Origin of the sequence: Streptomyces sp. NBC_01591 (genome assembly GCF_035918155.1) — a bacterium.
Classification (GTDB): Bacteria; Actinomycetota; Actinomycetes; order Streptomycetales; family Streptomycetaceae; genus Streptomyces.
Genome location: NZ_CP109327.1, coordinates 4,243,389 through 4,355,538, shown reverse-complemented (window position 1 = coordinate 4,355,538; position 112,150 = coordinate 4,243,389). Strand labels below are relative to the sequence as shown.

General features: G+C 71.0%; 106 protein-coding genes and 4 pseudogenes (2 of these 110 only partly in view). 50 read left to right on the top strand and 60 right to left on the bottom strand.

The window, feature by feature from the left end; translation table 11 throughout:
• Positions 1-1,466: the 5' portion of a phenylacetic acid degradation protein PaaN gene (gene paaN, locus OG978_RS20260; protein ID WP_326766586.1), read on the bottom strand. 235 nt of this gene lie to the left of the window's left edge; only the first 1,466 of its 1,701 coding nucleotides appear in the window; the start codon lies at positions 1,464-1,466; the stop codon falls past the left edge of the window.
• 123 nt (positions 1,467-1,589) lie between these two features.
• Here paaN and OG978_RS20255 point away from each other — a divergent pair, with 123 nt between their 5' ends.
• On the top strand, positions 1,590-2,183 hold the full coding sequence (locus OG978_RS20255) for a TetR/AcrR family transcriptional regulator (protein ID WP_326766585.1): 594 nt from the start codon (positions 1,590-1,592) through the stop codon (positions 2,181-2,183).
• Positions 2,184-2,231: 48 nt separating this feature from the next.
• Here OG978_RS20255 and OG978_RS20250 read toward each other — a convergent pair whose 3' ends face one another.
• On the bottom strand, positions 2,232-2,738 hold the full coding sequence (locus OG978_RS20250; RefSeq protein WP_326770097.1) for an Lrp/AsnC family transcriptional regulator: 507 nt from the start codon (positions 2,736-2,738) through the stop codon (positions 2,232-2,234).
• A gap of 264 nt (positions 2,739-3,002) precedes the next feature.
• On the opposite strand from OG978_RS20250, the gene pdhA (OG978_RS20245) reads away from it, so the two are divergent.
• From pdhA (OG978_RS20245) to OG978_RS20215, 7 genes are all read left to right on the top strand, one after another.
• Positions 3,003-4,166: a pyruvate dehydrogenase (acetyl-transferring) E1 component subunit alpha gene (gene pdhA, locus OG978_RS20245; protein ID WP_326766584.1), complete on the top strand. Its 1,164-nt coding sequence runs from the start codon at positions 3,003-3,005 to the stop codon at positions 4,164-4,166.
• Positions 4,163-5,194 (top strand): alpha-ketoacid dehydrogenase subunit beta, encoded by a 1,032-nt coding sequence (locus OG978_RS20240; protein ID WP_326766583.1) that lies wholly within the window; start codon positions 4,163-4,165, stop codon positions 5,192-5,194. The genes pdhA (OG978_RS20245) and OG978_RS20240 overlap by 4 nt, the downstream gene beginning before the upstream one ends.
• Positions 5,194-6,702, top strand: a complete 1,509-nt coding sequence (locus OG978_RS20235) for a dihydrolipoamide acetyltransferase family protein (protein WP_326766582.1) — start codon at positions 5,194-5,196, stop codon at positions 6,700-6,702. The genes OG978_RS20240 and OG978_RS20235 overlap by 1 nt, the downstream gene beginning before the upstream one ends.
• Before the next feature lie 109 nt (positions 6,703-6,811).
• Positions 6,812-7,669: an NTP transferase domain-containing protein gene (locus OG978_RS20230; protein WP_326766581.1), complete on the top strand. Its 858-nt coding sequence runs from the start codon at positions 6,812-6,814 to the stop codon at positions 7,667-7,669.
• 245 nt (positions 7,670-7,914) lie between these two features.
• Positions 7,915-9,555, top strand: a complete 1,641-nt coding sequence (locus OG978_RS20225; RefSeq protein WP_442817841.1) for a molybdopterin molybdotransferase MoeA — start codon at positions 7,915-7,917, stop codon at positions 9,553-9,555.
• Positions 9,513-10,655 (top strand): potassium channel family protein, encoded by a 1,143-nt coding sequence (locus OG978_RS20220; protein ID WP_326766580.1) that lies wholly within the window; start codon positions 9,513-9,515, stop codon positions 10,653-10,655. Before OG978_RS20225 ends, OG978_RS20220 begins: the two co-directional genes overlap by 43 nt.
• 80 nt (positions 10,656-10,735) lie before the next feature.
• Entirely contained in the window at positions 10,736-11,722 is a 987-nt protein-coding gene (locus tag OG978_RS20215; protein WP_326766579.1) for an NAD(P)H-quinone oxidoreductase, read from the top strand.
• Between the two features lie 282 nt (positions 11,723-12,004).
• Here OG978_RS20215 and OG978_RS20210 read toward each other — a convergent pair whose 3' ends face one another.
• The 6 genes from OG978_RS20210 to OG978_RS20185 form a co-directional block, all read right to left on the bottom strand.
• Complete coding sequence (locus OG978_RS20210; RefSeq protein ID WP_326766578.1) at positions 12,005-12,553, bottom strand: bacterial proteasome activator family protein; 549 nt, start codon at positions 12,551-12,553, stop codon at positions 12,005-12,007.
• 146 nt (positions 12,554-12,699) lie between these two features.
• Positions 12,700-15,564, bottom strand: a complete 2,865-nt coding sequence (locus OG978_RS20205; RefSeq protein WP_326766577.1) for an ABC transporter permease — start codon at positions 15,562-15,564, stop codon at positions 12,700-12,702.
• Positions 15,561-16,346, bottom strand: a complete 786-nt coding sequence (locus OG978_RS20200) for an ABC transporter ATP-binding protein (RefSeq protein WP_326766576.1) — start codon at positions 16,344-16,346, stop codon at positions 15,561-15,563. Before OG978_RS20200 ends, OG978_RS20205 begins: the two co-directional genes overlap by 4 nt.
• 191 nt (positions 16,347-16,537) lie before the next feature.
• A complete protein-coding gene (locus OG978_RS20195) occupies positions 16,538-17,152 on the bottom strand; it encodes a PadR family transcriptional regulator (protein ID WP_326766575.1) in 615 nt (204 codons plus the stop codon).
• 82 nt (positions 17,153-17,234) lie between these two features.
• The gene (locus OG978_RS20190; RefSeq protein WP_326766574.1) at positions 17,235-17,993 is read right to left on the bottom strand and encodes a hypothetical protein; all 759 of its coding nucleotides are present in this window, start codon (positions 17,991-17,993) and stop codon (positions 17,235-17,237) included.
• A gap of 76 nt (positions 17,994-18,069) precedes the next feature.
• Complete coding sequence (locus tag OG978_RS20185; RefSeq protein WP_326766573.1) at positions 18,070-19,716, bottom strand: protein kinase domain-containing protein; 1,647 nt, start codon at positions 19,714-19,716, stop codon at positions 18,070-18,072.
• A gap of 294 nt (positions 19,717-20,010) precedes the next feature.
• Between OG978_RS20185 and OG978_RS20180 the strand changes: the two genes are divergently transcribed.
• Positions 20,011-21,639 (top strand): protein kinase domain-containing protein, encoded by a 1,629-nt coding sequence (locus OG978_RS20180; protein ID WP_326766572.1) that lies wholly within the window; start codon positions 20,011-20,013, stop codon positions 21,637-21,639.
• A gap of 46 nt (positions 21,640-21,685) precedes the next feature.
• Here OG978_RS20180 and OG978_RS20175 read toward each other — a convergent pair whose 3' ends face one another.
• From OG978_RS20175 to OG978_RS20165, 3 genes are all read right to left on the bottom strand, one after another.
• Positions 21,686-22,678 (bottom strand): phosphotransferase, encoded by a 993-nt coding sequence (locus OG978_RS20175; protein ID WP_326770095.1) that lies wholly within the window; start codon positions 22,676-22,678, stop codon positions 21,686-21,688.
• Positions 22,679-22,865: 187 nt separating this feature from the next.
• On the bottom strand, positions 22,866-23,300 hold the full coding sequence (locus tag OG978_RS20170; protein WP_326766571.1) for a pyridoxamine 5'-phosphate oxidase family protein: 435 nt from the start codon (positions 23,298-23,300) through the stop codon (positions 22,866-22,868).
• A 100-nt stretch (positions 23,301-23,400) separates the two neighbouring features.
• Positions 23,401-24,060 (bottom strand): response regulator transcription factor, encoded by a 660-nt coding sequence (locus OG978_RS20165; protein WP_326770094.1) that lies wholly within the window; start codon positions 24,058-24,060, stop codon positions 23,401-23,403.
• A 341-nt stretch (positions 24,061-24,401) separates the two neighbouring features.
• Between OG978_RS20165 and pdhA (OG978_RS20160) the strand changes: the two genes are divergently transcribed.
• From pdhA (OG978_RS20160) to OG978_RS20150, 3 genes are read left to right on the top strand one after another with little or no spacing between them, the layout of a single operon-like run.
• Entirely contained in the window at positions 24,402-25,583 is a 1,182-nt protein-coding gene (gene pdhA / locus OG978_RS20160; RefSeq protein WP_326766570.1) for a pyruvate dehydrogenase (acetyl-transferring) E1 component subunit alpha, read from the top strand.
• Positions 25,584-25,585: 2 nt separating this feature from the next.
• Positions 25,586-26,566, top strand: a complete 981-nt coding sequence (locus OG978_RS20155) for an alpha-ketoacid dehydrogenase subunit beta (protein WP_326766569.1) — start codon at positions 25,586-25,588, stop codon at positions 26,564-26,566.
• Between the two features lie 10 nt (positions 26,567-26,576).
• Positions 26,577-27,989 (top strand): dihydrolipoamide acetyltransferase family protein, encoded by a 1,413-nt coding sequence (locus OG978_RS20150; RefSeq protein ID WP_326766568.1) that lies wholly within the window; start codon positions 26,577-26,579, stop codon positions 27,987-27,989.
• Here OG978_RS20150 and OG978_RS20145 read toward each other — a convergent pair.
• Positions 27,976-28,467: an ATP-binding protein gene (locus OG978_RS20145; RefSeq protein ID WP_326766567.1), complete on the bottom strand. Its 492-nt coding sequence runs from the start codon at positions 28,465-28,467 to the stop codon at positions 27,976-27,978. The genes OG978_RS20150 and OG978_RS20145 overlap by 14 nt on opposite strands.
• Before the next feature lie 243 nt (positions 28,468-28,710).
• Between OG978_RS20145 and OG978_RS20140 the strand changes: the two genes are divergently transcribed.
• Both OG978_RS20140 and OG978_RS20135 read left to right on the top strand, forming a co-directional pair.
• Positions 28,711-29,598, top strand: a complete 888-nt coding sequence (locus OG978_RS20140; RefSeq protein WP_326766566.1) for a helix-turn-helix domain-containing protein — start codon at positions 28,711-28,713, stop codon at positions 29,596-29,598.
• Positions 29,595-29,780: a DUF397 domain-containing protein gene (locus OG978_RS20135; protein ID WP_326766565.1), complete on the top strand. Its 186-nt coding sequence runs from the start codon at positions 29,595-29,597 to the stop codon at positions 29,778-29,780. Before OG978_RS20140 ends, OG978_RS20135 begins: the two co-directional genes overlap by 4 nt.
• A gap of 14 nt (positions 29,781-29,794) precedes the next feature.
• Here the strand turns inward: OG978_RS20135 and OG978_RS20130 are convergent, their stop codons facing one another.
• Complete coding sequence (locus tag OG978_RS20130) at positions 29,795-29,959, bottom strand: hypothetical protein (protein ID WP_326766564.1); 165 nt, start codon at positions 29,957-29,959, stop codon at positions 29,795-29,797.
• A gap of 200 nt (positions 29,960-30,159) precedes the next feature.
• On the opposite strand from OG978_RS20130, the gene OG978_RS20125 reads away from it, so the two are divergent.
• Positions 30,160-30,756, top strand: a complete 597-nt coding sequence (locus OG978_RS20125) for a hypothetical protein (RefSeq protein WP_326766563.1) — start codon at positions 30,160-30,162, stop codon at positions 30,754-30,756.
• Positions 30,757-30,978: 222 nt separating this feature from the next.
• On the top strand, positions 30,979-31,413 hold the full coding sequence (locus OG978_RS20120; RefSeq protein WP_326766562.1) for a VOC family protein: 435 nt from the start codon (positions 30,979-30,981) through the stop codon (positions 31,411-31,413).
• A 70-nt stretch (positions 31,414-31,483) separates the two neighbouring features.
• Here the strand turns inward: OG978_RS20120 and OG978_RS20115 are convergent, their stop codons facing one another.
• A complete protein-coding gene (locus OG978_RS20115) occupies positions 31,484-32,335 on the bottom strand; it encodes a D-alanyl-D-alanine carboxypeptidase family protein (RefSeq protein ID WP_442817720.1) in 852 nt (283 codons plus the stop codon).
• 286 nt (positions 32,336-32,621) lie between these two features.
• Between OG978_RS20115 and OG978_RS20110 the strand changes: the two genes are divergently transcribed.
• Both OG978_RS20110 and OG978_RS20105 read left to right on the top strand, forming a co-directional pair.
• On the top strand, positions 32,622-33,341 hold the full coding sequence (locus tag OG978_RS20110; RefSeq protein ID WP_442817719.1) for a GntR family transcriptional regulator: 720 nt from the start codon (positions 32,622-32,624) through the stop codon (positions 33,339-33,341).
• On the top strand, positions 33,338-34,648 hold the full coding sequence (locus OG978_RS20105) for an MFS transporter (protein ID WP_326766560.1): 1,311 nt from the start codon (positions 33,338-33,340) through the stop codon (positions 34,646-34,648). Before OG978_RS20110 ends, OG978_RS20105 begins: the two co-directional genes overlap by 4 nt.
• 74 nt (positions 34,649-34,722) lie before the next feature.
• Here the strand turns inward: OG978_RS20105 and OG978_RS20100 are convergent, their stop codons facing one another.
• Entirely contained in the window at positions 34,723-35,547 is an 825-nt protein-coding gene (locus OG978_RS20100; RefSeq protein ID WP_326766559.1) for a maleylpyruvate isomerase family mycothiol-dependent enzyme, read from the bottom strand.
• A gap of 177 nt (positions 35,548-35,724) precedes the next feature.
• Here OG978_RS20100 and OG978_RS20095 point away from each other — a divergent pair, with 177 nt between their 5' ends.
• Positions 35,725-36,516 (top strand): carbon-nitrogen family hydrolase, encoded by a 792-nt coding sequence (locus OG978_RS20095; protein WP_326766558.1) that lies wholly within the window; start codon positions 35,725-35,727, stop codon positions 36,514-36,516.
• A 40-nt stretch (positions 36,517-36,556) separates the two neighbouring features.
• Here OG978_RS20095 and OG978_RS20090 read toward each other — a convergent pair whose 3' ends face one another.
• Complete coding sequence (locus tag OG978_RS20090; protein WP_326766557.1) at positions 36,557-37,048, bottom strand: LURP-one-related/scramblase family protein; 492 nt, start codon at positions 37,046-37,048, stop codon at positions 36,557-36,559.
• A 64-nt stretch (positions 37,049-37,112) separates the two neighbouring features.
• Between OG978_RS20090 and OG978_RS20085 the strand changes: the two genes are divergently transcribed.
• Complete coding sequence (locus OG978_RS20085; protein WP_326766556.1) at positions 37,113-38,939, top strand: NHL domain-containing thioredoxin family protein; 1,827 nt, start codon at positions 37,113-37,115, stop codon at positions 38,937-38,939.
• A gap of 38 nt (positions 38,940-38,977) precedes the next feature.
• Here OG978_RS20085 and OG978_RS20080 read toward each other — a convergent pair whose 3' ends face one another.
• From OG978_RS20080 to OG978_RS20060, 5 genes are all read right to left on the bottom strand, one after another.
• The gene (locus OG978_RS20080; protein WP_326766555.1) at positions 38,978-41,923 is read right to left on the bottom strand and encodes an AfsR/SARP family transcriptional regulator; all 2,946 of its coding nucleotides are present in this window, start codon (positions 41,921-41,923) and stop codon (positions 38,978-38,980) included.
• A 205-nt stretch (positions 41,924-42,128) separates the two neighbouring features.
• The gene (locus OG978_RS20075; RefSeq protein WP_326766554.1) at positions 42,129-43,427 is read right to left on the bottom strand and encodes a M18 family aminopeptidase; all 1,299 of its coding nucleotides are present in this window, start codon (positions 43,425-43,427) and stop codon (positions 42,129-42,131) included.
• A gap of 61 nt (positions 43,428-43,488) precedes the next feature.
• Entirely contained in the window at positions 43,489-44,172 is a 684-nt protein-coding gene (locus OG978_RS20070) for a hypothetical protein (protein ID WP_326766553.1), read from the bottom strand.
• A gap of 78 nt (positions 44,173-44,250) precedes the next feature.
• Positions 44,251-44,874, bottom strand: coding sequence for a Uma2 family endonuclease (locus tag OG978_RS20065; protein WP_326766552.1), 624 nt, complete (start codon positions 44,872-44,874; stop codon positions 44,251-44,253).
• Between the two features lie 109 nt (positions 44,875-44,983).
• Complete coding sequence (locus tag OG978_RS20060) at positions 44,984-46,810, bottom strand: acyl-CoA dehydrogenase (RefSeq protein WP_326766551.1); 1,827 nt, start codon at positions 46,808-46,810, stop codon at positions 44,984-44,986.
• A gap of 172 nt (positions 46,811-46,982) precedes the next feature.
• Between OG978_RS20060 and OG978_RS20055 the strand changes: the two genes are divergently transcribed.
• The 3 genes from OG978_RS20055 (at position 46,983) to OG978_RS20045 (ending at position 49,696) form a co-directional block, all read left to right on the top strand.
• Positions 46,983-47,423: an SseB family protein gene (locus tag OG978_RS20055; protein ID WP_326766550.1), complete on the top strand. Its 441-nt coding sequence runs from the start codon at positions 46,983-46,985 to the stop codon at positions 47,421-47,423.
• 150 nt (positions 47,424-47,573) lie between these two features.
• Positions 47,574-48,530: a pirin family protein gene (locus tag OG978_RS20050; RefSeq protein ID WP_326766549.1), complete on the top strand. Its 957-nt coding sequence runs from the start codon at positions 47,574-47,576 to the stop codon at positions 48,528-48,530.
• A gap of 83 nt (positions 48,531-48,613) precedes the next feature.
• Positions 48,614-49,696: an AI-2E family transporter gene (locus OG978_RS20045; protein WP_326766548.1), complete on the top strand. Its 1,083-nt coding sequence runs from the start codon at positions 48,614-48,616 to the stop codon at positions 49,694-49,696.
• 49 nt (positions 49,697-49,745) lie between these two features.
• Here OG978_RS20045 and OG978_RS20040 read toward each other — a convergent pair whose 3' ends face one another.
• Complete coding sequence (locus OG978_RS20040; protein WP_326766547.1) at positions 49,746-51,845, bottom strand: ATP-binding SpoIIE family protein phosphatase; 2,100 nt, start codon at positions 51,843-51,845, stop codon at positions 49,746-49,748.
• A 358-nt stretch (positions 51,846-52,203) separates the two neighbouring features.
• On the opposite strand from OG978_RS20040, the gene aspS reads away from it, so the two are divergent.
• The gene (gene aspS / locus OG978_RS20035) at positions 52,204-54,021 is read left to right on the top strand and encodes an aspartate--tRNA ligase (protein ID WP_326766546.1); all 1,818 of its coding nucleotides are present in this window, start codon (positions 52,204-52,206) and stop codon (positions 54,019-54,021) included.
• Positions 54,022-54,107: 86 nt separating this feature from the next.
• Here aspS and OG978_RS20030 read toward each other — a convergent pair whose 3' ends face one another.
• Genes OG978_RS20030 through OG978_RS20015 form a run of 4 tightly spaced genes read right to left on the bottom strand, consistent with a single transcriptional unit; the run spans position 54,108 to position 57,758 of the window.
• Entirely contained in the window at positions 54,108-55,301 is a 1,194-nt protein-coding gene (locus OG978_RS20030; protein WP_326766545.1) for an ABC transporter permease, read from the bottom strand.
• Positions 55,298-56,017, bottom strand: coding sequence for an ABC transporter ATP-binding protein (locus OG978_RS20025; RefSeq protein WP_326766544.1), 720 nt, complete (start codon positions 56,015-56,017; stop codon positions 55,298-55,300). Before OG978_RS20025 ends, OG978_RS20030 begins: the two co-directional genes overlap by 4 nt.
• Entirely contained in the window at positions 56,014-57,093 is a 1,080-nt protein-coding gene (locus OG978_RS20020; RefSeq protein ID WP_326766543.1) for a peptidoglycan-binding domain-containing protein, read from the bottom strand. The genes OG978_RS20025 and OG978_RS20020 overlap by 4 nt, the downstream gene beginning before the upstream one ends.
• A complete protein-coding gene (locus OG978_RS20015) occupies positions 57,090-57,758 on the bottom strand; it encodes a hypothetical protein (protein WP_326766542.1) in 669 nt (222 codons plus the stop codon). The genes OG978_RS20020 and OG978_RS20015 overlap by 4 nt, the downstream gene beginning before the upstream one ends.
• 135 nt (positions 57,759-57,893) lie before the next feature.
• Between OG978_RS20015 and OG978_RS20010 the strand changes: the two genes are divergently transcribed.
• The 5 genes and pseudogenes from OG978_RS20010 (at position 57,894) to OG978_RS19990 (ending at position 61,911) form a co-directional block, all read left to right on the top strand.
• Positions 57,894-58,589 carry a response regulator transcription factor gene (locus tag OG978_RS20010; RefSeq protein WP_326766541.1) on the top strand — a complete coding sequence of 232 codons (696 nt, stop codon included), beginning with the start codon at positions 57,894-57,896 and terminating at the stop codon, positions 58,587-58,589.
• Positions 58,586-60,124 (top strand): HAMP domain-containing sensor histidine kinase, encoded by a 1,539-nt coding sequence (locus OG978_RS20005; RefSeq protein ID WP_326766540.1) that lies wholly within the window; start codon positions 58,586-58,588, stop codon positions 60,122-60,124. The genes OG978_RS20010 and OG978_RS20005 overlap by 4 nt, the downstream gene beginning before the upstream one ends.
• Entirely contained in the window at positions 60,121-60,612 is a 492-nt protein-coding gene (locus OG978_RS20000; protein WP_326766539.1) for a hypothetical protein, read from the top strand. The genes OG978_RS20005 and OG978_RS20000 overlap by 4 nt, the downstream gene beginning before the upstream one ends.
• 12 nt (positions 60,613-60,624) lie before the next feature.
• Positions 60,625-60,858: pseudogene (locus OG978_RS19995) on the top strand (dioxygenase); the annotation flags it as partial.
• A 228-nt stretch (positions 60,859-61,086) separates the two neighbouring features.
• Positions 61,087-61,911, top strand: a complete 825-nt coding sequence (locus tag OG978_RS19990) for a L,D-transpeptidase family protein (RefSeq protein WP_326766538.1) — start codon at positions 61,087-61,089, stop codon at positions 61,909-61,911.
• Positions 61,912-61,980: 69 nt separating this feature from the next.
• Here the strand turns inward: OG978_RS19990 and metG are convergent, their stop codons facing one another.
• Entirely contained in the window at positions 61,981-63,594 is a 1,614-nt protein-coding gene (gene metG / locus OG978_RS19985) for a methionine--tRNA ligase (protein WP_326766537.1), read from the bottom strand.
• 148 nt (positions 63,595-63,742) lie between these two features.
• Here metG and OG978_RS19980 point away from each other — a divergent pair, with 148 nt between their 5' ends.
• Both OG978_RS19980 and OG978_RS19975 read left to right on the top strand, forming a co-directional pair.
• Entirely contained in the window at positions 63,743-64,396 is a 654-nt protein-coding gene (locus OG978_RS19980) for a response regulator transcription factor (protein ID WP_326770092.1), read from the top strand.
• A gap of 5 nt (positions 64,397-64,401) precedes the next feature.
• Positions 64,402-65,604, top strand: a complete 1,203-nt coding sequence (locus OG978_RS19975) for a sensor histidine kinase (protein ID WP_442817718.1) — start codon at positions 64,402-64,404, stop codon at positions 65,602-65,604.
• Here OG978_RS19975 and OG978_RS19970 read toward each other — a convergent pair.
• Positions 65,538-66,998, bottom strand: coding sequence for a VWA domain-containing protein (locus OG978_RS19970; protein ID WP_326766535.1), 1,461 nt, complete (start codon positions 66,996-66,998; stop codon positions 65,538-65,540). The two genes, OG978_RS19975 and OG978_RS19970, sit on opposite strands and share 67 nt — an antisense overlap.
• A 569-nt stretch (positions 66,999-67,567) precedes the next feature.
• Here OG978_RS19970 and OG978_RS19965 point away from each other — a divergent pair.
• Positions 67,568-68,989 carry a hypothetical protein gene (locus OG978_RS19965; RefSeq protein WP_326766534.1) on the top strand — a complete coding sequence of 474 codons (1,422 nt, stop codon included), beginning with the start codon at positions 67,568-67,570 and terminating at the stop codon, positions 68,987-68,989.
• A 29-nt stretch (positions 68,990-69,018) separates the two neighbouring features.
• The gene (locus OG978_RS19960; protein ID WP_326766533.1) at positions 69,019-69,435 is read left to right on the top strand and encodes an RNA-binding S4 domain-containing protein; all 417 of its coding nucleotides are present in this window, start codon (positions 69,019-69,021) and stop codon (positions 69,433-69,435) included.
• Between the two features lie 19 nt (positions 69,436-69,454).
• On the opposite strand, the gene OG978_RS19955 is transcribed toward OG978_RS19960, so the two are convergent.
• From OG978_RS19955 to OG978_RS19940, 4 genes are all read right to left on the bottom strand, one after another.
• Positions 69,455-71,413, bottom strand: coding sequence for an FUSC family protein (locus tag OG978_RS19955; protein ID WP_326766532.1), 1,959 nt, complete (start codon positions 71,411-71,413; stop codon positions 69,455-69,457).
• 22 nt (positions 71,414-71,435) lie between these two features.
• Complete coding sequence (locus OG978_RS19950; RefSeq protein ID WP_326766531.1) at positions 71,436-71,687, bottom strand: DUF2630 family protein; 252 nt, start codon at positions 71,685-71,687, stop codon at positions 71,436-71,438.
• A gap of 68 nt (positions 71,688-71,755) precedes the next feature.
• Positions 71,756-72,697 carry an NADP-dependent oxidoreductase gene (locus tag OG978_RS19945; protein WP_326766530.1) on the bottom strand — a complete coding sequence of 314 codons (942 nt, stop codon included), beginning with the start codon at positions 72,695-72,697 and terminating at the stop codon, positions 71,756-71,758.
• A 169-nt stretch (positions 72,698-72,866) separates the two neighbouring features.
• Entirely contained in the window at positions 72,867-73,763 is an 897-nt protein-coding gene (locus OG978_RS19940) for a hypothetical protein (RefSeq protein WP_326766529.1), read from the bottom strand.
• 119 nt (positions 73,764-73,882) lie between these two features.
• On the opposite strand from OG978_RS19940, the gene OG978_RS19935 reads away from it, so the two are divergent.
• A complete protein-coding gene (locus OG978_RS19935; RefSeq protein WP_326766528.1) occupies positions 73,883-74,293 on the top strand; it encodes a hypothetical protein in 411 nt (136 codons plus the stop codon).
• Positions 74,294-74,362: 69 nt separating this feature from the next.
• Here the strand turns inward: OG978_RS19935 and OG978_RS19930 are convergent, their stop codons facing one another.
• From OG978_RS19930 to OG978_RS19920, 3 genes are all read right to left on the bottom strand, one after another.
• A complete protein-coding gene (locus tag OG978_RS19930; protein WP_326766527.1) occupies positions 74,363-74,788 on the bottom strand; it encodes a universal stress protein in 426 nt (141 codons plus the stop codon).
• A 140-nt stretch (positions 74,789-74,928) separates the two neighbouring features.
• Positions 74,929-75,582, bottom strand: a complete 654-nt coding sequence (locus OG978_RS19925) for an FMN reductase (protein ID WP_326770091.1) — start codon at positions 75,580-75,582, stop codon at positions 74,929-74,931.
• Between the two features lie 23 nt (positions 75,583-75,605).
• Positions 75,606-76,694, bottom strand: coding sequence for an LLM class flavin-dependent oxidoreductase (locus tag OG978_RS19920; RefSeq protein ID WP_326766526.1), 1,089 nt, complete (start codon positions 76,692-76,694; stop codon positions 75,606-75,608).
• Between the two features lie 165 nt (positions 76,695-76,859).
• On the opposite strand from OG978_RS19920, the gene OG978_RS19915 reads away from it, so the two are divergent.
• From OG978_RS19915 to OG978_RS19905, 3 genes and pseudogenes are all read left to right on the top strand, one after another.
• Complete coding sequence (locus tag OG978_RS19915; RefSeq protein ID WP_256260242.1) at positions 76,860-77,000, top strand: DUF6126 family protein; 141 nt, start codon at positions 76,860-76,862, stop codon at positions 76,998-77,000.
• Between the two features lie 122 nt (positions 77,001-77,122).
• Positions 77,123-77,347 (top strand): annotated as a pseudogene (locus OG978_RS19910) (VOC family protein); the annotation flags it as partial.
• 17 nt (positions 77,348-77,364) lie between these two features.
• Entirely contained in the window at positions 77,365-77,652 is a 288-nt protein-coding gene (locus tag OG978_RS19905; RefSeq protein WP_326766525.1) for a hypothetical protein, read from the top strand.
• Positions 77,653-77,673: 21 nt separating this feature from the next.
• On the opposite strand, the gene OG978_RS19900 is transcribed toward OG978_RS19905, so the two are convergent.
• Together OG978_RS19900 and OG978_RS19895 are read right to left on the bottom strand one after the other, a co-directional pair.
• On the bottom strand, positions 77,674-78,273 hold the full coding sequence (locus OG978_RS19900; RefSeq protein ID WP_326766524.1) for an SMI1/KNR4 family protein: 600 nt from the start codon (positions 78,271-78,273) through the stop codon (positions 77,674-77,676).
• Positions 78,274-78,299: 26 nt separating this feature from the next.
• On the bottom strand, positions 78,300-79,004 hold the full coding sequence (locus tag OG978_RS19895) for a DNA alkylation repair protein (RefSeq protein ID WP_326766523.1): 705 nt from the start codon (positions 79,002-79,004) through the stop codon (positions 78,300-78,302).
• A 108-nt stretch (positions 79,005-79,112) separates the two neighbouring features.
• On the opposite strand from OG978_RS19895, the gene OG978_RS19890 reads away from it, so the two are divergent.
• Both OG978_RS19890 and trpS read left to right on the top strand, forming a co-directional pair.
• Positions 79,113-79,331 (top strand): maleylpyruvate isomerase N-terminal domain-containing protein, encoded by a 219-nt coding sequence (locus OG978_RS19890; protein ID WP_442817717.1) that lies wholly within the window; start codon positions 79,113-79,115, stop codon positions 79,329-79,331.
• Between the two features lie 177 nt (positions 79,332-79,508).
• Entirely contained in the window at positions 79,509-80,561 is a 1,053-nt protein-coding gene (gene trpS, locus OG978_RS19885; RefSeq protein WP_326766522.1) for a tryptophan--tRNA ligase, read from the top strand.
• On the opposite strand, the gene OG978_RS19880 is transcribed toward trpS, so the two are convergent.
• The 4 genes and pseudogenes from OG978_RS19880 to OG978_RS19865 all read right to left on the bottom strand — a co-directional run bounded on the left by OG978_RS19880 (position 80,555) and on the right by OG978_RS19865 (position 87,861).
• Positions 80,555-81,184, bottom strand: a complete 630-nt coding sequence (locus tag OG978_RS19880; protein WP_326766521.1) for a 3'-5' exonuclease — start codon at positions 81,182-81,184, stop codon at positions 80,555-80,557. The two genes, trpS and OG978_RS19880, sit on opposite strands and share 7 nt — an antisense overlap.
• A 63-nt stretch (positions 81,185-81,247) precedes the next feature.
• On the bottom strand, positions 81,248-83,242 hold the full coding sequence (locus OG978_RS19875; RefSeq protein ID WP_326766520.1) for an NAD-binding protein: 1,995 nt from the start codon (positions 83,240-83,242) through the stop codon (positions 81,248-81,250).
• A gap of 30 nt (positions 83,243-83,272) precedes the next feature.
• Positions 83,273-86,992: pseudogene (locus tag OG978_RS19870) on the bottom strand (DNA repair ATPase); the annotation flags it as partial.
• A gap of 191 nt (positions 86,993-87,183) precedes the next feature.
• Entirely contained in the window at positions 87,184-87,861 is a 678-nt protein-coding gene (locus tag OG978_RS19865; protein WP_326766519.1) for a hypothetical protein, read from the bottom strand.
• A gap of 262 nt (positions 87,862-88,123) precedes the next feature.
• Here OG978_RS19865 and OG978_RS19860 point away from each other — a divergent pair, with 262 nt between their 5' ends.
• Complete coding sequence (locus OG978_RS19860; protein ID WP_326766518.1) at positions 88,124-89,194, top strand: PucR family transcriptional regulator; 1,071 nt, start codon at positions 88,124-88,126, stop codon at positions 89,192-89,194.
• A 224-nt stretch (positions 89,195-89,418) separates the two neighbouring features.
• Here the strand turns inward: OG978_RS19860 and OG978_RS19855 are convergent, their stop codons facing one another.
• Positions 89,419-89,874, bottom strand: coding sequence for a tellurite resistance TerB family protein (locus OG978_RS19855; protein ID WP_326766517.1), 456 nt, complete (start codon positions 89,872-89,874; stop codon positions 89,419-89,421).
• 163 nt (positions 89,875-90,037) lie between these two features.
• Here OG978_RS19855 and OG978_RS19850 point away from each other — a divergent pair, with 163 nt between their 5' ends.
• Both OG978_RS19850 and OG978_RS19845 read left to right on the top strand, forming a co-directional pair.
• A complete protein-coding gene (locus tag OG978_RS19850; RefSeq protein ID WP_326766516.1) occupies positions 90,038-90,556 on the top strand; it encodes a BlaI/MecI/CopY family transcriptional regulator in 519 nt (172 codons plus the stop codon).
• 7 nt (positions 90,557-90,563) lie between these two features.
• Complete coding sequence (locus OG978_RS19845) at positions 90,564-91,511, top strand: M56 family metallopeptidase (protein WP_326766515.1); 948 nt, start codon at positions 90,564-90,566, stop codon at positions 91,509-91,511.
• Here OG978_RS19845 and OG978_RS19840 read toward each other — a convergent pair.
• Entirely contained in the window at positions 91,459-92,001 is a 543-nt protein-coding gene (locus tag OG978_RS19840) for a nitroreductase family deazaflavin-dependent oxidoreductase (protein WP_326766514.1), read from the bottom strand. The two genes, OG978_RS19845 and OG978_RS19840, sit on opposite strands and share 53 nt — an antisense overlap.
• Positions 92,002-92,096: 95 nt before the next feature.
• On the opposite strand from OG978_RS19840, the gene OG978_RS19835 reads away from it, so the two are divergent.
• Positions 92,097-92,648, top strand: coding sequence for a MarR family winged helix-turn-helix transcriptional regulator (locus OG978_RS19835; RefSeq protein WP_326766513.1), 552 nt, complete (start codon positions 92,097-92,099; stop codon positions 92,646-92,648).
• A gap of 10 nt (positions 92,649-92,658) precedes the next feature.
• Here OG978_RS19835 and OG978_RS19830 read toward each other — a convergent pair whose 3' ends face one another.
• The gene (locus OG978_RS19830) at positions 92,659-93,906 is read right to left on the bottom strand and encodes a cation:proton antiporter (protein WP_326766512.1); all 1,248 of its coding nucleotides are present in this window, start codon (positions 93,904-93,906) and stop codon (positions 92,659-92,661) included.
• Positions 93,907-93,908: 2 nt separating this feature from the next.
• Positions 93,909-94,379 carry a cation:proton antiporter regulatory subunit gene (locus OG978_RS19825; RefSeq protein ID WP_072487793.1) on the bottom strand — a complete coding sequence of 157 codons (471 nt, stop codon included), beginning with the start codon at positions 94,377-94,379 and terminating at the stop codon, positions 93,909-93,911.
• 269 nt (positions 94,380-94,648) lie between these two features.
• Here OG978_RS19825 and OG978_RS19820 point away from each other — a divergent pair, with 269 nt between their 5' ends.
• Positions 94,649-95,110 carry a hypothetical protein gene (locus OG978_RS19820; protein ID WP_326766511.1) on the top strand — a complete coding sequence of 154 codons (462 nt, stop codon included), beginning with the start codon at positions 94,649-94,651 and terminating at the stop codon, positions 95,108-95,110.
• A gap of 70 nt (positions 95,111-95,180) precedes the next feature.
• Here the strand turns inward: OG978_RS19820 and OG978_RS19815 are convergent, their stop codons facing one another.
• Together OG978_RS19815 and OG978_RS19810 are read right to left on the bottom strand one after the other, a co-directional pair.
• A complete protein-coding gene (locus OG978_RS19815; RefSeq protein WP_326766510.1) occupies positions 95,181-95,651 on the bottom strand; it encodes a hypothetical protein in 471 nt (156 codons plus the stop codon).
• A 121-nt stretch (positions 95,652-95,772) separates the two neighbouring features.
• Positions 95,773-96,558 (bottom strand): polysaccharide deacetylase family protein, encoded by a 786-nt coding sequence (locus OG978_RS19810; protein ID WP_326766509.1) that lies wholly within the window; start codon positions 96,556-96,558, stop codon positions 95,773-95,775.
• Positions 96,559-96,714: 156 nt separating this feature from the next.
• Here OG978_RS19810 and OG978_RS19805 point away from each other — a divergent pair, with 156 nt between their 5' ends.
• A complete protein-coding gene (locus OG978_RS19805) occupies positions 96,715-97,110 on the top strand; it encodes a nitroreductase/quinone reductase family protein (protein ID WP_326766508.1) in 396 nt (131 codons plus the stop codon).
• Positions 97,111-97,177: 67 nt separating this feature from the next.
• On the opposite strand, the gene OG978_RS19800 is transcribed toward OG978_RS19805, so the two are convergent.
• The 3 genes from OG978_RS19800 to OG978_RS19790 form a co-directional block, all read right to left on the bottom strand.
• Positions 97,178-98,626: a flotillin family protein gene (locus OG978_RS19800; RefSeq protein ID WP_326766507.1), complete on the bottom strand. Its 1,449-nt coding sequence runs from the start codon at positions 98,624-98,626 to the stop codon at positions 97,178-97,180.
• Positions 98,627-98,768: 142 nt separating this feature from the next.
• Positions 98,769-99,278, bottom strand: coding sequence for a hypothetical protein (locus OG978_RS19795; RefSeq protein WP_326766506.1), 510 nt, complete (start codon positions 99,276-99,278; stop codon positions 98,769-98,771).
• 106 nt (positions 99,279-99,384) lie between these two features.
• Complete coding sequence (locus tag OG978_RS19790; protein WP_326766505.1) at positions 99,385-99,870, bottom strand: peroxiredoxin; 486 nt, start codon at positions 99,868-99,870, stop codon at positions 99,385-99,387.
• A gap of 98 nt (positions 99,871-99,968) precedes the next feature.
• Here OG978_RS19790 and OG978_RS19785 point away from each other — a divergent pair, with 98 nt between their 5' ends.
• The 3 genes from OG978_RS19785 to OG978_RS19775 all read left to right on the top strand — a co-directional run bounded on the left by OG978_RS19785 (position 99,969) and on the right by OG978_RS19775 (position 102,886).
• Positions 99,969-100,679 (top strand): alpha/beta hydrolase, encoded by a 711-nt coding sequence (locus OG978_RS19785; protein ID WP_326766504.1) that lies wholly within the window; start codon positions 99,969-99,971, stop codon positions 100,677-100,679.
• A gap of 67 nt (positions 100,680-100,746) precedes the next feature.
• Positions 100,747-101,019 carry a DUF1876 domain-containing protein gene (locus OG978_RS19780; RefSeq protein WP_326766503.1) on the top strand — a complete coding sequence of 91 codons (273 nt, stop codon included), beginning with the start codon at positions 100,747-100,749 and terminating at the stop codon, positions 101,017-101,019.
• Positions 101,020-101,170: 151 nt separating this feature from the next.
• Complete coding sequence (locus OG978_RS19775; protein ID WP_326766502.1) at positions 101,171-102,886, top strand: SpoIIE family protein phosphatase; 1,716 nt, start codon at positions 101,171-101,173, stop codon at positions 102,884-102,886.
• Between the two features lie 15 nt (positions 102,887-102,901).
• Here OG978_RS19775 and OG978_RS19770 read toward each other — a convergent pair whose 3' ends face one another.
• The 7 genes and pseudogenes from OG978_RS19770 to OG978_RS19740 all read right to left on the bottom strand — a co-directional run bounded on the left by OG978_RS19770 (position 102,902) and on the right by OG978_RS19740 (position 108,283).
• The gene (locus tag OG978_RS19770; RefSeq protein WP_326766501.1) at positions 102,902-103,750 is read right to left on the bottom strand and encodes a GNAT family N-acetyltransferase; all 849 of its coding nucleotides are present in this window, start codon (positions 103,748-103,750) and stop codon (positions 102,902-102,904) included.
• 18 nt (positions 103,751-103,768) lie between these two features.
• Positions 103,769-104,566: pseudogene (locus tag OG978_RS19765) on the bottom strand (IS200/IS605 family accessory protein TnpB-related protein); the annotation flags it as partial.
• Between the two features lie 16 nt (positions 104,567-104,582).
• Positions 104,583-105,158, bottom strand: a complete 576-nt coding sequence (locus tag OG978_RS19760; RefSeq protein ID WP_326766500.1) for an IS607 family transposase — start codon at positions 105,156-105,158, stop codon at positions 104,583-104,585.
• Between the two features lie 99 nt (positions 105,159-105,257).
• Complete coding sequence (locus OG978_RS19755; protein ID WP_326766499.1) at positions 105,258-105,854, bottom strand: hypothetical protein; 597 nt, start codon at positions 105,852-105,854, stop codon at positions 105,258-105,260.
• Positions 105,851-107,158 carry an MAB_1171c family putative transporter gene (locus OG978_RS19750; RefSeq protein WP_326766498.1) on the bottom strand — a complete coding sequence of 436 codons (1,308 nt, stop codon included), beginning with the start codon at positions 107,156-107,158 and terminating at the stop codon, positions 105,851-105,853. Before OG978_RS19750 ends, OG978_RS19755 begins: the two co-directional genes overlap by 4 nt.
• Before the next feature lie 45 nt (positions 107,159-107,203).
• Entirely contained in the window at positions 107,204-107,818 is a 615-nt protein-coding gene (locus tag OG978_RS19745) for a toxin (RefSeq protein ID WP_326766497.1), read from the bottom strand.
• Between the two features lie 6 nt (positions 107,819-107,824).
• Positions 107,825-108,283: a hypothetical protein gene (locus tag OG978_RS19740; RefSeq protein ID WP_326766496.1), complete on the bottom strand. Its 459-nt coding sequence runs from the start codon at positions 108,281-108,283 to the stop codon at positions 107,825-107,827.
• A 743-nt stretch (positions 108,284-109,026) separates the two neighbouring features.
• On the opposite strand from OG978_RS19740, the gene OG978_RS19735 reads away from it, so the two are divergent.
• Together OG978_RS19735 and OG978_RS19730 are read left to right on the top strand one after the other, a co-directional pair.
• A complete protein-coding gene (locus tag OG978_RS19735) occupies positions 109,027-109,230 on the top strand; it encodes a cold-shock protein (RefSeq protein WP_072487806.1) in 204 nt (67 codons plus the stop codon).
• 227 nt (positions 109,231-109,457) lie between these two features.
• Positions 109,458-110,969, top strand: a complete 1,512-nt coding sequence (locus tag OG978_RS19730; RefSeq protein ID WP_326766495.1) for a DEAD/DEAH box helicase — start codon at positions 109,458-109,460, stop codon at positions 110,967-110,969.
• Positions 110,970-111,258: 289 nt separating this feature from the next.
• Here OG978_RS19730 and crcB read toward each other — a convergent pair whose 3' ends face one another.
• The 3 genes in view from crcB to OG978_RS19715 are tightly spaced (each overlapping or abutting the next) and all read right to left on the bottom strand, a layout consistent with a single transcriptional unit that may run on beyond the window.
• The gene (gene crcB, locus OG978_RS19725) at positions 111,259-111,633 is read right to left on the bottom strand and encodes a fluoride efflux transporter CrcB (RefSeq protein WP_326766494.1); all 375 of its coding nucleotides are present in this window, start codon (positions 111,631-111,633) and stop codon (positions 111,259-111,261) included.
• The gene (locus OG978_RS19720) at positions 111,630-111,992 is read right to left on the bottom strand and encodes a DUF190 domain-containing protein (RefSeq protein ID WP_326766493.1); all 363 of its coding nucleotides are present in this window, start codon (positions 111,990-111,992) and stop codon (positions 111,630-111,632) included. The genes crcB and OG978_RS19720 overlap by 4 nt, the downstream gene beginning before the upstream one ends.
• Positions 111,989-112,150, bottom strand: partial view of a fluoride efflux transporter FluC gene (locus OG978_RS19715; RefSeq protein ID WP_326766492.1) — the 3' portion only. It continues 249 nt past the right edge of the window; 162 of the gene's 411 nt are visible here — the last part of the coding sequence; its start codon lies off the right edge, out of view — the gene reads right to left on this strand; it ends in the stop codon at positions 111,989-111,991. Before OG978_RS19715 ends, OG978_RS19720 begins: the two co-directional genes overlap by 4 nt.

Genomic DNA, 112,150 nt, shown 5'->3' with positions numbered 1-112,150 from the left:
ATCGCGCCCTTGTCGCGGACGGTGCGGCGGAGCAGCTCAACGGCGTCGGCCGTCGAGTCGACCGCTACCGCGAAGGCGACCGGGCCGAAGCACTCCGACAGGTAGTGCTCCTCGTCGTCCGGCTTGGTGGCGTCCAGCTTGATGACGACGGGGGTACGGACCACGGCGTCGGGGAATTCCGGGTTGGCCACCTCACGGGAGGGCAGGGCGACTTCGCCCAGATCCGCGGCTGCCTCCAGGCGGGCCTTCACATCGGGGTTGACCAGGGCGCCGAGCAGCGCGTTCGCCCGGGCGTCGTCGCCCAGCAGGCCGGTGACCGCAGCGGCGATGTCGGCGACCACTTCGTCGTACGTCTTGTCGCCGGCGTCGGTGGTGATGCCGTCCCGGGGGATCAGCAGGTTCTGCGGGGTCGTGCACATCTGGCCGCTGTACAGGGAGAGGGAGAACGCCAGGTTGGACAGCATTCCGCGGTAGTCGTCCGTGGAGTCGAGGACGATCGTGTTGACCCCGGCCTTCTCCGTGTAGACCTGGGCCTGGCGGGCGTTGGTCTCCAGCCAGTCGCCGAAGGCGGTGGAGCCGGTGTAGTCGATGATCTTGATCTCGGGGCGGAGGGCAAGGGGCTTCGCGATGCCTTCGCCCGGCCGTTCGGCGGCCAGGGCGATCAGGTTGGGATCGAAGCCCGCATCGGCGAGCACCTCACGGGCCAGCTGCACCGTGAGCGCGAGCGGAAGCACGGCGCGTGGGTGCGGCTTGACCAGCACCGGATTGCCGGTGGCCAGGGAGGCGAAGAGGCCGGGATAGCCGTTCCACGTGGGGAAGGTGTTGCAGCCGATCAGGAGCGAGATGCCGCGCGGGGCCGCGGTGAACGACTTCTGCAGCTGGAGCGGGTCGCGCTTGCCCTGCGGCTTGGACCAGTCGGCGTTCCGCGGCGTGCGGATCTGCTCCTCGTACGCGTACGCCACAGCTTCCAGGCCGCGGTCCTGGGCGTGCGGGCCGCCCGCCTGGAACGCCATCATGAAGGCCTGGCCACTGGTGTGCATCACGGCGTGACCGAACTCGTGGGTCCTGGCGCTGATCCGCGCGAGGATCTCCAGACAGATCAGGGCCCTGGTCTCGGGGCCCGCCGCACGCCAGGCGGGCATGCCCGCCCGCATCGCCGGAAGCAGGACGTCCAGGTCGGCGTGCGGATACTCGACGCCGAGCTCCGGCCCGTACGGAGAGATCTCTCCGCCCGTCCAGCCGTCGGTGCCGGGCTGGCCGAGGTCGAGCCGGGTGTTCAGCACGGCGTCGAAGGCGGCCTTGCCCTCGGCGGCGCTCAGGCTGCCGGGGGCGCCGCCCTCGCCGTATGCCTTCGGATGCTCGGGGTGCGGGGACCAGTAGGCACGCGTACGGATCGCGTCGAGGGCCTGGTCGAGCGTGGGGCGGTGCTTCTCGGACAGCAGGTGCGGGGAGAGCTCGGCGGCCATGACGGACCAACTCCTCATCGAGCTGGGCAGGGACGGGCGGACAGAGTTAGAGTAACCGAACGATCGGTCGGGACAAGGGGGCCCGCCAAACCTGTGGACAACTGGTAGGGGAGGATCACGGACATGACCACGGCCAAGCGGGACACGTACACCCCGGAGACTCTGCTCACCGTTGCCGTCCGTGTCTTCAACGAGCGCGGTTACGACGGCACGTCCATGGAGCACCTCTCCAAGGCGGCGGGCATCTCCAAGTCGTCCATCTACCACCATGTCGCGGGCAAGGAGGAACTCCTGCGCCGCGCGGTCAGCCGGGCGCTGGACGGGCTCTTCGGAATTCTCGACGAGCCCGGAGCGACGCAGGGGCGTGCGATCGAGCGGGTCGAGTACGTCACCCGTCGCACCGTCGACGTGCTGATAGCCGAGCTGCCCTACGTCACGCTGTTGCTGCGCGTACGGGGCAATACGAGGACGGAGCGCTGGGCCATGGAGCGGCGGCGCGAGTTCGACCAGCGGGTGACCGATCTGCTCAAGGCGGCGGTCGCGGACGGCGACCTCCGCTCCGACGTGGACATACGGCTGGTGACACGGCTGCTCTTCGGAATGGTCAACTCCCTGGTGGAGTGGTACCGGCCGCTGCCCGACGGAGGAGTCGACGGGGAGCGGCTGGCGGACACGCTCGTTCGCGTGGCCTTCGAGGGGATGCGGTCCAGCCGTTGAGCCGATTGAGCCGTTGAGCTGTTTGAGCTGTTGACGGCCGCACGGCCCTCAGGCGAGCTCGGTGGGTCCGTCCGCGCCCGGAGTCAGGTCCGTCTCCTCGAACACGAGGAGCGTGCGGGTGGAGAGCACCTCCGGGATGGCCTGGATCCTCGTCAGGACCAGTTCGCGCAACGACCTGTTGTCCGGGGTGTGCACCAGCAGCAGGACATCGAAGTCGCCGCTGACCAGTGCGATATGGGTCGCCCCCGGCAGCGCCTGGAGCTGCTCTCGCACCGTGCGCCAGGAATTCTGGACGATCTTGAGTGTGATGTACGCGGAGGCTCCCTGCCCCGCCCGCTCATGGTTCACGCGCGCGGTGAAGCCACGGATCACGCCGTCGTCGATGAGCCGGCTGATCCGGGCGTAGGCGTTGGCCCGGGACACATGGACGCGATCGGCCACCGACCGTATCGAGGCGCGGCCGTCCGTCTGGAGCAGTCGCAGGATGCCGCGGTCGATGGCATCCAGCGGCCGGGCGGGCGGAACCTGGCCGGGGTCCTCGCCCCCGTCGGCCATTTGTTCAGCTGACATGTGCCCCCGCCTCCCTGTCTTGGACGACCTGCCTCTATCCCAGGCTGTGGAGAACCGTTTGTCCACAGGCTGAAGTCGCCTGTAGCCAAAATGCGCTCGCGACCGAACAATCGGTAGGTGAGGCGCACCACATCCGTGCCTCGGACAGCGCTCGACATTTCGAAGCATTTCGACACCCCTCGGCATCGGACGATCCCCCGATGCCGACAGACGCCGCTCGAAACCCCTCGATGCCAGGAGGTGCTTGTCATGACGGTCCAAGAGCTGCCCGGCGCGGCTGCTTACCGGCCCACGCCGCCCCCGGCCTGGAAGCCGCTCACTGATCCCGCGCCGCTGCTCCCGGACCCCGAGCCGTACCGCGTGCTCGGTACGGATGCCGTGGCCGACGCCGACCCCGAGCTGCTGCTGCGGCTCTACGCGGAACTGGTCCGTGGCCGGAGGTACAACGCGCAGGCCACCGCCCTCACCAAGCAGGGTCGGCTCGCCGTCTACCCGTCGAGCACGGGGCAGGAGGCCTGCGAGATAGCGGCCGCGCTGGTGCTGGAGGAGCGGGACTGGCTCTTTCCCAGCTACCGGGACACCCTTGCGGCAGTGGCGCGCGGCCTGGACCCGGTCGAGGCGCTGACGCTGCTGCGCGGCGACCGGCACACCGGTTACGACCCGCGTGAGCACCGCATCGCACCGCTCTGCACCCCTCTCGCCACCCAGCTGCCGCACGCCGTCGGGCTGGCACACGCGGCGCGCCTCAAAGGTGACGACGTGGTGGCGCTCGCCATGGTCGGTGACGGCGGGACCAGCGAGGGCGATTTCCACGAGGCACTGAATTTCGCGGCCGTCTGGCGTGCCCCGGTCGTCTTTCTCGTGCAGAACAACGGCTTCGCGATCTCCGTACCGCTGGCGAAGCAGACCGCCGCGCCGTCCCTGGCACACAAGGCCGTCGGGTACGGGATGCCGGGTCGGCTGGTGGACGGGAACGACGCGGCCGCGGTGCACCAGGTCCTCGGTGAGGCGGTGGCGCGGGCCCGGAGCGGTGGCGGGCCGACGCTCGTCGAGGCGGTGACGTACCGCATGGACGCCCATACGAACGCCGACGACGCCACTCGTTACCGCGTCGAAAGCGAAGTGGAGGCCTGGCGTGCGCACGACCCGATCCAGCTTCTCGAGCGGGAGCTGACCGGGCGGGGGCTGCTCGGCGACGACGGGATCGAGGAGGCGCGCGCGGCCGCGGAGCGGATGGCAGCCGCTCTGCGCGAGCGGATGAACGCCGATCCGGTGCTGGACCCGATGGATCTGTTCGCCCATGTCTACGCGGAACAGACCGCACAACTGCGGGAGCAGGAAGCCCGGTTGCGTGTCGAACTGGACGCCGAGCAGGACCAGCACGGCTGTGACGACGTGGAGGAAGGGCGATGACCACGGCAGCGGCGACGGCCGGAGAGCGGACGGCGAAGGCCAAGCCCGCCACGATGGCGCAGGCACTCGGGCGGGCGCTCCGCGACTCGATGGCGCAGGACCCGACGGTGCATGTCCTCGGTGAGGACGTCGGCACACTCGGTGGGGTCTTCCGGATCACGGACGGCCTGGCGAAGGAGTTCGGCGACAACCGTTGCACGGACACCCCGCTGGCCGAGGCGGGCATCCTCGGGGCGGCCGTGGGCATGGCGATGTACGGGCTGCGACCTGTGGTGGAGATGCAGTTCGACGCCTTCGCCTATCCGGCGTTCGAGCAACTCATCAGCCATGTCGCGAAGATGCGGAACCGGACGGCCGGCGCCATGCCGCTGCCGATCACGGTCCGGGTGCCGTACGGCGGCGGGATCGGCGGGGTCGAGCACCACAGCGACTCCTCGGAGGCGTACTACATGGCGACGCCCGGCCTCCATGTCGTCACGCCCGCCACGGTCGAGGACGCGTACGGGCTGCTGAGGGCCTCGATTGCCTCCGACGATCCGGTGGTGTTCCTGGAGCCGAAGCGGCTCTACTGGTCGAAGGCGGACTGGTCGCCCGAGGCGCCGGTGTCTGTGGAGCCGATCGGCCGGGCCGTCGTCCGGCGGCCGGGCCGCAACGCGACGCTGATCACGTACGGGCCGTCGCTGCCCGTCTGCATGGAGGCGGCGGAAGCGGCCGTCGAGGAGGGCTGGGACCTCGAGGTCGTGGACCTGCGCTCGCTGGTGCCATTCGACGACGAGACCGTTGCTGCTTCCGTCCGGCGTACGGGGCGCGCGGTCGTCGTCCATGAGTCCTCGGGTTTCGGCGGTCCGGGCGGAGAGATCGCGGCCCGGGTCACCGAGCGCTGCTTCCACTACCTGGAGGCGCCGGTACTGCGGGTCGCCGGGTTCGACATTCCGTATCCGCCGCCGATGCAGGAGAGGCACCATCTCCCGGGCGTGGACCGGGTACTGGACGCGGTCGCCCGCTTGCAGTGGGAGGCGGAGAGCTGATGCCCCAGGTACTCGAATTCAAGTTGCCGGACCTCGGCGAGGGGCTCACCGAGGCGGAGATCGTGCGCTGGTTGGTGGAGGTCGGCGATGTCGTCGCCATTGACCAGCCGGTCGTCGAGGTCGAGACGGCCAAGGCGATGGTGGAGGTACCGTGCCCGTACGGGGGCGTGGTGACCGCGCGGTTCGGCGAAGAAGGCTCGGAACTGCCGGTCGGGGCACCGCTGTTGACGGTGGCGGTCGCGGTGGGGTCGGCGGAGCCGGTGGGGTCGGATGCAGGGGCGGATGAGGGGGCAAGGACAGGGAGCGGGCCTGGCTCCGGTTCCGGCTCTGGCTCTGGTTCCGGCTCCGGTTCCGGTTCGCGTGGGTCCGGGGCCGGTTCCGGTGAGGTGGAGTCGTCCGGCAATGTGCTGGTCGGATACGGGACGGGCGCACCGGTGGCGCGTCGGCGACGGGTCCGTCCCACAGCCGTGACGGCAACGGTTCCCGCACGGGTGCCTGTGGCTCCTGCGCCCGCGCGGGCCCCCGACCCCGATCCCGTGCCGGTTGCGGCGCCGGGACCGGTGGCTGTGGTTTCCCCGCTGGTACGGAAGCTGGCGCGGCAGCATGATCTTGATCTGCGGCAGCTGTCGGGCTCCGGACCGGACGGGCTGATCCTGCGGGCCGACGTCGAATCCGCGATCAGGGAGCTGGCAGAGGGAACGGCGGCTTCCCTGCCGACCGCGGTCCCGACGCCGGAGGCCGTTACGGAGCCGGTGGCGGCGTCGGTATCGGTATCGGAGCCGGCTTTCGGGACGGCGGCGAGCCCGGCCGCGCACCGGATTCCGTTGCGCGGTGTACGGGGCGCGGTCGCCGACAAGCTGTCGCGCAGCCGGCGGGAGATCCCCGACGCCACGTGCTGGGTCGATGCCGATGCCACCGAGCTGATGGCGGCCAGATCCGCGATGAACAGCGCCGGTGGTCCGGCTGCCGGGCCCAAGGTGTCGGTGCTGGCCCTGCTGGCGCGTATCTGCACCGCAGCGCTGGCCCGGTTCCCCGAGCTCAACGCCACGGTGGATCTGGAAGCGCGGGAGATCGTGCGGCTGCCGGAGGTGCACCTCGGGTTCGCCGCTCAGACCGAGCGGGGTCTGGTCGTGCCCGTCGTGCGGGATGCGCAGGCCAGGAACGCCGAGTCGATCGCGGCCGAGATCGCCCGGCTGACCGAGGCTGCGAGGGCCGGGCGGTTGACCCCGGCGGAGCTGACCGGTGGCACGTTCACACTGAACAACTACGGGGTGTTCGGAGTCGACGGATCGACCCCGATCATCAATCACCCCGAGGCGGCGATGCTGGGCGTCGGCCGGATCGTGCCCAAGCCCTGGGTGCACCAGGGGGAGCTTGCCGTACGCCAGGTGGTCCAGCTCTCGCTGACGTTCGACCACCGGGTCTGTGACGGCGGCACGGCGGGCGGCTTCCTGCGCTACATAGCCGACTGCGTGGAACAACCGGCGGTGCTGTTGCGCACGTTGTAGGCGAAAGCAGCCGTGGGCTCCCGTTTCCTCTTGCCGCTCGATCCAGCTCATCGGCTCGATTGCCGACCTGGAGGATCAGTGGGAGCCCGCGGCCCGCATACTCGGATGCATGACCGCGTATGACGCCATCGTCCTTGCCGGAGGGGCCGCCAAGCGGCTCGGCGGCGCCGACAAGCCCGGGATCCGGGTCGGTGGCCGCGCGCTGCTCGACCGGGTGCTCGCGGCCTGTGCCGACGCCTCGACGACGGTGGTGGTGGGCGGGCGCCGGTCCACCGTGCGGCCGGTGGTCTGGACGTGTGAAGAGCCCCAGGGCGGCGGGCCGTTGGCCGCGCTCGACGCGGGGGTTCGGCGGACCACGGCGGAACGGGTTCTCGTGCTCTCCGCCGACCTGCCGTTCCTCGGAGCGGGCACTGTCGGAGCGCTCCTGGCCGCCGGGGAAGGCGGGCGGGACGGTGCCCTGTGCGTCGACCAGCAGGGTCGTGACCAGCCTCTTGTCGCCGTCTACGGTGCCGAACCGCTGCGCCGTGAGCTCGCGCTGCTCGCCGCCGAGCACGGCGGTCTGTCCGGGCTTCCCTTGCGTCTGCTGACGCACGAACTCGAACTTGCCCGGGTGGAGGCCGATCCACTCGCCTCTTTCGACTGCGACACCTGGGAGGACATTGCGTCGGCCCGGGCCCGTATCAGAGAGCATGGGACCGTGCTGGATGAATGGATCACCGCAGTCAAGAACGAACTCGGTATCGAACTCGATGTCGACACCGGCGTCCTGCTCGATCTCGCCCGTGACGCCGCCCACGGCGTCGCCCGGCCCGCCGCGCCGCTGACGACCTTCCTGGTCGGGTACGCGGCGGCCAAGGCGAGCAGCGAAGGTGACGGCGATGGCGATGGCGCCACGGCGGTGGCCGAGGCCGCCCGGAAGGCTGCCGCGCTCGCCCTTCGCTGGGCGGACGAGAACGAGACGCAATGACCGCCCGCAACGACGGGGACGATCGGCCTCCGGCTGCGGGTGTCGCCCCGTTGGGCGCCGGGTTCTTGACGGGCGTGGGGCCTTCGACGGGTGTCGGGCCTGCGGCAGGCCTCGGACGTGCGGCGGGTGTCGGGCGTGCGGCGCGTGACCGTCCGGTGTCGGCCGATGCCGTGTCTTCGGTCGGCGGCTTGTCCTCGGAGAGTGACCGTCCTCGGAGCGGGGAGTGGTGCCTGACTCCGGAAGAGGTGCGGGCGGCCGAGGAGGACCGGGCCGTTGAGCAGGCCCTCGCTCTGGTCGGGAGCCAGTCGTCCGGTGAGCCTCACCCCGCGGGTCGGCCCCACCCCACGGATCGGCCTCACTCCGCGGGCCGGCCCCGCTACGAGGATGAACCCGCGGACGAACGCGCGGATGAACCTGCGGCAGCACCCCGTTCGCTGCCCGCGGACCGGGGCGCCGGAGCGGCCCCCGGGCAGGACCGGCACAGGCACGGACACACGGTCTCCTGGCCGGAGGCGCGCGGGCTCGCTGCTCGGTCCGGGCGTGCCGTTGCGATCCGATCCGGCCGACTTCCCCTCGGCCAGGCGCTCGGACACGTACTCGCCGAGCCGCTCGTCGCGCTCACCGATCTGCCGCCCTTCGACACCTCTGCCATGGACGGCTGGGTCGTCTCCGGACCGGGGCCGTGGAACATCCGTGAGGTCTCCGGGGCCGGGGCCGGAGCCGGGGCCGACGAGAGGGCCGATGGAGGCTCAAGCCGGGATCTGGGCATCCTCGCCGGGCAGAGCGCCCCCGCCACGCTTCCCGACGGAGATGCTGTACGGATCGCCACCGGCGCCCGCATTCCGGCGGATGCCAACGCCGTGATCCGCAGCGAACACGCTCGCGTGGACGAGGCCAAGGGGCTGCTCCATGCGAAGCATCAGGTGCTGCCCGGACAGGACGTCAGGCCCCGTGGCCAGGAATGCCGGGTCGGCGATCAGCTCATGCCCGCCGGAGCGCTGGTGACGCCCGCCGTTCTCGGCCTGGCCGCCGCGGCCGGGTACGACGCGCTTGTCGTGGTGCCTCGCCCTCGCGTCGACGTCCTCGTTCTCGGTGACGAACTGCTGACCAGCGGTCTGCCGCACGACGGGCTGATCCGTGACGCGCTCGGCCCGATGATCGGCCCCTGGTTGCGCGCGCTGGGCGCCGAGGTTTCAGCCCCGCAGCGGCTCGGCGACGACGCGGCGGCCCTGCGGCGAGCCCTCACCACATCCGACGCCGATCTGGTCATCACCACCGGTGGCACGGCTGCGGGCCCCGTCGACCACGTCCACCCGGTCCTTGCCGAGATCGGGGCCGAGCTGCTCGTCGACGGAGTCGCTGTCCGACCCGGCCACCCGATGCTGCTGGCCCGGCTCAAGAAGGAGGACTCAGCGGCGGGTGCATCGGCGAGCCGGGACGAGGCGCGGACTGGGGCGCGGGACGAGGGCCCGTATCTCGTCGGGCTGCCGGGCAATCCCCTGGCCGCCGTCTCCGGGCTCCTCACACTCGCCGAGCCCCTGCTCCGCGGGCTGGCGGGCCGGGAGCCGGAGGCGCCGTACCGGGCCGTCGTACGCGACGAGGTGCACGGACACCCGCATGACACCCGTCTGGTGCCCATCGTCCACCGGGCGGGCAGCACCGCCGACAGGCCGGGCAGCGGGTACGACGGCGGCGCGGGAACCGGGAGCGGTACCGAGCACGTCGTACCGCTGCATTACAACGGTCCGGCGATGCTTCGTGGGATCGCTGCCGCCGACGGGCTGGCCGTCGTACCGCCGGGCGGGGTACGGTCCGGCACCGAGGTGGAGATCCTCGATCTACCGTGGGCCTCGGCGATGCCGTGGACGGAAGGGTGTTTCACGTGAAACTTCCCGGCCACGATGCGATGGCCAGGCGCGCCGACGAGCATGTCCTGCCCACGCGGGTGCTGCTCCCGCGCAGGGTTGTCGACAGACCGGCGCGGCAGGTCGCCAAGCGGCTGATGATGGCGCTTCTGGTGCTTGCCGCAACGGTGTTGATCGTCTGGATGGACCGTGGCGGATATCACGACGCCGCCGATGACCAGGTCGATCTCCTGGACGCGGTGTACTACGCGACGGTCACGCTCTCCACCACCGGCTACGGCGACATCACCCCGTACGGGGACTCCGCCCGGCTCATCAATGTGGTGCTTGTGACACCACTGCGGGTGCTCTTCCTGATCATCCTGGTCGGCACCACTCTCGAGGTCCTTACGGAACGGACCCGGGAGGACTTTCGGCTGAAGCGTTGGAGAACCAACTTGCGTGATCACACCGTTGTCGTCGGCTTCGGGACGAAGGGCCGTTCGGCCATCCAGACCCTGTGTGCCACCGGTCTGAAGAAGGAACAGATCGTCATCGTCGACCCGGCGACCAAGGTGATCGAGATCGCCAACGCCGAGGGGTTCGTCGGTGTGGTCGGCGATGCGACGCGCAGCGAGGTGCTGTTGCGGGCCGAGCTCCAGAAGGCGCGTCAGATCATCATCGCCACCCAGCGTGACGACACGGCGGTGCTGGTGGCCCTGACGGCGCGGCAGCTCAACCGCGGCGCGAAGATCGTCGCAGCGGTGCGCGAGGAGGAGAACGCCCCGTTGCTCCGGCAGTCCGGTGCCGACGCGGTGATCACCAGCGCCAGTGCGGCGGGCCGGCTGCTGGGCCTCTCGGTCCTCAGCCCGAGCGCGGGCACGGTGATGGAGGACCTGATCCAGCAGGGCAGTGGACTCGATCTCGTCGAACGGCCGGTGATAAAGGCCGAGGTGGGCAAGAGCGTCCGGGAGACCGATGACCTCGTGGTCAGCGTGTTGCGGGGACATCGGCTGCTGGGTTACGACGATCCGGCGGCCAGCCCGCTGCAGTTGATGGACCGTTTGATCACCATTGTGCGTGCCTCGAACGAATCGCCGCTGGACAGTCCGTCCACGGGCACACCGCGCCTGCGCGACTGATCCCGTCGGAGCGCCTGCCCCACCCCACCCGCGCGGCGCCCTTCGTGGTCCTTCACCTGCTACGGAGTAGCCTCGCCGCCATGTATGCGATCACGATCCCTGAACCCGGCGGCCCCGAGGCACTCGTCTGGGCCGAGGTGCCCGATCCGGTAGCCGGCGAGGGCGAGGTCCTCGTCGATGTCGTGTCCAGCGCGGTCAATCGCGCCGATGTGCTGCAGCGGCAGGGGTTCTACAACCCGCCGCCCGGCGCGTCCCCCTACCCCGGCCTCGAATGCTCGGGCCGTATCTCGGCGATCGGGCCCGGTGTCACCGGCTGGTCGGTCGGCGACGAGGTGTGTGCGCTGCTCGCGGGCGGCGGATACGCGGAGAAGGTCGCCGTGCCCGCCGGGCAGCTGCTGCCCGTGCCGGACGGCGTCGATCCGGCTCTGGCCGCGGCGCTGCCCGAGGTGACGGCCACGGTCTGGTCCAACGTCTTCATGGTGGCCCATCTGCGCCCCGGTGAGACGCTGTTGGTGCACGGCGGGTCCAGCGGCATCGGCACGATGGCGATCCAGCTCGCCAAGGCCGTGGGCGCGCGGGTCGCGGTCACCGCCGGGGGACCGGAGAAGCTGGCGCGCTGCGCGGAACTCGGGGCCGACATCCTGATCGACTACCGGGAGCAGGACTTCGTCGAGGAACTGCGCAAGGCGACCGACGGGGCCGGTGCGGATGTCATTCTCGACATCGTCGGCGCGAAGTACCTGGACCGGAATGTGAAGGCGCTCGCCGTCAATGGCCGACTGGCCATCATCGGCCTTCAGGGTGGCGTCAAGGGCGAGCTGAATCTGAGCGCCCTGCTGAACAAGCGGGCCGCCATCACCGCGACCTCGCTGCGCGGCCGCCCGCTTGCCGAGAAGGCCGCTATCGTCGCCGCCGTGCGCGAGCACGTCTGGCCGCTGATCGCGGACGGGGTCGTGCGGCCGATCGTGGACCGTACGGTGCCGATGCCGGACGCCGCCGAGGCTCACCGGGTGCTGGAGTCCAGCGCGCACATCGGGAAGGTGCTGCTGCAGGCCCCTGCGGGCTGACGCCCGGCCCCGGCCCCCGGCCCCCGGCCCCGGCCCCGGCCCCGGCCCCCGGCCCCGGCCCCGGCCCAGGCCCCGGCCCAGGCCCAGGCCCCGGCCCAGGCCCAGGCCCCGGCCCCGGCCAGGCTCCTGCCCCTTCCCCGGCCCGCCCCGTCCCGCTCCTCGCCCCCCACAGCACGCGAAAAGGCCCGGCGCGCAGGTCGTCGACCATGTGTGCCGGGCCTCGGTGTCGCTCTCTGTCAGGGCGTACGGGCCAGGGATCTCGGAGGTACGGGGACGGAGCGACTAGAGGTACGGTCCCGACCGGATGGCCCCGTGCGGGTCCCCGCTGCCGTCCTCTTCCTCGTGGGCGCTGCCCGGCGGAAGGGCGCGGCGCATCTGTTCCAACTGGGCCCGAGCCGCCATCTGCTGGGCGAACAGTGCCGTCTGGATGCCGTGGAACAGGCCCTCCAGCCAGCCCACCAGCTGTGCCTGGGCAATCCGGAGTTCCGCCTCGGAGGGCACCGACTCCTCGGTGAACGGCAGAGAGAGCCGCTCCAGCTCCTCCACCAGCTCCGGCGCGAGGCCGTCCTCCAGCTCCTTCACCGAGCTGGCGTGGATCTCCTTGAGCCTGACCCGGCTCGCCTCGTCGAGAGGAGCCGCCCTGACCTCCTCCAGGAGCTGCTTGATCATGCTGCCGATGCGCATGACCTTCGCGGGCTGTTCGACCATCTCCGTCACCGGGACCTCACGCGATTCTTCGTCAGTGCCACCGCCGCCGATCGCCATGCCGTCCTGCCCCACTACGAGGACTTGGGGGTGCTCCTGCGACCGTTCATTCCTCGGCATCTCCATGGCGCCATTGTCTCGCACAGCTGCCGTACGACACTGTGGTGCCCCCGCAAACGGTTGATCCACCGTTTACGGGGGCACCAAGGCAGCCGGTCAGCCCACCGACCGCGCCGGCTGCACCAACCACACCGACCGCACCGTCCCCGCCGTCACCCGGCCCTCCGTGCCAGCGCGAGGCGTGAGCGGGTGAGTGCCGCCGCGAGCAGACCGGCCAGCACCGGTACGCCCACCACGAGCAGGCCGAGGGTGGCCCAGGGCAGCGCGATCGGCGTGTACGCGGACTCCGTGGGCTCCAGCCGCATCGCCTGCAGCGCCAGGCGCAGATCGACCAGCCGCAGCGCCACCGCGGGCACCAGTCCCGCCAGCGTGCCGAGGACCACACCCGTGAGTGCCACCACCACGCACTGGAAGCCGGACAGCTTCCGCCGCACGCTCGGGGGTGCACCCACCGCGCTCAGGGTGTTGAGATCGGCCTCCGCGTCCGCCTTGGCGAGGCCCGTGGTGATCGCGGCGGCGCCCAGCGTCACCATTCCGGCGAACAGTGTCAGGATCAGCAGCATGGCGTCCACGCCTCCGTCGGGGCCGGACTCGGACTGCACCACGACGCCATCGCCGGCCTGCGCGAGCGCGCCGTAGGTCTGCTGCTGTTCGGCCTCCGTCGGTGTGTGCGCGACGGCGTACACGCTGCCGCTCTCCGCGGTGTGCAGGCCGAGCCGTTCCGCGGTCCGCCGCGGGAGGATCATGGTGATCCCGGGGGTGGCGGCGTACTTCGCGGGTGCCATGTACACCTTCAGCCGGTCCGTGGTGGTCCGTGCCTTGCCGGGGTGCAGCTTCCGGTTCTGCTTGTCCTTCTCGCTGTAGCGGTGGACCGCCTTGATGGTGGTCTCGCCGTTCTTCGCGTACACCTCGTTGAGCAGTACCGGTGTGCCCGCCGCCAGTGCCTCGGCGGCCGCGGGGTCGTCGAGCTTCACATAGGTGCCGAGCATGGCCTCGTCCGCCACGACGATGCCGCTCTCACCGGAACTGAAGAGGCCCGACGCCATGGTGCCCGCGAGGCAGGCGGGGGAACGCATCAGCTTCTTGTGCTCGTCGGCGGAGAGCCGCGCGGCGAGTTCCTTGGCGCCCTTGCCGGTGAGCGGGCAGACGCGGTCCTTGCCGGCGGGCTTGACCAGTTCGAGCGAGCCGCAGTGGTTCTCCTCGGTGCCGTAGACGTCGCAGTCGCTGCCCGCCCAGACCCGTCGGAAGTCGGCGTGCCCGCCGGTGACGGCCATGTTCCGTTCGACGGCGGCCCGTGCCTGCGGGAGCTGGGTGAAGGCATTGGGGCCGGAGGAGGAGAAGGCGAAGGCGGAGAGGACCAGGGTTCCCTGGGTCTGGGAGGGCGTGTAGTCGAATTCGGACTCGGCCTTGGCGCTGGACATGTACGTGGCGATGGCGACCGATCCGGCGACGGCCGCCATCACGGCCGCGACCGCGGGGGCGGTACGGCCACGGTTGCGGGCCGCGTCGCGCAGCGCCAGCCGGGGGGAGAGCGGCAGCCTGCGGCCGAGCCGGCCGAGGAAGCCGACGATCACCGGGATGCAGGCGAGCAGCCCGAGCTCGGCGGCCACCGAGCCGCCGGCGACCAGCGACGAGTCCCCGCTGGTGCCGCCGTAGATGGCGACGGCGCATCCGACGGTCAGTACGCAGCCGCCCAGGACGGGCATCACCCGGGAGGAACGGCGGACGCCGCGTCGTCCGGTGAGCGACTCCAGCACGGACTGCCGGCTCGCCACGATCGCCGGGGCGAACGCCGCGAGGAGACCGGTGACCAGGCCGATCACCGCGATGAGCAGCATCTCCACCGGGTTCAGGGTGAGAGAGCCGAAGCGCTGCCCGGCCCACGCCTCGATCACCGGGCGGAAGACCGCGGTGGCCGCCAGCCCGACCACCACACCGGTCACGGCTCCGATGCCGCCGAGCACCAGACCACCGCCGAGCACCACGGCCCGGACATGGCGTCGGTCCCCGCCACAGGTGCCGAGCAGACCGAGCTGGCGGCGCGAGCGGCGCGCACCGACCGCGAAGGCCGGTCCGGCGAGCAGCACGATCTCCAGGACCGCCATGGCGATCACGGTGATGAGCGGTGCGCTCGGCTCCCCCTCGGAGTAGTCCTGGTACTGCTCGCCGCCCTTCCTGGCCAGCGGGACCTCGGAGTCCGGCGGCGGGTCGAGGACGACCTGCCGGGACTTGACGACGACGCCGGACTTATTGGCCGCCATGACGTCCGGCCAGGTGACCCCCACCCCTTCGGGGCCCTTGACCAGCCAGTCCTTGGAGCGGGTGTTCGGCGGCACCACCTTCTTGTCGTGGTCGGACCTGGCCTGCCACGGGGCGATGACCGCCCCCGGGTCGGCGTACAGCGCCTTGGTGTTGAGCGAGTCGGGCTCCTCGACGACACCGGTGATCGTGTACTTCTTGCCGAAGTTGCGCACGGTGGTGACCGAGCCGACGTGCAGGCCGGTCGACTTCAGGAACGGTTCGGTGGCGGCCAGCTCGTCCTTGCCGTGCGGGAATTCACCGCGTACGAGCTCGATCTTGCCGCGGGCCAGCTCGTCCGATGTCCGGAACTCGTGGATGTCGGTGTCGGAGATGCCGTACCCGGTGGTGATGCTCGCCGGGACGGACTGGATGCTGATCGCCCGCGAACCCTTGGGGAACGTGGTGCTGATGTCGATCGGCGGGGCGTTCTCGTCCACCGGTGCGTTCTCGTCGACCAGTTCGTAGTTGTCCCCGTCGGGCAGCTGCTCGATCGGGCCGATCCGCTGGTCGCTGAAGAGGGCGTCGGCGGAGCCCATTTCGGCCGTCAGCTGCTCGGCCGTGGTCGGTGACACGCTGCGGTACGTCACGTCGAGGGCGGTGACGCCGACCACCGGTACGGCGATCATCGCGACCACCAGTGCGCTGCGGCCCTTGTACCGCATCGCGTCGCGCCGGGCTATCCGGAGGGCGGCGCGCCAGCCGGTGAAGACGCTCACTTGGCGGCCTCGGAGGCGAGGAGCGAGTCGGCGTCGGCGGAGCCGTTGAGCGTCTGGTCGACGATCGAACCGTCCCGGAGGAACACGACCCGGTCCGCCCAGGCCGCGTACCGCGGCTCATGCGTCACCATCACGCCGGCCGCGCCCTGGTCGCAGCGGCTGCGCAGCAGCGCGAGCACCTTCTCGCCGGTCTCGGAGTCGAGTGCTCCGGTCGGCTCGTCGGCGAGCACCAGGCGCCGGTCCCCCACCAGCGCACGGGCGATCGCGACACGCTGCTGCTGGCCGCCGGACATCTCGTCCGGGAACCGGTCGGCGATCTCCAGCAGCTTCATCTCCTCCAGCGCCGCCCGAGCCTCCTTGCGGGCCTTGCGGACGGAGACACCGTCGAGTTCGCGCGGCAGGGCGATGTTCTCGGCGGCGGTGAGGGCGGGGATCAGGTTGTAGTCCTGGAAGACATAGCCGACGCTGCGGCGGCGCAGGGCGGCGACGCCCTTGCGGCCGAGTCCGGCGATGTCCTGGCCCTCGATGACGACCTGGCCGCTGGTCGCGGTGTCGAGACCGCCCGCGATGGTCAGCAGGGTCGACTTGCCGGAGCCGGACGGGCCCATCACGGCGACGAGTTCACCGGCGTACACGGAGAGGTTGACGCCGCGCAGGGCGTGCACCTCGGCGATGCCGGAGCCGTGGGTGCGGGTGAGCGCCCGGAGTTCGAGCACCGGAGCGTCGGCCGGTATGGGTGCGCCGGCCGGCGCCGCGGATCGGGGCGGGACGTGCGAGGACATGATGGGTGGTTCCCCCTCGGAACGGGTGTGGGGCGACGGCGCCGGACGGCGGAGCGGTCCGTGGCGGACCGTGCCGGTGTCCGGCGCGTACGCGGGTGGCCTGCGGCCCGGGCTCCGCGCCGGCTGGTCGGCGCCGGCTGCGGTGCGCGCGCTGCAGTGCGCGCGGTGGTCTGGGGTCCGTGCTCTGCGCGTCAGCGTCGGCTGCGCGGGAGGGTGACACGGGACGCGGCGCGGCCGGTCGTACGGATCTCTGGGTCCGGCTCCGTGGCGGCGGCCTCGGCGAGGCGGACCAGTCGGGTCTCGCAGTGGTCCAGCCAGCGCGCCTCGGCCTCCGCCTGGAAGATCAGCTGCTCCAGCACGAGCAGCCAGGCGACCTCGTCGCGGTTGGCCGGGACGTCGCTGAGCGACTGCGCCTTGAGGCGGGTGTAGTCCTGCATCGCCTTCAGGGTGTGGTGGCGCTGGGACTGGATGACGGCACGGATGTCGACCCCGGGCGCGCCGACCGCCATGGCGAGCTTGATGGCCAGTTCGTCGCGGGGCGGGTTGCTGCGGTCGACGGGCGTCTCGAACCAGTTCCGCAGCTCGGTGCGTCCGTCGTCGGTGATCGCGTAGAGGGCGTGCCCCTGGTCGTCCTCGTCGTCCTGGACGACCAGGCCGTCGCGCTCCAGCCGGCTGAGCGTCGTGTACACCTGGCCGACGTTGAGCGGCCAGGTGGAGCCGGTGCGCGATTCGAATTCGGTACGGAGCTGGGAGCCGTACCGGGGCCCCCGCTCCAGAAGGGCCAGCAGCCCGTGACGGATCGACATACTCAGTATGTATACCGAGTATGTCGCTCGATGCAAGTCCTTGCCGGGCTGCGTGGGTGCTGGTGAGGCGCCCGGTTGTGGCTCAGTCCACGCGGCGCATACGGAACGCCAGGAAGCCCAGCCCCAGCCCGATCAGCGCGATACCCACCCCCAGCGACACTCGCTTCACCTGCTGCACGGTCGGCGCGTTCAGGGCCTGCTGCGAGAGCCGGTCGGTCCCGGGGGACGTGCTCGCCGCCGGTGTCGCGGCAGGCGCCGGCCCCGGATCGGTCGCCGCAGGGGGTGCGTCGGGCTGCTGGAACGTACCGTCCGCGTGCGCGAGCTCCCACGGTGAGAGCCGCCGCCCGGGCCGCAACCGCCCCTCCCCGGCCTCACGCCCGGCCAGCGGGGACTGCGCTTCGGGACGCGGCGGCTCCTCGTCGGAGTCGGAGCCGGACGCGGACGAGGGTGAGGACGAGGAGTCGGAGGGCGAGGCCCTGGAAGAGGCCGACGGCGAGCCGGAGGCCGGGGTGGAGGGCGACGGGGACCCCGGATGCGCGGGGGCGGCCGGTCCGCCGTCCGAGGGAATGGCCGTCGGTACGGTCGAGGGGGCGGCGGCCGAAGGGGTGGCCGACTCCTCGGTCGACGGACCGGTACCAAGGACACCGGAAGGCCGGGCGGAGGCTCCGGCCGAGGTGTGCGCGGACGGCGCCACCGGCGCGCTGAACGGCCCCGTCGGCCGACCGGACACGCGCTGGACGGCCTGCGCCTCGCCCGCCGCAGCCCCCAGCGCCGCACCCGCCGTCAGCACCAGGCAGGCCACGCACTTCGTGGGCCGTGAGGGGAGAAATCCTGAAGCCATGCGGCCAGCGTCACATGTGACGGTATGTCCGGCATCTCGGATGTGCGTCAGTCCGGGTCGCCGCCCCCACCCGGACTCAGGCCGGGTCGCCGGTCGCGATGCGCAGTTCGAAGTGGGCGCCTGTCTTCGGCACGGCGGTGCCCGACGTGGGGAACTGGTCGATGACCTGGTCCTCCGCGTAGGCGTTCCCCGGCACCTTGATCTGCTTGATGGTCCAGCCGGCCGCGTCCGCGCACGCCCGAGCGGAGAGGATGTCCTTGTACAGGAAGCTCGGGGCATCGACCTTGTTCGGGTCGTCGCTGTCCTCCAGCGCGTCCGTGCAGTCCTCGGTGTCCATCGTCCGGTTCCGCTCCGGATCCTTGTGCTCGCCCGCGGCCGGTGATTCGTTCGCGGTCGTGCCGCCCTTGTTGTCGTTGCCGTTCAGCGAGAGCACCGTGATCAGCCCGCCGATCGCGATCAGCGCGACCACGATCGAGCCCACGATCACCGGCATGTTCCGCTTGGAGCCGCCCCCGCCCGAGCCGGCGTGCGACTGTGTCTGCGGCGAGATCGTGTAGGGCGGCGAGGTCTGCTGCTGTATCGGGGCCTGGCTCTGGTACGCCTGGGCCGACTGCGGGTAGCCGTACGACGGTGCCGGCGTGGGGGCAGGGGTCGCCGGACCGTACGGGCCCGGCTGGGCGCCCGACTGGTACGGGCCCGGCTGGTACGGGGTCTGGACGCTCTGGGGCGTCGCGCCGGACTGGTCGACCGGCGGGAAGACCGCCGAGCCGACGCCCGAGCCGCTGTTCGCCGGGGCGCCGCCGCCCGCGACGATCACCGGTGCGCCCGTGGGGCCGGTCGCGGCCAGCACACGGGCGATCTCGTCCTGCATCGCCGCCGCGCTCGGGAAGCGCTCGTTCGGGTTCTTCTTCAGCGCGCGGGCGACCAGCGCGTCCATCGCCGGGGTGACCGACCGGTTGATGGTGGAGGGCGCGACCGGCTCCTCCTGGACATGCGCGTACGCGATGGCCAGCGGGGAGTCCGCGTCGAAGGGGATCCGCCCGGTCAGCAGCTGGAACAGCATGATGCCGACCGAGTACAGGTCGGAGCGGGCGTCCACGCCGCGGCCCAGGGCCTGCTCGGGGGAGAGGTACTGCGGGGTGCCGACGACCATGCCGGTCTGCGTCATCGACGTGACGCCCGACTGCATGGCGCGGGCGATGCCGAAGTCCATGACCTTCACGACGCCGCGCTTGGTCATCATCACGTTGCCGGGCTTGATGTCGCGGTGGACCAGGCCCATCTCGTGGCTGGTGTCCAGCGCGGCCAGCACGTCGGACGTCACCTTCAGCGCCCGGTCGGCCGGCATCGCGCCGTGGTTCTGGATGTCCGCCTGGAGCACGGAGCCGAGCGGCTGCCCCTCCACGTACTCCATGACGATGTACGGCATCAGCGCGCCGCCGAGCTCGTCCTCGCCGGTGTCGAAGACCGAGACGATGTTGGTGTGCTGCAGTTTGGCAACGGCCTGCGCCTCGCGACGGAAGCGCTCACGGAAGGACTGCTCGCGGCCCAACTCTGTATGCAATGTCTTGATTGCGACCTGGCGGTCCAGGGCAGTGTCGTACGCCAGGTATACGGACGCCATCCCGCCCTCGCCGAGCAGGTCGCGAAGCTGGTAGCGCCCACCGGCGACGGAACCGCCCGCGTAGCGACCCTGAGCGCCGTGTGCGCCGTCCTGGCTCATGACTAGCTTCCCCCTCGGCGCGCGACTGACGCGATCATCCCTATTACGCGCCAAGTCTGCCCGAGGGGTACGACACGTCAAGCCAGGTGCCCGTTCCGTGACCCTACGCACAAGAAGAGTCTCGGAAGCGTTACAGGAACCGCATGAAATTTGCGTGGACGGCACGCCGGGCGGTTGGATAACCGGTCCCTCTCGGAAACGGAGTGTCCGGAAGAGGCTGTAGCGTGACGTGGCAATGCAGCTAGACACCGTGAGCACCCGCGGACGCGCGGACAGATACGACGGCGAGGACTGATGGCACCCGATTCCGAAGCAAACGGCGGCGGAGTTTCGGATGGCACCGACTCCTGGGGCATCGGCGGTGTGGTCGGTGACGGACGTTACCGGATGACCCACCGCCTCGGCCGGGGCGGTATGGCGGAGGTCTTCGCGGCCGAGGACGTCAGGCTCGGGCGCACGGTCGCGGTGAAGCTGCTGCGCTCCGATCTCGCCGAGGACCCGGTCTCCAAGGCCCGGTTCACGCGCGAGGCGCAGTCGGTCGCCGGGCTCAACCACCACGCGATCGTCGCCGTGTACGACTCCGGTGAGGACGTCGTGGGCGGGGCGACCGTCCCCTACATCGTGATGGAGCTGGTCGAGGGGCGGACCATCCGCGACCTGCTGATCAGCACCGAGGCTCCGCCGCCCGAGCAGGCCCTGATCATCGTCTCGGGTGTACTGGAAGCGCTCGCGTACTCGCATCAGCACGGCATCGTGCACCGTGACATCAAGCCGGCCAACGTGATCATCACCAACTCCGGTGCGGTCAAGGTGATGGACTTCGGCATCGCCCGTGCGCTGCACGGTGCGCAGTCGACGATGACGCAGACCGGCATGGTCATGGGTACGCCGCAGTACCTCTCCCCGGAGCAGGCGCTCGGCAAGGCCGTCGACCACCGCTCCGACCTCTACGCCACCGGCTGCCTGCTGTACGAACTCCTGGCCATGCGGCCCCCGTTCACGGGTGAGACGCCGCTGTCCGTCGTGTACCAGCACGTCCAGGACATTCCGGTCCCGCCGTCCGAGGTCCTGGACGCGGTGCCGCCGGAGCTGGACGGGCTGGTCATGCGCTCCCTCGCGAAGGACCCGGACGACCGGTTCCAGAGCGCCGAGGAGATGCGCGGCCTGGTCCAGTACAGCCTCCAGATGCTTCAGGTGCAGGGCGGCCACACGGGTACGTGGAACACCGGCCCGGTCGCGATGCACGAAGGCGGGCACACCCCGGCCATGGGTGTCGCCGGCGGCACGATGGCGATGGGTCACCCGCCGCACGGGGACACCTCGCAGGGTCCGATCCTGCCGCCGATGAACCCCGACGACGGCGGTTACGAGGGCGGGCACCACGGCGGTGGCGGCCGCGGCAAGCTGTGGCTGTTCGTCGTGCTCGCGCTGATCGCGATCGGGGCGGGGGTCGCCATCGCGGTCAACGCCGCGAACGACACCGGCTCGAATCAGAAGAAGAAGCCCGACAAGGTCTCCAGTTCGCCGTCCCCGGAGAAGACTTCCTCCGAGCCGACCGACGAGGAGAGCCAGGAGACCGATCTGCCGGAGAACTCCACCGGCAACCAGCAGGACACCCCGCCGCCGCGGACCTACTCCCCGTCGACCACCCCGACCCAGCCCTCCGAACCGCCGCCGACCCAACCGTCCACCCCGGCCACCGGAGGTACGGAGGACGGCGGTACGGGTACGGACGACGGCGGCACCGGGACGGACAACGGCGGCACGGGTACGGACGACGGCGGCACCGGGACGGACAACGGCGGCACGGGTACGGACGACGGCGGAACCGGTACCGACAACGGCGGCACGGGTACGGACGACGGCGGTGCCACCACCGGTACGTCCGCGGCGGCCGGCACCGTGGCGGGCACCACCCCGTGAACGCCGCCCCGTGAACACCCCGTGACCCGGCCGTTCACGGGCGGATTCACCCCGTGAACGCCTCGCGCACCGTCTCGTACTCGCGCGTCCACCAGACCGCCAGGGCCGACACCGCAGGGAACTGCGGGTCGGCCCTCCGGTCGTGCAGGCAGTACCGCCAGCGCAGTATCCAGAAGTCGTTGAGCCGCTCCCACCACACCCGGTGCACCGCGGCGGCCAGTTCCGCAGCCCCCGCCCCGGCCGCCCGCCGGTAGGCCCGCGCGTACGCCCGTACCTTCTCCAGCTCCAGCTTCCCGGCCGGCAGTACGAAGAAGATCGCCGCGGCCCGTACCGCCTCCTCCGCCCGTGGCTGGACCCCCAGCCGGTCCCAGTCGAGGATCGCGACCGGGTCCGTACCCCGGTACAGGACGTTCAGCGGGTGGAAGTCGCCGTGCACCCAGCCGGTGGCGGGGACGCCGGGCGTGGGGGGCCTGCGGTCGGCGTGCTGTTCCAGCAGGGTGCGCCGCTCCAGAAGGCGGTGCTCGGCCAGTTCGTCGAAGGCGTCCCGGGGGCGGCGCCCGCGCGCGGCCGTCAGCAGGTCGTCGATGAGCGCGAAGGTGTCGACGGGGTCGGGGCTCCGGTACCCGCCGGACCGGTGCGCGAGCCCCGTGCCCGCCCCCATGACCTGCTCGAGCCCGGTGTGCACGGCCCCGAGCAGCGCCCCGAGCCGCTCCGACTGGGCGGTGCTGAGCTGGGCGCCCGCCCGGTGCAGCCCGTCCACCCAGGGGTGCAGGGCATAGCACCGGCCGCCGATCTCCGTGACCGTGTCGCCCTCGGTGTCCTGCACGGGCGGGGCGACGGGCACGCCCAGCGACTGCAGCCGCTGGGTGGCGCGGTGCTGGCGGACGATCGTGGCGCGGTCACCCGTGGAGTCGTCCAGGTGGTGCTTGAGGAAGTAGGAGCCCCGGGTGGTGGAGACGCGGTAGCCGTGGTTGAGCAGGCCCTTGGTGATGGGCTTGCAGCTCAGGGGTTCACCGGCGTCCGGATAGCGGCGCAGCACCTCGTTCACCGGAGGCACGGGCGGCCGCGGCACGGACGGGAACGGCACCCTGTCCACCGGAGGCACGGACGGGAACGGCACCTTGTCCACCGGGGATACGGGCGGAGCGGAAACGGACGGGAACAGCACCTCGCCGGCCGGCGGAGCGGACGGAAGGGCGACAAATGAGCGCGGCACTCACCAGATGTTAGATCACGCTGTGTTGCCGATCGGTTGCACTTGCGTCGAAGTCCAGAGTGTGCACGGAGACGAAGTGCGGCTCGATCCTGAGGTACGCCGGGTCGAAGCGCTCCCCGTTCACCCGGGCGGGACCCTCGCCGAAGAGTTCGCGCTGGCCGGACCCCGGGCGCACGATCTCGGCGGTGCCGGTGAACTGCACGGCCCACAGGTCGCCGCCGTCCCCCGGAGCGGCGGTGCCGAAGTTGTCCGCGCCGTACGCGACTACCGTGCCGTCGCATGCGTTGTGGTAGCCGAAACCGCTGTGCATCCGCAGGACCACGCGACCGTCGATCACGACGTGGCGGGCCACCGACAGAAACGGGAGGGCCCGCATGCTCGTCGCCAGCCGGCCGTAGCGGACGCGGCGGAGCAGTTCGATCGCCTGGAGTTCCTCGGAGGACATGCCCTCCACTCTCCGCCACCCGGAAGGCCGCAGAAAGAGGCTGCGGCCCCGGTTGGTCCGGGACCAAAGTCCCGAGGATCACCAGGGGGCGGTGCGGCGCTCAGCCCTTCTCCGCCTGCAGCCTGGCCACGTACGCGGCGGCCTGCGAGCGCCGCTCCATGCCGAGCTTGGCGAGCAGACTGGAGACGTAGTTCTTGATCGTCTTCTCGGCCAGGTGCAGCCGCTCGCCGATCACCCGGTTCGTCAGGCCCTCGCCGATCAGATCGAGGATCTTGCGTTCCTGGTCGGTGAGACCGGCGAGCTTGTCCTCGCCCCGCCCCTTCTTGCCGTCGCGCAGCCGCTTCAGCACCTGGGCGGTCGCCACCGGGTCCAGCAGTGACTTCCCGGCCGCCACGTCACGTACCGCGTTCAGCAGTTCGTTGCCCCGGATCGCCTTCAGCACATATCCCGACGCGCCCGCCATGATCGCGTCGAAGAGCGCCTCGTCGTCGGCGTACGAGGTGAGCATCAGGCATTTGATGTTCTCGTCCTGGGAGCGGACCTCCCGGCAGACCTCCACCCCGCTGCCGTCCGGCAGCCGTACGTCGAGCACCGCCACATCGGGTCGGGTCGCGGGGATACGGACCAGCGCGTCCGCCGCGGTGCCGGCCTCGCCGACGACCTCGATGTCGTCCTCGGACGAGAGCAATTCATGGACTCCGCGTCGGACGACTTCGTGGTCGTCCAACAGAAAAACGGTGATTTTTCCTTGTTCGCGCACAAAACGCAGTCTCACACACTCACCTCTTCCCTGCCGCCGAACGGCGGGATAACGTGCCGTTGTTCCGGCGGCCTGCGAGGCTGTTACCAGTGCTGTGACCAGCGAGAGTTCCCGACTTTTTCGATTTACTTGGAAATCCAAGCAAAATCGCAGGTCAGATAGGGTTTCGCAGTTATGCGGCGTACTGGGTAACGTGCTTTCGGCAGGGTGCTCGCCGGGGCACCTGTCACGCCTGTTCCCGGACCGAGCGGCACCCACCCCGTGCACGGGTACGGACACAGGCGAGCCGCACTGGCTTCCCGGCAGACCCCGGGGGCCGGACCGACGGAGGAGCAACGCACGTGACCGTGGAGAGCACTGCCGCGCGCAAACCGCGACGCAGCAGCAAGCGGACCAGCGCCGTGAAGACGACCGCGAAGACGTCCGCGAAGACGCCAGAGAGTTCCGAGCCCGAGCTCGTACAGCTGCTGACGCCCGAGGGCGAGCGCCTGGAGCATCCGGACTATTCGATCGACCTGACCGCGGACGAGCTGCGTGGTCTGTACCGGGACATGGTCCTGACCCGCCGCTTCGACGCCGAGGCCACCGCGCTGCAGCGCCAGGGCGAGCTGGGCCTGTGGGCGTCGCTGCTCGGCCAGGAGGCCGCCCAGATCGGCTCCGGCCGGGCCCTGCGCGACGACGACTACGTCTTCCCGACCTACCGCGAGCACGGTGTCGCCTGGTGCCGGGGGGTCGATCCGACCAATCTGCTCGGGATGTTCCGCGGCGTGAACCACGGCGGCTGGGACCCGAACAGCAACAACTTCCACCTGTACACGATCGTCATCGGCTCGCAGACCCTGCACGCCACCGGCTACGCCATGGGCGTCGCCAAGGACGGCGCGGACTCGGCCGTGATCGCGTACTTCGGCGACGGCGCCTCCAGCCAGGGAGACGTCGCCGAGTCCTTCACCTTCTCCGCGGTCTACAACGCCCCGGTCGTCTTCTTCTGCCAGAACAACCAGTGGGCGATCTCCGAGCCGACCGAGAAGCAGACCCGCGTGCCGCTCTACCAGCGCGCGCAGGGCTTCGGCTTCCCCGGCGTCCGGGTCGACGGCAACGACGTACTCGCCTGCCTGGCCGTCACCAGGTCGGCGCTGGAGCGGGCCCGCCGAGGTGAAGGGCCCACCCTCGTCGAGGCGTTCACCTACCGGATGGGCGCGCACACCACCTCCGACGACCCGACGAAGTACCGGGCGGACGAGGAGCGGGCCTCCTGGGAGGCCAAGGACCCGATCCTGCGGCTGCGTACGTACCTGGAGAAGGAGGGCGCCGCCGACGAGGCGTTCTTCACCGCGCTGGACGAGGAGAGCGAGGCCCTCGGCAAGCGGGTGCGCGAGGCGGTACGGGCGATGCCCGACCCCGACCCGATCGCGATCTTCGACAACGTCTACGCCGACGGGAACCCGCTCGTCGACGAGGAGCGCGCCCAGTTCGCCGCCTACCAGGCATCGTTCGCAGACACCGCCGAGGAGGGCAAGTAGCCATGGCCATGGAAAAGATGTCCATTGCGAAGGCTCTCAACGAGTCGCTGCGCAAGGCCCTCGACACCGACCCCAAGGTCCTCATCATGGGTGAGGACGTCGGCAAGCTGGGCGGGGTCTTCCGGATCACCGACGGGCTCCAGAAGGACTTCGGCGAGGACCGGGTGATCGACACCCCGCTCGCCGAGTCCGGCATCGTCGGTACGGCGATCGGCCTGGCCCTGCGTGGCTACCGGCCCGTCGTGGAGATCCAGTTCGACGGCTTCGTCTTCCCCGCGTACGACCAGATCGTCACCCAGCTCGCCAAGATGCACGCCCGTGCGCTCGGCAAGATCAAGCTGCCGGTCGTCGTCCGTATCCCGTACGGCGGCGGCATCGGTGCCGTCGAGCACCACAGCGAGTCGCCCGAGGCCCTGTTCGCGCACGTCGCGGGGTTGAAGGTGGTCTCGCCGTCGAACGCGAGCGACGCCTACTGGATGATGCAGCAGGCCGTCCAGAGCGACGACCCGATCATCTTCTTCGAGCCGAAGCGCCGTTACTGGGACAAGGGCGAGGTCGAGACCGACTCCATCCCGGGCCCGCTGCACAAGGCCTCGGTGGCCCGCACCGGCACCGACCTCACACTCGTCGCGTACGGCCCGATGGTGAAGGTCTGCCTGGAGGCGGCCGCGGCCGCCCAGGAGGAGGGCAAGTCGATCGAGGTCCTGGACCTGCGCTCGATGTCCCCGATCGACTTCGACGCCATCCAGACCTCGGTCGAGAAGACCGGCCGGCTCGTCGTGGTCCACGAGGCGCCGGTGTTCTACGGCTCCGGGGCCGAGATCGCCGCCCGGATCACCGAGCGCTGCTTCTACCACCTGGAAGCACCGGTGCTGAGGGTGGGCGGCTACCACGCCCCGTACCCGCCGGCGCGGCTGGAGGACGAGTACCTGCCGGGTCTCGACCGTGTGCTCGACGCCGTCGACCGCTCGCTGGCGTACTGAGGACTGGGACGTGACAACGATGACCGACACTTCCAACGCTGCTCGCTTCCGTGAGTTCAAGATGCCCGACGTGGGCGAGGGGCTGACCGAGGCCGAGATCCTCAAGTGGTACGTCCAGCCCGGTGACACCGTCACCGACGGCCAGGTCGTGTGCGAGGTCGAGACGGCGAAGGCGGCCGTGGAGCTGCCGATCCCGTTCGACGGGGTGGTGCACGAGCTGCGCTTCCCCGAGGGCACGACGGTCGACGTCGGCCAGGTGATCATCGCGGTGGACGTGGCACCGGGCAGCGGTGATGCCGCCCCGGCGCCGGTCGCCGCGCCGGTCGCGGAACCGGAACCGTCGGAGCCGGAGGCCCCCAAGGGCCGTCAGCCGGTCCTGGTCGGGTACGGCGTCTCCGAGAGCTCGACCAAGCGGCGCGCCCGCAAGGGCGCGGCGGCGGCGGTGCCCGCTGCCGCGGCGGCGATCCAGGGCGAGATGAACGGCCATGGCGCGGTGGTCCCGGAGAGCCGGCCGCTGGCCAAGCCGCCGGTCCGCAAGCTGGCCAAGGACCTGGGCATCGACCTGGCGACGGTCGTCCCGACCGGCGAGGGCGGGATCATCACCCGCGAGGACGTACACGCGGCGGCCACGCCCGTACCCGCGCAGGCCCCGGCACCCGTCGCCGCCGCGGTTGCGGCCGAGACCGAGGCCCCGGCTCCGGCCGTCGTCGCTCCGGCGGGCGCGCGGGAGACCCGTATCCCGGTCAAGGGCGTACGGAAGGCCATCGCCCAGGCGATGGTCGGCAGCGCCTTCACGGCCCCGCATGTCACCGAGTTCGTGACCGTCGACGTGACGCGCACGATGAAGCTGGTGGCGGAGCTCAAGGAGGACAAGGACATGGCGGGGGTGCGGGTCAACCCGCTCCTGATCATCGCCAAGGCCCTCCTGGTCGCGATCAAGCGGAACCCGGAGGTCAACGCCGCCTGGGACGAGGCCAACCAGGAGATCGTCCAGAAGCACTACGTCAACCTGGGCATCGCCGCCGCCACCCCGCGCGGCCTGATCGTCCCGAACATCAAGGACGCGCACGAGCAGACGCTCCCGCAGCTGGCCGCGTCCCTGGGCGAACTGGTCTCCACCGCCCGCGAGGGCAAGACGTCCCCCGCGGCCATGGCGGGCGGCACGGTGACCATCACCAACGTCGGTGTCTTCGGCGTCGACACGGGCACGCCGATCCTGAACCCGGGCGAGTCCGCGATCCTCGCGGTCGGTGCGATCAAGCTCCAGCCGTGGGTCCACAAGGGCAAGGTGAAGCCCCGTCAGGTCACCACGCTGGCCCTGTCGTTCGACCACCGTCTGGTCGACGGCGAGCTCGGCTCCAAGGTCCTGGCGGACGTCGCCGCGATCCTGGAGCAGCCGAAGCGGCTGATCACCTGGGCGTAGCTGTACGAGATGGGCCCGCGCGAAGTTCGCGCGGGCCCATCGGCATGTCCGGCCTTTGCCGCACGGTGAGTTCGGCGAACACCGTCTTGCCGACGGTGCGCGGCTCGACGCCCCAGCGGTCCGCGAGCCGCGCGACGATCAGGAGGCCCCGCCCGTAGCACTCCTCGGCGGTCGCCTCGCGAGGGTCGGGCAGCCGTTCGCCGCGCGGATCGCTCACCGCGATCCGGAGCACGGTCGCGGTGAGCGTGAGATGCACCCGGAAGAGCCGCCCTCGGACGGCGCCGTGCAGTAACGCGTTGGTCGCCAACTCGCTGACCAGCAACGCCGCGTCGGCTGCCAGCCCCGGATACCCCCACTCCCGGACGAGCCGCGCGGTGCGGCGCCGGGAGAGGGAGACGCTGCCTGCGGTCGGGGTGAAGTCGAGCCGGTCCTCGCGGAGGACGGGGTCGGGGACGGAGATCTGTTCGGCTGCGGTCATGGGCGCGTGCCTCTCGGTGAGGGGGGGCGGTGGCGATGCCGCGCCTGCGGGGCGCCGGTTCCGGCGCAGGGCAGGGCGGTGCACTTCCGCCGGGGGCGATGCCGTGTTGTGAGCGGCTCGGTACCGAAAGTAGCGACTTGAGTTGCCCCACACAATCTCTCGGAGATAAATATCCCCATCGGGGTGATTGTGAGTGGCGGCCGCCGGTTGGAGACTGTCTCCGACAACAGGAGGTGTTGAGCTGTGCCGAAGTCGCGCGCGGACAGGGGGAACCGTGTATCCACGGTCCTTGCACGGCAGTTGGGCGGTCAGCTACTGAGCTTCAGGGAAGCTGCCGGACTGAACCAGACGCAGGCTGCGGCGGTCCTCAGCTCTCAGGCGGCCAAGGTCGCCAAGATGGAGCATGGCTGGGTTCCGTTCCGGGACCCCGATGTCGTGGCGCTCTGCCAGGCGTACGGGGTCACCAGCCCGGATGCTGTGGACGCTCTGCTCCGACTGGCCAAGCTGGACCGCGAGCGGCGGAGGGCGAAGGGCTGGTGGGTCACTTCGCTGACGCCGGGAAGCCTGCGTGAGTACATTGCCATGGAGGATGTCGCTCTCAGGCTGCGCACGTGGCAGCTCGCTCTGGTTCCAGGCTTGTTCCAGACGCCCGAATACATGAGGGCTCTCTCGGTCGCTGCGGTCTCGCCCGACCGGATCGACGAGGTCGAGCGTCTGGTGGACGTGCGTTTGCGCCGCCAACGGCGCCTGCGTGGCGACAACCCGCTGCGGGTGCACGCGGTGATCTGGGAGGCGGCACTGCGGCAGATGATTGGTGGCCCACAGGTCATGCGGCAGCAGCTTGAACATCTATGTTCGCTGGCTGAGGAGCCCAGTATCGACGTGCAGGTGCTTCCGTTCCGGGCGGGAGTGCACTTGTGCGGCGGCGGGCCCTTCAACATCCTGTCGTTCGCGGAGTCCGGCGCGCTGGATGTGGTGCACATGGACGGCCTGCGCTCTACCAACTGGGTTGAGGGGGCCGAGGAAAGCGCCGCCTACACTGAATTGTTCGCACGTACCTGCGCCACGAGTCTGTCGCCGTACGACTCGCTGCGGGTCATGGAGAGCATTGCCAAGGGGATGAACGAGTGACCGATTTTCGCTTCAGGAAGTCCAGCTACAGCGAGCCGAACGGCGAGTGCGTAGAAGTGGCCCGCAACATCCCCCACACCGTCGCCGTCCGCGACTCCAAGCGGACCGACGGCCCCGTCATCGTCCTCGGTCCCGCCGCCTGGGAGGCCTTCCGGGCCGGGCTGGTCCGCTCGTCGGACTGACCCGGCCCGGCCGGCTAGCGCTCTGACTCCACCACCCTTCCCGGTACGAGTAGGGCGAGGGTGCTGCGTGCTTCACGCCGCAGCGCGCGACGCCGGGCGAAGGTCGCGGTGAGAGCGAGAATCGAGACCGTGCCCCCGTAGAACACGGCGGCAATCGTGGAGAGGAGCCCGATCGGCATCGGGCACGCACCTTTCTTCCCCCGCTCGGCCCGCCCGGCTCACAGCCCGGGGCGGGCGTTGATGCGTTTCCTCTCCATCGTACGAACGCCGTCAACTCCCTTTACCGCGCGTACGAGCAGCGTTCAGCATGCCCGGCCTCTTGTCAGACACCGTTGTTACGTTGACGCGAGGATCTCGCTTCGACCTCTGGAGAGGGCGTATGTACGACGAACGGCTCGCCGAGTTTTCCCGCGAGCGGCTGGACGGCCGTCCGATACCCGACGATCTGCGCGTGCTGCTGGTGGCGCAGTGGGAAGGCCGCACCGACTTGACCCGCCTTCTCGACCTCGACTTCTTCGAGGCGGGAGAGGTCCACCCGCTCCTGGACACCAGCTATCTGAGCGAAAAGGAACTCGCGGACCCGGAGATGCAGGCCGTCAACGCCGGAGCCGCGGAGATGGCCAAGTACGTCAAGCTCGTGGCGAAGGGCGGAAAGGGGTGGATCGGCTACTGGCTGCACCCCGGCGAAACCGCGGATCGTGCCTGGCACCTCATAGAGCTGGACACCGAGTTCACCTTCTGGGGCATGGTCGGCCTCACCCTGACCGAGGGGGCCGCCGCCGAGCGGGCAAGCTACCAGGACGAGCCCGACGAGCGAATCGCGTTCACACAACTGGCCGCCGAACTCGCCGAGCTTGGCCTACCGCTGAGCACTCAGGACTACGACGCCCTCGATGACACCGAGTACACGGTGGTCCCGGAGGGACTCATGGAGGAGCTGATCGAAGCCGAACGCGAGAGGCGCGGTCTTCGCTGAGCGGGGAGACGCCAGCGCCCCGGGTGCCGCAACGGGAGGTGGTTGCCATATTGGCCGCCGCCGGTCATGAGGTATCTCGTTCGTCGGTCGAGCCCATGAAGACACGGACAGCCCCCTCCGGGCTCGTGGACGAGCACCCGGGGTTTTGCCGTCTATCCGCTGGTCAACGTGCGTATGGCCACCAGGAATTGGGCGGCAGGGGCCCGCTGTTAGGGTGGCCGGATGGCATCGGTCAAGAAGGTCCAGATCACTTTCGACTGCGCTGATCCCGAGCGCGTCGCCCGTTTCTGGTGCGAGGTGCTGGGGTACGTCGCACCTCTGCCGCCGGAGGGGTTTGACTCCTGGGACGCCTATAACGACTCACTGCCGCCCGAGGAGCGGGGTGCGTGGTTCGCGTGCTCCGATCCCACGGGTGAGGGCCCGCGCATGTACTTCCAGCGCGTTCCCGAAGGGAAGGTCGCCAAGAACCGGGTGCACGTCGATGTGCGGGCCGGCACCGGGCTCGTGGGTGCGGAGCGGCTGGCCGTGCTCGAGGCCGAACGCGATCGGCTGGTGGCGCTCGGCGCGGTGTGCGTGAAGGTGCTGTATGCCGACGAGGACAACGAGTCGTGCATCAATATGCAGGACGTCGAGGGCAACGAGTTCTGTCTCGACTGAGCATCTCCGGTACGGCGAGAGGGGGCCCGCGTGGTGCGGGCCCCCTCTGTGCGTGCGTTACCGGACCGGACTACTTCTTGAAGGAGTAGTCCATGATCTTCTTCATGTCCGCGGTGCGGTTGGCCGCGCTCGTGGAGGCGAGCACCGTGCCGATGACCGTCTTGCCGTTACGGGTCGCGGCGAAGACCAGGCAGTACTTGGCCGTCGGGCCGGAGCCGGTCTTCACGCCGATGGCGCCGCTGTAGCTGCTGAGCATGGTGTTGGTGTTGGACCACGACATGTAGCGGTAGCCGCCGGACTTCGTGGTGACCTTCTGCTTGGTCGACTTGGTCTTGACGACCGAGCGGAAGGTGGAGTGCTTCATCGCGCTGCTGGCGATCTTCGTCAGGTCGCGCGGCGTCGAGTAGTTCGAGCCGTTCCCTATGCCGTCGAACGAGTCGAAGTGGGTGTTCTTCAGCCCGAGGGACTTGGCCTGGGCGTTCATCTTGCCGATGAACGACTTCACGCGGGCCGCGCGGGTGGAGCCGGAGCCGAACTTGTCGGCCAGCGCGTAGGCGGCGTCGCAGCCGGACGGCAGCATCAGGCCGTACAGCAGCTGGCGGACCGTGACCTTGTCGCCCACGATGAGGCGGGCCGACGAGGCGCCCTTGGAGACGATGTAGTCGCTGTACGCCTTCTGGATCGTGACCTTGGAATCCAGGTTCAGGTTCTTCTGCGACAGCACCACCTTGGCCGTCATGATCTTGGTGGTGGAGCCGGTGGAACGACGGGTGTCCGCGGTCTTGGCGAACAGGGACTTCGCGGTGCCGTTGTTCATCACGTACCCGCCCGGGGCGGTGATCTTGGGGTTGGGCGGCGTGGCGGCCTGCGCGGTGGAGGCGAACGCGCTGCCCGCGATGACGGCACCTGCCGTCAGGGCCACGGTGGCAGTGGCGGAAACACGGTTTATACCCTTGATGCCCTTAATGCCGAATTTCAACTTGAACGCTCCAAATGCCCCTGGAATGCGGCCACATGGGTGTGCCGCTCGGTGGTGAGACTCACGAGACCGGGGGATGGATGTGCTGATTCCTGGGGCAATTTCGGGGCTACGGATGATTCCGGCCAAGATCGTACGAAGTGGAGCGGGTGCACCCGGGGTGGGTGTGCCTCCGTCCGGATCCCGGACCGGTTCCGCGATGCACGCATGTTGTATCTATGCTGTGTACATGCCTGCCGCACCCCCAGCCGTGAAGCCTGTCGTGAAGCCTGTCGTGAAGCCTGTCGCGAAGTCAGCCGTGAAGTCCCCCACCAAGCAGCCGGCCGCCGCCGAGCGCGTCTACGCCCACATCAAGGAGGCGGTCCTGGACCGCCGTTACGAGGGCGGCACGCTGCTCACCGAAGGCGATCTCGCGGAGGCCGTCGGTGTCTCCCGCACCCCCGTGCGCGAGGCGCTGCTGCGGCTGGAGGTCGAGGGGCTGATCAAGCTGTATCCGAAGAAGGGTGCCCTCGTCCTCGCCGTCTCCGCGCAGGAGATCGCGGATGTGGTGGAAACCCGGCTGCTGGTCGAGGAGTTCGCGGCCCGCAAGGCCGTGCCCGCCTCCGCGCAGCTGATCGCCCGGCTCGAAGAACTCCTGGAGGAGCAGCGGCAGCTGGCCGAGGCCGGGGACCTGGCGGAGGTGTCCGTGAAGGACCGCTGCTTCCACGCCGAGATCGTGCGCAATGCGGGCAACGACATCCTCTCGCGCCTCTACGACCAGCTGCGCGACCGGCAGTTGCGGATGGGCGTCGCCGTAATGGAGGCGCACCCGGGGAGGATCGCCGCCAACATCACCGAGCACGGTGAGCTGCTGGAGGCGATCAGGGCCGGTGACGCGGACGGTGCCGCACAGGTCGTGCGGCGCCATGTCAGCCGGGTCAAGGTGCTGGTCAGGGGTGAGGACCGGTGAGTTCCGCCGCCGCTCCCACCCTGTCCCTGCCCGGCGATCCACCCGGCGGCCGGCGTGCCGCGTGGGTCTGGGGCATCGGCGTCGCCGTCTACTTCGTCGCCATCATCTTCCGGACCAGCCTGGGCGTCGCCGGACTCGACGCCGCCGACCGGTTCCACGTCAACGCCTCCGCGCTCTCCACGTTCTCCATCCTTCAGCTGCTCGTCTACGCGGGCATGCAGATACCCGTCGGCCTGATGGTCGACCGGCTCGGCACCAAGAAGGTCCTCACCTTCGGGGCCGTCCTGTTCACCCTGGGGCAGCTCGGTTTCGCGCTCTCCCCCTCGTACGGCATGGCGCTGGCCTCCAGGGCGCTGCTCGGCTGCGGTGACGCGATGACGTTCATCAGCGTGCTGCGGCTCGGCGCCCGCTGGTTCCCGGCCCGGCGCGGCCCGCTGATCGGTCAGGTCGCGGCGCTCTTCGGGATGGCGGGCAACCTCGTCTCGACGCTCTTCATCGCACGGGCCCTGCACGGATTCGGCTGGACCACCACGTTCGCCGGCAGCTCCGTCGCCGGGGTCGTCGTTCTCGTCCTGCTGCTGCTGTTCCTGAAGGATCACCCCGAGGGCCATGAGCCGCCGCCCGCGGAGCACGCGGGCGCCGCCTATGTGCGCAAGCAGATCGCCGCGTCCTGGCGGGAGCCCGGCACCCGGCTCGGAATGTGGGTGCACTTCACCACGCAGTTCCCGGCCATGGTGTTCCTGCTGCTGTGGGGGCTGCCGTTCCTGGTGGAGGCACAGGGGCTCAGCCGGTCCACCGCCGGTGAGCTGCTCACCCTGGTGGTGCTCTCCAACATGGCCTTCGGGCTGGTCTACGGGCAGATCATCGCCCGCCACCACGCGGCCCGCGCCCCGCTGGCCCTCGGCACGGTCACGGTGACGGCGCTGCTCTGGGCGTCGGCCATCTTCTACCCGGGCGACCATGCGCCGATGTGGCTGCTGATCGTGCTGTGCGTGGTGCTCGGCGCGTGCGGCCCGGCCTCGATGATCGGTTTCGACTTCGCCCGGCCGGCCAACCCGCCGGAGCGTCAGGGCACCGCGTCGGGCATCGTCAACATGGGCGGCTTCATCGCCTCGATGACCACGCTGTTCGCCGTCGGTGTGCTGCTGGACGCCACCGGTGACAACTACCGGATCGCGTTCGCCTCGGTCTTCGTGCTGGAGGCGCTCGGCGTCGTGCAGATTCTGCGGCTGCACTCCAGGGCCACGCACCGCGAGCGGAACCACCACGTGGTCAGCCGGGTGGAGGCCGTGCACGTCCCCGTGTGACCGCTGCTCGCGCCGGACCGGCGGCGCGCCCGTCCTCACCTGCGACGGGCGCCGCCGGTCATGGCGTCACGTGGTCACGGCGTCACGGCGAAGTTCCGCAGGATCGCCGTCGCCAGGTCCTGGTCGCCCTCGACCTTGACCCGCTCGGCGACCGCACCCGCGCGCACCCGCCCGCAGGCGAGGAGGAAGTACGTCTCCCAGTCCATCGCCAGCGTCACCACGGGCCCGAGCGACGGCGAACCGTCCACCGAACCACGGCCCTCCGCGTCGACCCTGACAGTGCGCAGGAACTCCAGCGGCCCGTGCACATCGAGCACGACCGCCGAATTGGCCGGTGCGCCCGCGTCCTTGGCGACCACCTTCGGCAGTGCCTCCAGCAGGGTGTCCCGGACGACGGTCGCGCCGGGGGAGTCCAGATTGCCGGGCCGGCCCAGCGTCGCGCGCAGGTCCTGCTCGTGCACCCAGACGTCGAAGACGCGCATCCGCAGCGCCAGTTCGAGGGTCTGCTCGGCGCCGAGCGGCGCGCGGACCATGGTCTCGGGGGCACGTGTCTCGTTGCGGAGCTGACGTGCCCGGCGGATGATCGTGTACTCCAGCTCGGAGGTCATCTCCGGCGCGGTGTGGTGCCGCCGCACATCGACCTGCATCTCCATGTAGCGGGCGAAGTCGCTCTGTACGTGGTAGAGGTCGCGGGGCAGGGAGTGGATCGGGCGCGGGTCGCCGAGCTGCTCGCACTCCATGCCGATGACGTGCGAGACGATGTCACGCACCGACCAGGCGGGGCACGGCGTACGGCGGTTCCACTCTCTCTCGGCGAGCGGCTTCACCAGCTCGGCTATCGACTCGATGGAGTGGGTCCAGGCATCGGCGTAGTTCTGGAGGCTGGGATGGACGGTCACGGGACCCCTCGTGCGGTTCTGCGGTGCATGGGCTGGAGAGCTGGGCGCGGGCGGCGGGCGGCGGGCTGCGTGGGAGGTTCGTTCGCTAAGTTACGCTGCGAGCAGGCACCCCGGCAGTGCTTTCGTGTGACGATCGTAGGCCCGTGTTGACGGCTCGAATGCCAGGACGGTGGTAGTGTGCGCGCCTCCCTCATCCAGATCGCAGTAGACCCGGACGAATCCGTCGACTCCCGCAGGCAACGCGCGGCTTCGCTGGTCGCGGGCCGGCGCGGCGCGGACCTGGTGGTTCTTCCCGAACTCTGGCCGGTCGGCGCCTTCGCGTACACCACCTTCGAGGACGAGGCCGAACCGCTCCAGGGGCCCACCCACGACATCATGGCCAAGGCCGCGGCCGACGCCGGGGTCTGGCTGCACGCGGGCTCCTTCGTCGAGCGCGCCGCCGACGGCACCCTCTACAACACCTCGCTCGTCTTCACGCCCGAGGGCGAGCGGGCCGCCGCGTACCGCAAGATCCACCGCTTCGGCTTCGACAAGGGCGAGGCGGTCATGATGGGCGCCGGCGAGGAACTGGTCACGGTCGCCCTGCCGCAGACCACCCTCGGCCTCGCCACCTGTTACGACCTGCGCTTCCCGGAGATGTTCCGCGGCCTGGTCGACGCGGGCGCCGAGACGCTGATCGTCGCGGCGGGCTGGCCCGAGCGGCGCCGCGCCCACTGGACGCTGCTGGCCCAGGCCCGTGCCGTCGAGAACCAGTCGTACGTCCTGGCCGTCGCCACCGCGGGCACCCATGCCGGGGTCGAGCAGGCCGGGCACAGCATCGTCGTCGACCCGTGGGGCGAGGTGCTCGCGGAGGCGGGCGCGGGCGAGGAGGTGCTCAGCGTGGAGTTCGACCCGGCGAGGGTGGCGACGACCCGGGAGCAGTTCCCGGCCCTCAAGGACCGCCGCCTGGGGCTGAACCCGCCCTCCTAGGCCGGTTTCCCGCTGTTTCACGTGAAACCGCGCTCAGGACTCAGTCCTCGCGCTCCTTGTCCGCGAGCACGATGACGCAGACCGATACGGCGATCAGCAGCGCCGCGTCGGCGTCCTCCCGTACGACGTCGATGCCGTAGGTGTCCCGGACGGTCAGCCGGCGCCGGGAGATCTGGGCCAGCAGTTCCCCGTCGTAGTCGATGGCGAACTCGCGGTCCAGGATCTTGCCGCTGACGTCGAGTTCGGTGCCGTCGACCAGCGTGACCCGGTAGTGGTTGCGCAGCAGCGACAGCCGCTTGCGCTTGATCCTGGCGAGCTGTTCGCCGTCGCGCTCGATGAGCATCGTGTCGCGCAGGCTGAGCAGCTTCTGCCGGATCTCGACCAGGATCCGGCCCCGTGCGTCCTTCAGCTCGAAGGTGTCCCGCACCCGCATGGCCTTGCCGTCGACGAGGAACACCTTGCGGCCGTCCGCGTCCTCGATCCAGTAGTCGTCACCGACGGCGAAGAGTCGTTCACGCACCAGGAATCTCATGGCTCACAGGTTCCCCGAGGTCCCTGCGGAATGTGTGGACGCCACGGTGATGTTGACTGTTCACATGGCAACACGTGCGCGCGTCAGGGCCCCCGAACTGGTCGGCAAGGGCGGCTGGCTCAACACAGGCGACCAGCAGTACACCCTCGCTGACCTGCGAGGACGCATTGTGGTCCTGGATTTCTGGACCTTCTGCTGTGTGAACTGTCTGCATGTTCTCGATGAGCTCCGCGAGCTGGAGGAGAAGCACCGCGACACCCTGGTGATCATCGGGGTGCACTCGCCGAAGTTCGTCCACGAGGCCGAGCACCAGGCCGTCGCCGACGCCGTCGAGCGATACGAGGTGCACCACCCGGTCCTCGACGATCCGGAACTGGCGACCTGGAAGCAGTACGCCGTACGGGCCTGGCCCACGCTGGTCGTCATCGACCCCGAGGGCTATGTCGTCGCCCAGCACGCCGGTGAGGGCCATGCGCACGCCATTGCGAAGCTGGTCGAGGAGCTGGAGGCCGAGCACGCGGCGAAGGGCACGCTGCGCCGCGGCGACGGCCCCTATGTCGCACCCGAACCGGTCGCCACGCATCTGCGCTTCCCCGGCAAGGCCCTGCTCCTGCCGGACGGTGGCTTCCTCGTATCCGACACCACCCGCCACCGCCTGGTCGAACTCGGACCCGACGGCGAGACGGTGCGCCGCCACATCGGTGCGGGCGAGCGGGGGTTCGCCGACGGCGGGCCCGACGAGGCCCGGTTCTCCGAGCCGCAGGGGCTCGCCGTGCTGCCCGACGGCCGGATCGCGGTCGCCGACACGGTCAACCACGCCATCCGGGCCCTCGATCTCGGCACCGGGGCGACGACGACGCTCGCCGGCACCGGCCGCCAGTGGTGGCAGGGGTCGCCGACGTCCGGACCGGCCCGCGAGGTCAACCTCTCCTCCCCCTGGGACGTCGCCTGGTTCGCGGACCGGCTGTGGATCGCCATGGCGGGCGTGCACCAGCTGTGGACGTACGACCCCGCGACGCAGACCGTCCAGGTGGCGGCGGGTACGACCAATGAGGGCCTGGTCGACGGGCCGGCCGCCGAGGCCTGGTTCGCCCAGCCGTCCGGGCTGGCCACGTCCGCCGACGGGGAGCGGCTCTGGGTCGCCGACTCGGAGACGTCCGCCCTTCGGTACGTCGAGCGCGACGGGGACGGCTTCGCCGTCCGTACGGCCGTCGGCACCGGGCTCTTCGACTTCGGGCACCGCGACGGCGCAGCCGGACAGGCCCTGTTCCAGCACCCGCTGGGGGTGACCGCGCTGCCCGACGGGTCCGTCGCCGTCTGCGACACGTACAACCACGCGCTGCGGCGCTACGACCCCGCGAGCGGTGAGGTCACCACCCTGGCCACGGATCTGCGCGAGCCCAGCGACGCCGTGCTGGTCGACGGCGATCTCGTCGTCGTCGAGTCCGCCCGGCACCGGCTGACCCGGCTGCGACTGCCCGAGGAGGCCGTGCGCGTGGCCGACCAGGCGCACCGCACGCAGCGCGCGGCCACCGAGATCGCCCCGGGCACGCTCCGGCTCGACGTGGTCTTCCAGGCGCCCGCCGGGCAGAAGCTGGACACCCGGTACGGCCCCTCGACCCGGCTGCTGGTCTCCGCGACCCCGCCCGAGCTGCTGGCGGAGGGCGCGGGGCCAAAAACGGACCTGTTCCGTGACCTGGTCCTGGCCGACGACGTCACCGAGGGCGTCCTGCACGTGTCGGCGATGGCGGCGTCCTGCGACGACGACCCCGCGAACGAGTACCCGGCCTGCCATGTCCACCAGCAGGACTGGGGCGTCCCCGTCCGGGTGGGCGCCGGGGGAGCGTCCCGGCTGCCGCTGGTGCTGGCGGGAATGGACGAGCAGGGCTGAGGGTCCCGGGCCCGGTCGCGCGACCGGGCCCGAAGGGCTCACCCGTCGTCGGTGAGCCGGCGGACCGCCTCCTCGTACCGCTTGCGGTACTCCGGCTCGGCCGTCACCCGCAGCAGCGCCTGGAGGGCCCGCACCGTGCCCTCGTCGTAACCGGCCCGCTCCGCCTCCTCGGCCGCCCTGTCCAGCAGCCGGATCCCGTCGTTCTCCTCGCCGAGCGCCAGACGGGCTTCGCCGCTGGTGGTCAGCAGCAGCACCCGGCGGGCGATCTCCTCGTGCTCGGGCCCCAGGTCGAGTGCCGTCCGGGCGGATTCGAGGGCCTCGTGCGGCCGGTTCGCGGTGAGCTGCATCCGGGCGAGGTGCTGGAGCGCCAGCATCTCGGTGTGCGCGTCCTGTTCCGCACGGGCCAGTTCGACGGCCCGCCCGCAGCCCTCCAGCGCCGTGTCGAGCTCCCCCTGCTCGGCCTGGACGACGGCGAGGTTGATCAGCGCGGTCGCCTCGCCGAGCCGGTCGCCGGCCTGCCGGGCCAGCACGGGCGAACGCTCCAGCAGGGCGACGGCCTCGGCGGTCCTGCCCTCCTCGGTCAGCACCCAGCCCAGCAGGTTGAGCACCCTCGACTCTGCGTACGAGTCGTCCTGGGCGCGGGCGGAGTCCAGCGCCAGTTCCAGCAGCGGGGACCAGTTGTCCCGCACCCGCCACACCACCTGCGGCCACTGGAGCAGGATGATCCGCCACGCCCGGTCGTGGAACCCGGCGGTCCGGGCCGCGTCGGCGGCCAGCGCCAGATCGTCGCGTTCGGTCGCCAGCCAGCGCATCGCCGCCTCCCGGTCGACGAAGTCCCGCACGGCGACGGGGCGGCGGTAGTCCTCCGGCAGGACGAAGCAGGGCTCGCCGCCGGGCTCGGCCGTGTCGGCGGCGGCGAGCGCGGTGTCGATGTAGTGGTCGAGGACCCCGATGAGCGCGTCGGGGCCGCCCTCGGGGTCCATGCCGCGGGCGTAGAGGCGCACCAGATCGTGCAGTATCCAGTGCCCGGCGCCCGTCTCGGTGACGAGATGGGCGGCGGCGAGCCGTTCCAGCGCCGCCGCGGCGACGACCGGATCGGTGCCGGCGAGCGCGGCGGCCGTGTACGGGTCGAAGTGGCTGCCGGTGTGGTGGCCGAGCCGGGCGAGCTGGTGGACGGCGTCCTGCGGCAGCTGCTGCACGGTCAGCCGCAGCGCGGCCGAGACGCCGGTGTCGTCCACGTCGAGGTACGTCAGCCGGCTGCGCTCGTCGGCCAGTTCGTCGGCAAGACCGGCCAGCGTCCACGTCGGGCGCCCGGCCAGCCGGGCCGCGGTGACCCGGAGGGCGAGCGGCAGCCCTCCGCAGAGTTCGGCGAGCCGGCGGGCCGCGACCGGTTCGGCGAGCACCCGGTCCTCACCGAGCACACCGGCCAGCAGGGCCGTGCCGTCCGGCGGTTCGAGCACGTCGAGCGGTACGGGACGGGCCGCGTCCGAGGCGATGAGGCCCTCCAGCCGGTGGCGGCTGGTGACCAGCGTGACGCAGTCGGTGCCGCCCGGCAGCAGCGGCCGGACGGTGGCGGAGTGGCGGGCGTTGTCGAGTATGACGAGCAGGCGGCGCCGGTCGGTCAGCGACCGGAAGAGCGCGGCCGCGGCCACGACGGACTCCGGGACACGGCGGGGCGCGACGCCCAGCGCCAGCAGGAATTCGCGCAGCACTTCGATGGCCGCGGGCTCACCGGTGTCGCTGAACCCGCGCAGGTCGGCGAAGAGCCGTCCGTCCGGGAAAGCGGCCGGGTTGCGGTGCGCCCACTGCAGGGCCAGCGCCGTCTTGCCCACCCCGGCCGGTCCGGTGACCAGGCAGACGGGCGCCTCGCCCGCCGCGGCCCGGGTGAGCGCGGCGAGTTCGGCGGCCCGTCCCTGGAAGCCGCGGGGTGCGCGGGGCAGCAGATCGGTGGGGTGCGGCTCGCCGGCGAGGGACGGTACGGGGAGGGGGCGGGGCGGTGCGGGGCTGGGGGCGGCGCCCGTACGGCCGGGCAGCTCGTCCGGGCGGTCGGCCGGTTCTGCAGCGGCCCCGCCGTCCGGTCCGGTCCGCCGGTCCGCCGCCGGACGGGCCGCGGGCACGGCCCCGTTCGAGGCGCCGCCGCGGTTGCCGCTGTCACTGCCGGCGCCCGCCCGGACCGGACCGCGTGCCGCCGTCCCCTGCCCGTCGGGCGCGTTCGGTCCGCCTTCCCGTCCGGCGTCCGGCCCGGGGTCGCCGCGCAGGATCAGCGCGTAGGCGTCGGCGAGTTCGTGTCCCGGGTCGATCCCCAGCTCATCGGCGAGCAGCCGCCTCGTGCGGTGGAACCAGTCCAGCGCCTCCGACTGACGCCCCGCCCGGTACAGCGCCGTCATCAGGGCCGCCGCCAGCGACTCCCGCATCGGATGCGCGACGGCTTCCGCCCGCAGCACCGCCGCCGCCCGGTTGTGCTCCCCCAGCGCGGCGTAGGCGCGCGCCAGTTGTTCGACCGTCGCCAGCCGCGACTCCTCCAGCGAGTGCGCGGCCGCCTGGAGGGGCCTTCCGGCGAACGCGCCGCTGAGCGCCGGGCCCTGCCACAGGGACAGTGCCTCCTTGAGCATCAGTACCGCGTCGGCGGGGCTGCGCTGCCCCCGCGCCAGCGTCAGCAGCTCCTCGAACCGCTGCGAGTCCAGCAGGGTCTCCGGCAGTCGCAGCACATACGCGTCGCCGAGCGTGACCAGCTCCACCCCGTACGCCTCCGCGTCCGCGCCCACCAGCAGGGCGCGCAGCCGGGACACATGGCCCTGGATGACGCTGCGGGCGTGCAGCGGCGGTGCGTCGTCCCACAGGGAGTCCGTCAGCCTGGCAATGGAGACGGGGGTGTTGGCGGACAGCAGCAGCGCGGCGAGCAGGCTGCGGCGCTTGGCGGGACCGAGCGGCAGCGGCCCGGTGAACGTGTCGACGGAGACGGTGCCGAGCAGCCGGAACTCCACGTGCGGCTTCCCTTCCGGGCGGGATGCGCCCGGGGTCGGGCACGGGAAAGTCCCAGGATATCGGGGGTGCCGGGGAGCCGACGAGGGGTCGTGCCCGTTCGGCGGGGTGCGCGCGGAACGGCGCCGTCCCGACGACTGACGGGCCGATGGCCGACGGGCCGGCGCCTCGCGCACCCGGCCCGTCGACGGCCTCGCGGCAGGCGGCTCAGCCCGCCAGGAACACCGTCAGCGCGTTGGCCAGCAGATACGGGTCGTCCGCTCCGCACAGCTCACGGGCGCTGTGCATCGAGAGGATCGCGACGCCGATGTCCACGGTCTGAATCCCGTGCCGGGCAGCGGTGATCGGGCCGATCGTGGTGCCGCACGGCATCGAGTTGTTGGAGACGAACGTCTGCCACGGCACGTCCGCCTTCTGGCACGCCTCCGCGAACAGGGCCCGGCCGCTGCCGTCGGTCGCGTACCGCATGTTGACGTTGACCTTGAGGATCGGTCCGCCGTTGACCACCGGGTGGTGGGTCGGGTCGTGGCGCTCGGCGTAGTTCGGGTGGATCGCGTGACCGGTGTCGGAGGAGAGACAGACGGTCCCGGCGAAGGCGCGGGCGCGGTCCTCGTACGTCCCGCCGCGCGCGAAGACGGAGCGCTCCAGGACCGTGCCGAGCAGCGGCCCGTCGGCGCCGGTGTCGGACTGCGAGCCGTTCTCCTCGTGGTCGAAGGCGGCCATGACCGGGATGTACGGAAGCTCCTCGTCCGACTGCCCGGCGACGGCGCCGAGTGCGGCGGTCGCCGCGTGCACGGAGAGCAGGTTGTCCATCCTGGGCCCGGCCAGCAGCTCGCGGTCCCGGCCCAGATAGGCGGGCGGCTCGACGGGGTGCGGCATCAGGTCCCAGCCGGTCACGTCCTCGGCGTCGACGCCCGCTTCCTCGGCGACGAACCGGATCAGGTCGCCCTCCTCGACGTCCCCGAGCCCCCAGATCGGCTGCATGTGCTTCTGCCGGTCGAGCTTGAGCCCGTCGGGGTTGGCCGACCGGTCCAGATGCACGGCCAGCTGCGGTACGCGCAGCAGCGGCCGGTCGATGTTCACCAGCCGGTGCGTGCCGTCGCGCAGTGAGATCCGGCCGGCGAGGCCGAGGTCCCGGTCGAGCCAGGTGTTGAGGAGCGTCCCGCCGTAGATCTCCACGGCGACCTGCCGCCAGCCGTACGCCCCGGAGTCGGGCAGCGGCTTGACCCGCAGATTCGGCGAGTCGGTGTGCGCCCCGACGATCCGGAACGGGGTGTGCGCCGCGGCGCCCTCCGGCACGTACCAGGCCACGATCGCGCCGCCGCGCAGGACGTACTTGCCGCCGGTGGTCCCGTCCCAGGCCGCGGTCTCCTCGACCTGCCGGAACCCGGCCTTCTCCAGCCGGGCGGCCGCGGTGGCCACGGCGTGGTACGGGGAGGGGGAGGCCATCAGGAAGGCCATCAGGTCGTCGGTGTGCCCGCGGTCGAAGCGGAGGGAGGAACTCATGTTCCTCACTGTAACGAGACCGGACCGGGCGGCTTCACCGCCGTTGCGCGGGGGCATCCGCTCAATGTCCCGGCAGCGCCGCCGAGGGCTTCTCGCCGTTCTGGGCCTGCTGTGCACGCTCGGCGAACATGGTCGCGAACGCCTTGACCTCCTTGTCGGGAACGGTCGATTTGCCCTCGGTGCCGGTGCTGATGCCCAGGACGGTCGTCCCGACCCGGATCTGTGCGATCGTGGCCGGTCCGCCCATGGTGCCGACCGCGGCGCGGTTGGCCTCGCGCTCGGCGCCCGGACTGCCGAGGTCCACCTTCTCGGCGTTCACCCCGACCCGGTCCCCGCCGTACCACTTGATCAGGATGTCGTACGCGGCGTCCGCGGCCTTCTCGTCCTTGTAGGCGAGGGTCCAGAAGTTCAGCGTGGTCGCGTCCGCCTTGCGCACGAAGGCCGAGGCGCCCCAGGACGTGACCGGGTCGCAGGCCGTCTTCCGCTGCTCCTTCGTCCTGGCCACGCAGACCGACGGCGGGTAGTCGGGGACCGGCTTCTGGGCCTCCGGCTTCATGTACATCCGCCAGCCCGGTACGGCTTTCGCGTTCGGCAGCACCGAGGCGATCTGCCCGTTGTCGAGCGCCGCCGCCTTGGCGTCATCGCCCCCGCTCCCGCCCCCGCAGCCCGCGAGCAGCAGCACCGCCGCCCCGGCCGCCAGGAACCCCTGACTCCCTCGCGTACCCACGAAACCCTTGCCACCCATGAGTGAACCCGCCCCCTCCGGCTACCGGACGTCCGATCCTAGAACGGGCCGGGGCGGCGGGGTGGGGTGGGACCAGGACTACAGCCGGTCGATGGCGGTCAGATCGATGTCGATGTCGTACGGGACGGAGAGCTTCAGCCGGTCGTGGTGGACGCCGGTGGAGACGTAGGTCTTGGTCACCGCGTCGCACTCGTACGTCCACACCACGGGCCGGTCGTGCTCGCCGCTCATCTCGACCCGCCAGAAGTGCGGGATGCCCGCCGCCGCGTACTTGTGAGGTTTGGTGTCGCGGTCGCGGTCCTCGGAGTCGGGGGAGACCACCTCGACGGCGAGCACGACATCGGCGGCCTCGTAGCGTGTTTGTCGTGGGCCTCCTACGCCGTCAGCCTTCACCACGACGAGGTCAGGTTCTGGGACATTGCGCTTACCGAGCACGACGGCCATCTCTCGGCGCACTCGCAGAGCCTCGGGAACCTGCTGGCGCAGCCCCTGCTCCAGCAGATACATCGCCAGCGTGTGAAAGTTCCGCTGCGGACTCACGAAAACCAGGCTCCCGTCGATCAGCTCTGTGTGCGGCGGGAGGTCAAGCGTGAAGAAATCGTCCACGGTGTAGCCGTCCTCGGGCGGGACCGGCCACTTGGAATCGTCGCGGCGCAGCTGCGACGCTTCGGGCAGTGCCTCGGCAGTCATGGTTCCTCCCATGGACGGGATTCTCGGACCTGCACTCAGCGTACCCAGCTGATACGACAGCACCGCCACCCGAAAGCGTGTCCGGGTGACGGTGCGTGTTGACGATCTTGAGCAGGAAGCCCTAGAACGCGGCCTCGTCCAGCTCCATCAGCGAGTTGTCGACGGACTCGGCGAGCGCGCGCTCGGCCGAGACGCCCGGCAGGATGTTCGCGGCGAAGAACTTCGCGGCGGCGATCTTGCCCTGGTAGAAGGCGACGTCCTTCGCCGAGGCGGTCGGCAGCTTCTCGGCCGCGACGGCCGCGCCCTTGAGGAGCAGGTAGCCGACGACGACATCGCCGGAGGCCATCAGCAGGCGGGTGGTGTTGAGGCCCACCTTGTAGATGTTCTTGACGTCCTCGCCGGTCGCGGTGAGGTCGGTGATCATCGTGCCGACGATCGCCTCCAGGTCCACGGCCGCCTTGGCGAGCGAGTCCAGCGCACCGGACAGCTCCTCGTTGCCCTGGGCGCCGGCGAGGAACTTCTTGATCTCCTCGGAGAGGGCGTTCAGCGAGGCGCCCTGGTCGCGGACGATCTTCCGGAAGAAGAAGTCCTGGCCCTGGATCGCTGTCGTGCCCTCGTACAGCGTGTCGATCTTGGCGTCACGGATGTACTGCTCGATCGGGTACTCCTGGAGGTACCCGGAGCCGCCGAAGGTCTGGAGCGACTGCGCCAGCTGCTCGTAGGACTTCTCGGAGCCGTAGCCCTTCACGATCGGGAGCAGCAGGTCGTTGAGGCCGTGCAGCGCCTTCGCGTCCTCGCCCGCGGCCTCCTTCTCCTGGATCGCGTCCTGGACGGTGGCGGTGTACAGCACCAGGGAGCGCATGCCCTCCGCGTACGCCTTCTGCGTCATGAGGGAGCGGCGCACGTCGGGGTGGTGCGTGATGGTGACCTTGGGGGCGGTCTTGTCCATGAACTGCGACAGGTCCGTGCCCTGGACGCGCTCCTTGGCGTACTCCAGCGCGTTCAGGTAGCCGGTCGACAGGGTCGCGATGGCCTTCGTGCCGACCATCATGCGGGCGAACTCGATGATGCGGAACATCTGGCGGATGCCGTCGTGCTTGTCACCGATCAGCCAGCCCTTGGCGGGGTGCTGGTCGCCGAAGGTCATCTCGCAGGTGTTGGACGCCTTGAGGCCCATCTTGTGCTCGACGTTCGTCGCGTACACGCCGTTGCGGTCGCCCAGCTCGCCGGTGTTCCGGTCGAAGTGGAACTTCGGGACCATGAAGAGCGAGAGGCCCTTCGTGCCGGGGCCGGCGCCCTCGGGGCGGGCCAGCACGTAGTGAATGATGTTCTCGGACATGTCGTGCTCGCCCGAGGTGATGAAGCGCTTCACACCCTCGATGTGCCAGGAGCCGTCCTCCTGCTCGACGGCCTTCGTGCGTCCGGCGCCGACGTCGGAGCCGGCGTCCGGCTCGGTCAGCACCATCGTCGAGCCCCACTGCTTCTCGACGGCGATCTCGGCGATCTTCTTCTGCGCCTCGTTGCCCTCCTCGAAGAGGATGCCGGCGAACGCCGGGCCCGAGCAGTACATCCAGATGGCCGGGTTCGCGCCGAGCAGCAGCTCCGCGTAGCCCCAGATCAGCGAGCGCGGCGAGGTGGTGCCGCCGATCTCCTCGGGCAGGCCCAGACGCCAGTACTCGGAGTCCATGAACGCCTGGTACGACTTCTTGAAGGTCGCGGGGACCGGCGCCGTGTTGGTCTCCGGGTCGAAGACCGGCGGGTTGCGGTCGGCGTCCGCGAAGGACTCGGCCAGCTCGTTCTCCGCGAGGCGGTTGACCTCGTCGAGGATGCTCTTCGCCGTCTCGACGTCCATCTCGGCGAACGGGCCGGTGCCGTACGTCTTGTCGCGCCCGAGGACCTCGAAGAGGTTGAACTCGATGTCGCGGAGATTCGACTTGTAGTGCCCCATGGAAGGCTCCGTAATCAATAGCAGTGGCGCACGGCGCCCCGAGGATGGGGCGTGGGCCGGGCGGGCGACGAGCTGGCGGTGCGTATATCAGCTGACCTCTACGATGATGCTACCCGTCAGTAATAAGACGCAACCCCTCAAGGCCCCGATGTGTCCGATTACTCTTTGCGGCATGTACGGCTACGACCAGAACCCGGGTGCACAGCAGCAGATGGGCGGCGGCTACGGCGAGCAGCCGCTGTATCCCGAGCCCTCGCCGCCGTCCCTGAGTGACGCGGTACGGGCCTTCACCACCGGCTCGCTGTCCGCCGAGGACTTCCAGCAGATCTTCGCGACGTCGAAGGTCTACTGCCCGCGCGGCGACAACCCCGGATTCCTGGCGCTGCACAACACCCAGCAGCCCGTGATCCCGATGTTCACCACGCTCAAGGAGCTGCGGCTGTACGCGGGCAAGGAGTCCAAGTACTTCGTGATCACCGGGGCCGAGGTGATCGACCTGCTGCCGACCGGCTACGGCTTCGTCCTCGACATGGAGGGTGAGCACCGCATGGTTTTCGACGCGAAGGCCGTGGAGCAGATGGTCGACTTCGCGATGCGCCGCATGTACGGCTGAGGTTCGATCGGACTGGATGGGAAGGGGCTCGTACCGCTCGGCGGTACGGGCCCCTTCGTGCTGCTTCCGGCCGGCGGGAATGGGTGACCCCTTGCGAGATGTTCACCATTCAACTAAATTGAACGCTGAACGATCCCGGAGGTGGCTCCCATGCCCGCAGTGACTGTCGAAAACCCGCTGACCCTGCCCAAGGTCGCCGCCAAGGGCGACGCAGCGGACCGTCCCGTGCTCGCCGTCACCACGGCGCCGAGCGGATTCGAGGGCGAGGGCTTCCCGGTTCGCCGTGCGTTCGCCGGGATCAACTACAAGTACCTCGACCCGTTCATCATGATGGACCAGATGGGTGAGGTGGAGTACGCGGCCGGTGAGCCGAAGGGCACCCCCTGGCACCCGCACCGCGGCTTCGAGACCGTCACGTACCTGATCGACGGGACCTTCGTCCACCAGGACTCCAACGGTGGCGGCGGCACCATCCGGAACGGCGACACCCAGTGGATGACCGCCGGTTCCGGCCTGCTGCACATCGAGGCCCCGCCGGAGTCCCTGGTGATGTCGGGCGGCCTCTTCCACGGCCTCCAGCTCTGGGTGAACCTGCCCAAGGCCGACAAGATGATGGCCCCCCGCTACCAGGACATCCGCGGCGGCCAGGTCCAGCTCCTCGCCTCCCCGGACGGCGGCGCGCTGCTCCGCGTCATCGCCGGTGAGCTCGACGGACACGAGGGCCCCGGCATCACCCACACCCCGATCACGATGATCCACGCCACCGTGCGCCCCGGCGCCGAGGTGAACCTGCCGTGGCGCGAGGACTTCAACGGACTCGCGTACGTGCTGGCCGGCCGCGGCACCGCCGGTGCGGAGCGCCGCCCCGTCCACATGGGGCAGACCGCGGTCTTCGGCGCCGGTTCCTCGCTGACCGTCCGCGCGGACGAGAAGCAGGACGGCAACACCCCGGACCTGGAGGTCGTGCTGCTCGGCGGCCGTCCGATCCGGGAGCCGATGGCGCACTACGGACCGTTCGTGATGAACAGCCAGGCCGAACTGAAGCAGGCCTTCGAGGACTTCCAGGCCGGCCGTCTCGGCACCGTGCCCGCGGTCCACGGGATGTGACAATTCGGGTCTGAGTGTGACAGTCCGTCATTCATAAGGCCCACAAGCGGGACATCACACCCGGGCCGTGATTGGGTGGGAGGGTGCAGAACCAGAATCCCCTCCTGCCCGATGCCGCGCGGCGCACAGCGGCCTGGTGCGGTGTTGTCCTCCTCGTCACCGGGGTCGCAGCAGTCGCCATCTGGCTGTGCGTCGTCTTCAAGACCGCGGTCACTCCCGTGCTGCTCGCGCTGCTCGGTACGGCGCTGCTCGGGCCGGTGCACCGCTGGCTGATCGCCCGCGGACTGAGGCGCTCGCTCGCCGCGGGGCTCACCTGCGTGCTGCTCGTCGCGGTGGTCAGCGGCGCCGGTTACATCGTCGTCACCGCACTCGTCGACACCGGTGACCAGATCGTCCGGTCACTGAAGGACACCACCCAGTGGGTCGTCGACCACTTCGGGATCGGCAAGAGCACCAATGTGGACGACCTCGTCTCCAACGGCCGCAAGCTCGTCGAGAAGTTCGGCGCGAGCGCCGCGGGCGGACTCCTCTCAGGCATCAGCCTGATCGGCTCGCTCATCGCCACCAGCGTCCTCGCCCTCCTGCTGACCTTCTTCTTCCTGCGCGACTCCGACCGGGCCGCGCAACTCGCCCACACGATCGCTCCGCGCGGTACCGGGGAGCTGGTCGAGGCGATGGGGCGGCGGGCCTTCGAAGCCGTCGAGGGCTTCATGCGCGGCACCACGTTCATCGCGCTGATCGATGCCATCTGCATCACCGTCGGCCTGCTGATCCTGCGTGTTCCCGGCGCGGTGGGGCTCGGTGCGCTGGTCTTCGTCGGTGCCTACATCCCCTACCTCGGGGCCTTCCTCTCGGGCGCCGTCGCGGTGCTGGTCGCGCTCGCCGACCGGGGGTTCGTGATCGCGCTCTGGGCGCTGGGGGTCGTGCTCGCCGTGCAGGTGCTGGAGGGCCACGTCCTGCAGCCGATGATCCAGAGCCGTACGGTGCAGATGCACCCAGCCATGATCATGATCGCGATCACTGCGGGTGCCAGTGTGGCCGGCCTGCTGGGCATGCTGCTCGCGGTCCCGGTCTGCGCGGCGGCCTTCGGCATCATCGGCGAACTGCGCGGAGAGCGCCCGGGGCCGCCGTCCGGGAGCGAGCCGTCGGGTGCGTCCGGCGCCTGAGGACCGCACCTTTCGACACGGAACCGTCCAAGAGCCCCCGGGGTCCGGCTCAGCTCCCCGTCCCGGCCTCCGGCCCCGACTCGTGCAGCTCGAACCAGATCGACTTCCCCGACCCCCGCGGATCCACCCCCCACGCATCGGCGAGCATCTCCATCAGCACGAGCCCCCGGCCGCTGGAGGCCATCTCCCCGGGACGCCGCTTGTGCGGCAGCTCGTCGCTGCCGTCGGACACCTCCACGCGCAGCCGCCGCTCACCGTGCTCCCCCGTCGCCTGCGCCAGCATCAGCGCGTCCCCGTCCGTGTGGACGAGGACATTGGTGGCCATCTCGGAGATCATCAGCACCGCCGCGTCGACCTGCTCCGGATCCGCCCAGTCGTGCAGCAGGTCCCGCAGCTGCTGCCGGGCCGCTGCGATCCGCTCCGGCTCGGCCTGCGCGATGGTCAGCGCGGTGCGCCGCGGTGCCGTCTGCCTCCGGGTACCCCCGTCGCACCGGAGCAGGACCAGTGCGATGTCGTCCTCCCGGCGGTCCGCCAGCGGGCCCGTCGTGTAGTGCGACGTCGGCCCGTGCACGGCCTGCACCAGGGCGTCGGCGAGCTTCTCCATGTCGGTGGTGTGCTGCTCCAGGACCGGTCGCAGCCGGTCCCAGCCGGAGAACATGTCATGGCCGCCGGTCTCGATCAGCCCGTCCGTGCAGAGCATGATCGTTTCTCCGGGCTCCAGGGTGAGCCGGCTCGTCGGGTAGTCGGCGTCCTCCTCGACGCCGAGCGGCAGCCCGCCCTCGGTCTGGCGGATCATCGCGGTCCCGTCGGCGGTGGTCACCACGGGGTCGGGATGGCCGGCCCGCGCGATGTCGAGCGTGCCGGTCTCCGGGTCGACCTCCGCGTACAGACAGGTGGCGAAGCGCGGCCCGGTCGCCTCGCCCTCGTACGCGTCGGTGAGCCCGGAGAGGAAGCGCGAGGCACGCGAGAGCACCGCGTCCGGACGGTGCCCCTCGGAGGCGTACGCGCGCAGCGCGATCCGCAGCTGCCCCATCAGCCCGGCGGCCCGCACGTCGTGGCCCTGGACGTCACCGATGACGAGGGCGATACGGCCGTTGGGGAGCGGGATCATGTCGTACCAGTCGCCGCCGACCTGGAGCCCGCCGCCGGTCGGGATGTAGCGGGCGGCGACCGTCATCCCCGGGACCTCGGGGCCGAGCGTGGGCATCATCGAGCGCTGCAGCCCCAGCGACAGCTCCCGCTCGGTCTCGGCGACCCCGGCACGCGTCAGTGCCTGCGCGAGCATCCGCGCCACGGTCGTCAGCACGGACCGCTCGTCCGGCGAGAACGACACCGGGTGCTTGAAGCCCGCCAGCCAGGCGCCCATGGTGTGCCCCGCGACGATCAGCGGCAGGAAGGCCCAGGACCGGCGCCCGAAACGGCTGGCGAGCGGCCAGGTGACCGGGTAGCGGCGGCTGTAGTCCTCGGGCGACGGCAGATAGATCGCCCGCCCTGTCCGTACGACCTCGGCGGCCGGGTAGTCGGTCTCCAGCGGCATGTTGGTGAACGGGTCCTCGTCGCCCACGCTGTGCCCGTGGTGCCCGATGATCGTCAGCCGCTCGCCCGCGACGCCGAAGACCGCCAGGCCGTCCGGCGAGAAGCCCGGCATGGAGAGCGAGGCGGCGACCCGCAGCACTTCCTCGGTCGACCTGGCCTCGGCCAGCGCCCGGCCCGCGTCCAACAGGAACGCCTCGCGGGAGCGGCGCCAGTCCCCGGTGATGGGGGTGTGCGCCCCGGTGGTGCCGGGCTGCGGTTCGGCGACCTCCTGGAGGGTGCCGACCAGTACGTAGTCCGCGCCGCCCGGTGTCTCGGGCGGGAGCGGCTTGCAGCGGCTGCGCACGGTGCGCAGCACCCGGCCGCTTCTGTCCACGATCCGCAGCCGGGCCTCGGCGAGGGTGCCCTCGGCGAGGGCGAGACTCACCACCCCGTAGATCTCGTTCCAGTCGACGGGGTGGAAACGGGAACGCACCGCGGACTCGCGGAAGACACCGGCCGCGGCGGGCAGCTCCAGGAGCCGGGCCGCCTCCGCATCGAGCGTGACGGTCCCGGCTGCGTTGTCCCAACGCCACAGACCGGTCGCGGTCGCTGCCAGGACGTCCTCGGTGCGCATTGCCCCACTTTAGGCCGACCGGCAATTGGGGGGTGGGAGAAGGAGCGGGGCTGGGCGCGTGCAGCTGCAAGGCGGAGGATTGAGGCATGGCGGAGCCATGGTGATTGACGACAACGCGGCAGATGCGCGCACCCAGCCCCGCGACGCCGCCCCCCCAATTGCCGGTCGGTCTTAAGAAGATCTGCTCCGCGAACGCCACCGAGGGTGGTCACCCAGGGAGCGTCCGGGCGGGCCCGGCGGGCGGTCTCCCGGGCCCCGGATGATCTTGAAATGTCAATGTCAATGATTCGGTGCGGGTGCGGGCGGTAGCCTGGGGTGGCTGAATCCACCCCGAACCGCGAAGACTGGATGAACGACGATGCATCGGTACAGGTCCCACACCTGCGGCGAGCTCCGCGCCTCTGACGTCGGCACCGACGTCCGACTGAGCGGCTGGCTGCACAATCGCCGAGACCTGGGTGGCATCCTCTTCATCGATCTGCGCGACCACTACGGTCTGGTGCAGCTCGTCGCCCGCCCCGGCACCCCCGGCAACGAGGCGCTGGCGAAGCTCACCAAGGAGACCGTCGTACGGATCGACGGCAAGGTCTCCGCGCGCGGCGCCGACAACGTCAACCCGGAGCTCCCGACCGGCGAGATCGAGATCGAGGTCACCGAGGTCGAGGTGCTGGGCGAGGCCGCCCCGCTGCCCTTCACGATCAACGCCGAGGACGGGGTCAACGAGGAGCGGCGCCTGGAGTACCGCTTCCTCGACCTGCGCCGCGAGCGCATGCACCGCAACATCATGCTGCGCTCGGCGGTCATCGCCTCCATCCGCGCCAAGATGGTGGCCCTCGGCTTCAACGAGATGGCGACCCCGATCCTCACCGCGACCTCCCCCGAGGGCGCCCGTGACTTCGTCGTCCCGTCCCGGCTGAACCCGGGCAAGTTCTACGCCCTGCCCCAGGCCCCGCAGCAGTTCAAGCAGCTGCTGATGATCTCCGGCTTCGACCGCTACTTCCAGATCGCGCCGTGCTTCCGCGACGAGGACGCCCGCGCGGACCGTTCGCCCGGCGAGTTCTACCAGCTCGACGTCGAGATGTCGTTCGTCGAGCAGGAGGACGTCTTCCGGCCGATCGAGAAGCTGATGACCGAGCTCTTCGAGGAGTTCGGCAACGGCCGCCACGTCACCTCGCCGTTCCCGCGCATCCCGTTCCGCGAGTCGATGCTGAAGTACGGCAACGACAAGCCCGACCTGCGCGCCAAGCTGGAACTGGTCGACATCTCCGACGTCTTCGCCGACTCGGAGTTCAAGGCGTTCGCCGGCAAGCACGTCCGTGCCCTCCCGGTCCCGGACACCGCGGGCCAGTCCCGGAAGTTCTTCGACGGCCTCGGCGACTACGCCGTCCAGCACGGCGCCAAGGGCCTGGCCTGGGTCCGCGTCGGCGAGGACGGCGCCCTGGCGGGACCGATCGCCAAGTTCCTCACCGAGACCGACGTCAAGACCCTCACCGAGCGTCTCTCCCTCGTCCCCGGCCACGCGGTCTTCTTCGGCGCGGGTGAGTTCGACGAGGTATCCAAGATCATGTCCGCCGTCCGCGTCGAGGCCGCCAAGCGCGCCGGCCACTTCGAGGAGGGCGTCTTCCGGTTCTGCTGGGTCGTCGACTTCCCGATGTACGAGAAGGACGAGGACACCGGCAAGATCGACTTCTCCCACAACCCCTTCTCGATGCCCCAGGGCGGCCTGAAGGACCTGGAGGAGAAGGACCCGCTGGACATCCTCGCCTGGCAGTACGACATCGTCTGCAACGGCATCGAGCTGTCCTCCGGCGCCATCCGTAACCACGAGCCCGAGCTGATGCTCAAGGCCTTCGAGATCGCCGGTTACGACCGCGAGACCGTCGAGCACGAGTTCGCGGGCATGCTCCGCGCCTTCCGCCTCGGTGCCCCGCCGCACGGCGGCATCGCCCCGGGCGTCGACCGCATCGTGATGCTGCTGGCCGACGAGCCCAACATCCGCGAGACGATCGCCTTCCCGCTCAACGGCAACGCCCAGGACCTGATGATGGGCGCCCCGACGGAGCTGGACGAGACCCGCCTGCGCGAGCTGAACATCCAGCTCCGCAAGCCGGCGGCGACGGCAAAGGAAAAGGCGGACGCCAAGGATTCCGTGGCGAGGGACACCGGCGCGAAGTAAGCGTCACCGGGTCCACTTCGGTTCCACGTGAAACATCCCCCGGCCGGGGTCGGCCGGGGGATGTTTCACGTTTGCGGCGGGCTGTCTCACGTCGCGTTCAGGGCCACCGTCGGGTGGAGACGGGAGGCGCGGATCGCCGGGTAGAGGCCCGCGACCACGCCGATCAGGAGGGTGGCGGCCAGACCGCCCGCCAGGGACCAGGGCGGGACCACCGTCGTCCACCCCTGGACCCGCGCGAAGCCGTACGTCGCCGCCGCGCCCAGCAGCGCGCCCGTCGCCCCGCCCAGCGCCGACAGCAGCAGCGACTCGGTCAGGAACTGGAGCCGGATCGCGCCCCGGGTCGCGCCCAGCGAGCGGCGCAGGCCGATCTCCTGGCGGCGCTCCAGGACGGAGATGACCATGGTGTTGGCGACGCCCACCCCACCGACCAGGAGGGCCACCGCGCCCAGGCCGAGCATCAGGTTCGTCAGGCCCTCGTCGGTGGCGGCCTTGGCGGCCAGCGCGTCCGAGGGCCGCGAGACCTTGATCCCCGCCTCGTTGCCGGGGCTGATGGTGCGGGCCAGGATCGCCCGTACGTCCGCCACCGAGGCGTCCGTGGAACGCTCGAAGATGGTGGTGGGGTGGCCGTCGAAGCCGAAGTAGCGCTCGGCGGCGGGGAATCCGACCATGGCCACCCGGTCCAGATTGGGGACCAGTTCGAGCGGTTCGAGGATGCCGACGACGGCCACGCGGGTGTCGTTCATCATGATCGTCTCGCCGGTGCGGGTGACGCCGAGGCGTTCCGCGGCCACCGCGCCGAGGACCGTCGTCGGGAGGCGTTCGCCGGCCGGGTTCAGCCAGACGCCCTTGCCGACCTCGCCGCCGAGCGCGGAGAGCAGGTCGGTGCGGACCGCCTGGGCGGTGACGCCGGCGGTGCGCTCCTCGGGCACCACGTCGCTGCGGCGGATGCGGGCGTCGATGTCGGCGGTGGCCGTGGCGTGCTGGACCGGGCCGACGCGCTCGACCATCGCGACCGCGTTCCTGGGCAGCTTGATCTCCTGCCCCATGGCGTCCTTGCCGGCCTCGGCGGTGAGGAGGTTGGTGCCGAGGCGGTCGAGCCGGGCCATCAGGTCCGCGCGGCTCGACTCGGACAGCCCGACGACCGCGACCATGGTCGCGATCCCGATGGCGATGCCGAGCGCCGACAGCACCACCCGCGCGCGCCGCGCGTGGAGTCCGACCGCACCGACGCGGAGGATGTCGCGGGGGGAGAGGCGGGCGGGCCTGAGGTCGTTCTTCATGAACCGGCCTCTTCCGTACGCGGGTCGAAGGGGATGCCGGACCGCATGTCCGAGACGATCTCGCCGTCCCTGAAGCGGACCCGGCGCGGCAGCGAGTCCGCGATCTCGTTGTCGTGGGTGATCACGCAGATGGTGGTGCCGGACGCGTTCAGCTCGTGCAGCAGCTCCATGACGATCTCGCCGGACGCGGTGTCCAGCGCCCCGGTCGGTTCGTCCGCCAGCAGCAGCCGGGGTTCTCCCACCAGGGCACGGGCGATGGCCACGCGCTGCTTCTCGCCGCCGGACAGCTCGTTCGGCGTGTGCGAGCCGCGGTGGTCCAGCCGGACCTTGGCGAGCGCCTCCCGGGCACGCGTACGCCGTTCCCTCGGTGGGACGCCCGCGTACAGCAGCCCGTCGGCGACGTTGTCCACCGCGTCGCGCCCCGCCGCCAGATGGAAGTGCTGGAACACGAAGCCGATGTGGCGGGCGCGCAGTGCGGAGAGCCGGGAGTCGGAGAGCCCGGACACGTCGTACCCGGCGACCCGTACGGTGCCCGTGGTGGGCTTGTCGAGGGTGCCCATGATGTTGAGCATCGTGGACTTGCCGGAGCCGGACGGGCCGACGACGGCGAGCAGTTCGCCCGCCCCGACGGTGAGGTTCACCCCGCGCAGGGCGTGGACGCCGCCGGGGTACGACTTGGTGGCGTCCCGCAGTTCGATCACCGGGGCCGGTGTCATGACTTGGCCACTCCGACCTTCAGGCCCTCGCGCACGTCCGGGCCGCTGACCTCGATCTGCCCGTCGGCGGTCATGCCCGTCTCCACCCGGATCATCTTCGAGGTGGCCCCCCGGACGACCTGGAGGCCGTAGCCGCCGTTCTCGCCGCGCAGGGCGACGACCGCCTCGACGGGGACCGCGAGGACTCCCTTGTGCGCCTCGCTGACGAACTTCACGCTCGCCGACGCCTTGGTGTCCTCGCCGGACGCGGCGTTCGCCCCGCCGTCCAGGACGACCTCGACGACGATGCCGTCCTCGGCGACCGCGTCGCCCCCCGAGGCGGACTCCTCGGGGCGCACCGTCCCGGCGACCTTGCCGGCCACGGTCTTCCCGCTCGGCAGGGTGACCTCGACCCTGGTGCCCTTCGAGGTGAGCGCGCCGTCGGTCTGCTCCAGTTCCGCCCGTACGACGGGCCGGGTGGAGGCGACCGTCAGGACCGGTTCGTCCGGGCCCACCTGGTCGGCGAGCGCCGCGTCGGCGGAGACCACCTTGACCTGGCCGGGCTGGAAGACGACGTCTCCCCTGCCGACCCGGCCCGTGGTGTCGCGGTTCAGCGACTTCTGCCACTGCTTGACGGCGGCCTCGGTGCCCTCGTCGTACCGAGTGTCGACGTACAGCTGCGAGCCGTACCCCAAGTCGCGCAGGTTGCGCTCCAGTTGGAGTACGTCGCTGCCCCGGTCGCCCGCCTTCATCTCGCGGAACATCGGGACCGGCCCGTAGAGGAGGGTGACGGGCTTGTCGTTCAGTTCGTACAGCGCCTGCCCCGTGGTCACCGTCCTGCCTTCGGAGGCGGCCACCGTGACGGTGCCCTCGACGGCGGACTTGACGGCGCGGCGCTGCGAGAAGTCGAGCCTGCCGTCGACCGTCCTGGACTGCACGAGGTCGGTGCGTACGACGGTCGCGGTGGCGGGCGGCAGGTCGCCGCCCCGGTCGGAGGCCCCCGCGTCGCCGCCGTCGCCGAGGCGCAGGACGCCCCCGGTGACGGCGGCGAGGACGGTCACCGCGCCGAGCGCGACGAGGGCGGAGCGGCGTTTCACTGCATGCCTTCCACGCTGTCGATCAGCTTCGGCCGGCACGCCTCACGGGCCTTCTTGTACGTCGGCGAATCGGGGTCGATGACCGGGGACGCGGGGTTCGGGTCGCCGCCCGGCTGGGCGTTGCCGCCGCTCATGGTCGGGTTGGTGAACCTGGAGACGCCGTTGTCCCGCATGCACTTGGCGTGCGCGAGCATCGACTCGTAGGCCTTCTGCTCGTCGCGCTCGGGCTCGACGTCCATGACGGCCTGCATCTCGGGGACGCAGACACGGTTCTTGCCGCCCTTGTACGCCTCGCTCTGGCCGGGCTTGGAGGCGATCTCCTCGACCTTCGTCCAGTCGAGGTAGCCGCTGAGCTTGGGGTCGGGGAAGTCCTTGTAGCCGCCCTTGACGCGCATGCACTGGACGTACTTCATCTGGGCGTCGTAGAAGGCACTCTTGCCCGCGGGCGGGGCGCTCGGCCCGCTCCCGTCCTTCGCGGCGCCCGCGCTCGGCGACGCGTCCGGTACGTCGGCGATCACGTCGTCCTTCTTCGTGCCGCCGGCGCTGTCGTCACCGCCGCCGCAGGCGACGGAGAAGGCGAGCACGGGCAGGGCCACGAGGGTGGCCAGGCGCAGCCGGGCGGCGGCGCGGGGGTTCGTGCGGGGGCTGGTCCTGAGGAAGGTCATGCGCTTCACGCTCGGCGTTGCGGATGATGGCCCGTCCATGGCCACATGATGGGAACGTAACAATGCCCCCGGCCTGCGCATTCGCCCCCGTGCACGGCAGACGGAAACGGTCCGGGCGTGTCCATAATCGGCCTCATGCCGCATGTGTTGCTGATCGAGGACGACGCGTCCGTACGGGACGGGATGGAGCTCGTGCTGCGCCGGCACGGGTACGGCGTGGAGACCGCCGCCACCGGCGAACAGGCCCTCGCCCTGCTGGCCGGGGAGCGGGGAGCGCGGGTCGAACTGGCCGTTCTGGACCTGATGCTGCCCGGCATGGACGGCTTCGAGGTGTGCCGCCGCATCCGCGCCCGCTCGGCGACCCTGCCGGTCATCATGCTGACCGCACGCGGCGACGACCAGGACATCGTGACCGGCCTGGAGGCGGGCGCCGACGACTACGTCGTCAAGCCGGTCACCGCACCCGTCCTGGAGGCCCGCATCCGGGCCGCCCTGCGGCGGGCGGAACCGTCCGGGCAGGCCCAGGGGCTCGCCGCCGACCTTGCCGGGCTGGTGATCGACCGCGCGGGCCTGACCGTCACCAAGCACGGCACACCGGTCCCGCTGCCGCCCACCGAACTGCGGCTGCTGCTGGAGCTGTCGGCCTCCCCCGGCCGGGTCCTCAGCCGCGAGCAGCTCCTCGAATCCGTCTGGGACCACACGTTCCTGGGCGACTCCCGGCTGGTGGACGCGGCGGTCGGCCGGCTGCGGGCCAAGCTGGAGGACGTACCGGCCAAGCCCCGGTACGTCCAGACGGTGCGGGGCTTCGGCTACCGCTTCGGGCCGCTGTGAACCGTACGGCCCACGCCGGCGCCAGGCGTCCCGCCGCCGCCCCGAGAAGGCGCTCGCGACGCCTCGTCGGCGGGCTGCGCATCCGGCTCGTCGTCACCTTCGTCGTCGTCGCCCTCATCAGCGCGGTGACCGCGACCGCACTCGCCTACCGGGACGCCCGCACCGCCGTCCTCCAGCGCACCCAGAACGCCGCCGTGAACGACCTCCGGGAGCGGGTCACCGCGGTGTCCGCCGACTTCGACGTACCGCCCGACCAGCAGTCGCTGTCCCGGTTCGCGGCCCGGGTGTCGGACGGCATCGGCGGAAACATCGTGGTCGCCCGCTACCAGGACCTCTCCGCAGTCTCCGACTCGCTCGCCGACACGGAGGCCCGGATCACCGTCGAGCTGCGCACCGCCGTCATGACCGGCGACGACGCGAGGTTCCAGCGGGTGCGGTGGCGGGGCGAGCCCTACCTGGTGGTCGGCACGCCCGTCGTCTTCGCCGACGGGGACCACCGCACCTCCGGCCTGGAGGTCTACGCGATCTCCGATCTGCGGGCCGAGCGCGACGACACCGCCGCCCTGCTGGACTCCGTACGGGCGGGCATGGTGCCGGTGGTGCTGGTGGCCGCCGTCCTGGCGCTGCTGGCCGCGGGGACGGTCCTTCGGCCGGTGCGGAAGCTGGGCCGGGCCACCCGCGAGCTCGCGGCCGGAGACCTCGGCAGCCGGGTCGCCGTCTCCGGGCACGACGAACTCGCCGACCTGGCCAGGACGTTCAACGAGACCGCCGACGCGCTCCAGGCCTCCGACACGGAGCTGCGCGAGCAGGAGGCGAAGGCGCGCCGCTTCGTGGCGGACGTGTCGCACGAACTGCGCACGCCCCTCGCGGCGATGACGATGGTGGCGACCGTACTGGAGGAGGACGCCGACCAGCTCCCGCCGGACGCGGCGCGGGCGGCCCGTACCGTCGGCGCGGAGACGGCCCGGCTGTCCCGGCTGGTCGAGGACCTGATGGAGATCTCCCGCTTCGACGCGAAGGCGGTACGGCTGAACGCGGCCGAGACGGACCTGGCCGACACCGTACGGGCGTCGCTGGCGCTGCGCGGCTGGACGGACCGGGTGCGGACGGACCTCGACGAGGGCGTACGGGCGGTGGTCGACCGGCGCCGGATCGACGTGATCGTCGCGAACCTGGTGGGCAACGCGCTGCGGCACGGGGCTCCGCCGGTCACCGTGACCCTCACGACGGCCCTCGCGGCGGACGGCGAGTGGGTGGTGCTGTCCGTCGCCGACCACGGACCGGGGCTGCCGCCGGAGGCGCGGGAGCGGGTCTTCGACCGCTTCTACAAGGCGGACGCGGCCCGCACCCGCGGCGCGGCCGACGACAGCGGACAGGGCAGCGGCCTGGGCACGGCGATCGCGCTGGAGAACGCCCGCCTGCACGGCGGCACGATCGAGGCGGCCGTTGCGGCCGATGCGGCGGACGGACCGGCGCGCGGTGCGGTGTTCACACTGCGGCTGCCCCTGCGACGTACGGGAGAGGACACGGAGTGAAGATCCGCCAGGGGATCGCGGCCGCCGCGCTGGGGGCCGCCCTCGTGGGCTGCGGCGTCCAGCCGACCGGGGTGATAGGCGCGGGCGAGCCCGCGTCCGGGCTGACGCGCGGCATGCGGCTGTACTACGCGTCGGCGGGCGGGCTGCGCGCGGTGCCGCTGGTCGACCGGGAGGTCGAGGACCTCAACGGCGTGCTGAAGCTGCTCGGCGCCATGCCGCCGCCCGCCGATCAGGGCGGGCTCACCTCCCTCGTCCACCTCGGCGGTTACTCGGCGACCGGCTCGGGCGCCCGGGTCACGGTGCGCCTGGAGGGCCTCTACGGGGAGTCGGGCCGCGACCAGGCCACGGGCCAGCTGGTGTGCACGCTGGCGCGCGCCCAGTCCGTACTCGAACCGAAGGTCAGGACCGATGACGTCGAGGTCACCCTGCGCCCGTCCGAGGGCGAAGCGCTGGGCCCGTACCGGTGCGCGGAGTTCCTCAACGGGTGAGCCGTCCTCGCGGGGCAGTTCTTCTTCGCGGAGTCAGCGGTCCTCGACTCGGCGAAGATCGCGCCGTACTCGACCAGTACCACCATCCGCACCACCCTCACGGAGGACACCATCTACGACGGGAGCGGGGTCACGGGCGGGCTGCTGAAGCTCTCGTACCGCAAGGGCCGGATGGCCCGGGGTGTCGTCGGCTCGATCACGATGGGCGTGGACCCGGACGAGACGCACGACGGCACCGATCTCTGACCGGCACTCAGACCTCCGTTTCCCCCGCGGAGGGGAAGGGCCCGGAACCTACATGCAAGGAACGGTTCCGGGCCGTTCCGGCGCGCGTGTCCGGGGAGGCAGTACAGCCGTATGGCCCCCGTGCGGATTCGCGCTCGGGCGTCGCGGCGTTAACTGGGGTCGGCGGTAAGAGGCGTGACGGGGAGCTCGCCTGTGCTGCCGTCACCCCACGACCGCTGAGGAGTTTCCGTGTCCGCTTCCCGTCCGTCGGCCGTCCGGCGTCCCCCGTACGCCGTCCACGCCGGTGCCTGTGCCGCCGCGCTGCTGCTGCTCACCGCCTGCGGCAACACCTCCGAGACGGCCGCCAAGGACCCCGCCGCCCGGGCGAGCGCCACGGCCACCGCCGGTGTCGCGGGTCCACCGGCCGAGCGGGTACGGAGACGGGCCGCCCCGGGGCCGTACGCGCCGGTCGTCCGGCCGCGCGAGATCCCCGCGCTGGGACCGAAGACCCGGGCCGCGATTCCGGCGGACGCCAAACAGGTCCTCGTCGTCACCGGCGACGACTACGACTCCAGCCTGTCCAACACGGTCCTCTACGCCCGGGACAACCCGGCCCTGGGCTGGCTGCCCGTCACGACCCGCTGGCCTGCCCACAACGCGCTGAACGGCTGGACCGACGAGCACTGGGAGAACGACCTCCGCTCCCCGGTCGGGGTCTACGGGCTGACGTACGCGGGCGGTCTGCTCGATCCTCCGGAAACGGCGTTCCCCTACGACCAGAACCCGGCGTTCGTGGTGAGCGGCGAGGGCTTCGACGGGGAGCCGCTCGAAGGGTCCTTCGACTACGTCGTCGCCATCGACTACAACCGCACCCCCGGCGTCACCCCCCTGGACCGGGAACGCCCCCTCGGCCAGGAACGCGGCGGCGGCATCTGGATCCACGTCGACCACGGCGGCCCGACCCAGGGCTGCATCTCGCTCCCCGAGGACCGGATGCGGGAACTCCTGAGCACCCTCGACCCGGCGAAGAAGCCGGTCGTCGTGATGGGGGACGCGGAGGCCCTGGAGCGGTGAACCGGGTACGGGAAAAGGCCGGGACCGTGGTGCGCTCCCGGCCCTTCGCCGTATGTACGTGAGACCTGCCTACGCGGGCTTCTCCTCCAGGCGCGGGAAGAGCACCGCGCCCTTCGTCACCGTCGCGCCCAGCGGGAGCCGGCCCCAGGTGCCCGCGTCCTGCACGCGCTGGTCGGACAGCGCGCCCAGGGACGCCTCGGCGCCCAGCGACTCCCACAGCTTCTGCGAGGTCTCCGGCATCACGGCGTTCAGCAGGACCGCGACACCGCGCAGCGACTCGGCGGCCGTGTAGAGGATCGTCGCGAGGCGGGCCTGCCCCTCGGGGGAAGTGTCCTTGGCGACCTTCCAGGGCTCCTGCTCCGTGATGTAGCCGTTGACCTGCTTCACGAAGTCGAAGATCGCCAGGATGCCGGCCTGGAAGTCCAGCTCCTCGCCGATCTTCTCGTCGGCCGTGGCGACGGCCTTCGCCAGTCCCTCCTGGACCGCCTTCTCGGCGTCACCCGACGCGGTGGCCTCCGGGAGCGCCCCGCCGAAGTACTTGCCGACCATGGCCGCGACGCGCGAGGCGAGGTTGCCGTAGTCGTTGGCGAGCTCGGAGGTGTAGCGGGCGGAGAAGTCCTCCCAGGAGAACGAGCCGTCGCTGCCGAACGCGATCGCCCGCAGGAAGTACCAGCGGTACGCGTCCACGCCGAAGTGCGAGGTCAGGTCCTGCGGCTTGATGCCCGTCAGGTTCGACTTCGACATCTTCTCGCCGCCGACCATCAGCCAGCCGTTGGCCGCGACCCGGCCGGGCAGCGGCAGGCCCTGCGCCATCAGCATCGCGGGCCAGATCACCGCGTGGAAGCGGAGGATGTCCTTGCCGACCAGGTGGACATTGGCGGGGAACGTCCCGTCGAACTTCTCCTGGTTGGCGCCGTAGCCGACCGCCGTGGCGTAGTTCAGCAGGGCGTCGACCCACACGTAGATGACGTGCTTCTCGTCCCACGGCACCGGGACGCCCCAGTCGAAGGTCGAGCGGGAGATGGAGAGGTCCTGCAGGCCCTGCTTGACGAAGTTGACGACCTCGTTGCGGGCGGACTCGGGCTGGATGAAGCCCGGGTTGTTCGCGTAGAACTCCATCAGCTTCGGGCCGTAGGCGCTCAGCTTGAAGAAGTAGTTCTCCTCCTTGAGGATCTCCACCGGCTTCTTGTGGACCGGGCACAGCTTGACGCCGTTCTCGTCCTCGATGAGGTCGCCGGGGAGCTTGTACTCCTCGCAGCCCACGCAGTACGGGCCCTCGTAGCCGCCCTTGTAGATCTCGCCCTTGTCGTACAGGTCCTGCACGAACTCCTGCACCCGGTCGGTGTGCCGCTTCTCCGTCGTACGGATGAAGTCGTCGTTCGCGATGTTCAGGTGCTCCCAGAGGGGCTTCCAGGCCTCCTCGACGAGCTTGTCGCACCACTCCTGCGGGGTGACATTGTTCGCCTCGGCAGTGCGCATGATCTTCTGACCGTGCTCGTCCGTGCCGGTGAGGTACCACACCTTCTCGCCGCGCTGGCGGTGCCAGCGCGTGAGCACGTCGCCTGCGACGGTCGTGTAGGCGTGGCCCAGGTGAGGAGCGTCGTTGACGTAGTAGATGGGGGTCGATACGTAGAAACTCTTCACGCCGTCGCCCCCTTGCTTCTCGGATCCAGTGGCCGCCATGGTCGAAATCCTAACGGCCCGCGGGAGATCAACTCACACCGATAAACCCGGCCACGGGCGTGGAGACCTTTGCGAAACATCCCTTCCCGTAACAAAGACGCATCCTGGGAGGGAGCGGACACGCGTGGACGAGGCAGGGGACATCACGATGCGGGTACTGGTCGCCGAGGACGAGGAGATCCTGGCGGAGCTGGTCGCCACCGGGCTGCGGCGGGCCGGGTTCGCCGTCGACACGGTGTACAGCGGTGACGCCGCCCTCGCCTACCTGGGGCTGCACGACTACGACGTCGTCGTCCTCGACCGCGACCTGCCGCGGGTGCACGGCGACGACGTGGCGCGCGGCCTCGTCGCCTCCGGCTCCCGGACCAGGATCCTGATGCTCACCGCCGCCGCTTCCATGGAGGACCGGGTCGCCGGGCTCGACCTCGGCGCCGACGACTACCTGGGCAAACCGTTCGAGTTCCCCGAGCTGGTCTCGCGGGTACGGGCGCTGCGGCGGCGCAGCGCCCGCCCCGTTCCCCCGCAGCTGGAACGGCACGGCATCCGGCTCGACACCGTACGGCGTACCGCCTCGCGGGACGGGCGGGAGCTGGACCTCTCGCCGAAGGAGTTCTCGGTGCTCCAGCTGCTGCTGGAGGCCGACGGCGGGACCGTCAGCGCCGAGGAACTGCTGGAGCGGGCCTGGGACGCCAACGCCGACCCCTTCACCGGCGCGGTGCGCGTCTGCATGAGCAAGCTGCGCGGGAAGCTCGGGGAACCGGCGCTGATCCGTACGGTGCAGGGCGTGGGGTACGCCCTGTGAGGCGCTTGGCCCAGGTGCCGCACTCCAGGATCCGGACCCGGATCGCGCTCGTGTACGGCGGAGTGTTCCTGATCCTCGGCACGGCGCTGCTCGCCACCGTCAACCTCGCCTCCCGCGCCGGTACGGACTCCCAGGCGCGCGACATCGCCCGCACCGCTGCGGTCGTCCAGCCCGGCTACGCGGTGAACGGTCCGCTCGTCACCCGGCGCAGTCTCGGGCCGCCCACCGTCTACGACCTCACCGACCACGTCAGCGACGCGGCCGGGCAACAGATGCTCATCTGGTCCGTGGCCTCGCTGCTCGTGATGACGGCCTGCGCGGTCGCCGTGGGCTGGTGGACCGCGGGGCGGGTGCTGCGTCCCGTCCACGCCATGACCGCGAAGGCGCGCCGGCTCTCCGAGCACAATCTGCACGAGCGGATCGCGTCCAGCGGTCCCGACGACGAGCTGAAGGAGCTCGGCGACACGCTCGACGCGCTGCTGGCCCGGCTGGAGAAGGCGTTCGACAGTCAGCGGCGGTTCATCGCCAACGCCTCCCACGAGCTGCGGACCCCGCTCGCCACCCAGCGGGCCGCGATCCAGATCGGTCTGGACGACCCGTCCGCGGAGGATCTCGTACGCACTCGGCAGACGCTCCTGGACAACAACCGGCGCAGCGAGCGGCTCATAGAGGGGCTGCTGGTCCTGGCGCGCAGCGAGCGCGGGCTCGCCGAGGGCGAGCGGGAGACGGTGGATCTCGCGCAGGTGGTGGCGGAGGAGGCGGCCCGGCACCCGGGCGTGCGGGCCGATACGCATTTCTGCACGGTGCGGGGGAACCGGATGCTGCTCGCGCAGCTGGTGGCGAATCTGCTGGTCAACGCCGTCACGTACAACGTGCCGGACGGGACGGTGGACGTGTCACTGGTGACGGCCGGCGGCGGGGCGCTGCTGGAGGTCCGCAACACCGGGCCCGTGGTGGACGCGGCGGACATCCCCGGGCTGTTCGAGCCGTTCCGGCGGGGTGAGGGCAAGGACCGGATGGGGCGCGGGTCGGGCCTCGGCCTCTCGATCGTGCGCTCCATCGCCGTCGCGCACGGCGGTACGGTCACGGCGGTGCCGGGCCCCGGGGGCGGGCTCGCCGTGACCGTACGTCTGCCGGTGGATCAGGCGTCGGCCGCGGTGTCGCGGGCCGCGATCCAGGCGGGGAGCGCGGCGAGGACCTCGCGGTAGAACGTGGTGTCCGCGACCTCCTGGGGTGCGGGGCCCGCGTGGAAGAACCCGGCGTTCGGGGCGTCCAGCTTGCGCAGGAAGTCGAAGCCCTTGGCGTCCTGTTCGCCGAACGCGACGAACTGGAAGAACAGCGGCAGCCGCGCCGCGTCGGCCAGCGCCTGCTTGGCGGCCTGCTTGGCGTCCGGCGGACCGTCCGTCTGGAAGATCACCAGGGCGGGGCCGGTCGCCTCCGACTTCTCGTAGTGCGCGACGACCTCTTCGACGGCGCTCTGGTAGTTCGTACGGCCGAGGCGGCCGAGGCCCGCGTTCAGCTCGTCGATCCGGCCCTCGTGGTCGGCGAGGCCGACCGTGCCGGTGCCGTCGATGTCCGTCGAGAAGAAGACCACGGGGACGCTCGCGTTCTCGTCCAGGTGCGCGGCGAGTGCCACCGTGCGGTCGCCCAGGTGCTGGGCGCTGCCGTCCTTGTAGAACGGCCGCATGGAGCCGGAGCGGTCGAGGACCAGGTAGACGGTGGCGCGCAGCCCGGTCAGCCCGTGCGCCTTCAGCCCGGCCTGGGCCGCCTTGTACGAGTCGACGAGCCCGGGAGCACGCGACTTGACCTTGGCGAGGGTGAGCGCGGGCTTGGGGGCGGCGGCCACCGGAGCGGGCTCGGGGGCGGGCTCCGGCGCGGGGGCGGGGGCGGGGGCCGGGGTGGGCTCGGGCTCTGCCTGCGCCTCGGGCTCGGCGGGGGCCGTTTCGGCTACGGGGGTGGGGGCGGGGGTTTCTGCCTTGACCTCGGGCTCGGGCTCGGGCTCGGCCTCAGCAGCTGCGGGCTCCGGCTCGGGCTCGGCCTCGGCGGCTACGGGCTCGGGTTCCGGCTCGGCCTCGGCGGCTACGGGCTCGGGTTCCGGCTCGGCCTCGGCGGCTACGGGCTCGGGCTCGGGCTCGGCCTCAGCAGCTGCGGGCTCCGGCTCGGGCTCGGCCTCGGCGGCTACGGGCTCCGGCTCCGGCTCCGCGACGACCGGCTCGGCCTCTGCTGCGGGAGCCTCAACCTCGACGACCTCCACCTCGACGACCTCCGTCGCCTTCGGCTCCGCCGACTCCGGCTTCGGGGCCGAACCCTGTGCCGGGACCGTGGGGATGGACGCCTTGTCGAAGGCGGCCGCCACGAGGTCCGAGGCCAGACCGCTGTTGTCGCCGACGGACCGGGGAGAGGCGGGGGCCGGTACCGAAGCCTTGGTGGCCGGGGCGGTTTCGCGCACCGGGGCCGTCTCCGCGGCCGGCTCGTCCGCTGTCGCTGTCGCCGGCTCCGCGGGCGCGGTGCGTTCGGTCTGGGGCGGGACCGTGGCCGTCGGCGCGTCCTGCTCCGCGCGGTCACGGCCGAACACCTTGCGCAGCAAGCTCCGAATGCCCATGGGCGAGGCCTTTCGCGTGAGTTGGGTGCGATAAATGTCCGACCTGCGGGAATTGATCCCTGGCCAGGGCGGATACGTAAGGTTAGCGGCCGGATCCGGCCCTTCGGTGGTGCGGCCCGCCCGTGTGAGAACTGAGCCGCAACCGAGCCCTGAACGAGTCCTGTGCGCATGCCGTGCGGGCCTGATGTACGTCGTTCAAATGTGCGCACTCGATCCAGAGTCGTCTTGTTAACGTGAACGGACGGTGCATCTGACGGAAAGTCAGGCGCACCGTTGTCCGTTATTTGCCTGCGTTACCAAGAAGGGCTCCCACATGGGACAACCATCCCGTAGAACTCGTTTTGCCGCCTGTGCCGTCGCGGCAGGGGCGATGCTTTCCGGCCTCGTCCCGGCGGTCGGTGCGGCCGCCGCTCCGGCGTCCGCGCTCCCGTCCGCGGTGCAGGCCGCCGACGACCCGGGCAACGAGGGCATGCCGGACGACGGATTCGACGACGAATCCGAGGCCGAGCAGGACGACTTCGCCGGAACCGGAACCGCATCCGTTTCCCCCGTCCCGGGCGTCTCCGGTCTTGCCGCCGCCCCCCCTCCCCGGCCGGGCCGCCGACTTCAAGCTGGCGAAGAGCACCGACATTTCCGGTCTCGTCACGAAGCTGGACGCCGCGCTGCCCAAGCAGGGCCTCACCGAGCTGATGGAGCAGGCCAATCGGCCCGCCGACTGGGAGAGCGCCTGCGGAACGGCCGGTATCTACGGCTCCGATCTGGCGGTCAACCACCGCGTCTGCTGGCAGAGCGACGACGCCACCTCCTCGGAGTGGGTGCCGCAGGCCATCACCGGCGTCTCGGACGCGCAGGAGGACGAGGACTGGGGCACGTCCAACGCCGAGCCGATCGCCGTGGCCGGTTACGACGCGGAGAACCCGGGCCGCAGCAACTACGCCTCGGGCAGCGACAACTGCGTTCAGAGTTCGGCATCGGACGCCTGCAACGAAAAGGGCATCCGGGTCAGCTTCTTCAACCAGGCCACCAAGATGTACCGCCATGTGCTGCTCGTCTGGCCGTACCTGAACTCCAAGGACCACATCTCCTTCGACGCGCTGCACGCGAGCGAGGGCAAGTGCACCACCGAGGTGACGCCCTCCTGCGCCGCGCAGAACGGCATCCACGCCGGTGGAATGGTCTGGTACGGCGACTACCTGTACGTCGCCGACACCGCCAACGGCATGCGGGTCTTCGACATGCGCAAGATCATGGACCTCAACCCGGACAACAACGCCGACGTCGACGACCCGACGCCGGACGGTCTGGTCAGCAACGTCGTGGACAAGAAGCGGGTCGGCCGGCAGAGCAACGTCTGGTACGGCTACGGCTACCGCTACGTCATGCCGCAGGTCGCCACGCTGAAGTTCACCACGGCGAAGAACGGCGGGACCACCAGCGGGAACCAGTGCTACGCCACCGGGCGCCCGAAGGCCTCGTACATCTCGCTGGACCGCACCGACACCGACCACATGGTTCTCGGTGAGTACTGCAACACCAACAACGGTGGCACGAGCCCCGGCCGCGTCGGCACGTATCCGATGACCGCGCTGACCGCCGCGGTCGAGGGCGCGACCGGCACGGCGGCCAACGCCGACCTGGCCTACGGTCTGCCGACCGGCGGCACCTTCAACAACGAGGCCCTGTGGCACAAGATCCAGGGCGTCACGCGGTACGAGGGCAAGTGGTACTTCCACCGCAGCAACGGCTTCGACAACGGCCGGCTGCTCCAGGCCACGCCGGGCACGGTCGACGGAACGTCCCAGCTCGTCGGCAACGCGAAGACGCTGGAGTCGTCGTTCGGGCCCGAGGATTTCTACCTCGCACACGGGCGCGGTGACGGTTTCGCGCCGCAGCTGTGGTCGCTGAGCGAGCACGCGCCGAGCAAGTGCGGGGCGTGCAAGCGCGAGGTGTACAGCTACAACATGTCCGAAGTGATCAGCGACTTCGGCTGATCCGCCGGGCAGGCCCTAAAGTCGGATGCATGGTTTCCGGTGAGGCGCCGCAGGCGGAGGGCAGCGTTCGGGTCGACGTCTGGATCTGGTCGGTCCGGCTGACGAAGACCCGTTCGCAGGCCGCTGCCGCCTGCCGCGCCGGTCATGTGAAGGTCGCAGGCGAGCGCGCCAAGCCCGCCCAGGCGTTGCGCGTCGGCGACGAGGTACGGCTCCGGCACGCCGGCCGCGACCGGATCGTGGTCGTGTCGAAGATCGTCAAGAAGAGGGTCGGCCCTCCGGTGGCGGCGGAGTGCTTCATCGACAACAGCCCGCCCCCGCCGCCGCGCGAGACGGCGATCCAGGTTCCGGTACGGGACCGGGGCGCGGGGCGGCCGACGAAGCGGGACCGGCGCGAGATGGAACGGTTGCGGGGGCCGGCTCCACGGAGTGACGGTTCCACGGAGTGACGGTTCCACGGGGCAGGCCCTACGGCTGGGGCGACGCGATCGCCCGGGCCGCCGCCACCTCCTGGCGCAGCGGAGCCAGCACCCCTTCCTCGTCGCCCGGGAGTTCGGTGCGCACCTCCACCAGGACCTCGCTCGCCCGTATCCCGTCGGCCAGCTCCCGCAGCTGCCGCTGGACCTCCGCGACCTCGGCCGGCGGCGGCTCGGGTGCTCCGTGGTTGACCCGGACCCGGGCCGCCGTCGTCGCGTCCACGATGCGTTCGACCGCGACGACCAGCGGCCACCAGGCCGCGGCCCGGGTGCCGACCGGGGGCGGTTCCGTCAGTGCGCGCTGGAATTCGGAACGTACGACCGACAGGTCGCGGTAGATCCGGCGCCGGGCCCGCACCCGTTCCGCCCGGTCGCCGGAGCGGCCCGGCTCGAACGCGTACGCCACATAGTCCGCGACGTCCGCCACCGCGTCCGCGAGCCGGTGGCCGATCCGTACGTGCCAGCTCTCCGGCCACAGCAGATAGCCCGCCACCAGCACGATCGCGCAGCCGATCAGGCTGTCCAGGAAGCGCGGCCAGACCAGTTGGAAGCCCTGGTGGTTCAGCAGGTCGGACAGGAGCAGGATCACCGGGGTGATGGCCGCGGTCTGGAAGGCGTAGCCCTTCGCCGTGAGCGCCGGGATCAGCGCGGCGAGCACCACCATCACCGGCACGTCCCACCAGCCGATCGGCACCGCGGCGAGCACCGGTGCGGCGACCACGAGACCGGCCGCCGTCCCCACCGAACGCAGCACGGCCCGCGAGAACACCGAACCGAAGTCCGGCTTGAGGACGAACGTGACGGTCAGCGCGACCCAGTAGGAGCGCGGCACCGGGATCAGCGAGGTCAGCGCCTGGGCCAGACCGATGCAGAGGGCCAGGCGCAGCCCGTACCGCCACGAGGCCCCGGAGAGCAGCACATCGCGGGTGGCCCGCCGGATCCGTACCCCGAGCACGGCGGGGCGGCCGAGCCGGTCGTCGACGTTGTACGGGTCGGGGTCGGCCTTGTGCACGACGACCGCCGCGTGCCGCAGGGCGCTGTCCACCGCCCGGGTGGCGGGTGAGTCCGGTGCGGGCAGGGTGAGCTCGGGGCGGCCGGTGCGGCTCTCCTCGACGGCGGCGGCCAGTTCACGTACCGCGGCCGGGATCTCGTCCGGGAGCGGGCACCGGCGTACATGGACGGCGGGGGCCGCCTCGACGAGCGGGATGACGACATTGAGCTGGGCGAGCAGCCGCACCATGGCGTTGCTGCGGCCGTGGTAGCGGGCCCGGCGGGCCAGGATCAGATCGTAGGACGTGTTGAGGGACTGGGTGACGGCGTGGCGCTGCTCCTCGTACGCGTCGGTGCCCGCGGCGGCGAGCAGGTCGGCGACCGCGAGATAGGTGCCCGCGACCGCGACCCGCTCCGGAAGCTTCCGCCGCAGCGGCCAGGCCAGCAGGGTCAGGGCGAGCACGAACAGGCCGCCGACCGTGAGCAGCAGCGGCGCCACCCACCAGGGGTCCGGCATCGGGAGTCCGGCGCCGACCACCGCGTTGAGCAGGAGCAGCAGCCCGGACACGGAGGCGACGGCACCGATCGTCGACATCATTCCGGAGACCAGACCGACCAGGGTCAGCGCGGCGACGGCCCCCCAGCCGGTTCCGTACACCAGCGTGCCGAGCATGATGCCGAGCGCGCCGAAGAGCTGCGGTACGGCGATGTTGAGTATGCGCATCCGGTACGCGTCGGCGGTGTCGCCGATGACGCCGGAGAGCGCGCCCATGGAGACGAGCGCGCCGTACGCAGGCCGGTCCAGCGCGAAGCCGACGGCGAGCGGGGTGGCCAGGGATATGGAGGCGCGGACGACCGCCGCCCAGGCGATGGGCGTGGACGACTGCGGGCGCAGTCCGCTCAGCAGCCAGGGGGGTGGCGTCGCTCGCCGCCGTCCGGTTGCGGCCTCCGTGTCGGTCAACGCGTCCCCCTGAGTCGTGCGTTCAGCTTTGGTAGCCCTCGACCTCTTCGGCGGGGCGGACCTCCGCCGTGGACGGATCCTTGCCGAACTCGCTCAGCGCCCGGCGCCGGCGCAACAGATCCCAGCACTGATCGAGCCGTACCTCAACGGTACGCAGCCGTGACTTCTCGTCCTCGCTGAGGCCCAGTTCCCGGGTGGAGCGGTCGCGCAGACTCCGTTCCTCGGAGATGAGTCCGCCGATGTCGTCGATGATGTCGCGTTCCCTGTCGTCCATGGCGTCTCGTCTCCTTCGGGGGAGAGGGGAGCGGTGTACGGGGCCGGGGGCGGGGACGGGGACGGGGCTCAGAGCACGATGACGGTCTTGCCGCGTGCGCCGCCCGTCCGGTTCCGGTCGAGGGCCTGCGGGGCTTTCTCCAGCGGGAGTTCGATGTCGATGGGCACCCGCAGCACGCCTTCGGCGGCGCCCGCGGCCAGCACGTCGAGCAGGACCGGGGTGGGTTCGAGCCGGAAGTCGATGCCGGTGACGTCCGCGGGAAGGGCGGCGACACCCCGCGTGGTGAGGGCGATGCCGCCGCCGCGCACCAGCGCGGCACGGGCGGCGAAGGAGCCCGGGGTGGTGGAGACCAGGTCGACCAGCGCGTCGACGCCGTCCGGGCAGTTCTCCCGTACCGCTGCTTCGAGGGAGCAGTCGGTGATGTCGATCGTGACGGCGGCGCCCAGCTCCGTCATCCGCTTGCGCTCGTCGCCGCGCACGGCGGCGATCACGCGTACGTCGCGGGCCGAGGCGAGCTGGGTCAGATAGCTGCCGACGCCGCCCGCCGCACCGATGACCAGCAGGCTCTCGTGGCCGCGGAACACCGCGATCTCCAGGATCTGGGCGGCCGTCATCCCGGCGGAGGGGAGCGCGGCGGCGGCCCGGAGGGGGAGGCCGGGCGGGACGACGGTGATGGCGGAGTCCTGGGGCACGGACACGTAGTCGCAGTACGTGCCGCCACCGGCCGCGCTCGGCCGGGCGACCCGGCCGAAGACCTGGTCGCCGACCCGGAAACGGTTCTCGCCGCTGCCGATCATGTCCACCCGGCCCGCGAAGTCCACACCGATGACCATCGGGAACACGCGCGGACCCGGTCCGTCGTCCGGGGAGCCCTGTGCGGTCTGCCAGTCGGACGGGTTGAGCGCGGCGTACTCGATCCTGACCCGTACCTCTCCGGCTTCCGGCTCGGGCTTGGGTATCTCCACCAGTGCGGGGTCGGCCCGGAATGCGCCGACGGCTATGGCTCGCATGCGGAAGACCTCTCAGTCGCCCCCGATCCGGCAGTCATGAGAACCACTCTTCCCCGGCCCGTGCGCCGCCGCACGTCGAGCCCGGAGGGCCTGCGCGCGCCGCCCGCCGTCGGCGCCTGCCGGGTGTCGGGTCATCCGTGCCGGTCCGGGTCAGCCGTGCCGGACCGGCTCACCCCGTGCACGGACCGGGCCGTCCCCGGACGACCCGCAGCCGTACGAGCACCGCGCACAGCGCCACCGCCAGCCCCGCGGCGAACACGCTCCACACCGTCGTGCGCAGCGAGCTCGTCAGCGCGTCGTACACCGCCGCCGCCCCCGCCGTCTCGCTGTCCGGCACCTCGGACAGCACCCGGTCGCGGGAGAACGTGATCACCGCACGCAGCACGAGCGCCCCGAGCGCGAAGCCGAGCCCGGCCACCGCCGTGGCGGAGAGCGCGGCGGGCACCGAGCGGCGGCGCCCCGGGCCGCCGCCGCGCCACCAGGCCACGACCACGGCCAGGACGGCGACCACGAGCGTGCCCACGGCAGGCCGGACACTGCCGGTCCGCAGCAGGCGGAAGGTCTGGCGCAGCTGGTCGGCGCGGTCGGCCGAGATGAGCGTGATATCGGTGTGCTGGACCGGAATCCGGTCGGCGAACGGCACCCCGTTCTCCTCCAGATTCTGCTTGACCCGTTCGGTCACGGGCGCCAGATCGATGGTCACGGCCTCGCCGGTGTTGCCGTTCAGCGCGGCGGTGACTGCCTCGTGGGCGGTGCGGTTGGCGGCGTTCCACGCGTCCTGGAAGGCGTCGGTGGTGGTGAACGACAGCACCGCCTGGCGCAGGAAGTCGCGCACGGTGTCCTGGAGCGGCCCGGCGTCGATCTGCTTCATCGCCCCGTCGGTGATGAGGTCGGTGACGGTGCTCTGCACATCGGGGTCGGAGGCGAGCGGGGCCACCGCGTCGACATAACGGTCCGTGTTGTCGATCTCCAGATCCACCCAGGCGGACAGCGCGCCGACCGGGACGAGGACGGCGAGCAGCACCACCAGTACCACCGAGAGACCAGCCGAGAGATACGTCCGCACCCTCCCAGGGAATCCCGCGGACGGGCGGCGCGCCCCGGGCCGTACGCCATCCGAGTTGCCGGGCGGCGCGGCCGGGTGTGCCCTGGAAGGAAAGGGAGCCATGGAAGGAGAACTCCGCCATGTCCACACACGCAGCAATGCCGGCTCGCGGACGGTCCGGGCCGAGGGCACGCGCGCACGGGCACAGCGTGCTCTCCTGGGCGATCCCCGTCACGCTGGGTGCGGCGTACGGCCTCTACGCCTCGTTCATCCTCCGCAACAACGGCGCGAGCGGCGGCCGGCAGTTCTGGTACGGCCTGATCACCGCGGTGGTGCTCGCCGTCCTGTGCTTCGCGCTGGGCCGGATCCAGCACACCATGATCCCCCTGGTGCGGGCGACGGCCTACGGTGCGCTGACGGCTGCGGCGATCGGCCTGCTGGTCGGGCTGACCGATTCGAGCGTGCTGCGGTCCTCGGCGCTGGGACTGGCGGTCGGCCTCGGCATGTTCATCAGCACCTTCTACATCTACTACACGCACGAGAAGACGTGAGCTCCCCGGCGCGTTCCCTGTGACGCGAGGGCGGGCCCGCACCTGGTCGTGCGGGCCCGCCCTCGTTCGTCACTGGTCGCGTACGACCGTCACCGGGCACGGCGCGTGCTGGGTGACATGGAGGCTGACCGAGCCGAGCAGGGTCGCCTTGAGACCGCTGTAGCCGCGCGCCCCCACGACGAGCAGGTTCGCTCCCTTGGCGCGGTCCAGCAGGGACTGTGCCGGGTTGCCGATCACCACGATCTTGCTGACCGCCGCCGCGCCCTCGGCGCCCAGGGCCTCCTCCAGCGTCTCGTTGAGGGCCACGGTCGCCAGGGCCTGCGGGTCGAAGTCCTCCGGCATGCCGGGCATCATCGACGCCCAGCTCGTCGCGGGGTACTCCCAGCTGTTGACGGCCTCCACCGTGTCATCGGTCAGCTCCGCCTGGCGTACGGCCCAGTGCAGCGCCTTGATCGACGACTCGGAGCCGTCAACGCCCACCACGATCCTGCCCATCACTGCCTCCAGCTCGGTTCGGCTCAGTGCGCGGACGCGTCGTACGAGGCGAGCTCGTACGACGCACCTTTCGCGTCAACTCTAATCAAACCGGACAAGGCGTTCGGGGGCGGCCCCCTCCGCCCGGCCGGAGGGGGCGCTCAGTCCAGCCGGAGGTCGGCGAGCTGCTGCTCGAACGGCACCACCTCGTCGTCGAGCCCGAGCGTCCTCGGCGCCCCGGACGCCGCCCGGCCGCCCGTGATCATGGCCGCGAGCTCGCCGCCCGCCCGCCGGATGCGGGACGGCAGGCCGTCGGTGTACTCGTCGCCGGACGAGCCCCAGTCCTCCGACGCCGCGTACACGGACGTCGGTACGACGGTGGCCCGCAGATAGGCGAAGAGCGGGCGCATCGCGTGTTCCAGGACCAGCGAGTGGCGGGCGGTGCCGCCGGTCGCCGCGATGACGACGGGCTTGCCGGTCAGCGCCGTGTTGTCGATCAGGTCGAAGAACGACTTGAACAGTCCGCTGTACGACGCGGTGAAGACGGGCGAGACGGCGATCAGTCCGTCCGCCTCCGCCACCTCCTTGATCGCCTCGTCCAGGGCGGCCGGCGGGAACCCGGTGACCAGGTGGTTGGCGATATCGACGGCCAGGTCGCGCAGTTCGATCACCCGGACCTCGACCGTGCGGTCCTGCTCGGCCAGCAGCCGCTCGCGGGCGGCGCCGGCCAGCCGCTCGGCCAGCAGCCGGGTCGAGGACGGGCTGCTCAGCCCGGCCGACACGGCGACGATGCGCAGGGGTTCGGTGGCGAACACGCCGGACGTGGTGGACACGGTGGTCAGGCCTCCTTCGTGGCGGTGCGGGCGGCGACGGCCGGGTGGACGGGCGCGGAGTCCGGGACCCCGGCCGGGCGCAGGGCGGCGAACTCCTTGCGCAGCACCGGGACGACCTCCTCGCCGAGGATGTCGAGCTGCTCCAGGACCGTCTTCAGCGGCAGTCCCGCGTGGTCCATCAGGAACAGCTGGCGCTGGTAGTCACCGACGGCGTCCCGGAAGGACAGGGTCCGCTCGATGACCTCCTGCGGGGAGCCGACGGTCAGCGGGGTCTGCCGGGTGAAGTCCTCCATCGAGGGCCCGTGTCCGTAGACCGGCGCGTTGTCGAAGTACGGGCGGAACTCCCGTACCGCGTCCTGCGAGTTCTTCCGCATGAACACCTGGCCGCCGAGGCCGACGATGGCCTGCTCGGCGGTGCCGTGCCCGTAGTGCGCGTACCGCTGGCGGTACAGGTTCACCATCTTCTGTGTGTGCTCGATGGGCCAGAAGATGTTGTTGTGGAAGAAGCCGTCGCCGTAGTACGCGGCCTGCTCGGCGATCTCCGGCGAGCGGATCGAGCCGTGCCAGACGAACGGCGGGACGCCGTCCAGCGGGCGCGGGGTCGCGGTGAAGGACTGCAGCGGCGTACGGAACTTGCCCTCCCAGTCGACGACGTCCTCGCGCCACAGCTTGTGCAGCAGGGCGTAGTTCTCGATGGCGAGCGGGATGCCCTGACGGATGTCCTTGCCGAACCAGGGGTAGACCGGCCCGGTGTTCCCGCGGCCCATCATCAGGTCGATGCGGCCGTCCGCGAGGTGCTGGAGCGTCGCGTAGTCCTCGGCGATCTTCACCGGGTCGTTGGTGGTGATCAGCGTCGTGGACGTGGACAGGATCAGGTTCTCGGTGCGGGCGGCGATGTAGCCGAGCGTGGTCGTCGGCGAGGACGGGACGAACGGCGGGTTGTGGTGCTCGCCGGTCGCGAAGACGTCGAGCCCGACCTCCTCCGCCTTCTGCGCGATGGCGAGGGTGGCCTTGATCCGCTCGTGCTCGCTCGGCGTCCTGCCGGTCGTCGGGTCGGTGGTGACGTCCCCGACGGTGAAGATCCCGAACTGCATGGCGCCCGCCTCCAGAAATCCGTTTTGGTTGAACGTTGAACTATGTGAACACACCCTACAACGGAGCACCCCCCTGACCTATTCCACGGGGAAGATCCGGGGTGGTGCGTACCCTGAACGGGATGTGCGGGCCGGCCACGGACCGCACCGGACGGAGGCAGGTCTGTGAGCGGGAGTGGCGGCGAGAGCGAGCGTTGGAAGGAGCGCGGCGTAGCTCTGCGCGTCTTCGTCTACGTCTTCGCCACGCATCTCTTCGCGGGTTTCATCTGGATCCTGTTCTACGTGGGCGAGCACGCCAAGAAGTGAAGTGAGCGGGGGCCGGGTCCTGGGGGCCAGGACCATCCGCCGATGCGGACGACCGGGCCGGCCGCCTACGCTGCGGGCCCCGGTGCGCGACCGAGCGTGCCGACGCCAGAGAGGGTGCCGCCATGCCGTTCACCGGTCAGACCCATGTCCGCATCGCCCGACCGTCCCGGGACCTCGCCGCGGCCGAGCGGTTCTGGGCGGACGGCCTCGGGCTGGACGTCCTGTACCGCGCCGACGCGGACCGGGAGCCCGGCACGCACGACCTGCTCATGGTGGGCCACCCGGACGCGTCCTGGCACCTCGAACTCGTCCATGGCGGCGACCACCCCACCGACCCCCACCCCACCGCTCCAACGACTGCTGGATGCAACTGATGGAGGAGACCGGCACACACGGAGTCACGGAGCGGCAGATCACCGCGCTGCACGGGGTGGCCATGGTCGGCCGGGTGCGGCGCAGCCGCTACGAGAAGGCCGAAGCGATCAACACGCAGCAGGCCACGCGGGATCTGCAGGCACTCACCAAGGCGCAGTTGCTGACGGCCGTGGGCCGGACGAAAGGCCGCCACTACGTCGCCGGACCGCGCTTTCCGGAGCGGGTGCTGGCCACCGCGCGTCGGCATCACACCATCAGCAACCCGTATGCCACATGAACGCGCGGTGCCGCGTAGCCGCTAGTCCCAGGGCTCGCCCGTGGACGGGTTCAGGCCAGCGTCCCACCGTCGTTTCTGCTCACGCCAGTTGATGAAGGAAGGCTCTCCCGGGAGGACGACGCTGATCGTGTCCTCCTGGAACTCTTCGTCGGTGAGCAGTCTGTGGAGGAACTCCGCCATTCCGAAGGAGTGGACCTGGAAGGCGGGGCTGGTGTGCCGTCCGCACACCAGCACGGGCCAGCGGTCGGGGTCGTCGCCCGTGGTCAGCCAGCAGTAGATGTCCGCACCGGTGGTGACACCCCAGGCCAGGATGGAGCCGGGGTCCACGTCGAGGGCGGCTCTGCCGCCGAGCATCTCCCAGGTGCCGCGGGCGTTCTCGGTCTCGTCCCGCAGCCCGGACCCGTCCGAGTAGGTATCGGTCCGCGGAACCGGCAGCAGAATTCCGACTTCCCCGCTGAGCTGTCCCGCCCCGTACGTCTCCATGAAGGCGACGTAGTCGGCCGGGAACCGGGTCCCCCAGATCTCCTCGACCGTACTCCAGTCGATCCGCTCGTCCACGCCGTGCCGCGTCGGTACGACCTGCGCGAGCGCCGCGGTATGGGGGTTTCCGCCCACTGCCATTCTTTCCGCCTCGGTGTATCGGACCGCTACTTGTCGTGCTTCCGGCGCACCATCTCATTGATCCAGACCGGTGCGTACGGAGATGTGCAGCCCGGTGAAGTCGGGTAGTCCTTGAGCACACTCAGACGCACACCGATGCCGATCGCACGGGTGCGGTGCTCGGCGTGCTCGATCCCGATCTGAGCCAGGCAGTGGTTCATCGCCCACTGCAGGCGATCCGGGGCGTCTTTCATCTCCGCCTCGATGACATCGAGCAGTCCTGCGAGGTCGAGGCCCTCGGGCTTCTTCGCCACGCGTTCAGTGGTCAGCGCCCAGCCGGCACTTGCGACCACAGGATCCGGATCGGCGGACCAGGCCAGGCGCAGCTCTTCGGAGTGCGGGTTCTTCTTCACCACGTAGTTCACGAGCCAGTCGTGCACCTTGGGGGTGCGCGCCTCGCGCACCATGACGTCCAACCCGTCACGCGTGAACGCCTTCGGGCGGCAGATCAGGACTGCCAGCAGCCTCGCCGCGGTGTCATCCGTCTCCCAGAGCCCGCACGCGAGTTCCTGCTGTGTCTTCAGCCGCTTCGCGAGCGCGCGCAGCTTGCCGAGGTTCACCCCGTGATCGTCGCCGTGCTTCTTGTTCACCGCGAGTGTCCTGGGGTCCTGAAGCCCGGCCAGCTCGGCCATGACCTCGCCCACCGGCGTCCCGGTCGGAGTCGTTCCGGCCACCTCGGCCCTCCCGTCCATCCCATCGCGTGCGGGATTCAGCCTACGACGGCCGGTCAGCCGTCGCCCGTGATCTCGGGCCGGGAAAAACGCTGTCCGGTCGCCGGAACACGGTGATAGACAGTCGGCGTGGCAAAGACTCTGGAGTTCCCTGTTCTGCTGCGGCTGGTAGACGAACGGTCGGTCGCGTTCCGTGCCGCGGTCGCCTCCGCGACCGGCCTCGACGCGCAGGTGCCGACCTGCCCCGAGTGGAAGCTGCTGGATCTGGCGCGGCACCTGGGCGGGGCGCACCGCGGGCCGGGAAAGGTCGTGTGGGCGGAGTTCGGTTCCGTTAAGCTCGCTCCATGACCTCCGTACCGTGCCGAAACTGGTGGCGCTCCTTCTAGGAGCGGCCACCTCCCCTCTGCACGGAATCAGGGCCGTTCGATATGGACGGCCCTTTTCTGTGCCCTCGTACGGGTGCGAATGCCGGTGATCACGGCGGGCCGTCCTCCACGCAACCAGCATCGCGAGGAGAGAAACCCCATGAGCACCGTCACCACCGCACCGTCCGAGCAGCGCACCGCCGAGCTGGAAGCGCGGATCCGGCAGGCGCCCGACCGTTTCCGGGTGATGACCGGGGACCGGCCCACCGGGCCGTTGCACCTCGGGCACTACTTCGGCACCCTCCACAACCGCGTCCGGCTCCAGGAGCTCGGGGTGGACGTCTTCGTGATCATTGCCGACTACCAGGTCCTCACCGACCGGGACGTCGCCGACCGGCTCGGCGAGTACATGGAGGCGATGCTGCTGGACTATCTGGCCATCGGGATCGACCCGGCACGCTCGACGGTCTTCAACCACAGCGCCGTGCCCGCGCTCAATCAGCTGATGCTGCCGTTCCTGAGCCTGGTCTCCGTCGCCGAACTGAGCCGCAACCCCACCGTCAAGGACGAGATCGCGCACTCCCGGCAGTCGGCCGTCAGCGGGCTGATGTTCACGTACCCCGTGCACCAGGCCGCCGACATCCTGTTCTGCAAGGGGAACCTGGTGCCGGTCGGGCAGGACCAGCTGCCGCACCTCGAAGTCACGCGAACCGTTGCCCGGCGCTTCAACGAGCGGTACGGGGTGGTCTTCCCGGAGCCGGACGCGCTGCTCTCCGACGCGCCGCTCCTCCTCGGCACCGAGGGAACCAAGATGAGCAAGAGCCGGGGCAACTCCATCGCGCTGGGCGCCGACGCGGATGAGACCGCCCGGCTGATCAAGGGTGCGAAGACGGATGCCGAGCGGTACATCACGTACGACCCCGAGAACCGGCCCGGGGTGGCCTCGCTCGTGTTGCTGGCGGCGCTCTGTCTGGACCGGGACCCGCACGCCGTGGCCGAGGAGATCGGTGGGGGCGGTGCGGCCGCGCTGAAGCGGACCGTGACCGATGCCGTCAACAGCCGGATGGCGCCCATCCGGGCCCGGCGGGCGGAGTACGCGCAGGACATGGGGTACGTACGGTCGGTGCTCCGGGCCGGGAACGAGCGCGCCAACGAGATCGCGGCGGCGACCCTGGACGAGGTGCGGGGGGTGATGGGGGGCGGGCTTCAGTAATGCATCTGGCCCGTAGGGGTGGCGGGCTCCGGCCAGGCGCCCCGGGCCGCCACCTCCAGGATCAGGGCCGCGATGTTCCAGGCGTCGTCGGCGCCGCTGTGGTGGCGGCCCTCCAGGGGGAGGCCGGCGATCTCCAGGGCCTGGGCCATGCCGGGGCGCTTGCGCAGGCCGTGGGCGGCGGTGAAGGGGAGCTTGGCGTTGGTGTGGCGGTGGCCGAACGGGTACCGGGTTCCGGTAGCCCGGCACTGGCGGGTGAACTGGTTGCGGTCGTAGTCGCCCCAGCTGGCCCAGGGGCGTATGCCCGCCCGGTGCTCCGACGCCAGCAGCTGGCAGGCCTCGGCGAAGGACACGCCCGTGTCCACCTCGGCCTGGGTGAGGCCGGTCAGCTCGGTGCAGAAGGCGCTGACCGTGGACCGGGCGGGCCGGACCAGGATCCGGTGGCGGGCGAGCCTTCCCCAAGCTCTCAACTCCGTTCGAGCAGGGGAGACCCCATCGGCCGCGCGCAGGTCGACGACGGTCAGCCCGATCTCGATGATCTCGCTCACCGCGCCCGGGGGCGGCTGCCCGTCCCAACACGTCGCCTCGATGTCGATCACGTTCAGGAGTTCGGGGGCCGTGTCCATGGGGGCAGGGTAGGGGTCGGGGCGCGTGCCGGGCATCCGGATTTCGGCGTCCACCGGCCCCCGCTACGGCCTCGGGGCCACCGGCCGGCGCCTGCGGAGCAGTTCGGCCAGGCCCCGGCGGGTCGCGGCGAGCACCACGCGGTCCTCGGGGCGCAGTACGTACCCGGGGTGCAGGTCCCAGACCAGGCCGGACGGGCGGTCCGGGGCGGGCGGGGTGGGCGTCGTCAGGTCCGGACGGCGGTCCTCGGGCGGGGTGGCGTCCAGGGCGAGGACTCGCCAGGCGCCCGCCCGGAACGCCTGCTCCACCGTGCGGCCCTCCAGCTGAGGATGGCGCGCCACATCGACCGCCGCGAAGAGCATCACCTTCCGCTCGACCGGGATCGCGCCCAGGATCTGCCGGCCCATCATGGCGACCGCGAAGGCCGGGGCGGCCAGATGGGAGACGGAGCGGGAGCGGGTCACGGCCTGGGGGTGGGCGGTGCGCAGGGTGCGGTAGACGGCGGTGGCGAACTCGTCGTCGTACAGGCGCAGCGCCACCCGCAGGTCGGGCTTGACCGAGCGGGCGTAGAGGGCCGCCTCCAGGTTGGTGGTGTCGGCGCTGGTCAGCGCGAGGAGGGCGCGGGAGCGCTGGATCTTCGCCGCCTCCAGCACGCCCTCCTGCGTGACGTCGCCGAGGACCACCGGCACGTGCAGCCGCCGGGCGACGGGGATGCCGCGCGCGTCCGGGTCGTCCTCCACGCAGACCACGGGAATGCCGAGTTCGCGCAGTCGGACGAGGACCCGCGTACCGATCTTGCCGAGGCCGAGCAGCACCACATGGCCGGACAGTCCGCGCGGCGGGCGGCGCAGGGAGGAGGCGGTGCGGAGCGAGCCGAAGGCTTCGAGGACGCCCGCGACGAGGAGGGGCAGCAGCATCAACCCGGCTACGCCGGAAAGTAGTTGGATGATCTGGCGGGCTGTCTTGTCGCCGGTCGCCGGGTCGCCCATCGCGAACAGGTCGAGCAGGGTGAGGTAGGTGGCGTGCAGCGGATCGTCGCCCGTGGTGAGCGTGGAGGCGATGGCGAGGCCCAGGACGGCCAGGCCGACGCCCAGCGCCGACCAGCGCAGCCGCCGGGAGAAGACCTGGCCGAGCGGTGCGCCCCGGCCGCCCATCCGGGGCGGCGGACCGGGCGGACCGGCCTGGCTGACCGCTTCCAGGACGATCGTGCCGCGCCCCGTCGCCGCCGCCACCTGCCGTTCGTCCGGGAGGAGTCGGGGCCCCTCGTCGCCGCTGCTGTCGGAGCCCTCGGTGCCCGCCGGGTCATGGGTGGTGGAGGAGAGCAGCGCGAGGGTGCACAGGCCCGGGTCGGCGATCTGGCCGCCCCCGGGCGGGGTGCGTTCGGCGGCGCGCAGCAGCAGGCCCTCCGCCTGGATGACCTTGCTGGAGCCCTTGAGGACGGTTGCCGCGAGGGCGGGGGCGGCGGTGTCGGCGTCGGAGAGGACGGTGGTGGAGGCGTCCAGCGCGGCCCGGTCCAGGCCGGGTGCGGCGACGGCGGCGGCCTGGTCGAGCAGGGTCTCCAGGTGCTGGCCCAGCTTGCGGTTGTAGAGCCGGATGACCAGCCGGAGCCGGGGGTTGATGCGGCGGGCGGTCAGTGCGGCGCGGATGTTGCGCTCGTCGTCGTCGTAGACCAGCGCCAGCGCGGCGGCCGATTCGACGCCCGCCTCCTCGAACGCCTCGTCGGACGGCTCCGGCGCCTCCAGGATGCGGACCGCCTCGACCCCGGCGTTGGTGTCGTCGCCCAGCGCGTCGGCTCCGCCTCCGCCGTTGCCGCCGTTGCGGGTCATCGCCGACGACATGCGGCCGAACAGCGCCGACGCCAACCCGCGCCCCGTCAGCGGTAGTTCGGGTCGGCGTGCGTCACGTCCGGGTGGGAGTACGAGGGTTACCCGCTCCCCGTACACATAGCGCAGTTCGACGGCGAGCCGCCGCGCCAGCGCGTCGTCGCCGCAGACGACCATGTGTCCGCTGAACGGGGAACGTTGGGGCTGCTGGGGAAGTGGGGGCACGTGACCCAGCATGCCTTGTTCCTCTTCTCTGCGAGTGTGCGGTCAGTGATCTTCCACCGGTCCGGCGGGCGGGGGCGCCGCGTGCCGGGCCTGCGGGTTGGTGAGCAGATGGCGCGGGTCCGCGGCCCGGACGATCGCCGACTCGACCGCCGCGATCCGGTCCGCGAGCAGCCCCAGTGCGGCGACGGCCCGGGTCATGGGGTCGCCGTCCGGGCCGCCCAGCGCCTGCGTGCGTACGTAGGAGGCGGTGATCGCGGACCAGCGTGCGGACTGTTCGGGGGTGAGCCGGCCGCGCAGTGCGGCAAGCTTCAGCAGGTTCGACTCCGCGCCGGACGTCAGCGTCCGGGCCTCGCCCGCGTAGTGGTCGTCGACGACGGCGGACAGCTCCGCGTCGTTCATCACCGGCACGATCCGCTCGGCGATCTTGTTCATGTTGCGGTACGAGCCCTGCAGCCGGAACGGCGGCTCGGTGCGCGTCGCGTCCGTCTGTGCCGCCGACGCGATGTACGCGGCGTTCACGGCCAGGACCGTGTCCCGGGCGGTGAGCAGATGGCGCAGGACCGAGACGATCCGGTCCACCTCGGCGGGTGTGTACGGGTGGTCCAGCCGGTCCGCGCCGGGCGCCGGGGCGGCGGTGGAGGCGAGGCGTACGAAGCGGACGAGGTCGTCGCGGGAGCGCCCGGCGAGCGGGGCCAGCACCGGGTTGGCGGTCAGCGCGTTCTCGATGAAGCTCAGCGCGAAGACGTCCTCGCGGCCGCTCAGCACCTCGCCCAGATTCCAGACGTCGGCCCGGTTGGCGAGCATGTCGGGGATACGGAACCGCTCGCCCGACTCCGTGTACGGATTGCCCGCCATGCACACCGCGAACCGCTTGCCCCGCAGGTCGTGGCTGCGCGGCTCGCCGTCCCGCACGCCCTCGATCCGGCGGGTGGCGTCGCAGAGCGGGATGAACTTCTGGAGCAGTTCGGGCGAGGTGTGCTGGATGTCGTCGAGGTAGAGGAGGGTGTTGTTGCCGGACTCCAGGGCGAAGTTGATCTTCTCGATCTCCTGGCGGGCGGTCGCGGTGCGGGCCTGGGCCGGGTCGAGCGAGGTCACGTCGTGGCCGAGGTTCGGTCCGCTGACCTTGACGAGGACCAGGCCGAGCCGGTCGGCGATGTACTCCATGAGCGTCGTCTTGCCGTAGCCGGGCGGCGACACGAGCAGCATCAGGCCCTGCGAGTCGGTGCGCCGGTCGGCGTCGGCGGTGCCGATCTGCTTGGCGAGGCTGTCGCCGATCAGCGGCAGATACACCTCGTCCAGCAGCCGGTTGCGGACGAACGCCGACATGACGCGCGGCCGGTGGTCGTCCAGCCGCAGCCGGGCCCGCTCGGCGTTCACGAGCGCGGTGCGCCGGCGCTGGTAGGCGCGGAAGCCGGGGACGGCCATGGTGCGGAACTCGGCGGTGCGGGCGAGGAGTTCGTCGAGCCGGACGGTCAGCGCACCCCGGTCGATGCGCGGATGGGTGCCGAGCAGGCCGTCCACCCGTGCGGTCAGCGGGGCCTCGCAGTCGTACCGGTCGAGCACCGGCTCCGGGCAGAGCTCCACGGCGACGGCCTCCGCGAGATCTCCCGCGTCGATCGCGGTGCCGCTCGCGGCGGCGTACGAGGCGAGCCAGCCCTCGACGAGCTGGCGGCGGGCCGGCAGGTCGTCGCGGAGTGCGGCGAGATCCTCGTCGTACGCCGAAGTCCCGGTCGTCCGGCGGAACTTGTCCAGGAACGTGCGGGTGGCTGCGCTCGTGACGAACCCGGCCGGGCCGCTCGTCAGCTCCTCGAAGAGGTACGCGGCGACGGCGGACGGCTCGTCGCCCGGGATGGCGGCCGCCCACTCCTCCTGGAGGGCGTCGACGGCCGGGGCGAGGCCGAAGGTCTCACGGGCGCGGGCCAGCGAGAGGGCCCGCCGGGTCCACGAGGTGCGCCGGTCCTCGTCCGTGCCGTACGCCCAGAAGAGCTGTGCCGCCGCCCGGACGGCGGACGGGAAGCGCAGCAGGCCGGCCCCGGAGTGCAGCCGCAGCAGGGCGGCGAGGATCGCGGTGGCGTCCTCGTCGTGGACGCCGCGCTGATGGCCCTCGTCGTAAGCGGCGGCGGCCGACTGCCGTACGAGAGAGGCGAGTTCGGCCGGGTCCAGGGCGGCGAGGCTGTCCGCGCCCCGCTCGTCGAGAAGCCGTGCGGCCAGGTGTTCGCCACGGTAGACGTGCGGGGACTCGGAGGGGAGGGTCTGCTCCCAGTACGGGCGGGTCGCCTCGAACTCCGGGTCGGTGACCGGTGCCCGGTAGTCCGTACCGGTGAGCGCGAACGCGAGCCGGTCCCCGTGCGGGACGAGCGTCAGGTCGAAGGGCTGGGTGTTCACCGCGAACCGGTGCCGGCCCAGCCGGATCGTGGCGCCGCCGTCCGCGTACAGCTCACTGCGGTCGCGCAGCGCCCGCCCGGCCTCCTGGCGGGCGGCCAGCAGCTGCCCGTCGAGCTCCTCGGCGCGCACCGGATCGCCGAGTCCGCGCAGCTCCTCGGCGGTGCGGCGGACCTTGGCGACCATCGGGTCGGAGGCGAAGCAGGTGTGAACGGCGTCCAGGTCGGGCAGGGCGGACAACCGTCGGGAGACCGTTTCCAGGACCCGGGCCGCCGAATTCGCCAGCCGCTCGGCGCGCCGGGCGCGGGCGTCCTGCAGGGTCTGCTTGCGGGCCGAGAACGCCTCGTGCACCTCCGTACGGCGCTCGGCCAGCTCGGCGAGGAAGTCGTCGAACTCCGCGAACCGCGACTCCAGGTTCTCCAACCGGAGCAGCAGCCTGGCCAGTTGCTCGTCGCAGGCGTCCGGGGTGTCCGCGGCGGCGATCGCCGCGGTGACGGCCTGCCCGAGCAGGGCGAGCTCGGCGGCGAACTCGGCGCGGCCCTCGTGGTCGAGGAGTTCGCGGCGGCGTGCGTCGAGCGTGGCGCGGGCCCGGTTGACCCCGCCGAGGACCTCCGCGATCCGCTCCAGGATCGACGTGCGCACCGTCGTGTCCCCGATGTCGAGACCGGCGACGACGTCCGTGACGGTGCTCAGGCCGTCCGTCATCCCGCTCAGCCGGTCGCCGAGCGCCGCCGCGTCAGGGACGGTGGCCAGCGCGGACGCCTCGGCGGTGAGACCGGCGATGTCCTCGTGGTAGCCGGTGAAGGCGTCGTCCCGGCCGAGGAAGGCGACGGCGCGCCGACCGGCCGATTCGAGGTCGGCGGCCGTTGTGGCGGAGAGTTCGGCGATGCGCTCGGTGTCCGCGTACCGCATCTCGGAGAGCGTCGCCAAGTGGCCGTGGGCGCGGCGCAGTTCGGTGAGCTGGGTCACCCAGGCGGCGGCCGAGCGCGGGGCCTCGCCGCGGATGCGGCGGACGAGCGCGGTGAGCCGGTCGGCCGTCTCGTCGAGCGCTTCGGCGGCCTGCCGGGTCAGCTCCCGTACCATCTCGAACTCGGTCAGGACCTGCTGGGCGGTGGCCTTCAGCTCCGCCAACGGCTCTGCCAGTGCGCCGAGTTCGGTGTCGGTGAGCCAGTGGTAGCGGTCGGTCGCGCGGGTGCAGTCCGTGACCAGCTGCGCGTACACGGCGGCGGTCGGTGTCGTCTCGGCGGCGCTGTGGGCAAGCGCCAGGCAGTCGGAGATCCCGCGCACCAGATCGGCGTTGCCGACCCGGGCGAGCGGACCCGTCCCGGCGGGGCGGGAGGCCGCGTGGGTGTCGGAGACGTACGGGGTCCGCCAGCGCTTCGATGAGCAGGACGACGGCTACGAGCACACCGAAGCCCAGGGTGATGGCATCCATGACGGTCCTTGCGGCTGGTGAGGAAGGTGGTGAAAGGAAGGGGGCGCGCGCGGCGGTCCGGCAGCGGCCGGACGGTGCGGCCGGCCGACCGGTTGTGGTCGTCCGGGCGGTCCGGGCGGACGGGCGGTCCGGGCGGTCAGCCGGCGCGGCGCGGGGCGCGGCGCGCGGTCGTACGCGGCGCCGTGCGTGGCCGGGGCGTCGGCGGTCCCGGGTCCAGCGCCTTGTCGTAGGGCGAGACCCAGAAGAACTCGCCCTCGTCGTCGTACGCGTACAGAAGTCCCGCGCTGCCCGCGGCGAGGACCGTGCCGTCCGCCGGAGCGAGCAGCCTGACCTGGACGATCGCGGTGGAGCCGTCGTCCGCCCGGACCTCGGCCTGGCCGAAGTCGGAGCTGACCGAACCGGTACGGATCGTGCAGACCCGGCCCAGGAAGTCCTGCCGCGATGGAGGAGGCTCGTCCGGGAAGCTCCGGCGGAAGCAGCGCACCAGCACCCGCAGCACGGCCCGGCCGATCAGCAGTGCCCCGGCGAGCAGGGCACAGGCGAACGCGGCCCGGGTGAGGCCGGTGACACCGCTGCGGTGCATCAGGACCGTACCGGTGAGGCTCGTGAACCAGCCGACGACGACCATCACGGACACCGAGACGGTGACCGGCACCCCGCCGATCCCGGCCAGGTCGGCGTCGAGGTCGCCGTCGAAGGAGTGGTGATCGGCCGCACCGGCCAGCACGAGGAGCCAGAAGAAGACGACGACGGCCAGTGCGGCGCCGAACAGAACGGCGGGAAAGGCGGTCGCTGCGCTCAGGAACTCCTGCATCCGTCCACCCCCTTGTCCTGCCGGGCGCCCGGTGATGACCCAGGTGCTGCGGCACCGCCTGAAACGGTGCCGCAGCAGCCGGGTCGTCCCCCGTGTCCCCCGTGTTCCCCCGGTTGGTGCTGACCGGATCGTGTCATTCGGAGGCATGACATCGCACTGCCGGAATCCGGCAATCTTTGCCCTTCCTTGATGCCGGGCACCGGCACCGGCCGGTATGCGTTGAGCGAGTGTCAAAGCCGCGTCAAGGACTGGAGGAGAACGCGTGCCGGAACCGGAGATCCCCGATGAGGTTCTGGGGGGCTATGCCCACATCCTTGCCGATGTGGCCGCCACCGGCCGTCGCCTCACCCGGGACGAGCTGGAGGATCGCCGCCTGCTGGGCCGGGAGGCCGCCGAGGCCGGATTCCAGCTGCGCGCCCTGGTCGGCCGCCATCTCGCGGCGACCCGCGCCGCCTGGCCGCTCAACTCCTCCGTCGACGGTGCGGCCACGGATTCGGTGCTGGCCGCGGTCGAGCAGGCCGTCGACGCCTTCGCGGAGGGCTTCGAGCGGGCCCAGCGGATGACGGTGCGACGCGAGGAGGCGGCGCGCCGCGAGTTCATCGACGACCTGCTGTACGGGCGCAGCGATCTGGGCCGGCTCGCCGAGCGGGCCACCCGGTTCGGGCTGCGGCTCTCGCGCGCCCACGCGGTCGCGGTGGCGACGGGCCCGGAGGCGTACACGGAGACCGACTCCGTGCCGCGCACGGTCGAGGCGGCGCTGCTCGCCCGCTTCAGCGGCCGGAAGATCCTGATCACGACGAAGGACGGGCGGCTGGTCTGTATCTCCCCCGGCAGCCAGCCCGACGTCCTGCGGTACTTCGCCAAGCAGTCGCACGCGGCGACGGAAGGCGGCCGGGTCGCGGTCGGCCGCCCGCACCACGGGCCCGGCGGCGTGGTCCACTCCTACGACGAGGCGCTGGACGCGCTGGATCTCGCGGAGCGGATGGATCTGGACGATCCGGTGCTGTACGCCGCCGATCTGCTGGTCTACCCGGTGCTGACCCGCGACCGGCAGGCGATGGCCGATCTGGTGCGCAGCCAGCTGGGCCCGCTCAAGCAGGCCCGCGGCGGTGCCGAACCCCTCCTGAAGACGCTCACCGTCTACTTCGACGCGGGCTGTGTGGCCGCCGAGACGGCCCGCCGGCTGTCGCTGAGCGTGCGGGCGCTGACCTACCGGCTGGAGCGGATCAATCAGCTGACCGGCTCCGATCCGTCCGACCCGATGCACCGCTACACCCTGCAGACGGCGGTCATCGGCGCCCGGCTGCTGGACTGGCCGGCCAAGGAGCTGTGACGGGGCGGGTACCACAAGACCCCGCGTCCGTCGGCGAGTGCCGTGGACGCGGGGTCCGGAGGAGAGTGGCCGGGGACGCGCAAGGGGGAGTCGCGCGCCCCCGGCCTGCCGGGCGCGGCCGGTGGTCAGTCGGCCGCGCTTCTTCCGGCGGTTTCGGGGCCCGACCGGGCAGCCGGTCCGGCGTGATCCGAGCGAAAGGCCCTACAGGTCGGAGACGAAAGGCCCTACAGGTCGAACTCGTGCGGCGGGAGGTCGAGTGCGAAGCACGCCTCCCGGACGACAGCCTGCTCCGACTTGTCGAAGTCGCCGTCGGCGCCGCCGATGACGATGCCGATCTGGATGACGGCACGCGCCTCGGCCGGCTTCTTCTTGGCCTTGCCGATCTCCTGGAGCACGCTGACCTTGCCGAAGGCGAAGTCGGCGGTGAGCTTGTTCACGTAGTCGTTGAAGCGGCGCTGCAGATCGTCCGCCGGGAAGTTCTGCAGAACGGCGTTGGAGGCGATCAGCGAGGCGACGCGCTGGCGCTCGGACGGATCGATGGAACCGTCGGCAGCGGCGACAAGGGCGCACATGGCCATGCTCGCGTCGCGGAACGCCCCGCTCTTCAGGTCGTTCTTCTTGGCTTCCAGCTGCGACTGCATCGACGAGGCGGATTCCTTGATCCGATCCCACAGTGCCATGACGTCTCCATACGTTGCGTTGCGGTGCGTTGCCGGATTGAAGTCCAACTCTACAGACGTGTAGAAGTTAGCAGCAGGGGCGCCCGCTGTGTCCCGGAAACGGCAGTCAGTAGGATGCTGCGACGCCGCGGCCGACGCGGCATCGCAGAAGGGCGGACCCCCGATGGACTCGGCCAGGCCCGGCCACCACCCGGACAACGAACCACCACGCGACGGAGTGCCCGCCCCCGCGGAACCGCTCCCCGGCGCGGTGCGCCCCGATGCCGTACACCCCGTGAGCCGGCGGCTGCGCAGGCGCGGGCAGGGCGAACTGGAGGCCCAGGTCCTCGCCGTACTGCACTCGGCGAACGGCCCCGTGACGGCCGGCTGGGTCCAGGAACACCTCGAAGGCGACCTCGCGTACACCACCGTCATCACGATCCTCTCCCGCCTCTACGCGAAGAAGGCCGTGACCCGGTCCCGCGAGGGCCGCTCCTACACCTGGACGTCCGCCTCCGACGAGGCCGGTCTCGCCGCCCTGCGGATGCGCCGCGTGCTGGACGGCGAACGGGACCGGGACGCCGTGCTCGCCCGCTTCATCTCGGCCCTCTCCCCCGGTGACGAGGAACGCCTGCGCGCACTTCTGGCACGGGCGGCCGCCCCGGACGATCCGGACAACCCCCGTGACACGGAAGGCCTGTAGCCCACCGATGGGTGTTTTCGTCTGTCTGCCGCTCGTGCTGCCGCTGACCGCGCTGCCGATCGCGCGCCTGGCCGAACAGCATCTGCACCCCCGCAGCGCGACCCGGCTGCTCGCCGTCGTCGGCGCGCTGCTCGCCCTGTGCAGCACGCTCTGCCTCGGCCTGCTGATGGTGGTGGGTACCGCCCAGCTCCCGGGCAATCCGCTGCCGGACAGCTGGTCGGACCCGGAGGTGCGGGACGCGGTGCCGTACGAGGTGAAGGCGGGCATCGTCGCGATCGGGGCGCTGGCGGCGGTGCTCGGGGCGTGCGGGTGGACGGTGTACCGCCACGTGCGGGTGCGCGTCCGCGCGGGCCGTGCGCTGGCCGCCGCGCCCTCCGTCGTCTCGGGCGATGTCGCGGTGCTCCCGGACCCGGAGCCGTACGCCTACGCGCTGCCCGGGAGTCCGGGCCGGGTCGTCGTCTCGACCGCGATGACCGAGTGCCTGGACGTCCGTGAGCGGCGGGCCCTGATCGCCCATGAGCGGGCCCATCTGGCCGCCCGGCACCACCGCTATCTGCTGGCCGTCCAACTCGCGGCGCGCGCCAACCCGTTCCTGCTGCCGCTGCGTACCGCGGTGGCGTTCAGCACCGAGCGGTGGGCGGACGAGGAGGCCGCGTGCGCGGTCGGCGACCGGAGGGTGGTGGCGGTCGCGGTCGGCAAGGCGGCGCTGTACTCGCACCGCGCTCCGGACGTCTCGGCCGGTCTCGCGGCCTTCGCGGCCCCGGCGGGCCCCGTGCCGCGCCGGGTCGCGGCGCTGCTCGCCCCGGTTCCGCCGGTCCGGCTGTGGCCGCCGTCGTCCGCCCATGTCGCCCTCGCGGCGCTGGTCGCGACGGTGGGCACGGCGGCCTCGGCGCTGTCGTCGCTCAACGCGGCCGTGACGCTGGTGGGGATTCTGCGCGCGGCGACCCCGCTATGAGCTGTACGAAGGGGATCGACTCACCGGCCCGCCGGTAGCCGTCCGCGCTCCCGTCGAGGTCGTACCCCATGTACGCGCAGAGCCGGTGCGCGAGCTTGGGGTGCCGGGCCGCGTACCGCGCCATCAGCTCCCCGCCCTCCTCGGCCGCCACGAACTCCGCGGTCACCACGTGGAACCGGCGGCCGGCCTGCACGGTGGCCTGCGGGGTACGGACGAGATTCCGGTACCAGTCGGCACCGGGCCCGAACCCGGACGCGACGGTCCAGCAGCGCCGCCCGTCCGTCACCGTCGACTCGACGACCTCGATCGTGGTGCGCCGGGCGAGACCGGAGACCCGGCCGGTGTGGACGAGCAGCAGCCGCCCCCGGAACAGCGGCCCGAGCCCCATCCGGAAGAGATGCGTCGGGAGCCGTGCGGCCGTGCGCCGCCAGCCGGTCGGCGGGGGTGGGCGATGCGGTTCGGCAGGGTCGGGGTGCTGAGGCGTCACCATGCAAACGTTGCACAGTCCAAAGGTTTGTGCCACCGCCCGGTGCCTTGTCCCGGATACCGATTCGAGTACCGCGGACGGGCACGGTACAAAGAGGCATGGCCGCGCATGAACAGGCACCCGATGACAGATCCCCGGACCGGGGCAGGGACGACGTCGACGAGGTGACCCGTGCCGTACTGACGGCCTCCAGACTGCTCGTCGCCGTCTCCGCCCGCTCGCTGGCCGCGGTGGAGGACCGGGTGACACTGCCCCAGTTCCGGCTCCTCGTAGTGCTGTCCACGCACGACGAGGCCAAACTCGTGACGCTCGCCGAACGGCTCGGGGTGAACCCGTCGACCGCGATGCGCATGCTGGACCGGCTGATCGCCGCGGGCCTGGCCGAGCGCCAGGTGAACCCCGTCAACCGCCGAGAGACGGTGCTGCGGGTCACCCCCGGGGGCCGCCGGCTGGTCGAGGACGTCACGGCGGGCCGTCGCCGGGAGATCGCCGGAATCGTCGAGCGCCTCGCCCCGGAGCAACGCGCCGCCCTGGTCGACGCGCTGACCGCGTTCACCGCGGCGGGCGGCGAGCCGTCCGTACCGGGGGACGGCTCGGACGGGTACCCGCTGGGCTGGACGTCCGACCGTCCCGCCCGCCACGCCGACTGACGACAGGCTCTCAGTCGGCGGAGGAGGCGAACTCCTCCTGGACTGCGGGCGCCGGACGCGCCGCAGGGACCGCGTCGCTCCCCTTGCCGCCGTTGCCGTCCCGGCCGCGCCATGCCTGGATCTTGGCGACGACGGGCTGGGTCCAGCGGGCGGTGAGCGGTCCGACGATGACGAGGATGAGGACGTACGCGGTGGCGATCGGCCCGATCCGGGGCTCGGTCGCCACGGCCAGTCCGGCGATGACGATGGAGAACTCACCGCGTGCGACGAGCGTCCCACCGGCCCGCCACCGCCCGCGCGAACCGATTCCGGCCCGCCGGGCCGCGTACCAGCCGGTGGCGATCTTGGTGAAGACGGTGACGATCGCCAGCAGCGCAGCGGGGAGCAGCACCGGCGGGATCTCGGCCGGGTTGGTGGAGAGCCCGAAGAACACGAAGAAGACGGCGGCGAACAGGTCCCGCAGCGGCGTCAGCAGCTTGCGCGCGCCCTCGGCGACCTCGCCCGAGAGCGCGATCCCGACCAGGAACGCGCCGACGGCGGCGGAGACCTGCAACTCCTGTGCCACACCGGCCACCAGGACGGTCAGTCCGAGGACGACCAGGAGCAGCATCTCCGGGTTGTCGGAGGACACGGCCCGGCTGATCAACCGGCCGTGCCGCAGCGCGAGGTAGAGCACGAACCCGACGGTGCCGAGCGCGATGAGCAGCGCGATGCTGCCCCCGGCGAGGCCCGCTCCCGCGAGCATCGCGGTGAGCAGCGGCAGGTACACGGCCATCGACAGGTCCTCGATGACGAGGACGCCGAGGATGACGGGTGTCTCCCGGTTGCCCAGCCGTCCGAGGTCGGTGAGCACCTTCGCGATGACCCCGGACGAAGAGATCCAGGTGACCCCGCCCAGTGCGACCGCCCCCACGGGCCCCCAGCCGAGCAGCAGTGCGGCGACGGCTCCCGGGGTCGCGTTGAGTACGAAGTCCACGGCCCCGGACGGATATTGGGTCTTGAGGCTGGTGACCAGCTCCGAGGCGCTGTACTCCAGGCCGAGCAGGAGCAGCAGCAGGATGACGCCGATCTCGGCGCCGACGGCGGTGAATTCCTCACTGGCCCCGAGCGGCAGCAGCCCGCCCTCGCCGAACGCGAGCCCGGCCAGCAGATACAGCGGGATCGGCGAGAGCCCTATGCGGCCGGCGAACCGTCCGATGAGTCCGAGCCCCAGAATGACGGAGCCGAGCTCCACCAGCAGTGCGGTCGTGTCGTGCACGGTCAGCCCTCCGCAATGATCTCGGAGAGCGTGTCGACGCCCTCACGCGTTCCGACGGCGACCAGGGTGTCGCCAATGGCCAGCCGGAAGTCCGGCCCCGGGGACGGATGCGCACTGTGCGTCCGCAGCACCGCCACGATCGAGGCCCCGGTCCGGGTCCGCGCCTTCGTGTCCCCGAGCAGCCGTCCGCCGTACGGGGAGCGGGTCCCGAGCGGGATGTGCTCGGTGACCAGGTCGATGCCCTCGGTGCGTACGGCGTCGATGGGCGCCGCGTCGATGAGGTGCGCGAGGCCGGTGGCCTCCTGCGGTGTCAGGGGTACCGAGAGCCGGCAGGAATCGGGGTCGTCCTGGTCGTAGAAGCCGATGAACCGCCGTCCGTCGTGGTGGACGACGACGGAGATGTGCTGGCCCGACTCGGTCGTGTAGTCGTACTGCACACCGACTCCGGGCAGCGTGGTGCGGTGGGTTCCCATGGCTTCCTCCCGAGAGGTGCGGCGGCGGCTCTTGACGCACTTGGTGATCTCTTTATCTGCGCATTACCTTATCCGGAGGGTCCCGCCGCCTCCGGGGTGCGGGCTGTCGGACCGGCCGGGCGGAGCGCTCTGTGTGACGGTGCGAGCCATTCCCGGGACGGGGCGCCGACATTGTCACGGCAGTGCAACCGCCTGACACTTCATGACGGTTGCAGCCCCTCGCTGGATAGCTTGAGCCCGTGATTACCGGGAGTTCAGAAGGGATTTTCATGAGGCTCAAGCGTGTCGGCCGGATGGGCGCCACTGGTGGACTGGTCGCAGCGGCGCTCGCCACATCGATCGTCATCACCCCGTCGTCGGCCTCCGCAGCCGACAGCTGGCAGTGCTACGGCAAGCAGGTCAAGCGTTGCGCAACCGTCTCCTGGGACAATGCGAGCAAGACCTTCCGGGCCAAGGCGAAGATCACCGACGTCGCGGGCGGCGGCAACTACCAGGTCAAGGTCACCAACGTGAAGCTGGAGCGCTACCCGGCGGGCAAGCGGGTGACCATGCGCACCACGAAGGACTACGACGGTTGGCACAGCACCGGGGACTCGGCCGCCACCAGCGCCATCGACGCCTGCAAGTACCCGCATGACAGCTACAAAGTGGTGGCGACGTTCAGCTGGAAGAAGGGCTCAGCCTCGGAGAACAAGACCTGGCGCCCCGACATGTCATGGGTCGGCTGCTGAACCACTCGAAGCGTCAGTCCCGTACCGACCGGTGCGGGACGGGCGTGTTTTTTTGTCCTGTTCGTACTGGTCAGCCGTGCATCGCGGTGCTGTAGACGTACAGGGCGATCACACCGGCAACGCAGGTGAGGATCACCCATGAACTGAAACTGGTGTGTTTCCCAGTGCCTTTGGGTCGCGCGGCCTTCCCGGACCGCTTGGACCGCTTGGAGCCCCCGGGTGCTGCCCGTTCCGGCGTGACCGGCGCCACATCGGCCGCCGCCTCGGCGAGCAGGCGACGGCAGGTCGCGGCGAGCACGCCTGTACCGGCGGAGAGGGGCACCACGGCCTCCAGGCGCGCCGGAGCGGTGGTGCCGCCGTCCAGGATGCGCCCGACGCGTACGAGGGTCTCGTCCCGGCCGCCCGTCGGAGCGAGGCTGATCCACCGCCCTACATGCTCACCCCGGATGACCACACCGCCGGACCGCTCCCGGTACACGGTGTGTTCCCGCCACAGTAGCTTCGCCAACTCCCCGGCGGTGTCCCTCAGTTGTGCGCTCACAACCCCTCCCCCTCCGCCCCGCGGCGAATCGAACAAGCATCGCACTTTAGCGGCAGGCGCAGAGCGCGGGTCCAGCAGTCCCCTGGGGGCGGGTCCTGATGTCAGCGCGGGTGGGCCTCGCTCACCGCACGGGGAAGCCGAAGGAGTACCCCTGCTGCTTCAGCCAGGGCAGGATCTCGCGCAGAGCGGCCAAGGTCTGGGAGCGATCCCCTCCCGCGTCGTGGAAGAGGACGGTCGGCCCGTTGGTGATCTCGCTCTTGACGGTGGCGACCATGGTGTCCGCACCGGGACGCTCGAAGTCCTTGGAGTCGACGTTCCAGCCCAGCGGACGCATCCCCCGGGACGCGGCGAGTTGTCGGCTGTACGGGGTGAAAGCGCCGCCCGGGGCCCGGTAGTACTGCGGCCGGACGCCTCCGGACGCCTTGGTGATCATGCGTTCGGCGTCCAGGATCTGCTGGGACTGGTATGCCTCGGACTTGGAGTCCATGGCGGTGTCGTGCGAGACCGTGTGGTTGCACAGCCGGTGCCCGGCCGCCACGACCTCTTTGACCAGGTCCGGGTGTGCCTGGGCCTGCGTGCCCACCATGCAGAACGTGGCCTTCACGCCGTTGTCCTTCAGTAGTTGCAGCACCTGGGGCGTCCAGACCGGGTCCGGTCCGTCGTCGATGGTGATGTTGACGCCCCGGGCGCCGCGGTCCGAGGCGTGCGCGATGTCCGCCGCCACCTTGGTCACGGTCCGGTCCTGATGAGGCCGGGCGTCCGGCACTGAGACACGCGCTTGCGGCTGCTGCCCTCCGGCGGTGTCGGCCTGCGCGGTCCATACCGAGGTGGCAGCGGCCACCGCCGTCACCCCGAGCGCTGCCCCGAGAAGCCGGCTGTGCCATCCCCTTCCCTTGTGCTTTGCCATGTCCGCCCGCCCCTTTGCTGTCTCCGCCGATGCCGTGCGCTCATGAAGACATGCGAATGCCCGTACGGGATCCCTCTGTTACCGATCGCGGACGAATCCGCAGGGGACCGGCGACAGAGTCGTAAGCTCGCGGTCACCGGCGGAAGGGGACACGCGATGGCGGGCTTTCGGGATTTGAGGTTCAGGGCGGTCACGTCGCTCCAGCGGCATGTCGTGAACCCGCTCGCCAGACGGTCGAGGTCGCAGACCCTGTTGGAGACGACCGGTCGTACGTCCGGGCTGCCGCGCCGCACCCCGGTCGGTGGGCGGCGAGTGGGGCAGGAGTTCTGGCTGGTCTCGGAGTTCGGCGAGAAGTCGCAGTACATCCGCAACATCCGGGCCGATCCCCGGGTCAGGGTCCGCGTCGCGGGGCGCTGGTACGACGGGATCGCGCATCCGCTGCCCCAGGACGACGCCCGCACCCGGCTCAGGACGCTGCCGCGTTACAACAGCGCGGTGGTACGGGCGGTGGGTTCGGAGCTGCTGACGGTGCGGGTCGACCTGGCGGATTGAGCCCGGGCATGCGCGTGCCCGGGTGGCGTGCAACCACCCGGGCACGTACGGGCTTCGGCGTGCCGGATCAGTCGGTGATCTCGATCTTGCCGTTCTGGTCGCCGTTCGGGGCGGTGGGCTCCGGCTGGGCCGGGACCTCCGCCCTGGAACGCGAGCCCTTGAGGTTCTTCAGCAGGGCCGCGATGTCGACTCCCGTGGTGGAGCTGAGGAGTTCCATGCCCTGGGCGACGTTGTCCGTGACCGTACGCGACAGCTGGCTCGCGCCGTCCGTCGAGATCACGGTCATCTTGTCGACGGCGCTGAGCGGCTCGGACGCCTTGGCGACGACCTGCGGCAGCACCTCGACGAGCATCTGGAGCACGGCCGCGTCGCCGTACCGGTCGAAGGCGTCCGCCTTCTTCTGCATGGCCTCGGCCTCGGCCGCACCCTTCGCCGCGATGGCCGCGGCCTCCGCCTCGCCCTCGATGCGTACGGCGTCGGCGAGGGCCGAGCGGTGCAGCTTCTCGCCCTGACCGGTCAGGCGGGAGCGCTCGGCGTCCGCCTCGGCCTCCTTGACCTGGGCGATCCGGCGGGCCTCGGCCTCCTGCTCGGCCTGGTAACGGGCGGCGTCGGCGGGCTTGCGGACCTTGGTGTCGAGCTCGCGGTCGGTGAGTGCGGCCTGGCGCTGGGCGACCTTCTCCTGCTCGGCGAGGACTTCCTGCTGACGGGCCGCCTCGGCGAGCGGGCCCGCCGCGTTGGCCTTGGCCGCTGCGGCTTCCGTCTCGGCCTTGATCTCGGCCTGCTTGAGGTAGAAGGTCCGCTCGGCGATGGCGATCTCCTCGGCGGCCTTCAGCCGGGCCTGCTCGGAGGCCCGCTTGGCGATCGCCTCGGCGATGTCCGCCTCCTGCTTGGCGCGGGCGGCCTCGGGGCGGCCCAGGTCCTCCAGGTAGGAGCCCTCGGTGGTGATGTCCTGGATCTGGAAGGCGTCCAGGATCAGGCCCTGGCCGGAGAGGCTGGCCTCGGCCTCCTCCGCGACCTGGCCGGCGAACGCGGCCCGGTCCCGGATGATGTCCTCGACCGACATCCGGCCGACGATGGCGCGCAGCGCACCGGAGAGCACTTCCTGGGTGAAGCCGACGATGCCGTCCTGCTGCTGGAGGAACCGCTGGGCCGCGGCCCGGATCGCTTCCTCGCTGCCGCCGACCTTGACGATCGCGACGCCTTCGAGGTTGGACTTCACGCCGCGCAGCGTGACGGCGCCGCGCACGGCGATCGGGATGTGCCGGCTGGAGAGGTCCAGGGTGAACTTCTGCTGGACGAACGGGACGACGAAGACGCCGCCGCCGACGACGACCTTCTGGCCGCTGTTGTCGATGCTGGTGCGGCCGGTCACCGGGTCGGTCGACTTCTTGCCGCGGCGGCCGGTGATGATGAACGCCTCGCTGGGCCCGGCGACCTTGTAGCGGGTGATGACGACGAGGGCGAGCAGCACCAGGAGTACGACGACTCCGGCGACTGCGGTCACGACTGGGCTCATAAGGGTGTCCCCCCTGCCTCCCTGCGGGGACGGCAGCTCGGTTTCGGGCGGGGCGCCGCGCCGCGGTATGGTGCGGCGCGGCGGATCGGCTCGGGCGGTGATCAGCGCTCGACGGGTCGGACTCGGCGCTCGGCGGTCGGACTCAGCGTTCGACGGGGCGGACCGCGACCGAGGTGGCCGACAACGCGGCCTCCACCCAGATCTCGGTGCCGCGCTCGACCGGCACCGCGCTCTTCGCCGCCAGCTTCAGGTGCTGGCCCGCGAGTTGCAGCAGGACCTCGCCGTAGCCGTCGGCCGGGATGGCCGTGACGACCGAGCCGGACGTGCCGACGAGATCGTCGCTGCGCGGTGTGGCGCTGGTCTGGTCCCGCATCAGGGCCCGGCTGAACTTCCAGGTCAGCCAGGCCGCGACGAGCCCGGCCAGCACTCCGGCGGCGGTCGCGGCGACCGTACCGGCGCCGGTGGTGCCGAGCACGATCGCCCCGCCGAAGCCGAGCATCGAGAGGAATCCGGCGATGACCGGGAGGGACAGGAGGCCGTCGAAGAGGCCGTCCAGCACACCTCCGAAGAGACCTTCGAGGACTCCGTCGAAGATCAGGGACAGTACGAGCAGAACGATTCCCGCAATGCCGAGACCGAGAAACAAGGTCATGTGATCACCCTCCCCGATCTCCGAAATCCCCCGAATTTTTCCGTCGAACTGGCTGGATGATCCCATATACACCCGGCAGCAGGTACTGCCGGGTTCCGGCAGTCTTTTACGCGCTCTTGATGCCGGAGAGCTGTTCCGTCAGTTTGTCGAGCGACTGGTACGTGGCACCGAGCAGCGCGACATGCTTCCAGCGCAGCACCCCGTCGGGGCCGATGAGGAAGACCGCGCGGCGCACCCCGATCCCGGGCGCCGCGACGCCGTACGCCTGGGCGGTCTCCCGTCCGGTGTCCGCGAGCAGCGGCATCCGCAGGCCGTGGGCGCGGGCGAACGACTCATGACTGTCCACACCCTGTGGACTGATTCCCCAGACCTCCGCGTCGAGCTCGCCGAAGGCCTCCATGCCCGAGGAGTACGAGCACAGCTGCTTGGTGCACACCGCCGTGTTGTCGCCCGGGTAGAACGCGAGGACCACGGCACGGCCGCGCGCTGCGGCGAGGGTGTAGTCGCGGCGTTCGAAGTTCCCGTCGGCGAGCAGACCGCCCGGCAGTGTGAAGTCCGGTGCGATCGCGCCGAGTTGTGGTGACGATCCCATGTCGTTTCCTCCGTGGTCCGGTGCTGCCGGGTTTCTTCCGTGCGTGTTCCGTACAGCATGCTCTCTACGGGTCCGGCTCCCCGCACCAGGAGGTACGTATGGCACAACAGCCGTCCGCCGTCCGCCCGTCCGCGGCCGTGCTCCTGCTGCACGGTGGCGCGGAGACGGGCCTGGCCGCGCCGCTGCCCGGCCCGCTGAACCTGCCCGCCGTGCGGATGCGTCCGTTCGCCCGGTCCATCGCCGGGGCGACGGGCGGCGGCGGTGGAGACGTTCTCGTACGCACCGCCCGCTACGCCCACCGCGGCTGGAACGGCCCCCGCGAGGACCCGCTGCACGACGCCGTGCGCGCCCTGGACGCCCTCGGTCGTGAGGCCGGGGAGATCCCGGTCGTCCTGGTCGGCCACTCGATGGGCGCCCGCGCCGCCCTCCGCGCCGCCGGCCACCCGCTGGTGCGCGGGGTGGTCGGCCTCGCTCCGTGGTGTCCGGCCGACGACCCGGTCGACCAGTTGGCGGGCCGCGATGTCGTCCTGCTGCACAGCACCCGCGACCGGATCACCAGCCCCCGCGCGTCCCAGCGCCTCACGGCCCGTGCCCGGCCGGCCGGTGCCCGCTCCTGTCTGGTCGCGATCCGGGGCAGCGACCATGCGATGGTCCGGCGCGCCGGGGAGTGGCACGCGCTGACGGCCCGGATCGTCGCCGGGCTGCTGGACCTGGGCCCGCTCCCCGGGCCGGTCGTGACCGCGCTCGGGCTCCAGCCGGACGCTCCGGCGGTCGACGGCACCCTCGACCTGGACCTGCTGGAAGCCTGATGTACCGGGGCGGTGCCGTGGTGCAGGGGCGCGGGAACGGGCGCACCCTGGTAGGGAGGTGATCGTCATGGTGATGACAACTGTCGGGTGGCATATCGAGCTGGAATTCGACGAGGACACCCACCGCACCCGCGCGGCCGCCATGGTGCGGCTTCCGGACGGGACCGAGGTGCGGGCCCACGGATACGCGAGCCGCCACCCTTCCGACAAGAATCAGCCGAGAGTGGGCGAGGAGATCGCGGGAGCCAGAGCGCTCAACGAACTGGCGATGAAGATGCTGACGAAGGCACACGACGAGATCGACGAGGCGTCCGGCCGGACCTCGCACGCGCTGACCTGACGCGGGGGCCGGGGCCCGCACGTGTCCCGGGGCCCGGCCCGCACGGCGACCGCCGGACCGACGCCCCCGGACAGCGGATGCGCGGCGGGGGCGGGCGGCCGACGATTGAGGGCCGGGCAGCGGGTGGTCCGCGCCCGCCCAGGAGGTTGACGTGCAGGCCGATGCGTACGCCGACAGCCCTGTGCCGTTCGACCCCCGTGCCCTGGCGGCCCTGGTCGACGGCACCATGGCCGGGGTGGGCGTGCTCGACACCGGGCTGCGCTATCTGTACGTCAACCCCGCCCTCGAACGGCTCAACGGCATCCCGGCCGCGGAACACCTCGGACGCACCGTCTCCGAGATCCTCCCCGGGGTCGACGCGCGCGAGGACATGATGTGGGCGGTGCTCGCCGACGGGAAGCCCCGCGAGATCACCTCCAGCGGTTTCACCGCCGCGGCCGCCACGGTCCGGCGGTACTGGCACGGGGCGTACCACCGGCTGGAGGTCGGCGGGCGGATCGTGGGGCTGGCCGGGATCGTGCTGGAGGTCATGGCCTCGGACCGGGGGCAGCGCGAGCTGGAGCAGGCCCGGCGGCATCTGACTCTGCTCGACACCGCGGCCGCCCGGATCGGCACCACCCTCGACATGGACACCACCTGTGCCGAACTGGTCGACCTCGTCGTGCCGGGGCTGGCGGACATCGCGACGGTGGAGGTGTTCCCGCCCGATGTCGCCCCACCGGTCCGGCCCGCGCCGCCCGGTGTGCTGCTGCTGCGACGGGCGGCGCTGCGGGCCGTGCCCGGACTGAGCGACGAGCTGGACGGGTTCGGGCTGACCGGCGAGTACATCGACTACCAGGAGGGCGCGGCCGTACAGCGCTGTCTGGCGGCCAACCAGCCGGTGGTGGAGAACCTCACCACCGACGAACAGCTGCTGCGCTCCGCCCCCGGCCCCGAACGGCTCGCCGCCTACCGGGCCCTCGGGATGCACTCGGCGGTCATCGTGCCCGTCGCCGTGCGCAGCGGCCCGCTCGGCATCCTCGGCCTGATCCGGGCGGGCGACTCACCGGTCTTCACGGACGAGGACGTGGTGATCGCCCGGGAACTCGCCGGCCGGGCCGCCGTCGACCTCGACCACGCCCGCCGGTACGCCCACGAGCACACCATCGCCCTGGAGCTCCAGCGCTCCCTGCTGTCCGAGCCGCGCCCGCCGCACCCGCACATCGAGATCGCCACCCGCTATCTGCCGGCCGACCGGAGCGTGATGGTCGGCGGCGACTGGTTCGACGTGATTCCGCTGCGGGACGGACGGCATCTCAAGGCGATGGGCGATGTGATGGGGCACGGGGTGGAGGCGGCGGTCGCCATGAGCCACTACCGCTCCCTGCTGCGGATGCTCGCCGACGACGAGCTGCCGCCGCACCGCATCCTGGAACAGCTGGACCGGATGGTCGAACGGTCCGGACCGGACCGGGCGGCGACCTGTCTGCTGGCCGTCGTCGACCGGCTCGGCGGGGCGTGCGAGGTGGCGAGCGCCGGGCATCTGCCGCCGGTGCTGATCGATCCGCGGGGCGGAGCCAGGGTGTGCGAGGAGGTGATGGTGGGGCCGCCGCTCGGCACCGGGTTCGGCGGGTACCGGACGACGCCGGTGGAGTTCGAGCCGGGCACGGTGCTGTTCTTGTACACCGACGGTCTGGTCGAGCGGCGTGGCGAGGACATCGACGCCTCGGTCGGCCGGCTCAAGGAGCTGACCATTCCGGTCGGCGGCAGCCTCGACGACCTGCTGGACGAGGTCCTCGAACGGTTCGGTCCGGGTGCCGAGGACGACATCGCGGTGCTGGCCTCCCGCACCCGGCCCCCGGCGGCGGACACGCCCGGCACCGCCTGACCCCGTCCGGGCCGGTCAGCCCAGCTCCAGGCTGGTGATGCCGAACAGTCCGCCGTGGTCGACGTCCGGTGCCGGTCCCGTGTACATCCGGGCGGTCTCGAACGACGGGGTGAGGCCCAGCTGTTCGGCGAGACGCACGGCCGCCGGGTTGACGTCGGGCACGTCGATCGCGACCGGGGCGCCGGGATCGGCCGCCGCCAGCGCGCTGACCAGGGCGCCGGCCACCTCGGGCGATTCCGCGTACACGGGGCCGATGCGGGACGACGTACGGCAGGGCCGCACCACGGCCAGACCGCGCAGCTCCCCGTCGCGGACGGCGGCGAGCGAGGTGCGCGTGGGATGGGCGATCCACGGCGCGAGGAAGCTGTCGCGGTCGGCCGGGAAGAAGCGGCGGTCGTAGGCGGCGAGCCGGTCGAACGGTACGGAGCGGCCGTCGACGAGTTCCGTACCGGCCGGGACGGGCAGGCCGGCCGGCGCCAGGCCCTCGTAACGCATGTTCGTCCACACCGAACGGAAGCCGGACTTACGGTAGTTGGGCCGCTGGGCCACCACCCCGTCGAGGCCGACGTTGCGCCCGTCCAGCCGTGCCATGCCGGCCCGCCAGAGCTGGATGCCGTATCCCTGGCCGCGCAGGTGCGGGCGGGTGAGGTAGAAGCCGAGGAACCCGAAGCCGGAGCCGTATCGGACCACGGAGACGCAGGAGACCGGTTCGCCCTCCAGCCGGCCGATCAGGAAGCCGCGCGGATCGGCGGCGAAGAAGGCATGGCGGTCGGTCAGCCCGGGATTCCAGCTCTCCTCGTGGGCCCATTCGGCGAGCATCGTGAGGTCGTCGGCGCTTGCGGTGGTGATCTCGAAGTTCGGCACGGGGCACCTGTACCGTTCCTAGTCAGTGAGCAGGAGTGAGTCTTGGACCCATACCTGGTCACTGCGGACACCCCGAACGGTTTTGGATGTCCTGGTTGCCCGCGTACTCGCCGCGTCCGGCGGCACGGATCGTGTCCGTGGTCCGGGGATGCGGGGGCGGGGTCCCTCACGCTCAGGGGCACGCCGGTCGGCCTGGACGGTCCGATGCCCGTGCGCATCGCTCTGGTGTGCACGGGGCGGTGTCGTCCGTCGCCGGATCGGGTGCCCCTGGGCGCGTCGTCCGATCGCGATGCTCGCCGCATCGTGCCGGGTGGTCTTACGGGTGGGACCGGCCATCGGCTTCTGCCAGTGCTGGGCGCCCCACTTGCTGGTGCAGGCCGGGTCCACGGCGATGATCGCGATACCTGTGGCCTCGGCCATGGAGGCCAGCCGAGCGCGGAGCTTGCCGGTCGGCATGCCGGAGATCAGCTGCCGGAATCGACGCTTGCGCCCGTGCTTCTCTCTGGTTTTCTCGGCCTGGAAGTCGAGGTCTTCGACCACGATGGCCTTGACACCGCAGCTCTTGGCCCAGTTCAGCAGCCGCGTGAGGGCGTGCCGTACCCGGGCATCGCGGTGCTGGGCATTGCCGGACAGGTCATAGAAGAACCGGCGCGGCCGGCCGATCGGGTTGCCGTGAGTGTCCAGGCGCCATGCGGCGAGGTGGTCGGCATTGGTGTCCACGCCGATCACGCCATCGGCGAGGGCGGCTTCCAGCGGGATGGTCCTGGTGGGTGGGATCTGCCAGGAGGCGTCCGCGTACCAGCGCCCGCGCCTCGTGGCGATCGGGCGGAGGTCAGCCATGTTCGGCGGCTTCCAGTGCCTTGCGGGCGCGGTTCTTCGCCGATCTGCGCCCGTACCGGCGGGCGCAGAACGAGGTCAGCACCTCCACTGTGTCCCGCACCAGGTCGTCTTCGGCCTCGCCGTCGTCCAGCACCAGCAGGCGACGGTCCGTCGCGGACAAGGCGGCCTCGACAAGCTCGACGTTCATCCGGCCGAGCCGGTCCTTGTGCTCCACCACCACGCAGGTCACGTGCGGGTCGGCCAGCAGACGCCGGGCCTTGGAACGGCAGCCGTTCGTCCCGGAAGCGATCTCCGCCTCAACGCGAACGACTCGGTGACCAGCCTTCGCTGCCCACGCCGACAGCCGAGCGACCTGGCGTTCCAGATCGCTCTTCCGATCATGCGAGGACACGCGGGCATACAGGCCCAGACCGCCGATGGCCTCGGGCGTGGTGTTCGCATCGATGTTCACCAGGATCGTGCGCGGCCCGACCCGCTGAGCCGGTACCGGCAATGTCCCCTCACGGAACCAGCGATACGCGGTCTGCGGATGCACGCCCTGCGTCTTCGCCCATTCCGTCAGATTCACGCTCTGACAACGACACTCACTCATACATGGTTACGCTCACTTACCCGTCTTCGAGGACCAGCAGGTGGAGACCCCTCGGGCAGCCGCTTCAACGGCGGATCAGACGAGCAGGAAGGCGCCCGCCGTCGCGGCCCCCAGCGACGCCCCGGCGACCGTCTGGGCCACCGAGTGGTACCCGAGCGCGACCCGCGACCAGCACACGGCGACCGTCATCGCGTAGGCGAGCAGCCACCACGGCGAGTGGACCGCGGCGAGCAGGGCGACGACGGCCGAGGCGACCGCGGCGTCCACCGAGATCTTCCAGACCGTGTTGACGGCCAGCAGGACCACGGTCATCGCCCAGAGGGCGAGCATCGCCACGAGGATGCCGGTGGGGGCGTGGCCCAGCACCATCACCACCGAACCGGTGCCGATGGAGCCGAGGATGACGAAGAAGATCGGCGCCCGCTTGGTCCGGTCGACGACATGGCGGTCGCCCCAGGTGCCGCGCCCGCGCTCCCATTCGATGTACCCGGCGGGTATGAGGCCCGCGCACAGGGCGCCGAGGAATCCCCAGAGCAGGCCGGTCCAGTGACCGGCGGCGGCCAGGCCGATGCCGAGCATGCCGATCAGCAGGACGTTGCGGGGCTGGAAGACGTCGGTGACGGTGCGGGCGGTGGCGTTGTCCGGCGCTGCGAGGGTGTCGGTGGAGGTCATGCTGTCTCCTCGGTGGAGGCCGTGCGGGGCGCTGCGGTCGCGGTGGACGGGCCGGGTGCGGCGGGCATGGCGGCCGCCAGCACCCGTGCCGCCCGGTCCTGGGGGACCGTCCGGTACGCGGTGGCCACCCGGACCAGCCAGGCCACCTCGCCGTCCTGGTCGGTGGCGTGCTGGGTTTCCACCGCCGCGGCGGTCGAGGCGGGCGCACCGCTGTTCTTGGCGGTGAGCGCCGCCTTGATCCAGTACGCCTCGGCGAGCGGGCCCGCCCTGTCCGGGTCGGTGGTGCCGTCCGCCGCGGCGGCGTCCTTCGCGGCCGGGAGCAGGGTGTCGGGCACGTAGTGGCGCAGCTTCTCCACCGCGTCAGCGATATCGGCGGCCCAGCGGTCGATCCGCAGGTCCGCGGGGGTGTCGAAGCGGGTGAGTTCGCGGGCCAGCGAGGCCGGGGGGTCGAAGGGCTGCTCGGGGAACGCGGTCATCAACTCGCGCCAGAGGCCGTGCAGTTTGACCTGGGCCCGCCACAGCTTCGCGCGCCGCTGCCCCTTGCTGAGGGCGGGGATGGAGGCGCCCACGGCGAAGAAGGCGAACAGCACCACCTGCGCGGCCTCGGTGGTCTCGTCGAAGCCGAGCGCGAAGGACTCGCTCGGGGTGTCGACGACGCTGACCCACAGGAACAGGGTCCGGCTGACGGTGTAGCCGACCCCGATGAACATGGCGAACGTCATCATCCCGAGGCCCACCCGCAGATGGCGGAGCCCGGCATTGGCGGTGGCCAGCGCCCACTGGTACGCGCAGACGGCGGACGCGGTACCCAGGTAGAGGTAGAACACGCTCATGTACAGTGTGGCCCCCCACTGTCCCGCGTGGTCGGCGACGAAGCGGTCCGAGGGGACGGAACGGTCGACGACGGTGAAGAACAGCACCGTCAGCAGGATCAGCGTGGCGATCGACGCCTTGGCCGCCACCCGCTGGATGGCGCGGGCGAACCGTACGTGGCGCGGGACGGTTCCGGCGTCGGGGTACTGGCCGTAGATCGCGACGATGTAGCTGAGGATCGCCAGGATCGCGATCGTCGCCGTGTAGTGCTTGATCAGGACGGCGAGGTCGGTGACGGCGCTGTCGTTGAGCGCGATGCGCACGGCCCGGGTCTTGGTCCACAGGGCGGCGGCGAAGCCCGCGTAGCAGCCCCAGAGGGCCCGGCGGCGCTTGTCTTCTTCATCGCCCCACAGGGCTGCCGGCATACGCCACAGGGCGACGGCCGTCATCAGGACGGCTATGAAGTAGCCGGCGAGGTCGAGGGGGGTCACGGCGGGGTCCTTGGGGTGGTGGGGGGAGATGGGGGACGTGCGGTGTCAGGTGCGGCGGAACAGGCCGCGACGGCGGTTGGCGACCGGGCGGGAGAGGGAGTTGGCCAGCCGCCCCACCATGTCGTCGCTCGTCACGTCCATGGCCATGCGGGGGATGAGCGAGGCGCCGAACTCGGCCATGCGCTCGTCGTGGGTGTCGTACTGCGCGCGGGCCTGCACGGTGCCGTCCCCCGACCGGAGCGCGTCGGCGATCTCGGCCACGCCAGGCGTCGGGGGCGGGGGCGGCGGCGGGGGTTCGGTCCCGAGGACCCGGGTGATCAGCGAGGTGTCGAAGACCGGCAGCAGACGCCGGAGTTGCTCCGGGTCGAGGGAGGTGCCGTGGTCGAACCACTCGTGGCACAGCTCGTGCAGGATGACGTGCTGGGTCTGGTACGCGGTCGGCCGGCGGCGGTAGAGCACGAAGCTGGTCCCGCCGGTCTTCAGACGCAGCCCGCAGGCGGCGTTGACGCGGGCCAGCCGGTCGGGCATCTCGTGCAGCACGATGGTGCGGCCGCGGGCCGCTTCCATGTTTGCCACCAGTGCGTCGATGGAGAACGGGGCGGGGATGGGAAGGTCGGCCAGCCCGGCCTCGCACTCCTTCCGCAGTTCGCGCAGGGACATGGCGGTCTACTTCTCCGGCTCGCCATGGGCGGCGCCGCCGGCCGCACCCTGCCGGCCCATGGCGTCCTCCAGCAGGGAGAGCGCGAACTGCAGCAGCTCCGGCGGGAGACCGTCCTCGTCGAGGCCGCGCCCGGCCACTCCGCTGATCTCCCCCGTACGCTGCTTCGCGAGGAACTGCAGACCGGCGACGACATCGTCGACGACCTCGGACTCCTCCTTGAAGAACCGCCAGTCCACGCCGAAGCCCAGACCGAGTGCCTTGAGGATGTCCTCGGACGGCTGAGTGACCTTTCCGGCAAGGATGTTGGAGAAGTAGCTGTGCGAGAGCGATCCGCCGCGTTCCTTGACCAGATCGGCGAAGAAGCGCCCCGAGATCTTCTGGCCGGGGAACGTCTTCTCCACCATGTACTCGACCTTCTGCTGCAATGTCCGCAGCTCCGGCGTGCGTTCCCCGACGCTGTCCATCCGGCCCCCCACGTATCCGCTTCCGTCCGATCGGCGTACACGGTCGTCGATTCGGTCAACGGGCTCGTACTGTAACGAACCCTGACGTGGCGTCCTCAGTCCGGTAGGTGGAACAGGAACGGGCTTGCGTAAACACGCAACGTCACTGTTAACTCGAAAAAACACGGGCAGGGGACCACGAGGGGAGTCCCCTGCCTGTGAAATCGACGCGGTTCGCGCGAATTCACCACGGACAAAAGGTGCATGACGCACATGCATGCTGTGCGGGCATGGGTGTAGCCCTTCACGACGGGGGATGCGTGAAGGGCTACCCGTGCATTATGACTGCTGGTCAGGCCGTCATCAACCGGCCTCCGGTTTCGGTGGGCGCGGGAGCCGGGTCGCGGGGCGCGCCGAGGGCGGGCCGGTGAGGGGTGCGGCCGGCGGGGCCGCGGGCGCGCGAGCGGGTATTCATTGCGGCGGAACCGAATGTCACGCGCGGGTGGAACCAGATTTCACACAATGCCCGACAGAATGCCCGAAGCAATGCCCGACTGGGGTGTCCGGCGGGAATTAATTGCGCGTCCGTGGGGCGAAATTACTTGCCGCGCCCGGTTGCTTTCGCTGTGCTATTCTGGAAGCAGTTGCAGTTGTGGTTCCCGAAGACTGTTTTCCGGTGCTTTCCGGATGGGGTAATCATTGCGGCGACGTGGGATCCGCACGGTGCGAATCCCCGGGAACTGCCCCCCATGAAGGAGATAAATATGGCTACTGGCACCGTCAAGTGGTTCAACGCGGAAAAGGGCTTCGGTTTTATCGAGCAGGACGGCGGCGGCCCTGATGTCTTCGCCCACTACTCGAACATCGCTGCCAGCGGTTTCCGTGAGCTCCAGGAGGGCCAGCGGGTGAACTTCGATGTCACGCAGGGCCAGAAGGGCCCGCAGGCGGAGAACATCACCCCGGCCTGATCCCGCTGCTCCGGCGCCGACGCGTTGCGGCGACTTGCACGATCGGGGCCCGCACCTCCGGGTGCGGGCCCCGGTTCGCTGTTGTCCGCCGGTCCGCCCGAGCCGCCCCGAGTTTTTTCGCAGCCGGGCTTCGTCCAGGCTTGTCAACGGCCCGTTCTTGCGATTCCTGCGCGATCCGCCGCCGCAGCGAATTCCTCGATACGCGCCATATCGAGGAAGGGTTCCGTATGGACCGCGACCGCGACCGTAACCGCGACCGCACAGCACGTTCGAACGACCGGTTTTCCCGAGGCCCCGGGGGCCGTTCCGGCACGCCCGCCCGGCGTTCCGGTGGTTCCGGCCGCAGGCCCGCCGCCGTGCAGGGTGAGTTCGCGCTGCCGAACACCATCACTCCGGCGCTGCCCGCCGTGAATGCCTTCACGGAACTGGACCTGCCCGAGCCGTTGCTGTCGGCGCTCACCGCCGAGGGTGTCACCACGCCGTTCCCGATCCAGGCGGCCACCCTGCCGAACTCCCTCGCGGGGCGCGACGTGCTGGGCCGCGGCCGGACCGGCTCCGGCAAGACGCTCGCCTTCGGCCTGGCCGTGCTGGCCCGTATCGCGGGCAACCGGGCCGACGCCCGCCGGCCGCTGGCCCTGGTCCTCGTCCCCACCCGGGAGCTGGCCCAGCAGGTCACCGACGCGCTCACCCCGTACGCCCGCGCGCTCAGGCTGCGCATGGCCACCGTCGTCGGCGGCATGTCGATCGGCCGGCAGGCCTCCGCGCTGCGCGGCGGCGCCGAGGTCGTCGTCGCCACGCCGGGCCGTCTCAAGGACCTCGTCGAGCGCCGCGACTGCCATCTGGACCGGGTCGCCGTCACCGTCCTCGACGAGGCCGACCAGATGGCCGACATGGGGTTCATGCCGCAGGTCACCGAGCTGCTCGACCTGGTGCGGCCGCAGGGCCAGCGGATGCTGTTCTCGGCGACCCTGGACCGTAACGTCGACCTGCTGGTCCGCCGCTATCTGCACGACCCGGTGGTCCACTCGGTCGACCCGGCCGCAGCCGCGGTGACGACGATGGAGCACCACGTGCTCTACGTGCAGGGCGCGGACAAGTACGCCACCACGACCGAGATCGCGGCCCGCGACGGCCGGGTGATCATGTTCCTGGACACCAAGCACGCCGTCGACAAGCTCACCGGCCATCTGCTCGGCAGCGGGGTGCGGGCCGCCGCGCTGCACGGCGGGAAGTCCCAGCCGCAGCGCACCCGCACCCTGGAGCGGTTCAGGACCGGGCAGGTCACGGTGCTGGTCGCGACGAACGTCGCGGCGCGCGGCATCCACATCGACAACCTGGACCTGGTCGTCAACGTCGATCCGCCGAGCGACCACAAGGACTACCTGCACCGCGGCGGCCGTACCGCCCGTGCCGGTGAGTCCGGCAGCGTCGTCACGCTGGTGCTGCCGGGGCAGCGCCGCGAGATGACCCGGCTGATGGCCGACGCCGGGATCACCCCGCAGATCGCCCAGGTCCGCTCCGGCGAGGCCGAACTGAGCCGGATCACCGGCGCGCGCAAGCCCTCGGGGGTGCCGGTCGACGGCGCCGCACCGGTGTCGGAGCGCGCCGGGAGCGGCGGCGCGGCCTTCCGGGGCCTGGGCACCCGCCCCACGAAGGCGGGCCGCTCACGCCGCTCCGACCTGCCCACCGCGGAGGCCCGCGCCGCCGCGAAGCAGCGCCGCACCAACCGCGGCGGGTAGGGCCTTCCGTACGGATCAGGCCGGTCCGCGGTGCGGCTACCGGCCGCCCGCGACCCGCAGGACCGTCCCGGCCGGCGTACCCCGGCGCCTGCTGTTGGGGTGGTGCCGGGCCGGGCACCGGCGTGGTGCCGGGCGTGCGGCGCGGGCGGTTGCCTAGCGTCGGCGCCTGACGGACCGCTGTCGGCGCGGAACGGGTTGAATCGCCCGGCGCTCGGTGACGGCTCCTCCTCAACGGCGTTCCCCTGCCTCCGCCTCGCATTGCGGCGGCAGGGGACGCCGACCGCGGCACCTACGACCAGAGGGCCCGCGCCAGCGCGACCCCGGCGAACGCCGCGCCCAGCCCCGCCACCACGCTCGCCACGACATTGGCCACCGCGTAGGACTTCGCACCGTCCTCGGCCAGCCGCAGCGTCTCGTAACTGAACGTCGAGTACGTGGTGAGCGCCCCGCACAGTCCCGTGCCGAGCAGCAGTTGCAGGTGCGAGGAGGCGGCGCCGGCCGCCACCGCGCCGGTCAGCAGGCCCAGGATCAGCGAACCCGACACATTGACCGCGAAGGTCCCCCACGGGAAGACGCTGTCGTGCCGGGACTGCACCGCCCGGTCGGTCAGATACCGCAGCGGCGCCCCGACCGCCGCCCCGACGATCACCAGCAGCCAGTTCACCGGCCCCGCTCCCGCTCCCGTTCGCCGCCGAAGCGCACGATCTCGCACTCGTCCAGGAAGGCCACTCCGCCGTCCGCGACCAGTTCCCCGATGAGCGGCAGGAACGCCCTGATCCGTGCCTCGGTGTCCACGATCACGACCGCCACCGGCAGGTCCTCGCTCAGCGAGAGCAGCCGCTGGGTGTGGATCATCGACGAGGTGCCGAAGCCCTCGATGCCGCGGAACACGCTGGCGCCCGACAGTCCGGCCAGGTGCGCCCGGTGCACGATCTCCGTGAAGACCGGTCTGTGGTGCCACCCGTCGGACTCGCCGACGAGAACCGTCAGGCGCAGGCCCCGTTCCGTCTCCGGCGTCGTCATGGCTGCCTCCAGGCCAGCACGCGGCGGGTCGCCCACACCGCAGTCCACACCGCCGCGAGAGCCGCGAACAGCGTCAGTCCCAGGTACACCAGACCGGCACGGGCCCGGCCGCCGTCGAGCAGGCGCTGGATGTCGACCGCATACGTCGAGAACGTGGT

Excerpts from the sequence above, each read along its gene's own strand:
- OG978_RS20255 (WP_326766585.1), top strand. The coding sequence starts at position 1,590 with ATGACCACGGCCAAGCGGGACACGTACACCCCGGAGACTCTGCTCACC.
- OG978_RS20250 (WP_326770097.1), bottom strand. The coding sequence starts at position 2,738 with ATGGCCGACGGGGGCGAGGACCCCGGCCAGGTTCCGCCCGCCCGGCCG.
- pdhA (WP_326766584.1), top strand. The coding sequence starts at position 3,003 with ATGACGGTCCAAGAGCTGCCCGGCGCGGCTGCTTACCGGCCCACGCCG.
- OG978_RS20240 (WP_326766583.1), top strand. The coding sequence starts at position 4,163 with ATGACCACGGCAGCGGCGACGGCCGGAGAGCGGACGGCGAAGGCCAAG.
- OG978_RS20235 (WP_326766582.1), top strand. The coding sequence starts at position 5,194 with ATGCCCCAGGTACTCGAATTCAAGTTGCCGGACCTCGGCGAGGGGCTC.
- OG978_RS20230 (WP_326766581.1), top strand. The coding sequence starts at position 6,812 with ATGACCGCGTATGACGCCATCGTCCTTGCCGGAGGGGCCGCCAAGCGG.
- OG978_RS20215 (WP_326766579.1), top strand. The coding sequence starts at position 10,736 with ATGTATGCGATCACGATCCCTGAACCCGGCGGCCCCGAGGCACTCGTC.
- OG978_RS20210 (WP_326766578.1), bottom strand. The coding sequence starts at position 12,553 with ATGGAGATGCCGAGGAATGAACGGTCGCAGGAGCACCCCCAAGTCCTC.
- OG978_RS20200 (WP_326766576.1), bottom strand. The coding sequence starts at position 16,346 with ATGTCCTCGCACGTCCCGCCCCGATCCGCGGCGCCGGCCGGCGCACCC.
- OG978_RS20195 (WP_326766575.1), bottom strand. The coding sequence starts at position 17,152 with ATGTCGATCCGTCACGGGCTGCTGGCCCTTCTGGAGCGGGGGCCCCGG.
- OG978_RS20190 (WP_326766574.1), bottom strand. The coding sequence starts at position 17,993 with ATGGCTTCAGGATTTCTCCCCTCACGGCCCACGAAGTGCGTGGCCTGC.
- OG978_RS20185 (WP_326766573.1), bottom strand. The coding sequence starts at position 19,716 with ATGAGCCAGGACGGCGCACACGGCGCTCAGGGTCGCTACGCGGGCGGT.
- OG978_RS20180 (WP_326766572.1), top strand. The coding sequence starts at position 20,011 with ATGGCACCCGATTCCGAAGCAAACGGCGGCGGAGTTTCGGATGGCACC.
- OG978_RS20170 (WP_326766571.1), bottom strand. The coding sequence starts at position 23,300 with ATGTCCTCCGAGGAACTCCAGGCGATCGAACTGCTCCGCCGCGTCCGC.
- OG978_RS20155 (WP_326766569.1), top strand. The coding sequence starts at position 25,586 with ATGGCCATGGAAAAGATGTCCATTGCGAAGGCTCTCAACGAGTCGCTG.
- OG978_RS20145 (WP_326766567.1), bottom strand. The coding sequence starts at position 28,467 with ATGACCGCAGCCGAACAGATCTCCGTCCCCGACCCCGTCCTCCGCGAG.
- OG978_RS20130 (WP_326766564.1), bottom strand. The coding sequence starts at position 29,959 with ATGCCGATCGGGCTCCTCTCCACGATTGCCGCCGTGTTCTACGGGGGC.
- OG978_RS20125 (WP_326766563.1), top strand. The coding sequence starts at position 30,160 with ATGTACGACGAACGGCTCGCCGAGTTTTCCCGCGAGCGGCTGGACGGC.
- OG978_RS20120 (WP_326766562.1), top strand. The coding sequence starts at position 30,979 with ATGGCATCGGTCAAGAAGGTCCAGATCACTTTCGACTGCGCTGATCCC.
- OG978_RS20110 (WP_442817719.1), top strand. The coding sequence starts at position 32,622 with ATGCCTGCCGCACCCCCAGCCGTGAAGCCTGTCGTGAAGCCTGTCGTG.
- OG978_RS20090 (WP_326766557.1), bottom strand. The coding sequence starts at position 37,048 with ATGAGATTCCTGGTGCGTGAACGACTCTTCGCCGTCGGTGACGACTAC.
- OG978_RS20085 (WP_326766556.1), top strand. The coding sequence starts at position 37,113 with ATGGCAACACGTGCGCGCGTCAGGGCCCCCGAACTGGTCGGCAAGGGC.
- OG978_RS20075 (WP_326766554.1), bottom strand. The coding sequence starts at position 43,427 with ATGAGTTCCTCCCTCCGCTTCGACCGCGGGCACACCGACGACCTGATG.
- OG978_RS20070 (WP_326766553.1), bottom strand. The coding sequence starts at position 44,172 with ATGGGTGGCAAGGGTTTCGTGGGTACGCGAGGGAGTCAGGGGTTCCTG.
- OG978_RS20065 (WP_326766552.1), bottom strand. The coding sequence starts at position 44,874 with ATGGGAGGAACCATGACTGCCGAGGCACTGCCCGAAGCGTCGCAGCTG.
- OG978_RS20060 (WP_326766551.1), bottom strand. The coding sequence starts at position 46,810 with ATGGGGCACTACAAGTCGAATCTCCGCGACATCGAGTTCAACCTCTTC.
- OG978_RS20055 (WP_326766550.1), top strand. The coding sequence starts at position 46,983 with ATGTACGGCTACGACCAGAACCCGGGTGCACAGCAGCAGATGGGCGGC.
- OG978_RS20050 (WP_326766549.1), top strand. The coding sequence starts at position 47,574 with ATGCCCGCAGTGACTGTCGAAAACCCGCTGACCCTGCCCAAGGTCGCC.
- OG978_RS20040 (WP_326766547.1), bottom strand. The coding sequence starts at position 51,845 with ATGCGCACCGAGGACGTCCTGGCAGCGACCGCGACCGGTCTGTGGCGT.
- aspS (WP_326766546.1), top strand. The coding sequence starts at position 52,204 with ATGCATCGGTACAGGTCCCACACCTGCGGCGAGCTCCGCGCCTCTGAC.
- OG978_RS20030 (WP_326766545.1), bottom strand. The coding sequence starts at position 55,301 with ATGAAGAACGACCTCAGGCCCGCCCGCCTCTCCCCCCGCGACATCCTC.
- OG978_RS20025 (WP_326766544.1), bottom strand. The coding sequence starts at position 56,017 with ATGACACCGGCCCCGGTGATCGAACTGCGGGACGCCACCAAGTCGTAC.
- OG978_RS20015 (WP_326766542.1), bottom strand. The coding sequence starts at position 57,758 with ATGACCTTCCTCAGGACCAGCCCCCGCACGAACCCCCGCGCCGCCGCC.
- OG978_RS20010 (WP_326766541.1), top strand. The coding sequence starts at position 57,894 with ATGCCGCATGTGTTGCTGATCGAGGACGACGCGTCCGTACGGGACGGG.
- metG (WP_326766537.1), bottom strand. The coding sequence starts at position 63,594 with ATGGCGGCCACTGGATCCGAGAAGCAAGGGGGCGACGGCGTGAAGAGT.
- OG978_RS19980 (WP_326770092.1), top strand. The coding sequence starts at position 63,743 with ATGCGGGTACTGGTCGCCGAGGACGAGGAGATCCTGGCGGAGCTGGTC.
- OG978_RS19970 (WP_326766535.1), bottom strand. The coding sequence starts at position 66,998 with ATGGGCATTCGGAGCTTGCTGCGCAAGGTGTTCGGCCGTGACCGCGCG.
- OG978_RS19960 (WP_326766533.1), top strand. The coding sequence starts at position 69,019 with ATGGTTTCCGGTGAGGCGCCGCAGGCGGAGGGCAGCGTTCGGGTCGAC.
- OG978_RS19950 (WP_326766531.1), bottom strand. The coding sequence starts at position 71,687 with ATGGACGACAGGGAACGCGACATCATCGACGACATCGGCGGACTCATC.
- OG978_RS19945 (WP_326766530.1), bottom strand. The coding sequence starts at position 72,697 with ATGCGAGCCATAGCCGTCGGCGCATTCCGGGCCGACCCCGCACTGGTG.
- OG978_RS19935 (WP_326766528.1), top strand. The coding sequence starts at position 73,883 with ATGTCCACACACGCAGCAATGCCGGCTCGCGGACGGTCCGGGCCGAGG.
- OG978_RS19930 (WP_326766527.1), bottom strand. The coding sequence starts at position 74,788 with ATGGGCAGGATCGTGGTGGGCGTTGACGGCTCCGAGTCGTCGATCAAG.
- OG978_RS19920 (WP_326766526.1), bottom strand. The coding sequence starts at position 76,694 with ATGCAGTTCGGGATCTTCACCGTCGGGGACGTCACCACCGACCCGACG.
- OG978_RS19905 (WP_326766525.1), top strand. The coding sequence starts at position 77,365 with ATGCAACTGATGGAGGAGACCGGCACACACGGAGTCACGGAGCGGCAG.
- OG978_RS19900 (WP_326766524.1), bottom strand. The coding sequence starts at position 78,273 with ATGGCAGTGGGCGGAAACCCCCATACCGCGGCGCTCGCGCAGGTCGTA.
- OG978_RS19895 (WP_326766523.1), bottom strand. The coding sequence starts at position 79,004 with ATGGACGGGAGGGCCGAGGTGGCCGGAACGACTCCGACCGGGACGCCG.
- trpS (WP_326766522.1), top strand. The coding sequence starts at position 79,509 with ATGAGCACCGTCACCACCGCACCGTCCGAGCAGCGCACCGCCGAGCTG.
- OG978_RS19880 (WP_326766521.1), bottom strand. The coding sequence starts at position 81,184 with ATGGACACGGCCCCCGAACTCCTGAACGTGATCGACATCGAGGCGACG.
- OG978_RS19875 (WP_326766520.1), bottom strand. The coding sequence starts at position 83,242 with ATGCTGGGTCACGTGCCCCCACTTCCCCAGCAGCCCCAACGTTCCCCG.
- OG978_RS19865 (WP_326766519.1), bottom strand. The coding sequence starts at position 87,861 with ATGCAGGAGTTCCTGAGCGCAGCGACCGCCTTTCCCGCCGTTCTGTTC.
- OG978_RS19855 (WP_326766517.1), bottom strand. The coding sequence starts at position 89,874 with ATGGCACTGTGGGATCGGATCAAGGAATCCGCCTCGTCGATGCAGTCG.
- OG978_RS19850 (WP_326766516.1), top strand. The coding sequence starts at position 90,038 with ATGGACTCGGCCAGGCCCGGCCACCACCCGGACAACGAACCACCACGC.
- OG978_RS19845 (WP_326766515.1), top strand. The coding sequence starts at position 90,564 with ATGGGTGTTTTCGTCTGTCTGCCGCTCGTGCTGCCGCTGACCGCGCTG.
- OG978_RS19840 (WP_326766514.1), bottom strand. The coding sequence starts at position 92,001 with ATGGTGACGCCTCAGCACCCCGACCCTGCCGAACCGCATCGCCCACCC.
- OG978_RS19835 (WP_326766513.1), top strand. The coding sequence starts at position 92,097 with ATGGCCGCGCATGAACAGGCACCCGATGACAGATCCCCGGACCGGGGC.
- OG978_RS19825 (WP_072487793.1), bottom strand. The coding sequence starts at position 94,379 with ATGGGAACCCACCGCACCACGCTGCCCGGAGTCGGTGTGCAGTACGAC.
- OG978_RS19820 (WP_326766511.1), top strand. The coding sequence starts at position 94,649 with ATGAGGCTCAAGCGTGTCGGCCGGATGGGCGCCACTGGTGGACTGGTC.
- OG978_RS19810 (WP_326766509.1), bottom strand. The coding sequence starts at position 96,558 with ATGGCAAAGCACAAGGGAAGGGGATGGCACAGCCGGCTTCTCGGGGCA.
- OG978_RS19805 (WP_326766508.1), top strand. The coding sequence starts at position 96,715 with ATGGCGGGCTTTCGGGATTTGAGGTTCAGGGCGGTCACGTCGCTCCAG.
- OG978_RS19800 (WP_326766507.1), bottom strand. The coding sequence starts at position 98,626 with ATGAGCCCAGTCGTGACCGCAGTCGCCGGAGTCGTCGTACTCCTGGTG.
- OG978_RS19795 (WP_326766506.1), bottom strand. The coding sequence starts at position 99,278 with ATGACCTTGTTTCTCGGTCTCGGCATTGCGGGAATCGTTCTGCTCGTA.
- OG978_RS19790 (WP_326766505.1), bottom strand. The coding sequence starts at position 99,870 with ATGGGATCGTCACCACAACTCGGCGCGATCGCACCGGACTTCACACTG.
- OG978_RS19785 (WP_326766504.1), top strand. The coding sequence starts at position 99,969 with ATGGCACAACAGCCGTCCGCCGTCCGCCCGTCCGCGGCCGTGCTCCTG.
- OG978_RS19780 (WP_326766503.1), top strand. The coding sequence starts at position 100,747 with ATGGTGATGACAACTGTCGGGTGGCATATCGAGCTGGAATTCGACGAG.
- OG978_RS19755 (WP_326766499.1), bottom strand. The coding sequence starts at position 105,854 with ATGACCTCCACCGACACCCTCGCAGCGCCGGACAACGCCACCGCCCGC.
- OG978_RS19745 (WP_326766497.1), bottom strand. The coding sequence starts at position 107,818 with ATGTCCCTGCGCGAACTGCGGAAGGAGTGCGAGGCCGGGCTGGCCGAC.
- OG978_RS19740 (WP_326766496.1), bottom strand. The coding sequence starts at position 108,283 with ATGGACAGCGTCGGGGAACGCACGCCGGAGCTGCGGACATTGCAGCAG.
- OG978_RS19735 (WP_072487806.1), top strand. The coding sequence starts at position 109,027 with ATGGCTACTGGCACCGTCAAGTGGTTCAACGCGGAAAAGGGCTTCGGT.
- OG978_RS19730 (WP_326766495.1), top strand. The coding sequence starts at position 109,458 with ATGGACCGCGACCGCGACCGTAACCGCGACCGCACAGCACGTTCGAAC.
- OG978_RS19720 (WP_326766493.1), bottom strand. The coding sequence starts at position 111,992 with ATGACGACGCCGGAGACGGAACGGGGCCTGCGCCTGACGGTTCTCGTC.